The 115343-nt window shown below is 70.8% G+C and carries 94 protein-coding genes (1 of these 94 running past the window's edge); 60 read left to right on the top strand and 34 right to left on the bottom strand.

What is annotated here, in order from left to right:
- The 4 genes in view from GQQ92_RS11920 to GQQ92_RS11905 are tightly spaced (at most 17 nt apart) and all read left to right on the top strand, a layout consistent with a single transcriptional unit that may run on beyond the window.
- Nucleotides 1-1168: the 3' portion of a class I SAM-dependent RNA methyltransferase gene (locus GQQ92_RS11920; protein WP_156999517.1), read on the top strand. The gene continues 230 nt to the left of window position 1, outside the view; the window shows 1168 of its 1398 coding nt (coding positions 231-1398); its start codon lies off the left edge, out of view; it ends in the stop codon at nt 1166-1168.
- 17 nt (nt 1169-1185) lie between these two features.
- Entirely contained in the window at nt 1186-1878 is a 693-nt protein-coding gene (locus tag GQQ92_RS11915) for a response regulator transcription factor (protein ID WP_232057665.1), read from the top strand.
- Nucleotides 1865-3100, top strand: a complete 1236-nt coding sequence (locus tag GQQ92_RS11910) for a sensor histidine kinase (protein ID WP_156999515.1) — start codon at nt 1865-1867, stop codon at nt 3098-3100. The genes GQQ92_RS11915 and GQQ92_RS11910 overlap by 14 nt, the downstream gene beginning before the upstream one ends.
- Nucleotides 3097-4107 carry a hypothetical protein gene (locus GQQ92_RS11905; RefSeq protein WP_156999514.1) on the top strand — a complete coding sequence of 337 codons (1011 nt, stop codon included), beginning with the start codon at nt 3097-3099 and terminating at the stop codon, nt 4105-4107. The genes GQQ92_RS11910 and GQQ92_RS11905 overlap by 4 nt, the downstream gene beginning before the upstream one ends.
- A 559-nt stretch (nt 4108-4666) precedes the next feature.
- Here GQQ92_RS11905 and GQQ92_RS11900 read toward each other — a convergent pair.
- Both GQQ92_RS11900 and GQQ92_RS11895 read right to left on the bottom strand, forming a co-directional pair.
- On the bottom strand, nt 4667-4909 hold the full coding sequence (locus tag GQQ92_RS11900; RefSeq protein ID WP_156999513.1) for an acyl-CoA carboxylase epsilon subunit: 243 nt from the start codon (nt 4907-4909) through the stop codon (nt 4667-4669).
- Between the two features lie 11 nt (nt 4910-4920).
- Complete coding sequence (locus GQQ92_RS11895) at nt 4921-6543, bottom strand: acyl-CoA carboxylase subunit beta (RefSeq protein ID WP_156999512.1); 1623 nt, start codon at nt 6541-6543, stop codon at nt 4921-4923.
- An 84-nt stretch (nt 6544-6627) separates the two neighbouring features.
- On the opposite strand from GQQ92_RS11895, the gene GQQ92_RS11890 reads away from it, so the two are divergent.
- From GQQ92_RS11890 to GQQ92_RS11880, 3 genes are all read left to right on the top strand, one after another.
- The gene (locus GQQ92_RS11890; protein ID WP_156999511.1) at nt 6628-7470 is read left to right on the top strand and encodes a biotin--[acetyl-CoA-carboxylase] ligase; all 843 of its coding nucleotides are present in this window, start codon (nt 6628-6630) and stop codon (nt 7468-7470) included.
- Nucleotides 7471-7636: 166 nt separating this feature from the next.
- Nucleotides 7637-8164, top strand: coding sequence for a PH domain-containing protein (locus GQQ92_RS11885; protein WP_156999510.1), 528 nt, complete (start codon nt 7637-7639; stop codon nt 8162-8164).
- Between the two features lie 134 nt (nt 8165-8298).
- The gene (locus GQQ92_RS11880) at nt 8299-9120 is read left to right on the top strand and encodes a DarT ssDNA thymidine ADP-ribosyltransferase family protein (protein ID WP_156999509.1); all 822 of its coding nucleotides are present in this window, start codon (nt 8299-8301) and stop codon (nt 9118-9120) included.
- Here GQQ92_RS11880 and GQQ92_RS11875 read toward each other — a convergent pair.
- Complete coding sequence (locus tag GQQ92_RS11875) at nt 9102-9683, bottom strand: GtrA family protein (protein WP_232057664.1); 582 nt, start codon at nt 9681-9683, stop codon at nt 9102-9104. The two genes, GQQ92_RS11880 and GQQ92_RS11875, sit on opposite strands and share 19 nt — an antisense overlap.
- Before the next feature lie 110 nt (nt 9684-9793).
- Here GQQ92_RS11875 and GQQ92_RS11870 point away from each other — a divergent pair, with 110 nt between their 5' ends.
- From GQQ92_RS11870 to GQQ92_RS11860, 3 genes are all read left to right on the top strand, one after another.
- Complete coding sequence (locus tag GQQ92_RS11870; RefSeq protein ID WP_269149177.1) at nt 9794-10924, top strand: 5-(carboxyamino)imidazole ribonucleotide synthase; 1131 nt, start codon at nt 9794-9796, stop codon at nt 10922-10924.
- A 118-nt stretch (nt 10925-11042) separates the two neighbouring features.
- The gene (gene purE / locus GQQ92_RS11865; RefSeq protein WP_197738234.1) at nt 11043-11510 is read left to right on the top strand and encodes a 5-(carboxyamino)imidazole ribonucleotide mutase; all 468 of its coding nucleotides are present in this window, start codon (nt 11043-11045) and stop codon (nt 11508-11510) included.
- Nucleotides 11507-12880, top strand: a complete 1374-nt coding sequence (locus tag GQQ92_RS11860) for an LCP family protein (RefSeq protein WP_156999507.1) — start codon at nt 11507-11509, stop codon at nt 12878-12880. Before purE ends, GQQ92_RS11860 begins: the two co-directional genes overlap by 4 nt.
- Nucleotides 12881-12996: 116 nt before the next feature.
- Here GQQ92_RS11860 and GQQ92_RS11855 read toward each other — a convergent pair whose 3' ends face one another.
- Nucleotides 12997-14139: a glycosyltransferase gene (locus GQQ92_RS11855; RefSeq protein ID WP_156999506.1), complete on the bottom strand. Its 1143-nt coding sequence runs from the start codon at nt 14137-14139 to the stop codon at nt 12997-12999.
- A 143-nt stretch (nt 14140-14282) separates the two neighbouring features.
- Between GQQ92_RS11855 and GQQ92_RS11850 the strand changes: the two genes are divergently transcribed.
- The 4 genes from GQQ92_RS11850 to GQQ92_RS11835 are packed head-to-tail and all read left to right on the top strand — an operon-like array spanning nt 14283 to nt 19049.
- Nucleotides 14283-15230 (top strand): glycosyltransferase, encoded by a 948-nt coding sequence (locus tag GQQ92_RS11850; RefSeq protein WP_156999505.1) that lies wholly within the window; start codon nt 14283-14285, stop codon nt 15228-15230.
- Nucleotides 15230-16063 (top strand): glycosyltransferase, encoded by an 834-nt coding sequence (locus tag GQQ92_RS11845; RefSeq protein WP_308206772.1) that lies wholly within the window; start codon nt 15230-15232, stop codon nt 16061-16063. The genes GQQ92_RS11850 and GQQ92_RS11845 overlap by 1 nt, the downstream gene beginning before the upstream one ends.
- Before the next feature lie 41 nt (nt 16064-16104).
- Complete coding sequence (gene galE / locus GQQ92_RS11840) at nt 16105-17091, top strand: UDP-glucose 4-epimerase GalE (RefSeq protein WP_156999504.1); 987 nt, start codon at nt 16105-16107, stop codon at nt 17089-17091.
- The gene (locus GQQ92_RS11835; protein ID WP_156999503.1) at nt 17088-19049 is read left to right on the top strand and encodes a DUF6541 family protein; all 1962 of its coding nucleotides are present in this window, start codon (nt 17088-17090) and stop codon (nt 19047-19049) included. The genes galE (GQQ92_RS11840) and GQQ92_RS11835 overlap by 4 nt, the downstream gene beginning before the upstream one ends.
- A 21-nt stretch (nt 19050-19070) precedes the next feature.
- On the opposite strand, the gene GQQ92_RS11830 is transcribed toward GQQ92_RS11835, so the two are convergent.
- Complete coding sequence (locus tag GQQ92_RS11830) at nt 19071-19490, bottom strand: DUF2304 domain-containing protein (protein ID WP_156999502.1); 420 nt, start codon at nt 19488-19490, stop codon at nt 19071-19073.
- 3 nt (nt 19491-19493) lie between these two features.
- A complete protein-coding gene (locus GQQ92_RS11825) occupies nt 19494-20195 on the bottom strand; it encodes a glycosyltransferase family 2 protein (RefSeq protein WP_156999501.1) in 702 nt (233 codons plus the stop codon).
- Between the two features lie 73 nt (nt 20196-20268).
- On the opposite strand from GQQ92_RS11825, the gene GQQ92_RS11820 reads away from it, so the two are divergent.
- From GQQ92_RS11820 to GQQ92_RS11785, 8 genes are all read left to right on the top strand, one after another.
- On the top strand, nt 20269-20880 hold the full coding sequence (locus GQQ92_RS11820) for an acyltransferase (RefSeq protein ID WP_156999500.1): 612 nt from the start codon (nt 20269-20271) through the stop codon (nt 20878-20880).
- A complete protein-coding gene (locus GQQ92_RS11815) occupies nt 20877-21977 on the top strand; it encodes a DegT/DnrJ/EryC1/StrS family aminotransferase (RefSeq protein WP_156999499.1) in 1101 nt (366 codons plus the stop codon). Before GQQ92_RS11820 ends, GQQ92_RS11815 begins: the two co-directional genes overlap by 4 nt.
- Nucleotides 21977-22963, top strand: coding sequence for a Gfo/Idh/MocA family protein (locus GQQ92_RS11810; protein ID WP_156999498.1), 987 nt, complete (start codon nt 21977-21979; stop codon nt 22961-22963). Before GQQ92_RS11815 ends, GQQ92_RS11810 begins: the two co-directional genes overlap by 1 nt.
- Before the next feature lie 17 nt (nt 22964-22980).
- Complete coding sequence (locus tag GQQ92_RS11805; protein ID WP_156999497.1) at nt 22981-24174, top strand: glycosyltransferase family 4 protein; 1194 nt, start codon at nt 22981-22983, stop codon at nt 24172-24174.
- Nucleotides 24171-25613 carry a glycosyltransferase gene (locus tag GQQ92_RS11800; RefSeq protein ID WP_156999496.1) on the top strand — a complete coding sequence of 481 codons (1443 nt, stop codon included), beginning with the start codon at nt 24171-24173 and terminating at the stop codon, nt 25611-25613. The genes GQQ92_RS11805 and GQQ92_RS11800 overlap by 4 nt, the downstream gene beginning before the upstream one ends.
- Nucleotides 25606-26790, top strand: coding sequence for a glycosyltransferase (locus GQQ92_RS11795; protein ID WP_156999495.1), 1185 nt, complete (start codon nt 25606-25608; stop codon nt 26788-26790). Before GQQ92_RS11800 ends, GQQ92_RS11795 begins: the two co-directional genes overlap by 8 nt.
- Before the next feature lie 138 nt (nt 26791-26928).
- Nucleotides 26929-28716 carry an ABC transporter ATP-binding protein gene (locus GQQ92_RS11790; protein ID WP_156999494.1) on the top strand — a complete coding sequence of 596 codons (1788 nt, stop codon included), beginning with the start codon at nt 26929-26931 and terminating at the stop codon, nt 28714-28716.
- A 6-nt stretch (nt 28717-28722) separates the two neighbouring features.
- The gene (locus GQQ92_RS11785; protein ID WP_156999493.1) at nt 28723-29928 is read left to right on the top strand and encodes a glycosyltransferase family protein; all 1206 of its coding nucleotides are present in this window, start codon (nt 28723-28725) and stop codon (nt 29926-29928) included.
- Between the two features lie 7 nt (nt 29929-29935).
- On the opposite strand, the gene GQQ92_RS11780 is transcribed toward GQQ92_RS11785, so the two are convergent.
- Nucleotides 29936-31105 carry an acyltransferase family protein gene (locus GQQ92_RS11780; RefSeq protein WP_232057663.1) on the bottom strand — a complete coding sequence of 390 codons (1170 nt, stop codon included), beginning with the start codon at nt 31103-31105 and terminating at the stop codon, nt 29936-29938.
- Between the two features lie 152 nt (nt 31106-31257).
- On the opposite strand from GQQ92_RS11780, the gene GQQ92_RS11775 reads away from it, so the two are divergent.
- The 3 genes from GQQ92_RS11775 to GQQ92_RS11765 are packed head-to-tail and all read left to right on the top strand — an operon-like array spanning nt 31258 to nt 34647.
- Nucleotides 31258-32337, top strand: coding sequence for a glycosyltransferase (locus GQQ92_RS11775; protein ID WP_197738228.1), 1080 nt, complete (start codon nt 31258-31260; stop codon nt 32335-32337).
- Nucleotides 32338-32374: 37 nt separating this feature from the next.
- Nucleotides 32375-33523, top strand: coding sequence for a glycosyltransferase family protein (locus GQQ92_RS11770; RefSeq protein WP_156999491.1), 1149 nt, complete (start codon nt 32375-32377; stop codon nt 33521-33523).
- A 5-nt stretch (nt 33524-33528) separates the two neighbouring features.
- Nucleotides 33529-34647 (top strand): glycosyltransferase family protein, encoded by a 1119-nt coding sequence (locus GQQ92_RS11765; RefSeq protein ID WP_232057662.1) that lies wholly within the window; start codon nt 33529-33531, stop codon nt 34645-34647.
- 82 nt (nt 34648-34729) lie between these two features.
- On the opposite strand, the gene wecB is transcribed toward GQQ92_RS11765, so the two are convergent.
- Nucleotides 34730-35800: a non-hydrolyzing UDP-N-acetylglucosamine 2-epimerase gene (gene wecB / locus GQQ92_RS11760; protein ID WP_156999490.1), complete on the bottom strand. Its 1071-nt coding sequence runs from the start codon at nt 35798-35800 to the stop codon at nt 34730-34732.
- A 66-nt stretch (nt 35801-35866) separates the two neighbouring features.
- Here wecB and GQQ92_RS11755 point away from each other — a divergent pair, with 66 nt between their 5' ends.
- From GQQ92_RS11755 to GQQ92_RS11730, 6 genes are all read left to right on the top strand, one after another.
- A complete protein-coding gene (locus GQQ92_RS11755; protein ID WP_156999489.1) occupies nt 35867-36961 on the top strand; it encodes a glycosyltransferase family 4 protein in 1095 nt (364 codons plus the stop codon).
- On the top strand, nt 36948-38012 hold the full coding sequence (locus GQQ92_RS11750; RefSeq protein WP_197738227.1) for a glycosyltransferase: 1065 nt from the start codon (nt 36948-36950) through the stop codon (nt 38010-38012). Before GQQ92_RS11755 ends, GQQ92_RS11750 begins: the two co-directional genes overlap by 14 nt.
- 63 nt (nt 38013-38075) lie before the next feature.
- Entirely contained in the window at nt 38076-39377 is a 1302-nt protein-coding gene (locus GQQ92_RS11745) for a nucleotide sugar dehydrogenase (RefSeq protein ID WP_156999487.1), read from the top strand.
- A complete protein-coding gene (gene glf / locus GQQ92_RS11740) occupies nt 39374-40525 on the top strand; it encodes a UDP-galactopyranose mutase (RefSeq protein WP_156999486.1) in 1152 nt (383 codons plus the stop codon). The genes GQQ92_RS11745 and glf overlap by 4 nt, the downstream gene beginning before the upstream one ends.
- 95 nt (nt 40526-40620) lie before the next feature.
- Nucleotides 40621-42384 carry a cell wall-binding repeat-containing protein gene (locus GQQ92_RS11735; protein WP_156999485.1) on the top strand — a complete coding sequence of 588 codons (1764 nt, stop codon included), beginning with the start codon at nt 40621-40623 and terminating at the stop codon, nt 42382-42384.
- Nucleotides 42385-42423: 39 nt separating this feature from the next.
- Complete coding sequence (locus GQQ92_RS11730) at nt 42424-44619, top strand: cell wall-binding repeat-containing protein (protein ID WP_156999484.1); 2196 nt, start codon at nt 42424-42426, stop codon at nt 44617-44619.
- Between the two features lie 9 nt (nt 44620-44628).
- Here the strand turns inward: GQQ92_RS11730 and GQQ92_RS11725 are convergent, their stop codons facing one another.
- Nucleotides 44629-46551, bottom strand: a complete 1923-nt coding sequence (locus GQQ92_RS11725) for a glycosyltransferase (protein WP_232057661.1) — start codon at nt 46549-46551, stop codon at nt 44629-44631.
- Nucleotides 46552-46605: 54 nt separating this feature from the next.
- Nucleotides 46606-47835, bottom strand: a complete 1230-nt coding sequence (locus GQQ92_RS11720; protein ID WP_156999483.1) for a lipopolysaccharide biosynthesis protein — start codon at nt 47833-47835, stop codon at nt 46606-46608.
- Nucleotides 47836-48018: 183 nt separating this feature from the next.
- Here GQQ92_RS11720 and GQQ92_RS16585 point away from each other — a divergent pair, with 183 nt between their 5' ends.
- On the top strand, nt 48019-49590 hold the full coding sequence (locus GQQ92_RS16585) for a methyltransferase domain-containing protein (RefSeq protein WP_197738226.1): 1572 nt from the start codon (nt 48019-48021) through the stop codon (nt 49588-49590).
- Nucleotides 49587-49793: a hypothetical protein gene (locus GQQ92_RS11710; RefSeq protein WP_156999482.1), complete on the top strand. Its 207-nt coding sequence runs from the start codon at nt 49587-49589 to the stop codon at nt 49791-49793. The genes GQQ92_RS16585 and GQQ92_RS11710 overlap by 4 nt, the downstream gene beginning before the upstream one ends.
- A 79-nt stretch (nt 49794-49872) precedes the next feature.
- Here the strand turns inward: GQQ92_RS11710 and GQQ92_RS11705 are convergent, their stop codons facing one another.
- The 6 genes from GQQ92_RS11705 to GQQ92_RS11680 form a co-directional block, all read right to left on the bottom strand.
- Nucleotides 49873-50616: an ABC transporter ATP-binding protein gene (locus GQQ92_RS11705; protein WP_156999481.1), complete on the bottom strand. Its 744-nt coding sequence runs from the start codon at nt 50614-50616 to the stop codon at nt 49873-49875.
- Nucleotides 50600-51472: an ABC transporter permease gene (locus GQQ92_RS11700; RefSeq protein ID WP_156999480.1), complete on the bottom strand. Its 873-nt coding sequence runs from the start codon at nt 51470-51472 to the stop codon at nt 50600-50602. Before GQQ92_RS11700 ends, GQQ92_RS11705 begins: the two co-directional genes overlap by 17 nt.
- Nucleotides 51473-51536: 64 nt before the next feature.
- Nucleotides 51537-52814 (bottom strand): O-antigen ligase family protein, encoded by a 1278-nt coding sequence (locus tag GQQ92_RS11695; protein ID WP_156999479.1) that lies wholly within the window; start codon nt 52812-52814, stop codon nt 51537-51539.
- Complete coding sequence (locus GQQ92_RS11690; protein ID WP_156999478.1) at nt 52811-54229, bottom strand: O-antigen ligase family protein; 1419 nt, start codon at nt 54227-54229, stop codon at nt 52811-52813. Before GQQ92_RS11690 ends, GQQ92_RS11695 begins: the two co-directional genes overlap by 4 nt.
- A 67-nt stretch (nt 54230-54296) precedes the next feature.
- On the bottom strand, nt 54297-55679 hold the full coding sequence (locus tag GQQ92_RS11685; RefSeq protein WP_156999477.1) for a bifunctional cytidylyltransferase/SDR family oxidoreductase: 1383 nt from the start codon (nt 55677-55679) through the stop codon (nt 54297-54299).
- Nucleotides 55680-55791: 112 nt separating this feature from the next.
- Nucleotides 55792-59283: a bifunctional glycosyltransferase/CDP-glycerol:glycerophosphate glycerophosphotransferase gene (locus GQQ92_RS11680; RefSeq protein ID WP_197738225.1), complete on the bottom strand. Its 3492-nt coding sequence runs from the start codon at nt 59281-59283 to the stop codon at nt 55792-55794.
- A gap of 234 nt (nt 59284-59517) precedes the next feature.
- Here GQQ92_RS11680 and GQQ92_RS11675 point away from each other — a divergent pair, with 234 nt between their 5' ends.
- Both GQQ92_RS11675 and GQQ92_RS11670 read left to right on the top strand, forming a co-directional pair.
- Nucleotides 59518-61506, top strand: coding sequence for a capsular polysaccharide synthesis protein (locus tag GQQ92_RS11675; protein WP_156999475.1), 1989 nt, complete (start codon nt 59518-59520; stop codon nt 61504-61506).
- Nucleotides 61507-61562: 56 nt separating this feature from the next.
- Nucleotides 61563-65156: a bifunctional glycosyltransferase/CDP-glycerol:glycerophosphate glycerophosphotransferase gene (locus GQQ92_RS11670; protein ID WP_331251617.1), complete on the top strand. Its 3594-nt coding sequence runs from the start codon at nt 61563-61565 to the stop codon at nt 65154-65156.
- 199 nt (nt 65157-65355) lie between these two features.
- On the opposite strand, the gene GQQ92_RS11665 is transcribed toward GQQ92_RS11670, so the two are convergent.
- On the bottom strand, nt 65356-66483 hold the full coding sequence (locus tag GQQ92_RS11665; RefSeq protein WP_197738224.1) for an acyltransferase family protein: 1128 nt from the start codon (nt 66481-66483) through the stop codon (nt 65356-65358).
- A 130-nt stretch (nt 66484-66613) separates the two neighbouring features.
- Entirely contained in the window at nt 66614-68788 is a 2175-nt protein-coding gene (locus GQQ92_RS11660) for an acyltransferase family protein (protein WP_197738223.1), read from the bottom strand.
- Between the two features lie 198 nt (nt 68789-68986).
- Here GQQ92_RS11660 and GQQ92_RS11655 point away from each other — a divergent pair, with 198 nt between their 5' ends.
- The gene (locus GQQ92_RS11655; protein WP_156999471.1) at nt 68987-69316 is read left to right on the top strand and encodes a ribbon-helix-helix domain-containing protein; all 330 of its coding nucleotides are present in this window, start codon (nt 68987-68989) and stop codon (nt 69314-69316) included.
- 109 nt (nt 69317-69425) lie between these two features.
- On the opposite strand, the gene GQQ92_RS11650 is transcribed toward GQQ92_RS11655, so the two are convergent.
- Nucleotides 69426-70604, bottom strand: coding sequence for an acyl-CoA dehydrogenase family protein (locus GQQ92_RS11650; RefSeq protein ID WP_156999470.1), 1179 nt, complete (start codon nt 70602-70604; stop codon nt 69426-69428).
- Between the two features lie 104 nt (nt 70605-70708).
- Here GQQ92_RS11650 and manA point away from each other — a divergent pair, with 104 nt between their 5' ends.
- Entirely contained in the window at nt 70709-71971 is a 1263-nt protein-coding gene (manA, locus tag GQQ92_RS11645) for a mannose-6-phosphate isomerase, class I (RefSeq protein WP_156999469.1), read from the top strand.
- Between the two features lie 42 nt (nt 71972-72013).
- Here manA and GQQ92_RS11640 read toward each other — a convergent pair whose 3' ends face one another.
- Entirely contained in the window at nt 72014-73021 is a 1008-nt protein-coding gene (locus tag GQQ92_RS11640) for a glycosyltransferase (RefSeq protein WP_156999468.1), read from the bottom strand.
- Between the two features lie 177 nt (nt 73022-73198).
- On the opposite strand from GQQ92_RS11640, the gene GQQ92_RS11635 reads away from it, so the two are divergent.
- Entirely contained in the window at nt 73199-74593 is a 1395-nt protein-coding gene (locus GQQ92_RS11635) for a glycosyltransferase family 2 protein (RefSeq protein WP_156999467.1), read from the top strand.
- A 130-nt stretch (nt 74594-74723) separates the two neighbouring features.
- Nucleotides 74724-76490: a glycosyltransferase gene (locus tag GQQ92_RS11630; RefSeq protein ID WP_197738222.1), complete on the top strand. Its 1767-nt coding sequence runs from the start codon at nt 74724-74726 to the stop codon at nt 76488-76490.
- Here GQQ92_RS11630 and GQQ92_RS11625 read toward each other — a convergent pair.
- A complete protein-coding gene (locus GQQ92_RS11625) occupies nt 76408-77421 on the bottom strand; it encodes a polysaccharide pyruvyl transferase family protein (protein WP_156999465.1) in 1014 nt (337 codons plus the stop codon). The two genes, GQQ92_RS11630 and GQQ92_RS11625, sit on opposite strands and share 83 nt — an antisense overlap.
- Before the next feature lie 117 nt (nt 77422-77538).
- Here GQQ92_RS11625 and GQQ92_RS11620 point away from each other — a divergent pair, with 117 nt between their 5' ends.
- A complete protein-coding gene (locus GQQ92_RS11620) occupies nt 77539-78921 on the top strand; it encodes a glycosyltransferase family 2 protein (protein WP_156999464.1) in 1383 nt (460 codons plus the stop codon).
- 59 nt (nt 78922-78980) lie between these two features.
- On the opposite strand, the gene GQQ92_RS11615 is transcribed toward GQQ92_RS11620, so the two are convergent.
- A complete protein-coding gene (locus GQQ92_RS11615) occupies nt 78981-79979 on the bottom strand; it encodes a GlxA family transcriptional regulator (RefSeq protein WP_156999463.1) in 999 nt (332 codons plus the stop codon).
- A gap of 83 nt (nt 79980-80062) precedes the next feature.
- On the opposite strand from GQQ92_RS11615, the gene GQQ92_RS16930 reads away from it, so the two are divergent.
- The 5 genes from GQQ92_RS16930 (at nt 80063) to GQQ92_RS11595 (ending at nt 86444) form a co-directional block, all read left to right on the top strand.
- Nucleotides 80063-80191, top strand: coding sequence for a hypothetical protein (locus tag GQQ92_RS16930; RefSeq protein ID WP_269149173.1), 129 nt, complete (start codon nt 80063-80065; stop codon nt 80189-80191).
- Nucleotides 80192-80237: 46 nt separating this feature from the next.
- A complete protein-coding gene (galE, locus tag GQQ92_RS11610; protein WP_156999462.1) occupies nt 80238-81206 on the top strand; it encodes a UDP-glucose 4-epimerase GalE in 969 nt (322 codons plus the stop codon).
- Nucleotides 81207-81398: 192 nt separating this feature from the next.
- Nucleotides 81399-81719 (top strand): WhiB family transcriptional regulator, encoded by a 321-nt coding sequence (locus GQQ92_RS11605; RefSeq protein WP_156999461.1) that lies wholly within the window; start codon nt 81399-81401, stop codon nt 81717-81719.
- Between the two features lie 155 nt (nt 81720-81874).
- A complete protein-coding gene (locus tag GQQ92_RS11600) occupies nt 81875-85006 on the top strand; it encodes a glycosyltransferase family 2 protein (protein ID WP_197738221.1) in 3132 nt (1043 codons plus the stop codon).
- Entirely contained in the window at nt 84996-86444 is a 1449-nt protein-coding gene (locus tag GQQ92_RS11595; RefSeq protein ID WP_156999459.1) for a DUF5719 family protein, read from the top strand. Before GQQ92_RS11600 ends, GQQ92_RS11595 begins: the two co-directional genes overlap by 11 nt.
- 45 nt (nt 86445-86489) lie before the next feature.
- On the opposite strand, the gene GQQ92_RS11590 is transcribed toward GQQ92_RS11595, so the two are convergent.
- Nucleotides 86490-86930, bottom strand: coding sequence for a hypothetical protein (locus GQQ92_RS11590; protein WP_156999458.1), 441 nt, complete (start codon nt 86928-86930; stop codon nt 86490-86492).
- A gap of 44 nt (nt 86931-86974) precedes the next feature.
- Between GQQ92_RS11590 and GQQ92_RS11585 the strand changes: the two genes are divergently transcribed.
- The 3 genes from GQQ92_RS11585 (at nt 86975) to ahcY (ending at nt 90258) form a co-directional block, all read left to right on the top strand.
- Nucleotides 86975-87193 (top strand): DUF3499 family protein, encoded by a 219-nt coding sequence (locus GQQ92_RS11585; RefSeq protein ID WP_156999457.1) that lies wholly within the window; start codon nt 86975-86977, stop codon nt 87191-87193.
- A complete protein-coding gene (locus tag GQQ92_RS11580; RefSeq protein ID WP_156999456.1) occupies nt 87190-88638 on the top strand; it encodes a phosphomannomutase/phosphoglucomutase in 1449 nt (482 codons plus the stop codon). Before GQQ92_RS11585 ends, GQQ92_RS11580 begins: the two co-directional genes overlap by 4 nt.
- Nucleotides 88639-88779: 141 nt before the next feature.
- Nucleotides 88780-90258 carry an adenosylhomocysteinase gene (gene ahcY, locus GQQ92_RS11575; RefSeq protein ID WP_156999455.1) on the top strand — a complete coding sequence of 493 codons (1479 nt, stop codon included), beginning with the start codon at nt 88780-88782 and terminating at the stop codon, nt 90256-90258.
- 228 nt (nt 90259-90486) lie between these two features.
- On the opposite strand, the gene GQQ92_RS11570 is transcribed toward ahcY, so the two are convergent.
- Nucleotides 90487-91335, bottom strand: coding sequence for an RDD family protein (locus GQQ92_RS11570; protein ID WP_156999454.1), 849 nt, complete (start codon nt 91333-91335; stop codon nt 90487-90489).
- A gap of 17 nt (nt 91336-91352) precedes the next feature.
- Between GQQ92_RS11570 and GQQ92_RS11565 the strand changes: the two genes are divergently transcribed.
- Nucleotides 91353-92348, top strand: coding sequence for a stage II sporulation protein M (locus tag GQQ92_RS11565; RefSeq protein ID WP_156999453.1), 996 nt, complete (start codon nt 91353-91355; stop codon nt 92346-92348).
- A gap of 227 nt (nt 92349-92575) precedes the next feature.
- Here GQQ92_RS11565 and GQQ92_RS11560 read toward each other — a convergent pair whose 3' ends face one another.
- The 6 genes from GQQ92_RS11560 to GQQ92_RS11535 form a co-directional block, all read right to left on the bottom strand.
- Nucleotides 92576-93307 carry an aquaporin gene (locus GQQ92_RS11560; protein WP_156999452.1) on the bottom strand — a complete coding sequence of 244 codons (732 nt, stop codon included), beginning with the start codon at nt 93305-93307 and terminating at the stop codon, nt 92576-92578.
- A 172-nt stretch (nt 93308-93479) separates the two neighbouring features.
- Complete coding sequence (locus GQQ92_RS11555; protein ID WP_156999451.1) at nt 93480-94817, bottom strand: DUF58 domain-containing protein; 1338 nt, start codon at nt 94815-94817, stop codon at nt 93480-93482.
- Between the two features lies 1 nt (nt 94818).
- Complete coding sequence (locus GQQ92_RS11550; RefSeq protein WP_156999450.1) at nt 94819-95853, bottom strand: AAA family ATPase; 1035 nt, start codon at nt 95851-95853, stop codon at nt 94819-94821.
- Entirely contained in the window at nt 95850-97286 is a 1437-nt protein-coding gene (locus tag GQQ92_RS11545; RefSeq protein WP_156999449.1) for a DUF4350 domain-containing protein, read from the bottom strand. The genes GQQ92_RS11550 and GQQ92_RS11545 overlap by 4 nt, the downstream gene beginning before the upstream one ends.
- The gene (locus GQQ92_RS11540) at nt 97283-97948 is read right to left on the bottom strand and encodes a DUF4129 domain-containing protein (RefSeq protein WP_156999448.1); all 666 of its coding nucleotides are present in this window, start codon (nt 97946-97948) and stop codon (nt 97283-97285) included. Before GQQ92_RS11540 ends, GQQ92_RS11545 begins: the two co-directional genes overlap by 4 nt.
- Nucleotides 97945-99150, bottom strand: a complete 1206-nt coding sequence (locus GQQ92_RS11535) for a hypothetical protein (protein WP_156999447.1) — start codon at nt 99148-99150, stop codon at nt 97945-97947. Before GQQ92_RS11535 ends, GQQ92_RS11540 begins: the two co-directional genes overlap by 4 nt.
- A gap of 187 nt (nt 99151-99337) precedes the next feature.
- Here GQQ92_RS11535 and mtrA point away from each other — a divergent pair, with 187 nt between their 5' ends.
- The 6 genes from mtrA to secA all read left to right on the top strand — a co-directional run bounded on the left by mtrA (nt 99338) and on the right by secA (nt 108143).
- Nucleotides 99338-100018: an MtrAB system response regulator MtrA gene (mtrA, locus tag GQQ92_RS11530; RefSeq protein WP_156999446.1), complete on the top strand. Its 681-nt coding sequence runs from the start codon at nt 99338-99340 to the stop codon at nt 100016-100018.
- Nucleotides 100019-100025: 7 nt separating this feature from the next.
- Nucleotides 100026-101735 (top strand): MtrAB system histidine kinase MtrB, encoded by a 1710-nt coding sequence (gene mtrB / locus GQQ92_RS11525; protein ID WP_156999445.1) that lies wholly within the window; start codon nt 100026-100028, stop codon nt 101733-101735.
- Nucleotides 101728-103413 (top strand): GerMN domain-containing protein, encoded by a 1686-nt coding sequence (locus tag GQQ92_RS11520; protein WP_156999443.1) that lies wholly within the window; start codon nt 101728-101730, stop codon nt 103411-103413. Before mtrB ends, GQQ92_RS11520 begins: the two co-directional genes overlap by 8 nt.
- Nucleotides 103414-103532: 119 nt before the next feature.
- Nucleotides 103533-104273: a ComF family protein gene (locus GQQ92_RS11515; RefSeq protein ID WP_232057660.1), complete on the top strand. Its 741-nt coding sequence runs from the start codon at nt 103533-103535 to the stop codon at nt 104271-104273.
- Nucleotides 104274-104374: 101 nt separating this feature from the next.
- Nucleotides 104375-105073, top strand: a complete 699-nt coding sequence (gene hpf, locus GQQ92_RS11510) for a ribosome hibernation-promoting factor, HPF/YfiA family (protein WP_156999440.1) — start codon at nt 104375-104377, stop codon at nt 105071-105073.
- 274 nt (nt 105074-105347) lie between these two features.
- Nucleotides 105348-108143: a preprotein translocase subunit SecA gene (gene secA / locus GQQ92_RS11505; protein ID WP_156999438.1), complete on the top strand. Its 2796-nt coding sequence runs from the start codon at nt 105348-105350 to the stop codon at nt 108141-108143.
- Between the two features lie 304 nt (nt 108144-108447).
- Here secA and GQQ92_RS11500 read toward each other — a convergent pair whose 3' ends face one another.
- A complete protein-coding gene (locus GQQ92_RS11500; RefSeq protein ID WP_232057659.1) occupies nt 108448-108885 on the bottom strand; it encodes an Rv3235 family protein in 438 nt (145 codons plus the stop codon).
- 171 nt (nt 108886-109056) lie between these two features.
- Here GQQ92_RS11500 and GQQ92_RS11495 point away from each other — a divergent pair, with 171 nt between their 5' ends.
- Nucleotides 109057-109662, top strand: a complete 606-nt coding sequence (locus GQQ92_RS11495) for a hypothetical protein (RefSeq protein ID WP_156999436.1) — start codon at nt 109057-109059, stop codon at nt 109660-109662.
- 55 nt (nt 109663-109717) lie between these two features.
- On the opposite strand, the gene GQQ92_RS16580 is transcribed toward GQQ92_RS11495, so the two are convergent.
- Nucleotides 109718-110011, bottom strand: a complete 294-nt coding sequence (locus GQQ92_RS16580; RefSeq protein WP_197738220.1) for a helix-turn-helix domain-containing protein — start codon at nt 110009-110011, stop codon at nt 109718-109720.
- Between the two features lie 124 nt (nt 110012-110135).
- On the opposite strand from GQQ92_RS16580, the gene GQQ92_RS11485 reads away from it, so the two are divergent.
- The 3 genes from GQQ92_RS11485 (at nt 110136) to GQQ92_RS11475 (ending at nt 113637) form a co-directional block, all read left to right on the top strand.
- A complete protein-coding gene (locus GQQ92_RS11485; RefSeq protein ID WP_156999433.1) occupies nt 110136-110756 on the top strand; it encodes a CpaB family protein in 621 nt (206 codons plus the stop codon).
- The gene (locus GQQ92_RS11480; RefSeq protein ID WP_156999432.1) at nt 110756-112021 is read left to right on the top strand and encodes an AAA family ATPase; all 1266 of its coding nucleotides are present in this window, start codon (nt 110756-110758) and stop codon (nt 112019-112021) included. The genes GQQ92_RS11485 and GQQ92_RS11480 overlap by 1 nt, the downstream gene beginning before the upstream one ends.
- Nucleotides 112022-112143: 122 nt before the next feature.
- The gene (locus GQQ92_RS11475) at nt 112144-113637 is read left to right on the top strand and encodes a sensor histidine kinase (RefSeq protein WP_156999430.1); all 1494 of its coding nucleotides are present in this window, start codon (nt 112144-112146) and stop codon (nt 113635-113637) included.
- A gap of 157 nt (nt 113638-113794) precedes the next feature.
- On the opposite strand, the gene GQQ92_RS11470 is transcribed toward GQQ92_RS11475, so the two are convergent.
- Nucleotides 113795-114043: a WhiB family transcriptional regulator gene (locus GQQ92_RS11470; protein WP_055859573.1), complete on the bottom strand. Its 249-nt coding sequence runs from the start codon at nt 114041-114043 to the stop codon at nt 113795-113797.
- 200 nt (nt 114044-114243) lie between these two features.
- Here GQQ92_RS11470 and GQQ92_RS11465 point away from each other — a divergent pair, with 200 nt between their 5' ends.
- Nucleotides 114244-114702, top strand: a complete 459-nt coding sequence (locus tag GQQ92_RS11465; RefSeq protein ID WP_197738219.1) for a hypothetical protein — start codon at nt 114244-114246, stop codon at nt 114700-114702.
- Nucleotides 114703-114747: 45 nt separating this feature from the next.
- Here GQQ92_RS11465 and bcp read toward each other — a convergent pair whose 3' ends face one another.
- Nucleotides 114748-115224, bottom strand: a complete 477-nt coding sequence (gene bcp / locus GQQ92_RS11460; protein WP_156999428.1) for a thioredoxin-dependent thiol peroxidase — start codon at nt 115222-115224, stop codon at nt 114748-114750.
- Nucleotides 115225-115343: the final 119 nt, after the last annotated feature.

Here is a 115343-nt window from a genome sequence, read left to right as displayed (position 1 = left end):
CGCCGACGCCATCCCGGGCGAGCGGGTGCGGGCGAGGGTCTCCGACACCGCCCATGAGCGTTTCTGGCGGGCCGACACCGTCGAGGTGCTCGAGGCATCCGCCGATCGCCGCGAGCACGTCTGGGCCGAGGCATCCGTCGACCGCGCCCCCGAACGCCGCGCCGGCGGGGCCGAGTTCGGCCACATCGCCGATGAACGCCAGCGCGCCCTGAAGGCCGAGGTGCTGCGCGACGCGCTGTCGAGGTTCGGCGGGGTCGAGCGCGACGTCGTCGTGCAGGCCGTCGATCCGGCGCTCGCACCCGGTGCGCGGGCCGACGGCACGGGGTGGCGCACGCGCGTGCGGCTGCACGTGGCCGCCGACGGCGCCGTCGGACCGTACGCCGCACGCAGCCACACGGTCGTGCCCGTGGCATCCGTCCCGCTCGCGGTCGACGAGCTGGCCGCGCTCGCGCCGTTGTCCGAGCGCTTCCCGGGCGCGGTCTCGATCGACCTCGTGGCCCCGAGCGGCGCCGACCCGCAACTGGTCGTCTCCGACGGCGAGCGGATGCCTCGTGGCGAGCGTCCGGTCACCAGCGAGGTCGTCGGCGACCGGCGCTTCACCGTCGACCGCGACGGATTCTGGCAGGTGCACCGCGGGGCCGCGGCGACGCTCACGAAGGCCGTGCAGGCCGCCGTCGACGCCGACCGCTTCGATCCGCGGGCCGCGAACCTCGACCTCTACGGCGGCGTCGGCCTGCTGGCCGCGGCGATCGGCGACCGGTTCGGCGACACGGTGCGCATCACGAGCGTCGAGTCCGACGAACGCGCGACCGGGCACGCCGGCGCGAACCTGGCGGACTGGGTCGGGGCCCGCGCGCTCACGGCACGGGTCGACCGCTTCCTCGCCGAGCTCGAGGCCGACGCCTCCGCGGGGGAGCGCGCCCGACTCCGCGAGGCGACCGTCGTGCTCGACCCGCCGCGGTCGGGCGCCGGCCGCGACGTCGTCGACCGCCTCGCCGCGCTCCGCCCCGCCCAGCTCGTCTACGTCGCCTGCGATCCCGTCGCGCTCGCCCGGGACGTCGGGCTCCTCCGGCGCCAGGGGTACGAGCTCGAGCACCTCGAGGCCTTCGACCTCTTCCCGAACACGCACCATGTCGAGGCCGTCGCCCGACTGGCCGCTATCGTGTGACTGACGGAAGGGGTGCCGTGCCGGGACCAGCAGATGACACGGTCGCGACGGTCGCGATCGTCGACGACCACGAGGCCGTCCGCCTCGGACTGCGTGCGGCGTGCCGCGACGCGGGCTACGACGTCGTGGCCGACACGGCCGACGTCCGTTCGCTGCTCGCCGCCCTCGCCTCGCTCGATCGCGGCCGATGCGACGTGGTCGTGCTCGACCTCTCGCTCGGCGACGGGTCGAGCGTCACCGACAACGTGCGCTCGGTGCTCGCGACCGGCAGCGCCGTGCTCGTGCACAGCATCGCCGACCGGGTCGCCGCCGTGCGCGAGGCGCTCGCCGCGGGCGCCGCGGGCGTGATCCCGAAGGCGTCGCCGATGTCGGCCGTGATCGCGGCCATCGCGACGGTCGCCAGGGGCGACGTCCTGAACAACGTCGAGTGGGCCAGCGCGATCGAGGCCGATCGCGAGTTCGCGAAGGCGCAGCTCGGTCGGCGCGAGCACGACGTGCTGCACCTGTACGCGTCGGGGCTGCCGTTGAAGGCGGTCGCGGTGCAGCTCGGCATCGCCCATTCCACGGCGCGGGAGTACCTCGACCGCATCCGTGCCAAGTACGTGGAGGTCGGGCGTCCGGCGCCGACCAAGGTCGACCTGCTGCGGCGCGCCGTCGAAGACGGCATCCTCCCCGGGCTCGACGGTGACGGCGGGGATGCCCGCCGCTGAGGCGCGTCTCGCGCGTGAGACGACGCGGCGTCGCACCGCGGTCACGCGCGAACAGGTCGAGACGGTCGCGGCTCGCGCGCTGGGCACGTTCGGCATCGTCTTCGGCGCGCAGGCGTTGCCGCTGGCCCTCGCCCAGAGCACGGGCCTGCGCCCCGGAGCGGGGGTCGCGCTCGTCGCGGTGCTCTACGGATCCATCCTGGCGGTGGCCCTCGCCGCGGCGACCAAGGTCGCCGTGCGCAGCGCGGCGCTCGTCTTCGCGGTGCTCTACGCCGGAGCGATCCTCGCGTGGCCGCTCATCGTGGTCGACCTCGAGGTGGTGGCCGACTCGCCGCCGTGGCTGTACTTCCTGTGCACGGTGGCGACGACCGCGGCGGTCGTCGCCCTGCCCACGATGTGGGCCGTCGCCTACACGGTGCTCGTCCCGGCCATGTACGGCGTCGTGCGCCTGCTCCCCGCGGGCGGCGGGGCGTCGGTCAGCCTCGCGATCCTCGACGCCGTGTACGCCCTCATCCTCGGTGCGGTGGTGCTCATCATCGTCACCATGCTCCGCAATGCCGCGCGCGCCGTCGACGTCGCCCAGGAGGCTGCGCTCGAACGGTACGAGTCGGCGGTGCGCCAGCACGCCTCCGAGCTCGAACGCGCCAAGGTCGACGCCCTCGTGCACGACAGCGTGCTGACCACGCTCCTGTCGGCCGCCGCCGCGAACGCGCCCGACGAGCAGGCCCTCGCGGCGCGCATGGCACGCGACGCAGTGCGCCGGCTCGACCAGGCGGGCGTCGGCTGGCCGCAGACCGGCGACCGCGTCGGCCTGCCGCATCTCGTGCGCCGGCTGCGTGCGGCGCTCGCGACCTTCGCCGTGGCGTTCACGGTGCGGGTCGTGAACACGGGCGGCGTCGAGATCCCGGTCGAGGCCGCCGACGCGCTCTCCACGGCGGCCGTGCAGGCGATGGTCAACAGCATGCAGCACGCCGAGGACGGCGAGCGCGTGGTGCGCCGCGAGGTCAGGGTGCGCGGCATCCGCACGGGCGGCTGCGCCATCGAGATCGCCGACACGGGCGTCGGGTTCGACGTGGAGCAGATCCCCGCGGAGCGGCTCGGCGTCCGCGTCTCGATCATCGAGCGGATGGCGAACGCCGGCGGCGCGGCGCGCATCGACTCGGCGGTGGGGCGCGGCACGACCGTGACCCTGCTCTGGCCCGCGGGCGTGGAGGCCGACCGATGATCGCGATCCCGCGCTGGCTGCTCCTCGTGCTCGCCGCCCTCTTCTCGGCGTACCACGTGATGCTCGCGGTCACCTCGATCCGGGTGCCGGCCAGCCCGTGGCCCACGGCGGCGGCCCTCGTGCTCTACGTCGTCGCGACCGTCGCGAGCCTGACGGTCGGCTCGCGCGCCCGCATGCCCGACTGGCTGGCGGCGTTCGACCTCGCGGTCTGCATCGTCATGCCGCTGCTCGTGACCAGTCAGCTCGACCCGTCGGCGTCCAACGGGTACGCCACCTGGTACGTCGCCGCCGTCGGGACCCTCATGACGATCGCCGCCGCGCGCCGGCAGATCCTCGCCGCCTGGCTGGGCGTCATCGCGCTCGCGGTGCAGACGATCGTGTGGGCCGGTCCGCTCGCGCTCGGCGAGCTCGGGGTGATCGGCAGCATCGCGTGGGTCGCGATCGCGCACATGCTCGCCGCCGCGCTCGGCACCGCGGCGCGGGAGACCCGCCGCTACGCGCAGGCGGAACGCGAGGCGGCCGAGTGGCAGGCCGCGCAGGACGCGCACGTCTTCGAGGGTCGTGAGCGCCTCGCCCAGACGAACCGCATCGCGGCGCCCATGCTGCGTCGCATCGCCGATCGCGGCGGAGTGCTCACCCCGCTGCAACGGCGCGAGTGCCGCATCCTCGAGGCGGCCATCCGGGACGAGATCCGGGGGCGGATGCTCCTGACCGACGACGTGCGCGCACAGGTGCACCGCGCACGCGAGCGCGGTGCGACGGTCACCCTGCTCGACGAGGGCGGCATCGACGACCTCGCCGACGTCGAGCGCGAGCGCGTGCTGCGGCGGCTCGCGGAGGCGATCGCGTCCTCGGGCGCCGACCGCATCATCGCCCGCACGGCCGCCGAGACGTCCGCGGCCGCCGTGACGGTGGTCGGCCTCGTCGAGCCCGCGCCGGGCGAGGTGCTCGAGGATCCCGACGACCTCGACGTGGAGTTCTGGCTCGAGATCCCGCGCGAGGCCTGAGCCCCGGCCGCGCGAACTGCCGGCCGCGCGAACTGCCGGCCGCGCCTGCTGCGGGAGGCGCCTGCTGCGGGAGGCGCCTGCTGCAGGAAACGAGGCGCCATCCCCGCCCTGAGAGGGGGATGCCTCCCGGTTTCCTGCACGGCGCACGGGCGGCCCGCCCGCGGACATGAAGGTGGGGGGCCGATCGATGATCGACCCCCCATCAAGCCCGAGTCACGGCGACAACCCGAATATCGCCCTGACTCGCCCCCAACCACTCGTCGGTTACCCGACCGACGAGGGTGGCGGCTCCCTGAGGGAGCCTGCACGACAATCCTCACAAACCCGATCGGTCCTCGACAGTCGGCACTTCGGGGGACACCCACGGGGGACATCCGCCGACCGGGTTGCTCGATTCGGAGTTTCGGCGACACGCCGTCGGTCGGGTCGGTGAAATGCGGCGGGTCGCGGAAATCTCCGAATCCGGCAGACGCGCGGATGCCGCAGAGCGCGCGGATGCCGCAGGGCGGGCGGATGCCGCAGACGGGCGGATGCGGCAGAGCGCGCGGATGCCGCAGGACTACGCCCCGGCCCGGTCCCATCGCCCGCCGCGCGGGTCGAACGCGCTGAGCGAGCCGGAGCTACGCACCCAGGCGCCGCGGCGGGGATCGGCGGGCGCCGCGGCATCCGCCTGCGCGTCGACGGCGGCGACGAGCACCGCGGTGACCGCGGCCGCCTCCTCGTCGGTGACGTCGCGCGTGATGAACCGGATGGACGCGGCCCGCGCCGCGGCATCCGCTTCGGTGGTGTCTACGTGTCGCATGCTCGTGCCCCTTACAGCGGGATGTTGCCGTGCTTCTTGGGCGGCAGGCTCGCGCGCTTGGTGCGCAGCGACCGCAGGGCCTTCAGCACGGCCACGCGGGTGGCGGCGGGCTCGATGACGCCGTCGAGCTCGCCGCGCTCGGCGGCGAGGAACGGGCTGGCGACGTTGTACGTGTACTCGTTCGCGAGCTTCGTGCGCACGGCGGCGACGTCTTCACCGGCTTCTTCAGCCCGCTTGATCTCGCCGCGGTAGAGGATGTTGACGGCGCCCTGCCCGCCCATGACGGCGATCTCGGCCGTGGGCCAGGCGAGGTTGATGTCGGCGCCGAGCTGCTTGGAGCCCATGACGATGTACGCGCCGCCGTAGGCCTTGCGGGTGATGACGGTCACGAGCGGCACGGTCGCCTCGGCGTAGGCGTAGAGGAGCTTCGCGCCGCGGCGGATGACGCCCGTCCACTCCTGGTCGGTGCCGGGCAGGTAGCCGGGCACGTCGACGAGGGTGAGGATCGGGATCGAGAACGCGTCGCAGAAGCGCACGAAGCGCGAGGCCTTCTCGCCGGCGGCGATGTTCAGCGTCCCGGCCATCTGGCTGGGCTGGTTCGCGATGATGCCGACGGAGCGGCCCTCGACGCGCGCGAACCCGATGACGATGTTCGGCGCGAACAGCGGCTGCACCTCGAGGAAGTCGCCGTTGTCGACGACGCCCTCGATGACGGCGTGCATGTCGTAGGGCTGGTTGGGCGAGTCGGGGATCACGGTGTTGAGCCGCAGGTCGTCGTCGGTGACCTCGAGCTCGGCCTCGGTGTCGTACACCGGGGCATCCGTCATGTTGTTGTCGGGCAGGAAGGAGATGAGCGTGCGCGCGTAGTCGAGTGCGTCGGACTCGTCGCTCGCGAGGTAGTGCGCGACGCCCGAGACCGAGTTGTGGGTCAGCGCGCCGCCGAGCTCCTCCATGCCGACGTCTTCGCCGGTGACGGTCTTGATGACGTCGGGGCCGGTGACGAACATCTGGCTGGTCTTGTCGACCATGATGACGAAGTCGGTGAGCGCGGGGGAGTAGACGGCGCCGCCCGCGGCGGGGCCGCACACGATCGAGATCTGCGGGATGACGCCGGATGCCGCGGTGTTGCGGCGGAAGATCTCGCCGTACTTGCCGAGGGCGACCACGCCCTCCTGGATGCGCGCGCCGCCCGAGTCGAGGATGCCGATGATGGGCACGCCGGTCTTGATGGCGAGCTCCATGACCTTGATGATCTTCTCGCCCGCGACCTCACCGAGGGATCCGCCGAAGATCGTGAAGTCCTGCGAGTACACGGCGACCTGGCGGCCGTGGATCGTGCCGGTGCCGGTGACGACCGCGTCGCCGTAGGGGCGCTTGCCCTCCATGCCGAACGCGTGGGTGCGGTGGCGCACGAACTCGTCGAGCTCGACGAACGAGCCGGGGTCGAGCAGTTCGGCGATGCGCTCGCGGGCGGTCATCTTGCCCTTGGCATGCTGCTTCTCGATCGCGGCCTCGCCGCTGGCGGTCACGGCTTCGTGGTAGCGCAGCTTGAGGTCGGCGAGCTTTCCCGCCGTGGTGGACAGGTCGGGGCCGTCAGTCGCTTCGGTCACGCGCTTCACTCTACCGGCGTGCATCCGGCCGACTTCGTTGAGGGATTCCTACAAATCGCGGCCGTGCAATGGTGTCTTCCCCCGGGTGGCCTTTGGGAGACTGTCGGCATGGACCTTCCGAAGTCTCGCGCCGTCGCGCCCCGCCTCGAGTTCCTCGACACCGCGACCTCGACGAACGATCTGCTCCGCGAGGCCGCGAACGGGGCGGATGCCGCGGGGTGGCCGCACGGCTCCGTGATCGTCACCGACGACCAGACGAGCGGTCGCGGCCGGCTCGGGCGCACATGGCTGGCGCCGACGGGCAAGACGCTCGCGATCTCGGTGCTGCTGCGGCCGGGCGACGCGGGCTCGGCGCTTCCGGCCGAGGCGTACGGATGGATCCCGCTCATCGCCGGCGCGGCGATGACCGAGGCCGTGACCCGCGCCGTCGACGCGGCGCGCCCGGCCGAGCCCGAAGACCCCGAAGACGTGTCGGGCGGGGTCGACGTGCGCCTGAAGTGGCCCAACGACGTGCTCGTGTCGGGCTACAAGGTGTGCGGCATCCTCTCCGAGCTGCTGCCCGAGTCGGGTGCCGTCGTCGTGGGCGCCGGCCTCAACCTCACGCTCGACGAGCACGACCTCCCGACGCTGACGTCGACCTCGCTCCTGCTCGCCACCGGGGTGCGCCCCGATGCCGATGCGGTGCTCGCCGACTACCTCGGCACGCTGTCGCGGTTGTTCGCCGAGTTCGCGGCGTCCGGAGGGGATGCGGATGCCTCCGGCGTCGCCGCGACGGTCTCCTCGCTGTGCGGCACCCTCGGTTCCGAGGTCCGGGTCGAGCTCCCGGGCGATCGCGAGCTGATCGGATCCGCCGAGCGGCTCGACGCCGACGGGCGGCTCGTCGTCCGAGACCGGGAGAACGGCGAGGAGCAGGCTGTCGCCGCCGGGGATGTCACGCACCTGCGGTATTAATGGGCGTATGACGAGGGGGGCCGAGACACGTGCGGGCCGGCGGTCCGCGAAGTCGGGCGCGCCCGCTCCGGCCCGGGCGCAGCCGCCCTCGGCCCGGGCGTCGGCCCCCGGATCCGCTCCGCTCCCGGGCGGCGCGACGGGTGCGCCCGGGTACACCGGCGCCGTCGTGTCCGACGTCCCCGAGCGGGTCGTCGCCCGGGTCCGCCGCCACGCGAGGGTGCTCGCGCTCCCGGCGGTGCTCCTCATCGCGGTCGCGGGCGCGACGACCTATGCGGTGGGCGTGCTCGACGAGGCCTGGCAGGTGCTCGCCGCGCTCGCCGGAGCCGCTCTCCTCGTGGTCCTCGGCTGCCTGCTGCCCTTCCTCGCGTGGCTGACACGGCGCGCGACCATCACGACGAGGCGCGTCATCCTGCGCCACGGCGTCTTCTCGCGGGTCCGCCAGGAACTGCTGAACAGCCGGGGCACCGACGTCGACGTGCGGGCCGGCTGGGTGCAGTCGATGTTCGGTTCCGGCGACGTGCGCATCAACACGGGCCACGACCGGGTGCTCGTCATCAAGGACGCGCCGCGCGCCGAGCTCGTGCAGGCCGCCCTGCAGGAGCTCATGGATCCGGCCAGCCCCGCCGCTCGCGAGCATCGGCGGGCGATGCGCGAGGCGCCCGACGGCGACACCGTCTCGTGGGGCGGCCGCTGAGGTCCGAGACCCCGTTCGCACGCCGCACTCGGTTTCGGGGCGTAACGTAGAACGTCTGACTCGCGCGCCCCCGAGCGCGAGCGGACCTATGGAGGTTTCCCGTGGACGAATGCAGGCACGGTTTCGAAGCTGGAATGTGCGCCACGTGCTTTCCTCCGCCCGAGCCCGCACCCAAGCCGGCGGTCGCCGCCGTGCGCACGCCGCGTTCGTCGATCGGCATCGGCGGCACGGTCACGCGCACGCGTCGCGCGCCGGCCCGCGTGGCCGGCACCCGCGGCGGCGTGCAGGCCGAGCTCGCGCCGGTCGACCCGAAGACGGTGCGCATCTACCACGTGACGCACATCGAGAACCTCGCGTCGATCCTCGGCGAGGGCGCGATCCTCGCGGATGCCGCGGGCGCGACGCCCGAGGTCGACGTGGCCGCCCCCGCCGCCCGGGAGTTCCGCCGCTCCGCCCCCGTCGAGGGCACCGAGCAGGTCGTCGCCGACTACGTGCCGTTCCTCCTCTCGACCGACGCGCACTTCTGGGAGGCGCTGCGCACGGGCTCGCCCGATCCCCGTCTCGCCGCCGAGGCCGTCTCCCGCCCGGCATCCGACCACGTGCTGTTCGTGACCGACATCGCCGCGGCCGTCGGAGCCCGCACCGAGACCGTCGGCGCGGTCGCGATCACCGAGAAGGATGTCGCCGCCCTCGGCTCGGTCTCGGCGACCGAGTGGTCCGACGTGCTCCGTTCGCTGCGTCGCCTGCACCGCGACGACGAGGGCGCGCAGCTGCTCGCCGCGGAGTTCCTGGTGCGCGAGTGCCTGCCGGTCGAGCGCGTGCGCCTCATCGCCGTCGCGAACGACCGCGTGCGCGACCGCGTCAAGTCGGCGCTCGACGCCGTCGGGCTCGCGACGCGCGTCGCCGTGTACCCGCCGTGGTTCCAGCCCGCGGGCGGTCAGGCCGTCGAGGACTGATCGGTCGGGGCATCCGCCTCGCCCGGTTCCTCGAAGAGGGTGCGCTGCGCCTCCTCGACCCTCGCGAGGTTCGACAGCCCGTCGGAGCGGTGGTGTCCGAACACCCAGTAGCGGTAGAGCACGAACCGGAACGCCGTGCCGAGCGCGAGTCCGACCACGTTCGTGGCGATGTTGTCGGCCACGAGGCTCGTGTAGCCGAGCCAGTGGTGGCTGATCCACAGGCAGCCGAGGGCGATGAGCATGCCGCCGATCGAGACGACGACGTACTCGCCGAACTCGCGCAGGTAATTGCGCCTGCGGTGGTTGCGGAACGTCCAGTACCGGTTGCCGAGCCAGTTGAACACGATCGCGACCGTCGTCGAGATGGTCTTCGCGCCGATCGCCGACTGCGCCCAGTGGTCGTCGCCGAAGACGCCGAGGCGCAGCAGATTGAAGAGCACCACGTCGATCACGAGGCCGATGAGGCCGACGACGCCGAACTTCAGCGCATAGGCGAGCAGGCCGTCCCAGGCGCGTGCGAGGGGTCCGCCCGACCGGGGTTCGCTCGTCGTTCGGCTGGACACCGGCACATCCTATGCCGTCGGATGCCGCCTAGACTGAACGGGTCATCGCCGCGCCTGCGGCCAGGCCCGGCCCACGGGCCGAATCGATCGTGATCAGAAGGAGCGACCGCGTGCGAGTCGGAGTGATCGGCGGCGGACAGCTCGCCCGGATGATGATCCCCGCGGCCATCGAACTCGGCATCGACATCCGAGTGCTCGCCGAGTCCGAGGGCATGTCAGCGGCCATCGCCGCCGACCGGGTGGGCGACTACACCGACCTCGAGACCGTGCTCGCGTTCGCGCGCGAGGTCGACGTGATCACGTTCGACCACGAGCACGTGCCCCAAGACGTGCTGCGCGGCCTCGTCGACGCCGGCGTCGCTGTGCATCCAGGCCCCGATCCGCTGCGCTTCGCGCAGGACAAGCTGCTCATGCGCGAGCGCCTCTCCGAGCTCGGACTCCCCGTGCCCGACTGGGCCCGGGTCGAGGACGCGGGCGAGCTCGACGCCTTCATCGAGGCGCACGGCGGCCGGGCGGTCGTGAAGACGCCGCGCGGCGGCTACGACGGCAAGGGCGTGCGCGTGGTCCGCAGCGCGGCCGAGGTGCACGAGTGGTTCGCGACCGTCGCCGAAGACGGCCGCGGCGGAGCCCTGCTCGTCGAGGAGCTCGTCGACTTCCGGCGCGAGCTCGCGCAGATGGTCGCCCGGCGTCCCTCCGGTGAGACCGTCGCGTGGCCGCTCGTCGAGACCGTGCAGGTCGGCGGCGTCTGCAGCGAGGTCATCGCCCCGGCGCCCCACTCGGCCGGCCGCATGTCCGACGTCGCCGCCGAGATCGCCTTCGCGGTCGCCGACGGGCTCGGCGTCACCGGCGTCATGGCGGTCGAGCTCTTCGAGACCACCGACGAGCGCATCCTCGTCAACGAACTCGCGATGCGCCCGCACAACAGCGGGCACTGGTCGATGGACGGCTCCACCACCGGACAGTTCGAGCAGCACCTGCGGGCCGTGCTCGACCTGCCGCTCGGCGGCACCGGCACGCACGCCGACTGGTCGGTCATGGTCAACGTGCTCGGCGGCCCCGCCGAGGGATCCCTCGCCGACCGCTACGAGCGCGCCCTCGCCGAGCACCCGACGGCGAAGCTGCACAATTACGGCAAGGCGCCCCGCCCCGGGCGCAAGGTCGGCCACGTCACGGTCGTCGGCGACGACCTCGACCAGGTCGTCTACGAGGCGCGCGCCGCCGCGGCGCAGTTCCAGGACTGACGCGCACGCCGTCGGCGGACGGGTCGGGCGGCCCGTGCGCGCCCTGCGGCGATCTGCCAGCCGGGCATCCTAAGATCGTCGGGTGACTGCAGCAACCGGCCCGCTCGTGGGCGTCGTGATGGGTTCCGACTCCGACTGGAACGTGATGCGCGAGGCATCCGCCGTGCTCGACGAATTCGGCGTCGCGCACGAGGTCGAGGTGCTCTCGGCGCACCGCACCCCCGAGAAGATGATCGCCTACGGCCAGCAGGCGGCCGCGCGCGGCATCAAGGTCATCATCGCGGGCGCCGGCGGCGCCGCGCACCTGCCCGGCATGCTCGCCTCGGTCACGACCCTGCCCGTGGTGGGCGTTCCCGTGCCGCTGGCGCGCCTCGACGGGCTCGATTCGCTGCTCTCGATCGTGCAGATGCCCGGCGGCATCCCGGTCGCGACCATGGCCATCGGCGGGGCGAAGAACGCCGGTCTCTACGCGGTGCGCGTGCTCGGGGCATCCGACCCCGCGCTCTCCGACGCGCTCGCCGAGTACGCCGCAGCCCTCGCCGACCTCGTCGAAGAGAAGAACGAACGGTTGAAGTCGACCCGATGACCCTCGCCGCAAGCCCGATCCGGTACCCCGATGCCGCCTCGCGCACGGTCATGACCCGTCGTGCCTGGTGGCTCGTCGGGTTGAACCTGCTCATCCCGGGCTCGGTGCAGGTGCTCACCGGCGACCGTCGCCTCGGCCGGTTCGGCCTGGGCGCGACGCTGACGCTCTGGACGCTGGCCGTGCTCGCCCTCGTGACGTGGCTCCTCTGGCCCACGGTGCTCTACTCGATCGTCTCGAACAGCATCGCGCTCTGGGTGCTCGCCGCGCTGCTCGTGTTCTACGCCGTGCTCTGGGTCGTGCTCACGCTCGACACCCTGCGGCTCGTGCGGCTCGTGAAGACCGCGCCCACCGCGCGACCCTGGGTGGCGCTGCTGTCGATCGCCGTCATGGTGTTCGTCTCGGGCACGGCCGCGTACGGGGCGTACGTCGCGACCACCGCGAGCGGGTTCCTGTCGTCGGTGTTCGTGGCCGGTCCGAGCCAGCCGCCGGTCGACGGCCGCTACAACATCCTCCTGCTCGGCGGCGACTCCGGCCCCGACCGCGAGGGCATGCGCCCCGACAGCATGAGCCTCGTGAGCATCGACGCCGACACCGGCCAGGCGGTCACGATCGGCCTGCCGCGCGACTTCGTCGACGTGCCGTTCCCCGAGGACTCGCCGCTGTACCAGGTGTACCCCGAGGGCTACGGCGCGATCGACGGCTGCGAGGTCGACGTCTGCCAGCTCAACTCCATCTACACCGAGGTCGAGCTCAAGTCGCCCGAGATGTACCCCGACGCCGTGTCGCAGGGCAGCGAGCCCGGCATCGAGGGCATGCGCGACGCCGTCGAGGGCATCACGGGCCTCACGGTCCAGTACTACGTGCTCATCGACATGCAGGGCTTCGAGCAGCTCATCGACGCGCTCGGCGGCATCGACATCAACGTCGAGACGCGCATCCCCATCGGCGGCGACGAGGACAACAACGGCGTCGACGGATGGATCGAGCCCGGCCAGCAGCACCTCGACGGCTACCACGCGCTCTGGTACGGCCGGGCGCGCTACGGCGTCGCGGGCGGCGACTACGAGCGCATGCAGCGCCAGCACAACCTCGAGGCGGCGATCCTGCAGCAGTTCACGCCCGCGACCGTGCTGACGAAGTTCCAGGGCATCGCGGCGGCCGGAGCCGACACGGTGAAGACCGACATCCCGCAGTCGATGCTCGGGTACTTCGTCGACCTCGGCATGAAGACGAAGGACCTGCCGATCATCACCGTGCCGCTGACGCCCGACAACGGCGTCGACTCGGCCGAGGACCCCGACTACGACTACGTGCGCCAGCTCATCGACGAGGCCCTCACGCCGGTGACGGCCGAGCCCGAAGAGGGCTGACCGGGCCGGACGTGCGTCGCGCGGTCGCGGCGAGTCAGCGCCGGGCATCCGCGCCGAGCCTCAGCGGTGAGCGTCCCACCGGCCCCCGAGGGGCGGATGCCACGGTTCGAGCGGGCTCAGAGGTCGGCGTGCAGCTGCCAGACGCGTTCGGCCGAGTCGCGCCAGCTGAACGCGCGGGCGCGGTCGGTCGAGGTCACCGAGAGGCGCTCGGCCACCGCGGGCTGCTCGACCACGGAGGTGACCGCGGCCGCGAGCCGGTCGGCGTAACCGCCGGAGCCGACCGTGACGGAGATGCCGGACTCGGCCGCGACCTCGAGATGAGTGGCCGTGTCGGAGTGGATGACCGGAACGCCGAGGCTGAACGCCTCGATGAGCCCGGTCGCCGGGGCGTCGTCGTGTGCGGGCGCGACGCATGCGGTCGCGCCGGACAGCACCACCGCGAGGTCGATCGGGTCGTCGCACTCGATCGCCCGCACCAGGCGGGGGTCGACCCCCGACTCCTCGGCGACGTTCGCGAGATGCACCTCGCCCCACGTCGACGGGCCGAGCACGACGAGCGGGATCTCGGGCACGCCGGGGCGGCCGAGCGCCTCGAGCAGGTCGATGACGCCCCTGCGCGGCTCGAGCGTGCCGCTCGTCACCAGGTACTGCGACGGGAGGCCGAGGCGGGTCGCGCGCAGCGAGGATTCGAGCGACGACGGGCGGGCGAGACCCGGCCGGGGCGCGGTGCCGATCACGCGCACGCGGTCGTCGAGGCGGGCCAGCTCGCCGAGGCGCTCGGCGAGCGCGTGCGTCGGCACGACGATCGCGTCGGCGTGCTTGCGGGCGCGCTTCAGCATCGACTTCGACCACGCCACCTGCGACGGCGGGAGCGACTCGGGATGCAGCCACGGCGAGAGGTCGTGGACGGTCACGACGACCTGGTCGCCGCTCACCGAGCGATCGTGCCGACGGAGCGGCGCGAACAGGCTCGGGGCGTGGATCATGCCGCCGCCGGGGGAGGTGGTGAGCCCGAGCTGCCAGGCGGCCGTGAGCTCGCGGCGCGCGAGCGACGTCTTGTAGAGCCCGGCCATGCCCGGGAAGAGCGCGTCGATGCGTTCGACCTCGGCGACGGACGGCGAGGAGACGATGCCCTCGACGTGGCATCCGGTCGGCGCGTTCGCGATCAGTGCCGAGGTGAGCGCTTGCGTGTAGACGCCGAGCGGGCCGGGAACGGGCGCGATCACCTGATCGACGATCATCCGGAGGGTGGTGGCCATGCAGCTCCTTCGTCGGCGGGTGGCAACCCTGCAAATCTACCCGTCGCACCCCTGCGAATCCGACGGGAAGCGGTGCCCATGGTCGGCACGGCGCGTGCCGGCAGGGCAAGATGGAATGTCATCCCCGAATCCCAGAGAGTCACATGAGTCCGAACCGGCAGAACGCGCGCGTCGTGGCCGTCGTCGTCGCCTATAACCGCCGAGACCTGCTCGTCGAGGTGCTCGACGCGCTCGGCGCCCAGCTCACCCCGGTCGCCAGGGTCGTCGTCGTCGACAACGCCTCGACCGACGACACCGCCGAGGTCGCCCGGGCCGCCGGAGCGCTCGTCGACCTCGTGACCCTCTCGCGCAACACGGGCGGGGCCGGCGGGTTCGCCGCCGGCATGGCCGTGGCCCTCGACCGCCACGACCCCGACTGGCTCTGGCTCATGGACGACGACACCGTGCCCACCGAGGGTGCGCTCGAGGCGCTCCTCGAGGCGGTCGCCGGCACCGACGTCGTCGCCGCCGGCTCCCGGGTGATCTGGACCGACGGCACCGAGCACCCCATGAACACGCCGCGCCCCAAGCCCTTCGTCGGCAAGGCCGAACGCGTCGCCGCGGCGCGAGCGGGCGGCATCGCGGTGCGCAGCACCTCGTTCGTGTCGATGCTCGTGCGCGCCGACGTCGTGCGCCGGGTCGGACTGCCCATCGCCGACTACTTCATCTGGAACGACGACTTCGAGTACTCGACGCGCGTGCTGCGCGGGCGGCGGGGCCTGCATGTGCCGGCCTCCGTGGTCGTGCACAAGACGAAGGTGCTCGGCTCGACGGATGCCGACCCCGGGCCGCGCTTCTACTACGAGGTCCGCAACAAGCTCTGGATGTTCCGTCGCTCGCAGAGCCTGTCGGGCTTCGAGAAGCTCGTCTACGGCGGTTCCAGCATCCGCAGGTGGATCAGGACCTTCCTCCGCTCCTCCGACCGCGCGGTGCTCCGCGACGGATGGAACCGCGGCTACCGCGACGGCACCCGCACCCGGCCGCGCCCCAACGGCGCATCGCTCGCGGGGCTCGGCGAGGTCAGCGAGGCCGTGCGCGCGGTGGAGGGCTGATGGCGGAGCCGTTCGCGCTGCTCATGCCCGTCTACCGCGGCGACGACGCAGCGCACTTCACCAAGGCGTTCACCTCGAGCGTCACCCAGCAGACGCGACGTCCCGAACAGGTCGTGCTCGTGCAGGACGGCCCGGTCGGCGACGACCTCGCAGCGGCGATCGACGCCGCCGTCACGGCATCCGAGGTCCGGGTCGTGCACCACGTGCTGCCCGAGAACGTGGGCCTCACCCGGGCGCTCACCGAGGGCCTCGCGCTCAGCGACCACGACATCGTCGCCCGCATGGACGCCGACGACATCTCGCTGCCCGAGCGCTTCGCCAAGCAGGTGCCCCTCGTCGAGGGCGGCCTCGACCTGGTGGGCACCGGCATGCTCGAGTTCCTCGACGACGACGGCTCCATCGTCGGCAAGCGCGTGCCGCGCACGGATGCCGCGGACATCGCCTCGTACGCCCGGTTCCACGATCCGTTCAGCCACCCCACGGTGGTGTACCGGCGCACCGTCGTCGACCGCGTCGGCGGCTACCAGGCGATGGGCCTCATGGAGGACTACTGGCTGTTCGCGCGCATGATCGCCGGCGGCGCGTCGGTCGGCAACCTCGCCGAGCCCCTCGTCATGTACCGGGTCGGTGCGGGGGCCTACGCCCGCCGTGGGGGCCGCGCCCAGTGGCGCAGCGAGCTCGCGCTGCAGCGCGCACTCCGCGGCATCCGCTTCACCACCAGGGGCCAGTACGTGCGCAACGTGACCGTCCGCGGCGTGTACCGGTTCGTGCCGGAGCCCGTGCGCAAGGTCGCCTACCGGCGGCTGATCGCCGGCGACCGGGCGAAGGCGTAGTCGGCCCGGCGCACCCGGGTCGCGCACGTAAACTGTCAGCCGTGTCCATTCTCATCACCGGCGGCGCCGGGTACATCGGCGCGCATGTCGTCCGGTCGCTGATCGAACGCGGTGACGAGGTCGTGGTCGTCGACGACCTCTCCAGCGGCGACGCCTCGCGCCTCTCGGGCGCCGACCATGCGACGATCGACCTCGCCGGCGACGACGCCAGGAGCGCGCTCGCCGCGTGCATCCGCGAGCACGGCGTCACCGGCATCGTGCACCTCGCCGCGCGCAAGCAGGCGGCCGAGTCGGTGGCCGTGCCCGAGCGGTACTTCCGCGACAACGTCGGCGGGCTGGCCGCGGTCGTCGGCGCGGCGGCCGACACGGGCGTGCGCCGCCTCGTCTTCTCCTCCTCCGCCGCGGTGTACGGCACGCCGGCGAACCCGAAGGTCGACGAATCGACGCCGACGCTGCCCATCAACCCCTACGGCGAGTCGAAGCTCATCGGCGAGTGGCTCGTGCGCGACGCCGTCGTCGCCCACGGCATCGACGCCGTCTCGCTCCGCTACTTCAACGTCGCCGGGGCCGGCTGGGACGACCTCGGCGATCCGCTGCCGCTCAACCTCGTGACGATCGCGATCGACCGTGTCCGACGGGGACTCGCGCCGCTCGTCTACGGCGACGGCTTCGAGACGCCCGACGGCACCGGCATCCGCGACTACATCCACGTCCTCGATCTCGCCGAGGCGCACCTCGCCGCGCTCGACTCGCTCGCGGCCGAGCAGGGCCCGGCGCGGGCGCGGGTCTACAACGTCGGCACCGGAACGGGCGCGAGCGTGCTCGAGGTGCTCGCGCGCCTCCGCGCCGTGTCGGGCATCGACCTCGAGCCGCGCATCGAACCCGCGCGGCCCGGCGACCCGGCCGCCGTCGTGGCCGACGCGTCCCGCATCGAGGCGGAGCTCGGCTGGACCGCAACCCGATCGCTCGACGAGATGGTCGCCTCCGCCTGGCGCGCCGCCGAACACCGCGACGCGCAGACCGCATGAGCTGGCTCGAGTTCGTCCCGCCGCTCCTGATGGCGGCGGCCGTGATGTTCGGCCCGGGGTTCGCGCTCGGCTTCGCCGCCGGGGCGCGCCGGTTCACGCTCTGGGCCGTGGCCCCGGCGATCACGGTCGCCTTCCTCTCGGTCCTCGCGATCGTCTACGGCCGACTCGGCATCGAGTGGGCGCCGCTCCCGATCGCGGCGGCCCTCGTGGTCGTCTCCGTGCCGGTGGGTGTGGCCGGCCAGCTCGTGCGCCGCCGTGCCGCTCGCCTGCCCCGGACCGAGCCGCCCGTCAGCATCTGGACGTTCGTGTCGCTCGCGATCGCGGCGGTGATCATCGGCACCCAGCTCGTGATCGGGCTCGGCGCCCCCGACCGCATCTCGCAGACCTTCGACGCCTTCTTCCACCTCAACGGCGTCCGCTACATCCTCGACACCGGCAGCGCGTCGTCGTTCGACATCCAGGGGCTCGTGCTGCCCGAGGGGGCGCACGCGTTCTACCCGGCAGGATGGCACGCGGTGACCTCGCTCGTCGCCGCGACCGGCATCGGCACGATCCCCGTGTCGGTCAATGCGGTCAGCGTCGTCGTGGCGGCCCTGGTCTGGCCGTCCGGATGCCTCCTCCTGATGCGTTCGCTGCTGCCGAGGAGCCTCTCCGCCACCCTCGCGGTCGGCGTCATGGCAGCCGCGTTCCCGGCCTTCCCCCTGATGATGCTGACGTTCGGCGTGCTGTACCCGTACGCCCTCGCCCTCGCGCTCCTCCCCGGCGCCCTCGCCTTCGCGTTCTCGCTCGGCCAGGAGCGGGCCTGGCGGAGCCGCGGCATCGTGTTCCGCAGCATCCTGCTCGCGGTCATCCTGGTGGGCATCGCCTTCGCGCAGCCCGCCGCGGCCTTCGCCTGGGCGGCGATGGTCCTGCCGCTCGTCATCTGGCGTGCGATCCCCGCGATCCGATCGGTCCCCGGCCGCCGGCAGGCGGTGTGGTGGGTCCTGCTCGGCCTCGGGCTCGTGGCGTTCGCGGCCGTCTGGATCTGGTTCGGGCGCATCGGCGCGAACTCGCCGTGGCCCACGTACACGAACCCGCTCTGGGCCCTCGTCGAATCCGTCTTCCAGGGGTTCGACGGGGCGATCCCGTCCGTCGTCGCGGGCTCGCTCGCCCTGCTCGGCGTCATCGACCTCATCCGCCGGCGCGAGAAGCTCTGGTTCGTCGCGACCTGGGCCGTGACGGTCGTGCTCTTCGTCGTCGCGGCGGCCGGCCCGTCGTGGAAGCTGCGGGCGTGGGTCGTCGGCGTGTTCTACCGCGACCCGCCCCGATTGAGCTCGCTGCTCGTCATCGCCGCCGTCCCGATGGCGGTCTTCGGCGCCCTCTTCCTCTGGCGGCTGGTGCAGCGCTTCGCGCTGCCCAGGCTGCGGCTCGTCCCGAGCTCGCGCGGTGCCCGATCGCTCGGCGCGGGCGGCCTCGTCGTGCTGGTGCTCGCCACGCAGCTCAGCCCGGCCATGGGGGCGCAGCTCGCCTGGACGGCCCGCACCTACACCGACGCCGAGGACGCCCCGATCCTCTCGGGGAGCGAGCGCGCCCTCATCGAGCGCATCCCCGAGCACGTCGCCGAAGACGCGGTCATCGCCGGCAACCCGTGGACGGGTGCGGCGTTCGCGTACGCCCTGACCGGGCGGCGCATGCTGAACCCGCACTTCAACTCGTACGTGTTCCCCGAGGCGGCGATCATCAACGAGCACCTGAACGACGCCCTCGACGACCCGGCCGTCTGCGAGGCGGTCCGATCGGCGGGGGTGACGCACGTGCTCGACTTCGGCAGTTACTTCCAGGACTCCGGCGAGACCGGCATCCGCATCGACGGCGCGACACCGTACCGAGGACTTCGCCACCTCGAGGAGGCGGGCGTGGCCGAGGAGGTCGACCGCGAGGGCGACGCCGTGCTCTACCGCATCACGGCCTGCGACTGACCCGTCGGGCGTCGGCGGAGATCAGTCCTCGCGCTCGATGCGGTCGGCCGCAGGGCGCTCATCTGCGGCATCCGACGACTCGGCCTCGTGGGCGATGATCGCGGCGCGGGCGTCTTCGGCGTCGGCGCGGGCGAGCGCGATCTCACGTGCGAGCAGCGTGATGCGGTGGTTCACCTGGACGTTGCGCCGGTACGTCGTCGCGACGAACACCAGGAACGCCAGGATGAGCGCGTAGAGCATGAGGTCGGCGCCTCGGCCGACGCCGATGAGGTTCGCGAACCAGCTGAGCCACTGCGGGAACAGGATCGACAGGATGGCGACGGCGACGAACGCCGCCATGAAGAGCCGGCGAAGGGCGAGGTGGCTGTCGCCGCCGGCCGGTCGGGCGAGGAAGAACCCGATGAGGATGACGCCGACGACGAGGAGGATCTGGATCCACATGGGTCACCTCACCAGCAGGTCGACGAGGATGTTGACGGAGTTCAACAGGGACTGCCCCTTCGCCTTCGAGTAGTCGGTGTACAGCACCTCGACGGGGAACTCGCGCCACGGGAGCTTCGTGCGCCCGAGCTTCATCACGATCTCGGAGGCGTGCGCCATGCGGTCCTGCTCGAGGTGGATCTGCGCGGCCGCGTCGGTGCGGATCACGCGCAGTCCGTTGTGCGCGTCGGTGAGGTGGAGCCCGGTGGTCTTGTTCGTCACCCAGACGGCCGTCTGCAGCACGATCTTCTTCAGCACGCCCGGATTCGTGCGGTCGTCGAGGAACCGGGACCCGAAGACGATCGCGACGTCGTCGTGCTTCGCGAGGTCGAGCATGAGCATGGCGTCTTCGATGCGGTGCTGGCCGTCGGCGTCGAACGTGACGAGATACCGTGCGCCGGGCTGCTTCACGACGTAGTCGAAGCCCGTCTGCAGGGCCGCTCCCTGACCGAGATTGACCGGATGCCGGATGAGGCGGGCCCCGGCGGCCTCGGCGGCGTCGGCGGAGCCGTCGGTGCTGCCGTCGTCGACGCAGACGATGTGCTCGAAATGCTCGCGCAGCTCGGCGACGACCCGCGCGATGACGCTGCCCTCGTTGTAGAGGGGGATCACGATCCAGGTGTCGCCGGAGTGCCTCCGAGGGTCGACCTGGGCGTGGCTGTCCATCAGGCCATTCTTGCAGAACAAGGTAGGCTGTCTGCGCAGCCGCGATCGCCCGGACGGCACAAGGAGCCCAGCATTGTCATCATCTTCGAGCGCCCGCATCGTCGAATCGGCAGACGTCTCGTCAGAAGCGACCATCGGCGACGGCAGCTCGGTCTGGCATCTCGCCCAGGTGCGTGAGAACGCCGTGCTCGGCGAGAACTGCGTGATCGGCCGCGGCGCGTACATCGGCACCGGGGTGCAGCTCGGCGACAACTGCAAGGTGCAGAACTACGCGCTCGTGTACGAGCCCGCCGTGCTCGCTGACGGCGTGTTCATCGGGCCGGCGGTCGTGCTCACGAACGACACGTACCCGCGCGCCGTGAATCCCGACGGAACGCTCAAGAGCGCGCACGACTGGGAGCCGGTCGGCGTCACCATCCGCACCGGCGCCTCCGTCGGCGCGCGTGCGGTCTGCGTGGCGCCCGTGACGATCGGCGCATGGTCGACGATCGCGGCCGGCGCGGTCGTGACGAAGGACGTCCCCGACTTCGCGCTCATGGCCGGTGTGCCCGCGCGACGCATCGGGTGGGTCGGCAGGGCCGGGCAGCGCCTGGTCGCCGACGGAGAGATCTGGCGCTGCCCGGCCACGGGCGCAGAGTACGTCGAGGCCGAAGGGGCCTTGAGAGAGATGAGTGAGAACGCATGACTGAGTCGTTCATCCCGCCCGCCAAGCCGATCATCGGCGATGACGAGCGTGCCGCGGTCGACCGGGTGCTCCGGTCGGGCATGGTGGCGCAGGGCCCCGAGGTCGCCGCATTCGAGCGCGAGTTCGCCGAGGTGCTGGTCGACGGCCGCGAGTCGGTCGCCGTCAACTCGGGCACGTCCGGCCTCCACCTCGGCCTGCTCGCCGCCGGCATCGGCCCCGGCGACGAGGTGATCGTTCCGTCGTTCACCTTCGCCGCGACCGCGAACTCCGTCGCGCTCACCGGCGCGACCCCGGTGTTCGCCGACATCGAGCCCGACCAGTTCACACTCGACCCGGCATCCGTTGAGGCGGCCGTCACCGAGCGCACCAAGGCGATCATGCCCGTGCACCTCTACGGGCACCCCGCGCACATGGCCGAACTGCAGGCCGTCGCCGACCGGCACGGGCTCGCGCTGTTCGAAGACGCGGCGCAGGCGCACGGCGCCTCGCTGGGCGGGCGCAAGGTCGGCACGTTCGGGCGCTTCGCGATGTTCAGCCTCTACCCGACGAAGAACATGACGAGCGGCGAGGGCGGCATGGTCTCGTGCGAGACGCCCGAGATGGTCCGCAACGTCAAGCTGCTGCGCAACCAGGGCATGGAGGCGCAGTACCAGAACGAGGTCGTCGGCTTCAACGCCCGCATGACCGACATCCACGCGGCCATCGGCCGGGTCCAGCTGACGAAGGTCGGCGCCTGGACCGAGACCCGCCGTGCGAACGCCGCCTTCTTCGACCGCGAGCTGCGCGGGGTCGTCGTCCCGCCCGTCGCCGACGGCGCGGTGCACGTGTACCACCAGTACACCGTGCGCGTGCCCGAGGACCGCGACGGCTTCGTGGCCGCGCTCAAGAACGAGCACGCGGTCGGCAGCGGCGTCTACTACCCGGTGCCGAACCACCGACTCGCGTCGCTCGAGCGCTTCGCACCCGGACTGCACCTCGCCGAGACCGAGCGCGCCGCCGGCGAGGTCGTGTCGCTTCCGGTGCATCCGTCGCTCTCCGGCGCAGACCTCGAGCGCATCGTCGCCGCCGTGAACGCCGTCGCAGGGGCGGGCGCCTGATGGGCGACCTGCGCGCCGGCCTCATCGGCGTCGGCATGATGGGCCGGCACCACGCGCGCGTCCTTCGCGAGATCTCGGGCGTCGAGCTCGTGGCCATCGCCGACCCCGGCGGCGATCCGCACGGCGTCGCCGGCGATCTCGAGGTGCTGCCCGACGTCGAGTCGATGATCGCCGTCGGCCTCGATCTCGCGGTCGTCGCGATCCCGACCCGGTTCCACTACGACGCGGCGATGAAGCTCGCCGACGCCGGCGTGCACACGCTCGTCGAGAAGCCGATCGCGCAGACCGTCGATCAGGGCCGCGAGATGACCGAGGCGTTCGCGAGCCGAGGGCTCGTCGGCGCGGTCGGCCACATCGAGCGCTTCAACCCCGCGCTGCAGGAGCTGCGCCGGCGCATCGCCGCGGGCGACCTCGGCGAGGTCTACCAGATCACGACCCGCCGTCAGGGGCCGTTCCCGTCGCGCATCGCCGACGTCGGCGTCGTGAAAGACCTGGGCTCGCACGACATCGACCTCACGGCGTGGGTCGCGCAGAGCGAGTACGCCTCGATCTCGGCGCAGACCCTGCACAAGAGCGGGCGCGAGTTCGAGGACATGGTGCTCGCGACCGGTCGGCTGCAGAACGGCGTGCTCGTCAACCACGTGGTCAACTGGCTGAGCCCCATGAAGGAACGCGTCACGATCGTCACCGGCGAGCACGGCGCGTTCGTCGCCGACACCTCCACCGGCGACCTCACGCTCTTCCGCAACGGCACCGTCGCGACCGAGTGGGAGGCCGTCTCGGCCTTCCGCGGCGTCAGCGAGGGCGACATGACGCGCTTCGCGTTCGCCAAGCGCGAGCCGCTCCGCGTGGAGCACGAGGCGTTCCGCGACGCGGTGCTCGGCGAGCGTCACGATGTCGTCACCATGGAGGAGGGGCTGCGCACCCTCGTGGTGGTCGAGGGCGTCATCACCTCCGCCGCGACCGGCGCGGTCGTCGAGTTCTGACCCCCGGGCCCGCCGCGATGCGAGTCGTGATCACCAGCCGCATCTTCGCACCCGAGCCGGCGGCCGCTGCCTACCGGCTCGCGGCGCTGGCGCGGGCCCTCGCCGACGGCGGCGACCGGGTGACGGTGCTCACCACACGTGCGCCGGCGGCCGACTCGGGCGAGCCGGCGGCGTCGGCCGGCATCCACCAGGCGTCGGGCCCTGCACCGACCGTGCCGATCCGGGTCCGGCGGTTCCCGGTGTTGCGCGACGCATCCGGGCAGGTGCGCGGCTACCTGCAGTACCTCAGCTTCGACGTGCCGCTCGCGTTCCGACTCCTCTTCGCACGCGGCGTCGACGTGGTCGTCACCGAACCGCCGCCCACGACGGGGTTCGTGGTCCGAATGGCCTGCGCGCTGCGCCGGATCCCGTACGTCTACTACGCGGCCGACATCTGGTCCGATGCCGCGGAGTCGACGGGGGCTCCCGCATTCGTGGTGTCGGTCGTGCGCAGGCTCGAGTCCTGGGCGTTGCGCGGCGCTCGCGCGGTCATCGCCGTGACCGACGGCGTCGCCGACCGGGCTCGCGAGCTCGCCGGCCACGACCGCGTCACGGTCGTGCGCAACGGCATCGACACGACCGTCTTCACTCCCGACGGCCCCGTGACCGACGGCCCGCCGACCGCGGTCTACGCGGGCACCACCTCCGAGTGGCAGGGCGCCGACGTGTTCGTCCGCGCCTGGCCGCGCGTGCGTGCCGCGGTGCCCGATGCTCGGTTGATGTTCCTCGGCCAGGGGAGCGCCTGGGCCGACCTGCAGCGGCTCGCCCGCGAGCTCGCGCCAGACGCCGTCGAGTTCCACGATCTCGTGCCGCCGCGCGAGGCCGCCGTCGCCCTCCGGTCCGCCCGGGTGGGCGTCGTCAGCCTCAAGCCGGGGCAGGGGTACGACTTCGCGTTCCCGACCAAGGTGTACGCGGCGCTCGGGTGCGGCACCCCCGTCGTCTACGTCGGGCCGGGCGAGGCATCCGCGGTCATCGAGCGCGACCGCCTGGGGCGCGCGGTGGCGTACGACGTCGAGGCGACGGCCGCGGCCCTCATCGAACTCCTGCAACGCGATCGACGCGACGAGCGCGAGCGGCTCTCGACGTGGACGAACGAGCACGCGTCGATCGGCGCGGCCGCGGGTGCCGCCGCGCGCGTGGTGCGCGACGGCGCGAGAGCCGGTGGCGCATGACGCCCGACGTCCGGCTCCGACGATCCGACGGCGCGCCGCTGCGCATCGCCTACCTCGTGTACAACGACATGCACCGCGACGCCCGCGTACTGCGCATCGCGCAGGCCGCGGTCGATGCCGGCGCTGAGGCGCGGGTCTTCGCGTTCGGGGGTCCGCGCGTCAGCCGCTACCCGACGGGCGTGACCCGCGACGGCGGAGGATTCGAGATCGAGCGCGTGCCGATCACCAGCATCGGGCACGTCCTGGTCGATGCCGGGGGCTTCGCACGGCGGATGCTGCGGGGCGGGCGCCGGGCGACCCCGCCCGCGCCCGAGAGGCCGGCCGCCGCCTCGCCGGAGCAGACCGCGGAGCCCCGCGTCGACCCCGTCGCGGCGGCCCCGAGCGCCGTCGCGGCCGTCCCGGTCGCGCCCGGCGGGGTGAAGGGGTGGGTGATCCGCCAGTGGCGTCGCGCCGACGGCACGGTGCGGCAGTTCTCGTTCTGGCGGAATGCGCGGTCCGCGGTGGTCGCGTGGCAGCCCGACGTGGTGCACGCGCACGACGCCAACACCCTGCCCGCGGCCGGTCGGGTCGCACGCCGTCTCGGCGTCCCGCTCGTCTACGACTCCCATGAACTGTGGACGCGGCGCAACGTCAGCAGCGACCGGCCGGTCGCGAAGCGGCTCGAGGGCCCGATGGAGCGTCGGGGCGCCCGGCGCGCCGCCGCGGTGGTGACCGTGTCGCCGAGCATCGCCGAGTGGCTCCAGCGCACGTACGGGCTGCGTGAACGGCCGACGCTGGTGCGGAACATCCCGCCGCTCTCCGCCGAACCGGTCGAGCGCTCGGGCGGTCGCCTCCACGAACTGGCGGGGCTGGCGGATGACGCCCGAATCGTCGTGTACTGCGGGGGCATCACCTTCAACCGCGGTATCGAGCGCGTGATCGCGGCGCTCCCGAACCTCCCCGACGACATGCACTTCGTCCTGCTCGGAGAGGGCGCCGAGACCTATCTCGGCGACCTCCAGCGGCTGGTCGATCGCATCGGCGTCGCGGATCGCGTGCATTTCGCGGGCGCGGTCGCACCGTCAGAGGTGTCGGCGGCGCTCGCCGATGCGGACGTCTCGGTCGCCCTCACCCAGCCGACGGTGCTGTCGTACGAGTACTCGCTGCCCAACAAGCTGTTCGAGTCGATCCATGCCGGGCTGCCCGTGCTGGCCTCGGCGACGAAGGACGCGGCCGCGATCGTCCGCGAGTTCGATCTCGGCGGCGTCGTGGCGCCCGATGCGGGCCCGTCGGAGGTCGCCGACGCGATCGAATCCATCGTCGCCGACGCGCCGCGGCACCGCGCCGCAGCCCGCAGGGCCGCGGTGGAGCTGACCTGGCAGCACGAGGCGGCGCGGCTCATCGCGCTGTACGAGCGGATGCACCCGGCCGCCGCCGCGAGCGGATCGACCGATGGCTGAGCGGAGCGCACTCCGCCGCGCCGCGTGGCGCGCGCTCGGGGCCATGCCGGAGGGCCTGCAGCTGAGGGTCAATCCGTCGAAGTACGGATTCGCCCCCGGCGATCGGCCGCCGCCGCCCGTCGCGCCCGCGACGCCGGTGCGGCTGTACGTCGGCGCCGTCAACTCGGCCGGGCAGGGATTCGCGTGGGCGCGCGCCGCCGAGCGGCTCCCCGGCGTCGGCGCGGTCGACCTCCAGCACCGTGGCGAGGGCGGTTTCGGCTTCCCGAGCGACTACTCCGTCCCGACCACCGTGTTCGTCCGATCCGAGGCCTGGCAGCGTGCGCACTTCCGCGCCGTGTCCCGATCCTTCACCCACGTGATCGCGGAGTCGGTCTGGCCGTTGTTCACCTCCCGGTTCGACGACGACGTCGAGCGTGAGGTCGACGCGATGCGCGATGCCGGCGTCCGGGTCGCGATCCTCGCCCACGGCAGCGACATCCGGCTCCCGAACCGCCATGCGCTCATCGACGAGTGGTCCCCGTTCCGGGAGGGCGTGTGGGATGCGACGCCGACGCTGCAGCGGCAGGCCGACGCCAAGCACGCGATCCTCGAGCGGCTCGACGTGCCGGTGTTCGTCTCGACCCCCGACCTGCTCGGCGACTGGCCGGCGGCGACCGTGCTGCCGCTCGTCGTCGACACCGACCGATGGCGCGTCGACGCCGAGCCGCTCGAACGGGAGGTGCCGGTCGTCGTCCACGCGCCGAGTCGCGCGGTCGTGAAGGGCACGGACGCCATCCGGCCGGTCATGCACGCGCTCGCCGAACGCGGCGTCGTCGACTATCGCGAGTTCAGCGGCATCCCGTCGGCGGAGATGCCGGCCCGCATCGCCGACGCCGACATCGTGCTCGAGCAGTTCCGCATCGGCACCTATTCCGTGGCCGCGGTCGAGGCGATGGCCGCCGGGCGCGTCGTAGTGGGGCACGTCCACGAGCAGGTGCGCGAATACGTCCGGAGCGCGTACGGCCGGGAGCTGCCGGTCGTGCAGGCCACGCCCGACACGCTCGAGGAGGTCCTCCTCGACCTCATCGCGCGCCCCGACCACGCCCGTTCGATCGCCGCCGCCGGGGCCGACTTCGTCCGCAGCGTGCACGACGGGCGGACGTCGGCGCAGGTGCTCCGCCCGTTCCTGCTCGGCTGAGCAGCGCGTACAGCATGCCTCCACCGCGGTTGTGCGAGGATTAACGATCGATCGCCCGCCGAGGTGACGCCCGCCCGACGGCGGCGTCGCGGCACACCCGAACAGCCAGTCGCGATCACCGGCGAGAAGGAATCGACAGTGAAGGCCAATCTGCAGACGTTCCGAAGGATCCTGCCGTTGCTGCCGGCGAAGGCGCGCGGGTTCCTCTGGTTCTACGTCGCCTTCTCGAGCGCGCTCGCCGGACTCGACATCGCCGCGCTCATGCTGCTCGCGGTCTCGCTGACCGGCATGGTGAACAACCAGCCGGTCGTCCTGCCCGTGATCGGCACGATCGAGCCCAGCGGGTTCATCTGGGTCCTGCTGCTCGTATGCGGCCTCATCATCCTGAAGTCGGTCATCGCCGTCGCTCTCCAGTGGGTCGCGACCAGACGATTCGCCTCGTACGAGCTCGAGATCGGCGACCGGTTGTTCGACGCGTACATCAAGGCGCCGTGGACCGAGCGACTGCGCCGCAACACCTCGCAGCTCATCAGGCTCGCCGACGTGGGCATCGCGAGCGTGGTCGGCGGGTTCATGCTCCCGATGCTGTCGCTGCCGACGATGCTGACGACCTTCATCGCCGTCGTGCTCGTGCTCGTCATCGCCCAGCCGGTGACCGCGGCGATCACCCTCGTCTACCTGGGGCTCATCGCCTGCCTGCTGTACTTCGTCGTGGCCCGGAAGTCGATCGAGGCGGGCCGGGTCAACCGCACCTATTCCTTCAAGGTCGCCGGTCTCATGACCGACATGGTCAACGCGCTGAAGGAGATCACCCTCCGCAACAGCGCGCCGTCCGTGGCGAGGGCGGTGCACGACAACCGCATCCACACCACGAGGGCCCGCTCGAACCTGAGCTTCCTCGGGCAGCTTCCGAAGTTCGTCTTCGACGGGGCGCTCGTCGGCGGGTTCCTGCTCGTCGGCGGGGCCTCCTACCTCGGCAGCGGCGGCAACATCGCGGCCGCGTTCTCCTCGGTCGCGCTGTTCGGCGTCGCCGGGTACCGGCTCGTGCCCTCGCTGACCGGGTTCCAGTCGGTCATGACGCAGACGCACGCGAACGTGCTCATCGTGAACGACGTCATCAAGGACATCGAGCAGTCGGTCGAGTACGTGCACTACGCCGACAACGTCGGACGGCGCCCGATCGAGGGCGAGCCGCGCGAACTGGTGCTCCAGGATGTCAGGTTCACGTACCCGCAGCGCAGCGAGCCCGCGCTGAGGGGCGTCGACCTCGTCCTGCCCATGGGCACGACCCTCGGCATCGCCGGTGCGTCGGGCGCCGGCAAGACCACCCTCGTCGACCTCCTCCTCGGACTGCTCGTGCCCTCCGAGGGCAGCATCCGCCTCGACGGCGTCGAGCTCGAGGACGTGCTGATGGGGTGGCGGTCACGGGTGGGCTACGTGCCTCAGGACGTCTCGCTCTTCGACGGGACGGTGGCCCAGAACGTCGCACTCACCTGGGGCGACGACATCGACCGCGACAAGGTGCGCGACGCGCTCGAGCGGGCCCAGCTCTGGGAGACGATCGCCCTGCGCCCCGGCGGCATCGACTCGCGCATCGGCGACCGGGGCATGTCGCTCTCGGGCGGCCAACGGCAGCGCCTCGGCATCGCCCGGGCACTCTACGGCGACCCGCTGGTGCTCGTGATGGACGAGGCGACCAGCGCCCTCGACACGAAGACCGAGTCCGACGTCGCGTTCGCGATCCGCAGCCTGCGCGGCCAGGTCACGATCGTGTCGGTGGCGCACCGGCTCTCGACCATCCGCGACAGCGATCAGGTCGTGTTCATGCGCGACGGCAAGATCCTCGCGAACGGCAGCTTCGACGAGGTCGTCGCCGCCGTGCCCGATTTCGCGACGCAGGCGGCCCTCGCCGGCCTCACGAAGTAGTCGCCGATGCTGCCGAAGGGGGTCGGGGCGCTCGCGGGCCGATTCTCGCGCTTCGTGCCGGAGTCGCTGCTCACCCGCATCCTTCCGGCGCGCCTGCGCTACGACCGGCATGCGCTCCCGGTCGCCGAGGCCCCGGCCACGCCGGTCCGACTGTTCATCGCGCCCGTGAACTTCGCCGGCCAGGGGTGGCAGTGGGCCCGCGCCGCCGAGCGGCTCCCCGGCGTGGGGGCGGTGAGCATGGCGTACCGCATCGGCACCGAGTTCGGGTACCCGGTCGACCAGGTCGTGCCCGCCTCCGCGTACGTCCTCTCGCGCAGCTGGCAGGCGGCGCAGCTCGACGCGGTTCGGACCGGGTTCGGCCACGTGCTGGTCGAGGCCGAACGGCACCCGTTCGGGCGCGTGTACGACCAGACCGTCGAGCAGCAGGTCCGCGGCCTCGTCGGCCGCGGCATCGGCGTCGCCATGCTCGCCCACGGGAGCGATGTCCGCCTTCCGAGCCGGCACGCGGCGAGGCATCCGGATTCCCCATTCGCCGACCCCGAATGGGATCAGGTCGCCGTCTTCGAACGGCAGGCCGCCCGTCACCTCGCGCTCCTCGAGCGGCTCGGGCAGCCGGTCTTCATCTCGACGCTCGGGCTGCTCGAGGACCTCCCGGCGGCGCAATGGCTCCCGGTCGTCGTCGACGTCGATGCGTGGGCCGGCGGACCGCCGCCGATGCGGCGGGAGCGCCCGGTCGTCGCGCACGCGCCCTCGAGCGGTCGCATGAAGGGATCCGATCTCGTCGACCCGGTGCTGACCCGCCTGCACGACGAGGGGACGATCGAGTACCGCAGGGTCGAGGGGGTTCCGGCCGCCGAGATGCCCGACGTGTACCGCAACGCCGACATCGTGCTCGACCAGTTCCGGATCGGCGACTACGGCGTCGCCGCCTGCGAGGCGCTTTCCGCCGGGCGCATCGTCGTCGGGCACGTGGCCGACGAGGTGCGCCGCGCCGTCCTGGAGCGCACCGGGCGCGAACTGCCGATCGTCGAGTCGACCGGGGCATCCGTCGAGCGCGTCATCCGCGAACTCGTCGCCGACCCCGGCGCTCCCGCAAGGGCCGAGCGCGGCATCGAGTTCGTCCGCGAGGTGCACGACGGCCGCGCATCCGCGGCCGCGCTCAGCGGATTCCTCGGGGTCGACCCCGAGGGCGTGCTCCCGCCCCGACCGTGAGGCACGGTTAGCCGACGGGGGCGTCCGCTTTCGCCTGCCGGGCTGCCGTCGGATCGGAGCGGCGTCGACGCTGCCGATCGTCCCACCACCGGCGCATCCGTCGTTCGAACGGGCGCTCGATCCAGATGTGGAGGGCCGCGGCCGCCGCGAGCGAGAGGATCAGCAGCAGCGCCGTCCATCCCAGCGCGCCCCAGCCGGCGGGCTGGCGACCAACAACGGCGAGCAGCGCGTAGATGATCGTGGCGTGCACGAGGTAGAACGCGTACGACCAGTCGCCGAGCATGACCAGCAGCTTGGAGCGGAGGAGGGAGAACCCGCCGACGAGGTCGCGACGCGCGACGGCGGCGATCGTGATGGCGCAGAGCATCACGATCCACTCGTTCGAGGTCGAGAGGAAGAAGCGGGTCACGGCATCCACCGACTCCCGGTGCCCCGAGATGCCGATCCAGACGAGGAAGGCGCCGCCGAGGACGTAGCAGGCGATCGGCTTCACCCGCACCCGCCAGCCGGCGAGCATGGCGCTGGCGAGGCACATGCCGAGCACGAACTCCGAGAGCCGCGAGACCGGCAGGGGGAGTTGGGCCGCCCAGGACCCGGGCCAGGCCATCACGGAGGCGCGGTACGCGAACATCACGACGACGACGATGCCCGCCGCGATGAGCGAGCCGCGCAGGCGGAGGGGGAGGAGGACGCGGTTGATGAACGGATGCAGCGCGTAGAAGAACGCCTCGCAGGTGAGCGTCCAGGCGGCGGGATTGCCCGAGAAGAGGATCACGGGATCACGCGACCAGCCCTGGAGGAGGAACACCGACAGCAGCAGGATGCCGAGATCGAACGGCTTCACCCACCATTGCGCGGGGTCGGGCGCGAAGCTGTAGAAGACCGGGATGGCGATGAGCAGCGCGACGAGGTTCGCGGGGTAGATGCGCGCGAAACGGCGCCACCAGAACGTCGGCATCGTCGTCGTGGCCCGCGCCGACCAGGTGAGGACGAACCCCGAGAGGACGAAGAAGAACGCGACGCCGAAATGGCCGAGCGAGATGACCGCGGCTCCGGGGAGCGGGACGAAGTTCAGCATGTGGTGGCCGAAGACGGCGAACGCCGCCCACCAGCGCAGTCCGGTGAGGGAGTCGAGGCGCCGGGAACCGTCGACGACGCCCACGGGGGTGCTAGCCAACGCGCACCTCCGTCAGGGAGGTCCCGACGCTGATCACAGTCAGCGATTCTAGGCGACACGCGGCGCCGTCTCCGACCTCGGTGCGGAGCGTCCCCGCCTTGCGCCCGCACGGGAGTTTGGCGGCCGGGAAGCGTGCTGAGAGAATGCACATCATGCCAATCGCGCCCACGATCGACGTCGTCATCGCGGTGCACGACCCCTCGCGCCCGGTGACGCGCGCGGTGCGCTCGGTACTGCACGACGCCGTCGCCGGCGTCCGGGTGCTCGTCGTCTGCCACGGCATCGCGTCCGCCGCCTTCGAGGTCGCGCGTGCGGAGTTCGCGGATGCGCCGGTCGAGTGGCTCGAGTTCTCCGACGGCGTGCCGTCGCCGACCGGTCCGTTCATGCACGGGCTGCGTTCGGCGTCGGCCGACTACGTGGCCATCATGGGGTCCGACGACTTCCTCGAGCCCGGCGCGGTCGAGGCATCCGCTCGCCTGCTCGAGGCGGACGCGCCCGACGCGTTGATCCTGCCGTTGCGCCATCAGGGCGGGGAGATGCTGCGCAACCCGCTCGCCAGGAAGGGCCGTGTCAGGTCGCTGGACGCCGTCCGCGATCGACTGGCCTACCGGAGCGCGCCGCTCGCGTTCCTGCGGCGCGGACTGCTCGACGAGCTGAGCCTCGAGCTCACGCCGGGGCTCGCGTCCGGCGAGGACCTCGAGTTCTCGGCCCGGCTGTGGTTCTCCGATGCCCGTGTCGACTTCCATCCCGCGGCGCCGTCGTACGTGATCGGGGCCGATGCCGAGGCGCGGGTCACGACGACGCCGCGCCCGGCTGAGATCGAGCTGGAGGCCGTGCGCCGCCTGATCGGCCGCGACTGGGTTCGCGCGTCGGCGTCGGCTGCGAGGAACAGCCTCGTGATCAAGCTCCTTCGCATCCACGTCCTCGGCGCCGTGCTGCGCCGCATCGAGGGCGCAGGGGCGGTTCCGGACGGCGATCTCGCGGCGTACGGCGAGTTCACCCGCGCCGCGACGGCGCTCGCACCGCGGGCGATGCGCCCGTTCGCGCGCGCGGATCGGCGGATCCTCGATTCGCTCGCCGCGGTGCCCTTCGATGCCGGTTCCGTGCTGGCCGCTGCGCGCGCGCACGGCGGCGCCGGGCGGTTCGACCAGCTCCTCCCGCGCAATCCGCTCCTCGCCTTCGATCGGGAGGGCACGCTCCGGCGCTTCCTCAGATACCGGACCTGGCCGTGATCGTGTCGACCCTTCCCTCCACCGAAACGGATGCCCCGTGAACCAGCAGACTCCCCGCCGACGGTTGCTGATCCTGTCGTTCTCGCCGATCGCGGCCGACGCGAGAGTGCTGAAGCAGGTCGTCGAGTTCTCCGCCCGCTACGACGTCGTGACCTGCGGCTACGGCGAGGCCCCGCCGGGCGTCGCCGACCACGTCCGCGTGCCCGACGACGTGCGCATCGACGATCTCGACGGGCGGCTCATCACCCTGCACTGGTATCGGCGCGCGTACGAACGGCTCTCGGCGGTGCGCTGGGCGCGGACGGCGCTCGCGGGGCTGAAGGTCGACGCGGCCATCGCGAACGACGTCGAATCGGTTCCGATCGCCCTCGGGCTGCGCCCGCCCCACGGCGTGCACGCCGACCTCCACGAGTACTCGCCGCGGCTCCACGAGGAGATCCCCGCCTGGCTTGCGCGCATCAAGCCCTATTACGACTGGTTGTGCCGGAGCTTCGTCGCGAAGGCGTCCTCGTGGTCGACGGTGAGCGAGGGGCTCGCGCGCGAGTATGAGCGGCAGTTCGGGTTCGCTCCGGTCATCGTCACCAACGCGGCGCCGTACGCCGATCTCGCACCGGTGCCGGTCGGCGATCCCATCCGCCTCGTGCACAGCGGGGCCTGCCTCGAGAACCGGAATCTGGCGGCGCTCGTCGAGGGCGTCGACGCGGCCGGGGGAGCCGCGACGCTCGACCTGTTCCTGACCCCGAACGATCCCGGACTGCTCGATCGGCTCAAGGCGCGAGCCGAGTCCTCGCAGTGGGTGCGCGTGCGCGAGCCGGTTCCCTACCGCGACCTCGTCTCGACGCTGAACGGGTACGACGCGGGCGTGCACCTCCTCCCGCCGGTCAACTTCAACAACGAGTGGGCCCTCCCGAACAAGATCTTCGACTACGTCCAGGCGCGGCTCGGCGTCATCGTCGGCCCCTCGGCCGAGATGGCGAAGGTGGTCGGCGCGTACCGCCTCGGCGCGGTGACGCCCGACTTCGGCGCGCAGGCGCTGGCCGCGGTCGTCTCGGATCTCGACGCCTCGACGGTCGCCGAATGGAAGCGCCTCGCCGACCGTCACGCACGGGAGCTCTCCTCGGAGGCGCAGGTCGCCGTGTGGGCCGAGTGCGTCGACCGCCTCATGGCCGGCGGGCACGCACGGTGAGCGCCGTGGACGCGCGGCCGCGACTGCTCATCCTGTCGTTCTCGCCCATCGCCGCCGACGCGCGGGTCCTCAAGCAGGTGCGCCTCTTCGCCGAGGACTACGCCGTGACGACCTGCGGTCACGGCCCCGCGCCCGACGGCGTGGTCGAGCACCTCTCGATCCCCGACGAGCTCGCCGTCTGGCGGTACGACCGCGGCAGGGTCGCGACCCGTCGGTACCGGAGCGCCTATTGGTCGAACCCGGCCGTCGTCGCGGCGAAGCGCGCGCTCGCGGGCCGATCGTTCGACGCGGTCCTCGCCGACGACGTCGACGCGGTCGGCCTCGCGCTGTCGGTCCCCTCGCGCGGCGTGCACGCCGACCTCCACGAGTACTCGCCCCGCCAGAAGGAGGATCTGCTCCGTTGGCGCGTGTTCGTCGGACCCTTCATGCGCTGGATGTGCCGCACGTTCGTCACGAAGGCGACCTCCGTCACGACGGTCGGACAGGGCATCGCCGAGGAGTACCGCCGTCGGTTCGGCGTCGCCGCCGACGTCGTCACGAACGCGGCGCCCTACGTGGAGCGCGAGCCGCAGCCGGTCCACGATCCGATCCGGCTCGTGCACAGCGGTGCGGCGCTCCACGATCGCAACATCATGACCATCGTCGACGCCGTCGACGCGGCGAGCGGCGGCTGCACGCTCGACCTGTACCTCACCCCCAACGATCCCGCGTACCTCGATTCGCTGAAGGCGAGGCAGAACGCGAGGATCACGGTGCACGACCCGGTTCCGTACGACGAGCTCAACGAGACGCTGAGCGCCTACGACGTCGGCGTGCACGTGCTCCCGCCCGTCAACTTCAACAATACGTGGGCGCTGCCGAACAAGTTCTTCGACTACGTGCAGGCCCGGCTCGGCCTGATCATCGGGCCGTCGCCCGAGATGGCCCGGGTGGTGCGCGAGCGCGGTATCGGCGCGGTCGCCGACGACTTCTCGACCGCGGCGCTCGTGCGCGAGATCGAACGGCTCGCGCCCGCGCAGGTCGCCGCGTACAAGTCGGCGTCGGCGGATGCCGCGCGCGACCTCTCCGCGGAGTCGCAGGTCGTCGTCTGGCGACGGGCGATCGACGGCATCACGGGGCGCTGACGCGGCAGCGCGTCTGGCCCCGTAGCGCGTCAGGTCCCGGCGGCGCGTCGGGCATCCGCAGCGCGTCGGGCCCCGCAGCGCGTCAGGCTCCGGCAGCGCCGAGGAGGGTCGCGATGACGCGCTCGGCCGCCTTGCCGTCGCCGTAGGGTGCCGCGGTCGTCGGCTCCGGAGCCGGGCGGCCGACGGCGGCGGCGATCTCGTCGGAGGTGTTCGCGAGCACGTTCCAGCCGAGCTCGACGGTCTCGACCCACTCGGTCTCGGGGCGCACCGTCGTGCAGGGGACGCGAAGGAGGAACGCCTCCTTCTGGAGTCCGCCGGAGTCGGTCACGACCCCGCGGCTGGCGAGCACGGCGGCGATGAGGTCGGGGTAGGCGAGCGGGGCGTGCGCGATGAGCGAGCCCTGGGTGAGCTCGATGCCGTGCGCGGCCGCCTTGGCGACGACCCGCGGGTGCGCGAGGAGGATCACGGGGTGCTCGAGCGAGCCGAGCGCGCGGGCGATCTCGGCGAGGCGTGCGGGGTCGTCGGTGTTCTCGGCGCGGTGGATGGTGGCGACGTGGAACCCGCCGGGGGTGAGGCCGAGTTCGTCGACGAGCACCGAGGAGGAGCCGGCGACGGCGTCGCGCACCTCGAAGAGGACATCGGTCATGACGTCGCCGACGAGCACCGAACGGTCGTCGAGCCCTTCGTCGGCGAGATGCGCCATCGCGACCTCGGTCGGCGCGAGGCAGAGGTCGGCGGCGTGGTCGGTGAGCACCCGGTTGTGCTCCTCGGGCATGCGACGGTTGAACGAGCGCAGACCGGCCTCGAGGTGGGCGAGCGGATGGTGCAGCTTGACCGCGCTGACCGCCGCGGCGAGGGTCGAGTTCGTGTCGCCGTAGACGAGCACCCAGTCGGGGGCGTGCTCGTCGAAGACGGCGTCGAGCGCGCCGAGGATCGCGCCGGTTTGCACCCCGTGGCTGCCCGAACCGACGCCCAGGTGCACGTCGGGCGCGGGGATGCCGAGGTCTTCGAAGAACACGTCGGAGAGCATCGGGTCGTAGTGCTGGCCCGTGTGCACGATGACGTGGTCGACGCCGGCCGCGGCGGCGGCCTTTGCGATCGGAGCGAGCTTGACGAACTGGGGGCGCGCGCCCACGACGCTGATGACCTTCACGGGGCTCGATTCTAGGCGACGGATGCCTCGGGCCGTCGCCCGAGACCCGACTGGTACGGTCGACCCGTGAGAGTGCTCGTCGTCACGACCTGGCTGCCGACGGCGGCGACGCCCGAGTCCGGCGTGTTCGTCGAGCGCGACATCGACCTGATCGCCCGGGAGCACGAGGTGGAGGTCGTGCACCTGTCATCCGACCGCCGTCCCGGCGCGGTCGCGGTTCCTTGGCCCGTGCACCACGTGCCGATGGTCGCGGCGAATCCGCTGAGCGTGGCGGCGGCCCGCCGCGGGCTGCGCCCACGTCTCGAGGGCATCGACCTTGTGCACACGATGGCGGCGTCGACCCTGCTGCCTTTCCGGCGTCTCGACCTGTCCGTGCCGTGGGTGCACACCGAGCACTGGTCCGGCCTGCTGGCGCCCTCGACGGTTCCGCTCGGGGCGCGGCTGGCGATCCCGACGACCATGCGCCTGCTCGAGCGGCCCGACGTCGTGGTCGCGGTCGGTCGGCAGCTCGCGGCGAAGATCGGCGAGACGCGACGTGGGCCGATCACCGTGATCCCGAACGCGGTCGCGTCGACCGCCGAACCGGTGCCGCGGCGCGAACCCGACGGCCTGCTCCGTCTCGTCGGCGTGGGCGGTCTCGTCGCCCGCAAGGGCCCCGGCCTCGCGATCGCCGCCGCCGCCGAGCTCGTGCGGCGCGGCCACGACGTGCAGCTCGACTGGGTGGGGGAGGGGCCGATGCGCCGGGAGCTCGATGCGCTCGTGCACGAGTCGGGTCTCGAGGGCCGGGTGCGGTTCCGCGGCCGACTCGCGCCGCACGAGGTCGGCGCCGTGCTCGGCGAGTCCGACGTCTTCGTGCTGCCGACCGAACACGAGACGTTCGGCGTCGCGATCGCCGAGGCGCTCGCGGCCGGGCGGCCGGTCGTCGTGGGCGACGTCGGCGAGCAGGCGGAGTTCGTGCGCGAGCCCGACGGCGTGCTCGTGGGCGAGCGCACCGCCACGGCGTACGCCGACGGCGTGGAACGCGTGCTCGCCGCGAACGCCGGTCGCAGTGCGGCGGACATCGCCGCCGACGTGCGGTCCCGGTTCACCGAGGACGCACGGCGCACGGCGTACGGCGAGGTCTACGCCGATGCCGGACGGAGCTCCCGTGCCCGCGGCTGAGGTCGATCTCGTCGTCGCCGCCCACGACCCCCGACGCGACGTCGCACGCGCGGTCGGCTCCGCGCTCGGGTCGGCGGCGACCGCCCGGGTCATCGTGGTCTGCCACAACACGCCCGTGTCCGGCATCGCCGCGAGGCTCGGCGTCCTGGCCGACGATCCGCGGGTTCGGCTCGAGAGCCTCGACGACGGCGTCCGCAGCCCGGCGGGGCCCTTCAATCGCGGGCTCGAGCTCGCGACCGCGCGCCACGTCTCGATCATGGGGTCCGACGACGAGCTCGCCCCGGGCGCCGTCGACGCCTGGGCCGCGGCGGCCGAGCGGCACGGAGCCGACCTCGTGATCCCGGCGTTGCGCTACGCCGGCGGGCGGCTCGTGCCCACGCCTCCGACCCGGCCGAACCGGTCCGTGGCACTCGACGGCGTGCGCGACCGCCTCGCCTACCGTTCGGCCCCGCTCGGCCTCATCGCCCGCGAGCGGTTCGGCGACCTTCGCTTCACCGAGGGGCTCGCGACCGGTGAGGACCTGCTCTACTCGACGAGACTCTGGTTCTCGGGCGCCCGCATCGCGCGCGTCCGGCGGGGTGCGGAGTACCTCATCCACGACGACGCGGAACGGGTCACGTTCACGAGACGGCCGCTCGCCGACGACCTCGCGGCCGTGACCGGCCTCGTGGGCGATCCCTGGGTGCTCGCGCTCGGCCGCTCCGAGCGGGTCGCGCTCGCCGCCAAGCTCTGGCGCATCCAGATGTTCGGCGCGGTGCACTATCGGGCGGAGGCATGGACCGTCGACGACCGCCTCGCGCTCGCCGAGCTCAGCCGGACGCTCCAGGCCTACGCCCCGGCCGCGCTCGACGTGCTCTCGCGCGCGGACCACGCCCTCATCGCGGCGATCGACGACCCCGACCTCGCCCACGCCGAGGTCGATGCCCGCTCGGCGGCGAGACGGCGGTTCACGACGCCGGCGGCGCTGATCCCGGCGCGGGCGGCCCGGTTCGCGGCCCGCGAGGCGCCGCTCAGATTCGCCGCCGCGACGTGGTTGGCCGGGCGCAGCTGAGCGCCGCCCTCCCGCGCCGATCGGCGGCCGGTCGGCCCTCGCCCGCAGGTTAGACTCGAATCCATGCGTATCGCCGTCGTGGCCCTCGGAAAGATCGGCCTCCCCCTTGCTGTGCAGTTCGCCGATCAGGGCCATGAGGTCATCGGCGTCGACGTCAACCAGACGGTCGTCGACCTCGTCAACGCCGGCACCGAGCCGTTCCCCGGCGAGGCGCACCTGCAGCAGAAGCTGAGCGAGCTCGTGCCCGCCGGCCGGCTGCGCGCGACGACCGACTACGCCGAGGCCGTGCCCGGCGCCGATGCCGTCGTCATCGTCGTGCCGCTCTTCGTGAACGACGCGACGTGGGAGCCCGACTTCGGGTGGATGGATGCCGCGACCCGGTCGCTCGCCGAGCACCTCACGCCCGGCACCCTGGTCTCCTACGAGACGACGCTGCCGGTCGGCACGACCCGCGGTCGCTGGAAGCCGATGATCGAAGAGGTCTCGGGCCTGACCGAGGGCGAGGACTTCCACCTCGTGTTCTCTCCCGAGCGCGTGCTCACGGGTCGCGTCTTCGCCGACCTGCGCAAGTACCCCAAGCTCGTCGGCGGGCTCTCGGCCGAGGGCGCCCGCCGTGCCGTCGAGTTCTACGAATCGGTGCTCGAGTTCGACGAACGACCCGACCTCGCACGTGCCAACGGCGTCTGGGACATGGGCTCGGCCGAGGCATCCGAGATGGCGAAGCTGGCCGAGACCACCTACCGCGACGTCAACATCGGCCTCGCCAACCAGTTCGCCCTCTACGCCGACCAGGTCGGCGTCGACGTCTACGCGGTCATCGACGCGTGCAACTCGCAGCCGTTCAGCCACATCCACCGACCCGGCATCGCGGTGGGCGGCCACTGCATCCCGGTCTACCCCCGGCTCTACCTCTCGACCGACCACGACGCCGAGATCGTGCGCACCGCGCGCCTGCTCAACGCCTCGATGCCCGAGCGGCTCGTCGAGCAGGCGGCGGGCGTGCTGGGCGACCTCAGCGGGCTCCGCGCCGTCGTGCTCGGCGCGGCCTACCGCGGCGGCGTGAAAGAGACGGCGTTCTCGGGCGTGTTCGCCACGGTCGAGGCGCTCGAAGCGCGCGGGGCCGAGGTGCTCGTGCACGACCCGCTCTACACCGACGACGAGCTCGCGCGCTTCGGCTGGACCGCGTACCACCTCGGCGAGCCGGCCGACCTCGCAATCGTGCAGGCCGACCACGCCGACTACAAGGCCCTCGGTTCCGACGCGATCCCCGGCGTGCGCCTCGTGGTCGACGGCCGCAACGTCACCGAGGCCGACCGCTGGGTCGGAACGCCCCGGCTCGTCATCGGCGCGGGAGGTGCACGATGACCGATCTCGTCGTCGTCGGGTCGGGGTTCTTCGGCCTCACCATCGCCGAGCGCGCCGCGAACGAACTCGGGCTGTCGGTGCAGGTCATCGACCGGCGCGACCACATCGGCGGCAACGCCTACAGCGAGAACGACCCGACCACGGGCATCGAGGTGCACCGCTACGGCGCGCACCTGTTCCACACCTCGAACGAGAAGGTGTGGGAGTACGTCAACCGGTTCACGGCCTTCACCTCGTACGTGCACAAGGTGTACACGAACCACGACGGCGTCGTGTATCCGCTGCCGGTGAACCTCGGCACGATCAACCAGTTCTTCGGCGCCGCCTACTCGCCGAGCGAGGCACGCGAGCTCATCGCCTCGCAGGCGGGCGAGTTCGACACCAAGACGGCCGCCAACCTCGAAGAGAAGGCGATCTCGCTCATCGGGCGACCGCTGTACGAGGCGTTCATCCGCGACTACACCGCGAAGCAGTGGCAGACCGACCCGACCGAACTCCCGGCCGAGGTCATCAGCCGCCTGCCGGTTCGCTACAACTACGACAACCGCTACTTCAACGACACCCACGAGGGCCTGCCGGTCGACGGCTACACCGCGTGGATCGAGCGCATGGCCGACCACCCGAAGATCGACGTGAAGCTGTCGACCGACTTCTTCGACACCGCGCAGCCGTTCAACAAGGCCGCGGTCGTCGGCAACGTGCCCGTGGTCTACACGGGTCCGGTCGACCGGTACTTCGACTCCGCCGCCGGCGACCTCAGCTGGCGCACGCTCGACTTCGAGCGCGAGGTGGTGGCCACGGGCGACTACCAGGGCACCTCGGTCATGAACTACGCCGACGCCTCGGTGCCGTTCACGCGCATCCACGAGTTCCGGCACTTCCACCCCGAGCGGGAGTACCCCACCGACAAGACGATCATCATGCGCGAGTTCTCCCGTTTCGCGCAGCAGGGCGACGAGCCGTACTACCCCGTGAACACGCCTGAAGACCGGGCGGCGCTGCTCGCGTACCGCGACCTGCAGGACGGCGAGCCCGACGTGTACTTCGGCGGACGTCTCGGCACGTACCAGTACCTCGACATGCACATGGCGATCGGTTCGGCGCTCAGCATGTTCCAGAACCGCCTGAGCGAACGCTTCACCCGCTGAGCCTTCACGGCTAGGCTCGGTCGCACGGATCCCTGCGTCCGCTCCATCGGCGCCCACCGCGCCACGCGGGTTCGCGTGACGGTTGGGCGGTGTCGATGAAGAAGTTCGTTTACGCGATCCTGATCGGTGTGCTCGCGGCATCCGCGGCCGTCACCCCGGCGATGGCGCTCGAGCAGTCGGCTGCAGGAGACGCCGTCGTTGCCGGGGCCGGATCAGTGGTCGGCGAGGTCCGCGGCATCCTGCGCGCCGAGGACGCCGCATCGGGCACGGCCAACGGTTTCACGTCGGGCAACCTCATCGCCGATGCGAACTTCTACGACGACGGCGCCATGAGCGAGGCCGCGATCCAGGCCTTCCTCGTGAAGATGGGCGCGGGGTGTACGAGCTCGTCCTGTCTCGTGAACTACCGCGAGACGACGCCGGACATCGACTGGAGCTACGGGAGTTGCGCCGAGTACGCAGGTGCCGCCTCCGAGAAGGCGTCGCGCATCATCTTCCGAGTGCAGCAGGCGTGCGGGTTGAGTGCGCGGGTCATCCTCGTGATGCTGCAGAAGGAGCAGTCGCTGCTCACGAACCGCACGCCTCCGGTCGCGACGCTCGCGAAGGCCATGGGCTACGGATGTCCCGACGCCGGCGCCTGCGACCCCGAGTACGCGAGCTTCTTCAAGCAGGTCGCCTTCGCTGCCAGGCAGCTGACGTACTACGGGACGGCCGGAAGCTCGTACACGTACCTCAGGGTCGGCGCCGCAAACCCGATCGCCTACAGCCCGAAGTCATCTTGCGGCTCGGGCAACGTCGTCATCGTGAACCGTGCGACGGCGGCGCTCTACTACTACACGCCGTTCCAACCGGATGCCGCCGCGCTGAAGAACGTCTACGGCACTGGCGGTGCGTGCTCCGAGTACGGAAATCGCAACTTCTGGCGTCTCTACACCGACTGGTTCGGCGACCCGCGATCTGGTGCGGCCATCACGGCGACCCGGCTCCAGGGCGCAGACCGATACGCGACGGCGGTCGCGATCTCGAGGGCCGGCTTCCCGGCCGCGGGCGTGCCCGTGGCCTACGTCGCGGCCGGCAACCAGTTCGCCGACGCGCTCGCGGCCGCGCCCGCGGCGGCGCACCGCGGCGGTCCGCTGCTGCTGACGGACCCGACCTCGCTGTCGGCGGCCACGGCGGGCGAGCTCAAGCGACTCAAGCCGAAGCGCATCGTCGTCGTCGGCGGCACCGGGGCCGTCTCGGCGGGAGTGGCGACGGCTCTCGGCAAGATCGCGTCGACGACGCGCATCGGCGGTTCCGATCGGTACGATACGTCGCGCCGCCTCGCGTCCGACGCCTTCGGCTCTGCCGACCTCGCCTACGTCGCGACCGGGCGCGACTTCCCAGACGGGTTGAGCGCGGGCGCGGCGGCGGGGTCGCTCGACGTGCCGGTGGTGCTCGTCGACGGACGAGCTGCACGAGCCGATTCGGCAACCATCGCGATGCTCCGCAAGCTGGGCGTCGACGCGGTGCGCATCGCCGGCGGCACGGGGGTCGTCTCGGCCGGCGTGCAGTCCAGCCTCGCGGCCTCCTTCTCGGTCACGCGGTACGCCGGCGCCGACCGGTACACGACGAGTGCGGCCGTCAACTCGGTGTTCCGAACCGCGACGGGCGTGTTCATCGCGACCGGAGCCGCATTCCCCGATGCACTCACCGGGGCGGCGGCGGCGGGCACCGCTGAGCTTCCGTTGTTGCTCTCGATGCCGAACTGCACACCCGTCGCGACTCGTGTCGCGGTCTTCTCGAAGGGGGCGACGTCCGTGCGGCTCGTCGGCGGCACGGGGGCGCTGAGCGATCGGGTGGCCAAGCTACAGTCGTGTTGAGTCCCGCATGCGGGGGGATGACTCGGGGGAGTTCAGATCATGCAGAAGACCATGTTCATCGGGGTCGTCGTGGGGGCGCTGCTGTCGTCCCTGCTCGTCGCGCCGGGGTACGCGACCGAGGCCGACGGGACGCCCGACGAACCGGTGACCTCCCAGACGGCCGCGCCGACCCCGACGGCCGCGCCGACCGCGCCGGCCGCGCCGACCGAGGCACCGAGCGGCCTGCCCGATGCGCCGTCGACGGGCGACCCCGCCGAAGATCAGGTCGCGCCCGTTGGGCAGCCCGAGGGCGAGCCCGGCGAGGACGCAGCGGCCGAGCAGCCGGCGGAGGTGCCGACGGTCGCCCCCGTCGAGGAGCTGTCCGACGCCCTGTACGCCGAGGGTGACGACACCGTCAGCGAGGCGGACCTCTATGCGGCGCACCTGAAGCTGCAGGCCGAGAAGGCCGACGACCCCGACGCGGCCGAGGACACGGCGGGTGAAGACGCGGATGCCGGAGCTGCCGAGGTCGCCGAGACCGCAGCAGCGGAGCAGGCAGCCGACGCGCGGGTGATCAGCACGCTGCTCAGCTCCTCGAGCGAGCCCGAGGCCCAGACGCTCGGCGCCGCGGCCGACGCGGGCACCGTGGCATCCGCTGCCGCCGTCGGATCGAGCTTCACGGCCGGCAACCTCATCTCCGATGCGAACTTCGCCAACGGCTCGGCGATGACCGAGGCCGAGATCCAGGCCTTCCTGACGAAGACGGTCGGCAGTTGCCAGAACTCGTACTGCCTCGCGAACTATCGCCAGAACACCCCGACGCGCACCTGGAGCTTCGGCACCTGCACCACGTATGCGGGCGCGAACGGCGAATCGGCGGCGCGCATCATCTACAAGGTGCAGCGGGCGTGCAAGCTCAGCGCGAAAGTCATCCTCGTCACGCTGCAGAAGGAGCAGTCCCTGCTCACGAGCCGCGCTCCGACGGCCGGCGTCATGCAGAAGGCCATGGGCTACGGATGCCCCGACACGGCCGCCTGCGATTCGACGTACTACGGCTTCTTCAACCAGGTGTTCGCGGCCGCTCGCCAGCTGACCTGGTACGGCAACCCCGCCGGATCGTTCACCTGGATCAAGGTGGGCGCGTCGAATCGCATCGCGTACCACCCGTCGTCCTCGTGCGGCACCGGAGCCGTCACCATCGCCAACCGGGCGACGGCGGCGCTCTACTACTACACGCCGTACCAGCCCAACAAGGCCGCGCTCGCAAACCTGTACGGCACCGGGGACTCCTGTTCCGCATACGGCAACCGCAACTTCTGGCGGATGTACACCGACTGGTTCGGCGACCCCCGCGTCGCCTCGGCGATCCCGATGACGCGTCGGCAGGGCGCGGACCGCTACGCGACCGCCGCGGCGATCTCGAAGGCGGCATTCCCGTCGCGCGGGGTGTCGGTCGCCTACATCGCATCGGGGGCCGCGTTCGCCGACGCGCTCGCCGCGGCACCCGCCGCGGCGCGGCGGGGCGGGCCGCTGCTGCTCACCCAGAAGTCGGCGCTGCCGTCCTCCACCCTGGCGGAGCTGAAACGGCTGGCGCCCAAGCAGATCATCGTCGTCGGCGGAACCGGCGCCGTGTCGAACGCCGTCGCGTCGTCGCTCAAGGCGGTCGCGCCGGTGCAGCGCATCGGCGGGGTCGACCGCTACGACACCTCGCGCCGGATCGTCGCCGACGCCTTCGGCGACTTCAGGACGGTCTACGTCGCGACCGGGCGGGATTTCCCGGACGCCCTGACCGCGGCCGCGGTCGCGGCATCCCTCCACATCCCGGTCGTCCTCGTCGACGGCAGATCGGGTTCGGTGCCCGCGGCGACCCGAACCCTGCTGACCTCCCGAGGCGTCGATCAGGTGCGCATCGCCGGCGGCACGGGTGCGGTGTCCTCCGGCATCCAGAGCGCGCTCGCGAAGTCGCACACGGTCTCGAGATACTCCGGACCCGATCGCTTCTCGACGAGCGTCTCCCTGAACTCCGTGATCGCGGCGAGCCCGAACGCGTACCTCGCGACCGGCATGGCGTATCCGGACGCCCTCGCCGGAGCCGTCGCCGCCGGTCGGGCCGACGATCCGCTCTACCTCGCGCAGACGAACTGCATGCCGAGTCCGGTGCGCGCGGCGCTGCTGAAGCAGAAGGTGACGTCGCTGGTGCTGCTCGGCGGCCCTGGCGCACTGACCGACCGCGTCACGCGCTTGGCGCTCTGCTGACGGGCCGGGCTACTTCTTCTTCGTGAAGTGCGGCTCCCAGGCTTCGGGGGAGGTGATCTCGGGGAGCGCGGCGCGGTACTCGCGTGCGAGCTCGGGCCAGCGCCGCTTGATCTCGCGGTGGAGGCGCCGGCTCTCGCGCAGCAGTCGCCGGAACGTCTTCGGGTCGCGCGTGTAGCGCACCTTTCCGGAGCCGTCGGCGGTCGAGACGAGCGCGCTGTCGAAGTGCGGGAGGCGGAACCAGGTGCCGTCGCGCTTGGCGAGCTCGACCTGCGGTTCGGCGATGTTCTTCGATGCAGGGCGCGTGAACCACTGCCGGAGCGTCATCTGCACCGTGAACAGCACGAGCGGAACGCCGCGCGGGCCCTTCGGCCCCGCCGTTCCGCTCGGGATCGGGTAGACGCGCTTGCCCTCGACGGTCATCGGGATCTCGGCCTCGTCGCGCAGCACCGTCTTCTCGGGGAAGTCGGCCGCGGCGGCGCGCAGCTCGCCGAGGATCGTCGCCATGCCCTGCTGCATGTGCGCGGGACCCGACAGGATGTCGCGCAGCGCGCGGTGCCGCAGGGTGACCGGGTAGTACTGCATCGAGAGCAGGTGCTTCAGGTCCCAGCGTTCGCTGTCGCGCGTGAGCAGGCCGCCGTCGGAGTACGGCGAGTGCAGGAGCGCGGCGACGTAGCGGTTGCGGGCGTGGAAGTACGCCTGCCAGTCGATCGAGTCGTCCTTGTCGAGCCAGGAGACGTGCCACAGCGCCATGCCGGGAAGCGTCACCGTGGGGTAGCCGGCGTCGCGGGCCCGGAGGCAGTACTCCGCGTCATCCCACTTGATGAACGCGGGCAGCGACAGGCCGACCTCGCGCACGACCTCGGTCGGGATGAGGCAGAACCACCAGCCGTTGTAGTCGGCGTCCATGCGGGCGTGCATCCACCGGGTCTGACGCAGGTTCGAGAACCGGAAGTCGTGCGGGACCTCGTCGTGCGGCTGCGCGTGCCAGACGAACGGCTTGAGGTCGACCGTCTCGGCGAACGCGTGCAGCACCGGGCGGTTGAGGAGGTCGAACATGTGCCCGCCGACGACGACGGGGCGGGTGGTGCGGCGGGCGAACCGCACGGCGCGGGCGATGCTCTCGGGCTCGACGGTGACGTCGTCGTCGAGCAGGATGATGAAGTCGCTCTCGCCGGCCGAGAGCGTCTCGGACATCGAGCGGGCGAACCCGCCCGATCCGCCGAGGTTGGGCTGCTCGATCATGGTGAGGGTTTCGCCGAGGCGCTCGGCCACGGCGTCGAACCCGGCCTCCTCGACCACGCGCTGGTTGCCCTGGTCGACGATGTAGATGCGGTCGATGACCTCGCGCACCGTGTCGTCGGCGGCGAGCGCCTCGAGGGTGCGGACGCAGTAGTCGGGCTTGTTGAAGGTCGTGGTGCCGATGGATGCCCCGCCGGCGCGCAGCTCGGGGGCATCCGTCTCCCAGCGGCCGTCGGCCACGACGACCTCCTGATCGCCCGCGACGATGTCGAACCAGTACCAGCCGCCGTCGCCGAACGTGACGATCGGCAGTTCGATCTCGTGCCGCACGGTGCTCGAGAACGGCGCCGACGCGACCCGCTGCGGCACGCCCTGCGCCGTCGATCGGTACACGAGCAGCGTGCCCTCGCCGCTCGTCTCGAGGGTGAGGCGCACGCGCTGGACGTTGGTCCACTGCTGCCAGTACGACGCGGGGAACGCGTTGAAGTAGCTCGCGAACGAGACTCGGTCGCCCGCGGCGACGCGGAAGCGGTCGCGCCCGAGCACGTCGTCGAGGTGCGCGCGGTCGCTGACGCGGACCTCGCGCTCGCCGACCTTCGCCCAGACGTCGGCGTCGACGTACAGCGAGATGACGTCGGGATCGGCGTCCTCGGGGAAGACGACGCGTTGGATCTCGTTCCAGGTCAAGCTCACGCTGGCTGCTCCGTGTGTGGTGGTGGGATCGCGCCATGGCCCCCTGACGCGCGTCTACGAGCCTACTGGCTCTGATCTGCGAAGTCTGGGAGCGAGCGCGAACAGCTGGACGCCGAGCACGCAGACCTCTGCGACCGCGAGGCCCCACGCGACGCCGGGGGCGCCGATCCACAACAGCAGCGGATACATGAGCACGGTGCCGACCACCGCGCCCACGATGGTGCTCGTCGCGAGGGTCCTGGTGAGGCCGAACGCCGTGAGGCAGGCGAACCCGGTCAGCTGCGAGGCGAGGATGGCTGCCAGGTTGATCGCCATCGGAACGGCCAGCGCCGACGGGATGGCGAGCGTGCCGCCCGAGAGCAGGTCGCCGATCCACGGACCGGCCACGGCGTACACGATGCCGCCGAGCGCACCGAGCGCCAGGGCGATGAGCGTGACCCTGCGGGCGCGCGCGGCCTGCACCTCGGGCACAGGGTTCGGGACCCACCCCTGGGCGATCTGCACGACAGGACGGGTCGAGTAGAGGGCGAGGCGTACGATGCGCTCGGCGAGGGCGTAGACGGCGGTCGCCGACGGCAGGAACAGGTCGATGAGCACGATCGGCACGTTCACGTAGACCGAGGCCGTGGCCGACATCGCGACCGGACTCGCCTGGCCGGCGAGATTGCGGACCGCGCGCACGGGGGAGAGGCTGAAGCGCCACCCGGGGTATCGGACGAGGATGTTCCAGTTCGCGATCACGGCCGAGGCGAGCACTCCGGCGAGTTGCAGCGCCGCGAACGCGACGGCGTCGCCCGTGGCGATGAGCACGACGGCCCCGGCGACCGTGCCGACGATGCGCGGGATCGTGTCGATGAGCAGGAACCGGATGGGACTCGACTCGCCGACGTAGAACCAGCCCGCGCCGAGTGCGACGAGCACGCCGCTCGCGACCGTGAGCGCCGCGAGCAGGGCGTCGTCGCCGACGATGAGCACGGCGATGACGATCGAGATCGGCAGGATCACGAGGCAGAGCCACACCCGGCTCAGGAGCGACTCGAAGTAGTAGGCGCCGAGCTCGTCGCGGGAGCGCCGCGCGACCTCGGTCGGCCCGACGACGCCCCAGCCGTAGACCGCGAAGACGAACGCGAAGCCGGCGACCGCCTGCGCCACGGCGATGGTCGCCCAGGCGTCCGCGCCCGCGGCGACGATGATCGCCGGGATCACCGCGAGGCTCACGATGCCGCTGATCGCCACCGAGAGGCCGTAGCCGCCCGCGAAGCGCAGGGCAGTCTTCGTCTTCACGCGCCGACGACCTCCGTGGGCTCGGGTTCGGGAGTCGCGCCCGGGGAGTCGTGCGCAGTCCCGCCATTCTCCCCCAGAACGGAGGCGGTCCGGGACATCCGCGCGAGACGCGCCGAAACACGCGTTCGCATAGACTCGGGAGGTCCTCGCCCCCCATCCGTCGATCCGAAGGAACGCCGCTTCGTGACTCTCTTCCGGCCCCGTCGGCGACCTGCGGCGCTCGCTGCGGGGCGGCGCGGCCTGCGGGTGCGGTTCGATTCGCCGGCGATCGGCCGCACGGTCGACGTCGAGATCGACGGTCATCGCATGTGGACGACGGTCGTGCCCGAGGCCGACGGCCGGTCGGCCTTCGCGCCGTGGCCCGGCGCCCTCGCGAACCACCTCGTCGGCACCGCCGCGATCGCGCTGCGCGACCAGCGCAACGGCAGCGTGCTCGCCGAGGGCCGCTTCGCCGGGCCCGTCGCCCGTGCCGGCGCGGTCGGACTCGCGGAGCTCGCCGCCGCCGGCCAGGTCGTCGACAAGTGGGGCAAGCTCACCGACGCCCCCTCCGACGAGCTGCACGGTCGTCTGATGTCGGGGATGCGCACCGTGCTCGCCGATCTCGCAGACCTCGGGTACACCGCCGCGGTCACCGGCGGCACCCTGCTCGGCGCGGTCCGCGAGGGTCGCATCCTCGCGCACGACGACGACATCGACCTGCTCGTCTACCTCGGCGAGGTCGCGCCGCCCGACGTGTCTATCGCGTCGTACGCCCTCGAACGGCGCCTGCGCGAGCGGGGCCACGAGATCATCCGGCACAGCGACGCGCACCTCCAGGTGATCTTCGCGGATGCCGCGACCGTGCGGCCCGCACCCACCGTGCACGTCGACCTCTTCCTCGGGTTCCACGACCGAGGCGTCTACAACCAGCCGATCGCCGTGCGCGGTCGATTCGCCGCCGAGGCGCTGCTGCCCCTCGGCGAAGCGGTGCTCGAGGGCGAGACCGTGCCGTCCGTCGCCGACGGCGACGCCTGGCTCGCGCTCTGCTACGGCCCATCGTGGCGCACGCCCGACCCCGCGTTCCGATTCCGCACGCCGTCCTCGACGAGGCGGCGGTTCGAGAACTGGTTCGGGGTCTACGACCTCAACCGGGACTTCTGGGAGCAGCAGCTGCGTCTCGGCAGGTCGCACCCCTGGCGCGCCGACGCCGACCGCCTCCTCCTGCAGAGCTCGCCCGGCGATCGCGTCATCGACCTCGGATGCGGCGACGGCGCCCTCGCCGAGTCCCTGGCCGCGGCCGGGCGCCAGGTCGTCGCCGTCGACTACACGAGGGCGGCGCTCGCCGCGGCATCCGCCCGGCCCGGTGTCTCGGTGCAGCGGCTGAACCTCGCCGACCGACGGGCCGTGCTCGACTTCATCGCCGACGAGCTGGCTCTCGGCGGCACCCGGCACTTCCTGCTGTCGAACGTCCTGCATACGTTGACCCGGGACACGAGGGCCAACACACTGCTGCTCCTGCGCGCGCTCGTCGACCGCGAATCGACGGTGCTCGCGACGTTCGCGCAGAACGCGTCGTTCGTCTACGACCACCACCGCCCCGACACCTGGCATCTGCCGCTGAAATGGCTGCGAGCCGAGGCATCCGTCTACGACCTCGACTTCACGGTCGAGTCGCGGCAGCTTCGCCGAACGGCATCGGGGCCGCGCACGATCGCGAGCGTCAGGCTCTACAGTACGAGGGGAGCCGCGGTCGTGGCTCGAGAGGAGACACGGTGAACCGATTCGAGGCTGCGCTGCGCAAGCTCAGGCGCCGCGGACCGGCCGTGCCCGAGTCTGCCGAGATCGCGCGGCTGCGCGAGGAGATCGGCCGGCTGCGCGCCGAGATCGACGAACTGCGTGCGGACTCGCACCGCATCGCCGAGCTCTACGACCTCGTCTTCGAGCGACTGCGCGACGACGAGCGCAAGTCCGCCGAGTAGCAGCGGGGCGCGCCGCTGCCGAGGGAACGCGACGGACCTGGCTGCGCCCCGGGACACCTGCCCCGGAGAACGCCGGGACTCAGCGCTTCGATGCCTTCAGCGCTTCGATCGCCTCGTCGATCGGCCCGTCGAAGAACGCCTTGCCGCGCTTGATCACGATGCCGCGCGTGCAGAGCGCTTTCAGCATCGGCAGGTCGTGGCTCACGACGATCATGGTCTTCTGCTGCTCGACGAGCTCACGGATCTTCTTCTTGCACTTGTCGCGGAACGGGGCGTCGCCCACGGCCAGCACCTCATCGACGAGCAGGATGTCGAGTTCGGTGTGGATCGCCACGGCGAACGCGAGCCGCACGAACATGCCAGAGGAGTAGTGCTTGACCTCGGTGTCGATGAACTCGCCGATCTCGCTGAACTCGACGATCTCGTCGAAGCGGGCATCGATCTCGGCCTTGCTCATGCCGAGGATCGCGGCGTTGAGGTAGACGTTCTCTCGGCCAGAGAGATCGGGGTGGAAGCCCGCGCCCACTTCGATCAGGCCTGCGACGCGGCCGCGGGTCAGCACCTTTCCGGCGTCGGGTCGAAGCACGCCCGAGATGAGCTTCAGCAGCGTCGACTTGCCCGAGCCGTTGTAGCCCATGAGTGCGACCGACTCGCCTTCGCCGACGACGAAGTCGATCGAGTCGAGTGCGTCGAAGCTGTCGACGAGCTTCTTGCGCTTGGTCCACGCGATGAAGAGCTCTTTCAGCGACTGCGTGGTGCGCAGCCGGAAGCGCTTGCTGACATCGTTGACGATGATGCGCGGTTGTTCAGAGGTCTTGAGCAAAGCGCCCCTCCAACTTGCGGAACACGAGCTGCCCGACGAGCAGCAACACGATCGCGATGACGAGGCCGATCGCCCCGAACTCCCAGAGATGCGGGGGGCGCTCGACCGGGTTCACGGTGGTGGGCAGCCAGAACGCGGAGTGGAAGAGCTCGACGGCCGAGGTGAGCGGGTTCATCATGTACAGGTTGAAGAGCCACTCGGGCGCCTTGTCGCGCACGACCGTGAACGAGTAGAGCACCGGCGACAACCAGGTCGTGAACATGAGCATGATCTCGACGAGGTTCTGCGCATCGCGGAACGTCACGTTGATGGCGCCGAAGAGCAGGCCGAGCGCGAGGGCCATCGTCAGCACGATGAGCAGGGCGAAGAACACCCCCGCGATCTGCACCGCCGTGGGCGCCCAGCCGGTGGCGAGCACCGCGATCATGAGAATCGCGAGCTGCGGGAGGAAGTGCACGAAGGCGATGAAGACATCGGCGATCGGAAAGAGTTCGCGAGGCAGGTAGATCTTCTTGACGAGCGCCTTGTTGTTGACGATCGACTTGGTCGCGTTGCTGAAGGCCTCGTTGAAGACGTTCACCACGACGATGCCCGAGAACAGGTAGATGGCGAAGTTCTCGATGCCGCGGGTGAAGTTCAGCAGCACGCCGAGCACCAGGTAGTAGATCAGGAACTGCGCGGCGGGCTTCACGTACGACCAGATCCACCCGAGCACGGAACCGTGGTAGCGGGTCTGGGTGCCCTTGCGCACGAGCAGGCGCAGCAGGTAGCGGTATCCGAAGACATCGAGGATTCCGCGACCGCTGCCGGGAGTGCTGAAGCCGTGTTCGACTTCAGCTGGGGCTGGACTTGTCACTCGCACGATTGTAGTGCCCGCTCCCTGAGAGTCGGGGCGCACCGGTTCAGGGCCGCATGGGCGCTCAGCCCCGGGGCAGGGTCGCCATGGCGTCGCGCCAGCTCATGTCTCTCGCCGATTTCACGGCGCAGACGACGAGCAGCATCCAGCCGCCCTCGAGCAGGGCGAAGCTCTCGGCGAAGCTGGTCACGGTGATGATGACGAGCATGAGGGCGGGCCACAGGTAGACGACGCTGCGCCGGCCGGTCGCGAGCAGCCACGCCCGCACGAGGGCGACGCCGATGAGCCCGGCGAAGAGCAGCACGCCGATGACGCCGACCTGGAAGTACACGTCGACGTAGGCGCTCAGCGCAGAGCTCTGCGCGCGCCCGGTGGCGGCCTCGATCCAGACGTAGGGGCGGGCGTCGGGCCAGGCGCCGACCCAGCCCCAGCCCTGCAGCGGGTTCAGCGCGAGGTAGCGGGATGCCTCGCGCCACACGTCGAGTCGCACGTCGAACTCTGCGCGGGCGTCGAGCAGCTCGATGATGCGCAGGCGGAACAGCCACGTCGTGACGAGCACGGCGACGGCCGTGGCGAGCAACCCGATCTGCCAGCGCCAGCGGGTCGCGGGGGCGACGCGCCGCAGGCCGTAGATCGCGGCCAGCGCGACGAGCGCGACGGCGAGTGCGATCCAGGCGGTGGGGGAGCCCGAGAGCACGATGCACACAGCCGCGAGCACGATCGAGGCGATCGATCTCCCTCTGGTGAGGATATGCGTGCGCCACTCGACCACGAAGGTCAGCAGGCCGATGACGGCGATGAACCCGAGCAGGTTTCGCGAGCCGAAGATGCCTTGGATCGGCCCGAGCAGGGCGATGTCGCCCTGCACCCCGATCAGCGCGATCGGGGTGTCGATGAGAATGCCCGACACGACCTCGATGAAGAGCGAGACACCGAGGAGCACCCGAGTGACGCCGCCGAACGCCCGCACGATCTGGATCGTGTCGCGCATGAGGGCGACGTAGATGCCGAGCACCGCGAACAGTACGAGGTAGATCACGCGCACGAGGCTCACCAGCGGGGTCGTGCTCCAGAGCACGGATGCCGCGCACCACCCCACGAAGACGAGGATCGTGAGCGGCAGGATGCCGTACCATTCGACGGCCCGCCAGCGGGCGACGAGCGAGAGCGCGCAGAGCACGAGCAGCACGCCGAGCATCGCGAGCAGGCCCGGCCAGCCGATGAGGCTGCGAATGAGGTGGGTTGCGAAGGCGGTGCCGATGGCCGTCACCGACAGCGCCTGGGCGAATCGCGCGGATCCGGCGAACTCGCGCAGTTGCGTGAGCACGGGCGAGTCGGTCATGCGTCGGCGGGCGGCGTCACGGCGGGCGGCGTCACGGCGGGCGGCTTCAGATCTGCGGGCGGTGCGTCGAGGGCCACCGCACTCGAGCGCGCGGGTCGCGGCTGTGCGGGCAGCGGGTCGTTGGACCACTGCCGGCGCTTGGTGGCCCACGCGATGGCGATGAGCAGCAGCCACCCGATCTCGATGAGGATGCGGCTCTCGGCGAGGCTCTGGCCGAGCAGCGCCACGAGCACGAGCATGGGCAGCAGCGACGCGGCGGAGTACGGCATCGGCCGGCCCGCGGCATCGCGCGGCTGATCGACGGCGAGGAACCACGAACGCCAGAGTGCGCCGACGACGATCGAGGCGAACGCGATCAGACCGATGATGCCGAGCTGCATCCACATGTCGAGCCACGCGTTGTGGGCCTGCAGGTAGGTGACGCCCTTGCGCACCGCGAGGTCGTTGAACGGCTCGACCCACGGCACCCAATAACCGACCCAGCCCCACCCGGCCACGGGCCGCTGCTGGGCGAGGTCGATGACGGCGTTCCAGATGTCGGTGCGGCCGGTGAGGTCTTCGCTCTTGCCGAAGAGCGAGAGCAGCCAGCCCCAGGCGAGCACGAGCAGGGCCACGGATGCCGCGAGCACGGCCGCGGCCGTGACGTAGACGTGTCTGCGGCGTTCGGGGCCGACGCGGCGGGTCCAGAGCGCGAACCCGAGGGCGACGGCGACCACGACGGCGACGAGGATGACGGTGGAGGAGCGGGTGAGCGCGAAGACGAGGCCCGCCGTGACGAGCCAGCCGACGCCGGGGCCGCGACGCATGCTGCCGGCCGCGAGCAGGCAGCCGAACACGATGAGGCCGATGAGGGCGATCATGCCGAGCAGGTTGCGGCTGGCGACGATGCCCTCGACGGGCCCGCCCTGGAAGAGCAGGCCGCGCGACCAGTAGAAGGCCATGGGCAGCTTCTCGCCGGTGACCTCGAAGTCGGGGAAGTTCGGCAGCAGCGGTTCGCGGACGAAGACCGCGACCCAGAGCTCGAACGCGATCGAGAGCGCGAGGATCCACTTGATGGCCGATGCGAGCGACGCGACGATGCGTGCCCATGGCAGGCAGAGCACGAGGGCGATGGCGGCGAACGTGGTGACGAAGCTGATGGCGAGCCCCAGCGCGGTGGCGCCGGGGTAGAAGGACCAGGCAAGCGACAGCGTCGCGATGATGAGGAATGCGAAGGTCGACTTGGGTACGCGCCGCCAGATCCAGGTGGGGCGGGTGTCGGCGATGAGCAGGATGCCGCCGATGACGACGATCGCGACCGCGGCGCCGAAGCCCCACCAGCCGAGCAGGTTTCGCCAGAACTGCCCGGCGAACGCGGTGAACAGCACGAACGTCGCGTACGCGCCCGCGAGGGCGTGTCGACGATGCGGGCTCATGCGCTCAAGGCTATCGCGTGCGCCTCTCGCGGCACGGTCGTTCTGCGTCTCGCGAGGACGTACCGGCTCAGGACTTCGGGCCGGTGACGCGCACGTCGACGATCTGCCCCGTCAGGTCGGCTTCGAGCACGCGCAGCGAGGTGAGTGCGACCGCCTCGGGGTCGAGTAGTGTGCCGTCGGGCTCTTCGCCGAACGCAGCCGTGCGCATGGGCGTCTTGGTGCGCTGCGGGTTCAGGCAGTTGACCCTGATGCCGCTCTCGGCCCACTCGTCGGCGAGCGCCTGGGTGAGGTTGACGACGCCGGCCTTGGTGGCCGAGTACAGGCTGTAGCCGGCGCGGCCGCGCGTGTACGAGCTCGACGTGAAGAAGAGCAACTGGCCCTTCGTCTCGGCGAGGTAGCGGTGCGACTCCTGCGCGACCTTCGCCGGTGCGATGAGGTTCACGTCGATCGTGCGCCGCAGTCCGCGCTTCGAGGTGCTCACGAGGTGCGAGATCGAGAGCACGCCCGCGGTGAGCACCACGTAGTCGATCGGGCCGTGGGCCGCGGCGTCGGCCAGCGCCTTTCGGATCTGCTTGCGCGAGGTGACGTCGGTGCCGGTGTCGGTGCGGCTGTAGCTGTGCACGGTGGCGCCTGCTGCGCGCGCCTGCTCGGCGATGCTCGCGCCGATGCCGTAGGACCCGCCGAAGACCACGATCGAACGCCCGCTGAGGTCGAGATCTTCGAGCTCGCCGGTGCTGAGGGCGGCCGATTGCAGCTGGAAGATCTTGTCGGCGATGTGGATGTCGAGCGGTTCGGTGACCTTCATGTTCTCGGCGGTGCCGAGCACGACCTTGATCTGCACCTCGGGCAGGTACTGGAAGACGACGCCGCAGTCGTCGGTCGCGGCGAAGCTCGGGTCTTTCGCGGCGAGTTCGTATGCCCGGCGGATGGTGCCGAGGCGGAAACCCTGCGGCGTCTGGCCGCGGCGCAGCTTCGCCCGCGCGGGAATGCCCGTGATGACCGAGTTCTCATCGACCTCGATGATGGTGTCGGCCGACGGAATGGCGGTGTCGACAGCATCGAACTCGTCGAGGGCTGCGACGCAGTCGTCGATGATGCGGTCGTCGACGAACGGGCGCACCGCGTCGTGGAACAGCACCTTCACGTCGTCGTCGTCGCCGAGCGCGGCGAGTGCGAGCTGCGTGGTCTCATTGCGCGTCTCGCCGCCAGGCAGGATGCTCCGCAGCTTCGGGAAGCGCTCGTCGTCTTTCAGGTAGTCGAGCTCGTGCACCGTGGCGGCGTTCATCATGATGATGATCTCGTCGAGGCTCTGGTTCTCACTCAGGGCCTCGAGTGTGTGCTCGACGATCGCCTTGCCGGCGATGCGGATCAGCTGCTTCGGCATGCCGAGTCCGACTCGGGTGCCGACGCCGCCGGCCAAGACGACGGCGATCGTGGTTGATGTGCTCACTGCGGGATACTCCTTCTCGAGCGCACGCCGCGGTGATCATCGGCGGGCACCCGCACGATTCTATGCGTTGGCGACGCAGCGGTGTTCTCTGGCGCAGTCGAGGTGTACCCGGTCACACCGCTCGCGACTTGTCGTCGGGGGCAGTGACATCGCCCCGGGGGGCGAAGACCGCGTCGATCAGCCGATCGGTCGCTTCTCCATCTTCGAGTGGCGTGAAAGCCGTTCGGAAGTCCGCGCGCGCCGTCGACCAATCCTGGCCAAGTTGAATCGGGTCGGCGAGCAGCTTGGCGACCTCTGCCGTCGTCGTCACGAGTGGGCCAGGGGCCGTCGGCTCGTACTCGAAGAATCCCGGGCGCTCGGTGAAGTAGCGCTCACGATCGGGTGTGAGGAAGATCATCGGCTTGTCGGTGAGCGCGTAGTCGAACCGGAGCGACGAGTAGTCGAGGATAGCCGCATCCGACGCGAGGATCAGGTCGTTGATGTCGGGATGGTTCGTGACATCGATCGCCGAACGATCGGCTTCGGATTGATGGCGCGCGTTGAACGGGTGTCCACGCATCAGCAGGCGATGGCCGGGGCCGAGACGACGGAGCAGATCATCGGTGTCGAGGAAGTTCGTCCTCGCCGCGGACATGTCATTCGCGGAGAGATAGTCGCGGAACGTCGGAGCATAAAGGACTGCGGTCTCCGTCTCGGAGATCCCCAGGGCGCCGCGTGCGGCGGTTCGCCGTTGAGCCGATTCCGCGTCGATCAATGTGTCATTGCGCGGGTAGCCGAGTTCGAGGATCTCAGTGGAGCCCGCCTGATCATCACGGAAGAACTGACGGAGATAGGGCGTTGCGTAGGGCGCCGGTGAGACGAGGTAGTCCCACTCGTCGGCCCGCCGGTAGAACGATTCGATTCGTTCTGGCGAAAAGCCGAGACGCCTCCACCAATCTGTTCCATTCGCCTTGAACGGATATCCGTGGAAGGTCTCGATGACCACCTGCCCGTCGCGCTTCTCGAACCAATCGGGCTGGTGCACGTTCACGACGATGTAGTCGGCATTCGCAAACGCCTCGAAGTACTCTCTCGAGTTCTCGATGACGCGTATGCCGCCTTCAGGCACGTATATCGAATAGTCGCGGGCAGCCCAGATGAGGTCGAGGTCTGCACCCCGTTCGAGAAGGCGCTTGTGCAGGGCCAGAGCGCTGTCATTTGCGGATTCGCTGTACAGGCAGCGGAAGAGCACCGATCGTCGAGCACGCCTGGTCGTCGTGATCGCAGCCTCGCGTCGCAGACGCTCAACGTTCCCCGACCCGCGGTCCCCGTCAGGCCGTGCAACGTCGATGTCAACGGCGAGCGTCGCCCAATTGTGTGCGCGCACCGTGATCAAGTGCTGGGGGGTCTTGAACCGCAGAGGCAGTTGCAGATGCAGCCGCTGGTCGATCGACGCGCTTCCGTCAGCGGCTTCGACGCGATAGCCACCTCGGGGGAGGGGGATCGACGTGCGGCCGAACTCAGAGATCGTGAGCGGGAGGGTCAAGCGGTCTGAAGCTGAACCGACCGACAAGCTGATTCGTCGGGTGCCCGATACGGCGTCGACTGCCACGCTGCGAGGGCTGGCAAACGTGAATTGCAGACCGTCGTCGCCCAGCTGCACGTCTGTGATCAGCGCGTCGATTTCGCTGCGTATCGTGGCCGTCGTCGCGGGAACCAGGTGGCCATGGGCGGTCTTCGTCTGTGTGAGAAGTGGGGTCAACCTGGCACCCGTATCGACGACTGATTCCATACCGACCCAGTGCCAGATGCCGCTTGAATCCCGTGCCGTGAGGTACCAGTCGCCCGGGCCGAATCGGCTGGCACGCCGTCCTGGTGACGACACTGACAGGGTGGCTTCTGCCTTCCCAGCCCTGCGTTTGACACGAGCCTCGCGGCGGCGAAGCCCGAAACGATCCCGAGGGCTCACGAGCGCGATGGCCTGGAACTCACCTTCGGTGAGGGCTACGGTGAGCGATGAGCCTTCCAGCGACCACGTTGCGACGGATGGCCGTGGAGCGGTGCAACTGAACGTCGTTACGTTGCCCGATGTCCGGATGAGGTCGACGACCAAGCCTCCCTCAATCGGGATGGCCGGCACCCTCGGGTACTCGCGAGGGGCCGTGACAAGTGCCTCGCGGGTCAGCCCCCCGGCTGACAGCTCGACACGAATTCGGTAGTTCTCGGGGTGGCCTTGGAACATGCGTATGGGGACGTGGACACGCAGGAGAGCGCCGGACCTGTCGACGTTCGCGGAGGAGCGCGGTGCAAGAGCCAGCTCATCGACAGCCCACGCAACTTCGAGCGGCTCGGCGGCTTCGCCACGTTCCGGGACCAGTTCGGCTCTGGCACTCGGCGGAGAGGCGACGAGGTCGAGTCCTTCGATGTAGGACATGACCGACAGGGTGACGTGGTCGTTTTCAAGTCCAGCGCGCGTCATTTCCGCGATGAGTCTGCTCTCGCGTGGTGCGAGGCGGAACGCGGCTGGCGGGAGAGCCGACTCCGCTATCGCATCCATCGACGGGCGGGCGTAGAGCCCATCACCGCGGAGCTCGGCGTCGTACCGCTCACGCTTCCATCCATCGTGCTCCAAGAACTGCAGCGCGAGTGCTTGATCGCCGCTCGCGACAATGTGCGCCAGCATTTTGTTCCGCGCATCGATCTGGTTCCAAGTTGCATCGTCTTGCGCTTCGCCGACGAGGTATCGCACGAAGTCAACGAATCCAGTCCAAGAGTCGGTCGGCATCTCGCGAATGAGCAGGAAGAATTCCGACAGATTGTTCGTGAGCAGTTGGGCTACTCGGACGTTCCGCGCATCCGTGTGCCCGTACTCCTCGAGAACATCGAGCGAGTCTTTGACGGCGCGCCAGTGGTCCGCGATGTTGCGTGGAGTTGTGACCTGTTGTGAGATCGAACTTTGATCCTCACGCATTCGCCAGTTGATCGACACCCTCGAGAGCACATCGAACGAGCGGGCCATGGCATATGCACGCGCAGAGACGGCTTGGTCTTCGTAGAGAAGCCCGACGGGGAATTGAAGGGCGGCGTCGATCCAGAACTGGCGTCGATACACCTTGCTCCACGCGACGGCATTCACTTGGATCTCGGGAAACTCCTCCAGAGTGCAGCCGAGTCGATCAATTGCATGCGCTGAGCGCACCCAGGGCGCCGCAGGCGGATATGAGTTGCGATACTTTCGCCGATACGGCGAGACGGTGAAATCAGAACCTGTCACGCGCAATGCGTCGATCGCCTGGGTGAACACGTGTCGATCAACCACGTCGTCACTATCGATGAAGGTAATGAACTCCCCACGGGCGAGTGCTGCCCCGGTGTTGCGCGCGGAACTCAAGCCTCCGTTCTCCTGACGGACAACCCGGATTCGCGGATCGCGCCGGGCCATACGCCGTGCGATATCTCCGCTGCGATCAAGCGAGCCATCGTCGATGACCAGGATCTCGATGTTTCGATAGTTCTGCTTCGCGAGCGACCGCAGGCACGCCTCGATGTACTGCTCAACCCCATAGGCGGGAACGACGATGCTGAGGAGTCCAGCTCGAGGTCCGGCTCCGAACGCGCGGGTCACGATCGCAGTGGATCCGTAGGCCCAGTTCAGGGCAGTCCGAGCACGCTCGCGCAACGGGAGCAGTCTTGTGTGACCGATGGAATCGAGGAGCAAGGGGTGCAATGCGGCGAGGTCCTTGGGCTGGGTATGCGAAGCCGAGGTGGCCACGAAAGAGTACCCTGATCGTACTGTAAGCGCCTTGTGGCGGCAGGATGCCTCTGACAGGCAGATGAGGAATCTAGGAGGCATCTCGCGATGCGATTGACCGAGCGATTCCGCGCGCTCCGCGCCAGAGGCCGAGCGAAAACCGCACCAGAGGATTCGCGAAGCGTCGAGGTGATTGCCGAGGCCCCGCCATACGTGCCGCTTCGGAATCTCGTGCCGAGTCCACGCTTCGTCGACATTGAGTTGGGCGAGCCGGGGGTGCCGGTGGTCGGTAACCCGATGGGTGTTTACGTTCACGCGCATTCGAAAGCTCGGGCCGTCGAGCTCGAAGATGGCTCATTTGGGATCGAGGTGGAGGGGCGAGGCCAGAACACGGATACTCATATCGCTCCTGGGGGGCGTGAACACCACGACAACTTTGCGTACGGCATGCGGCCCGGGCAGACATACACAGTGATCGTGCGAGTGAATCTCGAAGAGCCGCTGACCGGGCGAATGAGTGCTGACCGGTTGAGTATCAGGATCGGTTGCCGTAGCCGCGGCAAGATTGACTGGGCCTTGGCGCGATCTCACAAGGCCCCGAACCATGCGGGGGAGTACGAACTCTCGGTAACATTCACGCTCCCCGCGGACGCATCGGCGGCGTGGATCTGCTTGCAAGCCGGGGCCTCTCAAGGCGGCGGGAAGGTTGTGTGGTCCCGACTATCGGTGAGCGAATCTGCCTCGGCGCACAAGTACTTCGATGGCTCGACTTCGGGCGACGAGCTCTACTCCTATACATGGGAGGGAGCCGTCAACCAATCGATCTCGGCTCGGCACCTCCAGCAGCCGTTGTCTGAGTCTCACGCGGCCGAACTCGTCAGTCTGTATGTAGAAGAACGAGATCTGCAATCAGCCCGATATGTGGCAGGTAACCTCCAACGGAGCCAGCCCGAAGGCCTTGCTTCGCAACTCGCAGCCGCCCATCTCGGCCGCGCTACGGGGAACGCCGACGCTGAGGAGCAGTATCGAGGCGTCGCAGCTCAGATGAGTGACGTGACGGGCTTGGCCGTCGCGTGGTATTGGATTGGGAGGGCGCGAGAAACACGTAGGGACTGGCGAGGTGCGCGTGACAGCTATCGCAAGGCCGCTGACGCTGTTCCAGACTCACTCGAGTATCGGTACCGTCTCGGGGACGCGCTTTATAGGACGGGCGACACGGCGGAGAGCCGGGCGATCATACTAGCTGCCATAAAAGACGATCAGAGCTTGCCATTCGACGGCGAGGCAGCACTGTCTATTGATCCGAAGACATTCCGAGTTCGTCGTGAGGTTGGGCTGTTCTTGGTCTCACGAATGAGTGAGATCACTCGACGGTCTACGTTGAAGACGCCAAAACCCTTGAACGATGATGCACTTCCGATCTTCGTGTACTGGGCACAAGGTTTCGGTGAGGCTCCCGCAATCGTTCAAGAGTGTCTTTCGCAGTTGCGCGCCTTGCACGGCGCGCGGTTGCACGAACTCACCGACCAGAACATTGCGGCATATGTGGAGCCGATACCCGACGTCGTACGCGAAAGCTCTGGTCGGGCGCACCAGTCAGACATGCTCCGGCTCGCGCTTCTCGAGAAATATGGGGGCATTTGGATCGACGCCACGTGCTTTGTCTCAGAGGATCTGGATGAGGCTCTGTCGCCGCTTCTCAATGAGTTCTTCTGTTTTCGTTACGGCGGGCCGCGCATCTCCAATTGGTTCTTGGCAGCACGGCGCGGCAGTTACATTGTGCGAGCGTGGTTCGCCGCAATGTCGATCTGGTGGGAGGAGGAGGGGTACGTTCCTGATTACTTCCTCGCTCATCACGTCTTTGAGATGTTGTACTGGATCGACCCAGACTTTCGCGCAGCTTGGGAGCGCGTCGTCCCCCGAGATTCGCGTCCGCCACATCAGCTACAGTTCTCGATGTTCGACGCGTACGAATCCGAGACATTTGATGCGCTACTGAACCTCTCATTCGTTCACAAACTGAAGTATCAGTTCTCCGATTCGGCGATGTCTCCCGAATCGAACATCGCTTATCTTCTGCGACGCCAGCTTGGCTAGCTACGAGCGAGATTTGCACTACCTGCCTCCCGTACGAAACCGAAAGGGACTTTCCGTTGATTCGCAAAGCACGTCGAGCCGGCGGTCGACTTCGTCGCGCAGCGCTTCTGCGCTTGCGTCGATTGCGGAGGCGCGTTATTCGGAGCTCCAACGGGGTTGAGCGTGGCCTACTGAGCGTCGTTGTACCTGTCTACAACGTCGAACGGTATGTGGAGAGTGCTGTCGAAAGCGTCATAAACCAGACGTACGAGTATCTAGAGGTAATCGTCGTCAACGACGGGTCGACGGACTCATCCGGCGAGATCGTTGACCGAATTGCTGCACGCGACCCGCGCGTGCAAGTCGTTCACACCTCAAATGGGGGATTGGCTGCAGCGCGCAATGAAGGGCTGAAACACTGTTCAGGTGAGTTCGTAGCGTTCTTCGATTCTGACGATGTGCTGGAACCAGATGCGTACGGGTATGCGATTTCGTCGCTGAGATCGACGGGTTCAGACTTTGCGGTCGCCCCGTACCGGTTCTTGCGTGGGGGCAAGCTTCACCAACCAGGCCGTTGGATTCGAGCGGCTCATGCCGTCGAACGACGCGGCACTACGCTTCTCGCCTTCCCGCAGATTCAAGCGAACGTAGTGGCCTGGTCAAAGGTGTACCGTCGTGACTTCTTTCAGCGAGAGATCGTTGGCTATCCGGTCGGCATCGCCTATGAGGATCAGGAGCCAGCCAGCCTAGGCTACGTTCGAGCTAGAAAGTTCGATGTGCTTTCCCGGCCGATGATCCGATGGCGCATGCGTGACGAACAGACTTCGATTACCCAGCAAGCCGGCAAGGTTCAGAACCTCATCGATCGAGTTGAGGTCATCCGTCGGTCGCTTGAAATCCTTCATTGGTCCGGGCACGATGCAGCACACCTCGAGAGAGTCGTTCAGGTGCTCGAATCGGACGCGTTCACGATCTCTCGGGTGTTTGACGGCGATGATGAGTATTGGGCTGCGGTTGTGGCCGCGACCCGAGCATTGTGGCCACTCGTGCCACGAGAGCAACTTGTTCGGAGGATCTCAGTTCAGGATCGCGTGCTCTATCACCTGCTTCTTGCGGGCGACCGTGAGGCCGCGATGGAATTCCTCGCACTCCGCGGACGGAGTCCTCATGCTTGGGTGTTCGAAGAGGGCGCAGATGGGTTGATTCATGGCCGAATGCCGGCATGGGAAATCCCGTCGGATGCGGTCCCCGCTTGGGCGCTTGTCGCAGCCGACTGGCAGTTCGATGTACAGGCGTGGCTGAATAGGTGGGACTGGACGGAGGAGCAGGGCGTCCTGGAGATTCGCGGACACGCCTATTTCCCAGGCCTTGCGACTCCTATCGAATCGATCGAGGCTGAACTTCGTGACACTCGTGCGGGTGTGCAAGTGCCGGTGGCACTCGAACGTGTGCCGCACTCGCTCGCCGGCTCTCTCACCCAGCATCTGTATCTCGACTACTCGGATAGCGGCTTCGTCGCAAAAATTGATGCACGTAATCTGGAGCAACTCCAGCTCGAGCAGGGTCGAGATCTCGAACTTCAGTTCGTACTCATTGTGCGGTCTGCAGGAATGCGAGTGGTCGCCCCGTTTAACTCATCAGGGTTTGCTTCCGATGACGGGATGCCAGCCGCTGTCGACCTGAGTGCGGGATGCGAAGCGATCGCGAGATACCGCGCCGGTATCGGCATGACAATCAAGATTGCAAAGAAGTCGCGACTCTTGAGCGTCTCAGAGATCGCGTACAACGATGACACGATGAGTGTGACGTTGGATCGACCTCATGGTCTCCGGATCCAAGCGCTCGTGCTCACGAAGCCATCTCAACGTGCTCTGACGTTGCAAAGCACAGTGAGCGGCGACTCAATAGTTGCCCGCGTCCCCGCACTTCCCCGAGGGTTGCAAACCAACGCTCGGGTGAAGGCCCAAACGTCCGATGGCTTGTATTCGCTTCGGTTGTATTCGGGAAGCGACGCTGTAAAGGGTCAACCTGAGTTCATGGTCGGCGGCTGGAGTCAGCCATATTTCTTCGCACCGGGCAGTGTCGCGATTGTGGACGGAATTGACGTAACCGAACACCAGATTTTGATGCGGTTCCGTAACCTCAGGCCTGACTTCACACTTTGGCTTCAGAGTAGGCGCGCAGTCATCTACGGGCAGCATGTCGATGGCGAGCCGGGCACTGTTTCATTTTCACTGGAGCAGGACGCGTTGCCTGGGTGGCAAGCCCAATCTGTAGTCCCCGGGCATTACTCGCTGCGGGTTTCTGAACTGGCTGACGACGGGGAGGACATGCCGATCGCGGTTCGAACGTCAATTGATCTTGATGCTCAGCTTCCGCTCCGCGATCTGAGCGCTTCGCGCCAATCGGTCACCCTGACGCGCGCGACGAACCGTCAGGTCAATGTAAAGATCGATGCCTCTTCTACCGCGGTGCGTACCGCTCGAGATCAGCGGCGAATGATCGAGTTCTACGAGGCGAACTCGGCCACCCTTCGCGACATCGTGTACTTCCAATGCCTGCAAGGCGACCAGGTCAATGATTCACAACTTGCCATTGCAGATGTGATCCGTCGTGACTTCCCAGGCGTGGAGATCATCTGGGGGATCAAGGATTACTCCGTGCGCGTACCCGCTAACGACGGTTCAGTCGTCGTGGGCTCGCACGATTATTTTGACATCCTCGCCGTAGCCCGTGTGCTCTGCTACAACCATGAGGTCCCGGAGTTTCTTCAGCCGCGCCCGGGCCAACAGGTGGTTCAGACGTACCACGGTCATCCGTTCAAGATGATGGGCGTGGGGCGATGGAACGCATTGGGCTTCACGGAAGCGCAGATTCAGCGCGGTCTCGATTGGCGTGAGAAATGGACGATGCTCCTCTCGCCGACCCCGCTCGCGACACGGCTCTATCGTGAGCACTTTCCCGTGTCGGCAGAAATCGCAGAGATCGGCCATCCTCGGAACGATCGCTTGGTTGTCATCACGCCAGACGACCGTGAGGAAGTACGCCGGCAACTTGGTATTGAGGCCGGTAGAACCGCAGTGCTTTACGCACCAACATGGCGGGACTATCAGGCCACTTCGCCATGGGCTTCGAAGATGGTGACGTTCGTCGACCCACAGCGGCTCGCTGAGTCGCTCGGTGAAGGTTACGTGGTGCTTCTCCGTGGGCACCCGGCGCATGGTCGGGATGGAAGCTACAAGCAGGTGAAGAACGCTCAAGTGATTGATGTCACCTATCACCCCGACGTGAATGACTTGATCCTCGCCGCAGATGTTGGCGTCTTCGACTACTCCTCGATCAGGTTCGACTTCGGTGTGACCGGTAAGCCGATGATCTTCTTCGTTCCAGACAAGCAGCAGTTCTTCACCTCTGCTCCGTCTTTGATTCCGTTCGATGAGACGGCACCCGGTCCCCAAGTCGAGAACGTCGACGAGCTTGTAGACGCGATCGTCCATATTGAGGAAGGGCGGGAGAGGTTCGCGGATGACTACCGAGTGTTCCGGGAGAGGTTCGCGGGCTTGGATGACGGTCATGCAGCGGAGCGCGCTACTCGCGCGATCTTCGATCGCGCAGGAATCGGTTCTCAGAACTCGGATCCCAGAGGCGCGGGTTCGACTGCAGTCGGTTAACCGGCTTGGTCGCTTGGCTCACGCGGCGGCAGAGGTTGGCATCTAGCAGGATTATGACGGCTCCGCGAGACTGCTCCGTGCAGTCTCACGGTACGGCCGAGGTGCCTCGAAGTAGACGATCAATTATCGCTGCAGTGTGTGCCCAGAATGCCGGTGTGTGAGCGGGATGCTGTTGACCGCATGGCGAGTCGGTGTCTGGCTAGGGATTCGTCAAGGGCGATGCAGTTGATCGCAATGAACGTTCGACCGCGCGTCGCAGCGGCCGGGCGAACGGGCGCTCGACGAATCGGTTGATCAGCCAGGCCATGAGAAGCACGGCAGCGATGGCGATTCCCAAGGCGACATAGCTCGGAACGTACGCATGCACGTTCCGGATGAACCACCAGCCCCAGTACTCATGAATGAGATACAGGGGATAGGTCAGCGCGCCGAGCGTGGTCATCCACCTCCACGAGATCCGCTTCAACGGCGTGAGCACCGCGACCGCCACGAGTGCGAAGCAGACCACGATCGCGATGCTCGCCGAGGTCTGGCCGATCGGCACCGATGTCGTCTGTTCAATGCGCCAAGCGCTGTGGCCGCCGCTCCAAGCCATGCCGAGGAGCACGTTCGAGCCGAGAACCAACCACGGAACGAGTGATCTCGGTTCACGGAGGACCAGGAACAGCATCATTCCGCCAGCGAAGAGGGGCGCGTAGTCGGAGATGAGTACGGTGGCGAGGAAGTCTGCGCCCGATCGATCGGCGATGGCCGCGACCGGCGGCCAGAGAAGTGCAAATGCGAGAATTCGCGCTCGCGTCATACCGATCGCCATGAAGACGGCAATGAGTACGTAGAAGCGAAGCTCCGCCCACAGCGTCCAATACACGCCATCGACATGGCCCATTCCGATGGCGGGATGCATCATCGTGAGGTTCGCGGCGACCTGCGTGAGCGTCATAGGCTTGCCCTCAGGCCAGAGCACGACCAGCAAGAATCCCGAGAGCAGCACGCAGACCCAGAACGCCGGGAACAGTCGACTCACGCGGGAAGACACGAAAGCGGGGACGTCTCGACCCCACGAAGTCATCAGAATGACGAAACCGGAGATGACGAAGAACAGGTCGACGCCGAACGCGCCCCAGGCCGTATACGTATGGAACGTGGGGAATGCCTCGTTGACCGGGATTCCCCACGAGGGATTCGCTCGGGCCGTGAAGTGGTGCAGCACCACTGCGGCGGCGGCGAAGAAGCGCAACGCATCGAGTGCCGCGAACCGCGGTGCGCCGGGTTGCGGGTCCGGTGGCAGGTCGCGGATGCTCGGGGCGGTCGTGGGGGCGGAAGTCACCGAGAAAGAATACGTGACGGCAGAGCAGCCCCTTGACGAGCGAATCGTTGCGGCGATCGTTCACGCAGCGCGGAGAGTTCGCCGACACCAGGCGCGGCTGTGGCGGGCCACGAATCGAGGCCGTCGCGCGTCATCCGCGCGCCGACCCTGAGACGGCCGCGCCGAAGCGCTCGAAGAACTCGGGCGCGGTCGAGCGCAGGTAGGTCGCGGTCGCGTGGTGCTGGTCGCGGTAGACGATGACCGAGCCGGCCACGGCGGGGCAGTGGTTGTCGACGCAGTAGAGGTCGAGCGTCGGCACGACGGGTGCGCCGATGAGGCGTGCGGCGTCGGCGTAACGGTCGGCGGGGGTCGTGGCATCCGCTTCGGGCACGTCGCATGCGCCGGCACGCAGGTCGGCCTCTGACGATTCGATCACGCAGGTGGCGCCGGCGTCGCCGATGCGCGGGTTGTCCTCGATGACGATGATGCGGCTGCCGGCGTCGGTCAGGCGCCCCCAGTTCTCGGCGATGCGGGCGGGTTCGGCGGGCACGTCGATGGCGCCCCGTCCGCCGGCGTACACGACGAGGTCGAAGGGCTCGGCGTCGAACAGCAGGTGCTCGGTCTGCTCGAGCCGCCCGCGGCATCGGTCCGAGACATCCGCGTCACTGGAGGTCTGGGCGCCCCAGACGCAGCCGTTGCCGACCATGGTCGTGACCGTCCAGCCCGCTTCGCCCGCCTCGGCGTCGAAGAGCGACCGGTACATCGCGGCGTGGGAGTTGCCGATGAGGGCGATGCGGGTCGGCCCGTCGCCCGAGGTGCAGGTCGTGAGGTCGGTGGCGTCCGGCTGGGTGTAGCAGTCGTAGGCGTCGCCCGTGTCGTCGAGCAGTGCCGCGCGGTCCGGCACCAGCGGCTGGTCGGCGAGCACCTCGGCGCATTCCGCGTCGCGGCCGAGGGCGCCGGCACCGAAGCAGCTTCCGGCCGTGGCTTGAGCGGATGCCGCGTCGCGGTCGAGCTGGGATGCGGCGGCCGTGCCCGCGGCGATGCCGAGCCCGGCGGCCGCGACGACGGCGACCCACGCGCCGACGAGGAGCATCGTGATCAGAGGGCGTCGTGCGGGCACGGGCCAGGAGGCCGAGACCTGACGCTCGACGAGCCGGTTGCCGAGCACCGCGAGCCCGATCGCGAGGGCGATGATCAGCGAGCCCTGCCAGAGGTTCGGCGTCGCATGCTGCCCGAACAGGTAGCGGTACGACACCAGGAGCGGCCAGTGCCAGAGGTAGATGCCGAACGCGACGCCGCCCAGCCAGACCAGCGGGCGGCTCGCGAGCAGGCGGGTCGCCGCCCACGGGCGCTCGTTCTGCCGGGTCGCGACGAGCAGCAGGGCCGCGCAACTCACCGGCCACAGTGCCGCGACGCCCGGAAAGCTGCTCGAGACGGGCAGCAGCATGCCGCAGACGACGAGCCCGACGAGTCCCACCCACGAGGCGATCGCCGCCGCCGTGCCGCGCAGCACCAGGCGCGTGCCCGCGAGCGCGATGAGCGCACCCACGCCGAACTCCCACAGGCGGGTGCTCGTGCTGAAGTACGCGGTGGGCTGGGCGACCGAGGTCTGCCAGAGCGACCAGACGAAGGATGCCGCGGCGACGAGCGCGATCGCGGCGGCGAACATGCGGCGGAAGCGGGCGGTGGGGTCGGCGGCGGCGCGCGCGGGGTCGGATCGGCGCGGGCGGCGTGTGCGGCGCGGGCGCAGGGCGACCCAGAGGGCGCCGAGCGCGACGAGCAACCAGATCACGTAGAACCAGCCCTGCAGGCTCATCGCCCAGAAGTGCTGCACGACCGTGTGCGGATCTTCGGCGTTGAGGTAGTCGACCGCGCTGACCGCGAGCAACTCGTTCTCGACGTACAGCGCCGACGCGAGGATCTCGGTGAAGTTGCGCGCCCGCAGCACCTCGGGGGCGAGCGTGACCGTGATCGCCAGCGCGGCGACGAGCACGACCGCGGCCATCGGCCACACGCGCCGCGCCAGGCGCCCGAGGTACTGCAGCGGGCGGATGCGCCCCTCGCGACGCACATGCCCCACGAGGGTGAGCGTGATCAGGAACCCCGTGATCACGAAGAAGACGTCGACCCCGCCCGAGACCTTGCCGAACCAGATGTGGTACGCCGCGACGAGCAGCGCGGCCACCGTGCGCAGGCCCTCGATCTCGAGTCGCTTCGTCGACGCGGGCGCGGGGAGGGCTTCATTCGGCGAGCTGCGCCGCCCCGCGGCATCCGCCCCCGAGGTCGTCGACGGACTCGAGGCCATCGAAGCGGTCGGTGCGGTCACGGGGCGCGAGCGTACCCACGGCCGGTGAACGGCAGGCGAACAACGGTCGCTCGCGGCATCCGCTCGGTCTCGTGGTTCAGCCCACGCCGCGCAGGCGCACTCGCCTCCCGCCGGAGTATCGTCGGTGATGTCAGACATACTCGAAAATGGATCGGATTCGGGTAGCGCGCCTCGGCGCGAACGCAACAGGAGGAACCGATGAACACGAAGGCTCGGCGCGAGTTTCGTGTCACCCCCGGCACCGAGTTCGTCGATGTCGAGACCGAGGATGTGATCTACCACGGCCAGGCGCTCAGCGAGGGCCGTGTCGAGGCGATCGTCGAAGACGTGCGCCGCGCGAATCTCATCCCGGGCGGCAAATCGCTCAACGGTGATGGAACGCACTCCCGCCGGCTCACGTTGCGTGTACCCGATGAGTTGTACGACGTCATCGAGGCGACTGCCGAAGAGCGGCACAGCAGCGTGTCGAAGGTCGCTCGCGAGGCGCTCGAGGAGTGGTTTCGCAAGACCGCCGAGACCACACCGTAGTTCAGCAATGGCAGGCGAACAGACGAGGATGCCTCGGGCGAAAGGTCTCGCCCGAGGCATCCGGTCGGTCTCGTGGTTCAGGTCGCGCAACCGGCGCGGCCCACGCGCGTCACACGAACGCGGCGCTGCCCGTGATCTTGCGGCCCACGATGAGGGTGTTCATCTCGCGCGTGCCCTCGTACGAGTAGAGCGCCTCGGCGTCGGCGAAGAAGCGGGCCACGTCGTACTCGAGCGTGATGCCGTTGCCGCCGCACGCCTCGCGCGCCCACGCGACGGTCTCGCGCATGCGGGCGGTCGTGTAGGCCTTCGCGAGGGCGGAGTGCTCGTCGCGCTGCTCGCCGCGGTCGAGCATCTCGGACACGCGCACGACCATGCCGAGCGAGGCCGTGATGTTGCCGAGGCTCTTCACGAGCAGGTCCTGCACGAGCTGGTGCGAGCCGATGGTCTTGCCGAACTGCACGCGCTCGCCGGCGTACTTCACGGCGGCCTCGTAGGCGCCGATCGCGGTGCCGACCGCGGCCCAGGCGACCTCGGCGCGGGTCAGGCGCAGCACGCTCGCGGTGTCGCGGAACGAATTGGCGTTCTGCAGGCGCAGCGACTCGGACACGACGACGTCCTCGAGGGTGATGTCGGCGTTCTGCACGGCGCGCAGGCTGATCTTGCCCTGGATCTTCGTGGCCGTGTAGCCGGGCGTCGAGGTGGGCACGATGAAGCCCTTCACCTGGTTGTCGTCGACGTCCTTCGCCCAGATGATCGTGATGTCGCTGAAGGTGGCGTTGCCGATCCAGCGCTTCGCGCCGTTCAGCGTCCAGCTGTCGCCGTCGCGCTTCGCGGTCGTGCGCAGCCCCTGCGCGGAGTCGGAGCCCGACAGCGGCTCGGTGAGGCCGAAGGCGCCGAGCACCTCGCCGCTCGCGAGCTTCGGGATCCACTCCTCGCGCTGCTCCTTCGAGCCGCACACGCTGATGCTGCCGGTCGCGAGGCCGTTCTGCACGCCGACGAACGTGGCGACGGATGCGTCGACGCGGGCGAGTTCCATCGCGACGAAGCCGCGGAACACGGCCGAGTTCTCGAACGGCTTCGTCTCGTCCCACCCGTAGGAGAGGACGCCGTGCTCGGCGAGGGGCTTCACGACCTGCATCGGGAACTCGGCGCGCTCCCAGTAGTCGCCCACGATGGGCTTCACGTCGGCCTCGAGCCACGCGCGCAGCTCGGCGATGGCCTGCTTCTCGCGCTCGGTGAGGAGGGATTCGTACGAGTAGAAGTCGCTCGCGAGCGGCTCGAAGGTCATGACATCTCCAATACGTCGTCGGATGCCCCGAGCCTACGTCCGCGATCCGAGCGGGCTCAGGCCGTTGGTAGCTTTGAGGGAAATCTCGGAAGGGGCCCTCAGGAATGTTTGTGTCGATCGGCAACACCCCGCGCGACTACGCGTGGGGCTCGACCTCGGCCATCGCGGGCTTCCGCGGCGTCGCCCCGTCGGGCGGTCCCGAGGCGGAGCTCTGGCTCGGCGCGCACGCGGGCTCGCCGGCGCGCATCGTCGACGCGGCATCCGTCGGGCACGACGACCTCGCCGCGTGGATCGCCGCCGACCCCGAGACGGCCCTCGGCCCCGATCTCGCCGCGAGGGGCGCGCGACTCCCGTTCCTGCTGAAGGTGCTCGCAGCGGCCGAGCCGCTCTCGCTGCAGGCGCATCCGACGCCCGAGCAGGCGCGTGCCGGGTTCGCGCGCGAAGAGGCCGACGGGCCCGAGATCACGGCGTACGACCGAAACTACAAGGACGGGTTCCACAAGCCCGAGCTGATCGTGGCCGTGAGCGAGACGTTCGACGCGCTCTCGGGATTCCGGCCGCTCGACGAGGTCGCGGGGGTGCTGCGCACCCTTCGGGCAGCGGATGCCGCCACGGCCGACCCCCAGCCGGTCGCGCTCGACCTGCTCGAGGCGCGCCTCGTCTCGCAGCAGCCGCTGCGCGACACCGTCGAGTGGCTCCTGCGCGACGGACGCGGCGGCGACACCGGAGAGGTCGCGTGGGTGGTCGAGCGGGTCACGGCGCTCGCGCCGGCGGCCGCCGCGCTCGAGTCGCCCTACGCGCGCTCGTTCGAGACGGTTGGCGCGCTCGCCGAGGCGTACCCCGGTGATCCCGGCATCGTCATCTCGCTGCTGCTGAACCGCGTGCGGCTCGTGCGCGGGGAGGCGCTGTACCTCGCGGCCGGCAACATCCACGCCTATCTCGACGGGCTCGGCATCGAGCTCATGGCCGCGAGCGACAACGTGCTGCGCGGCGGCCTCACGCCCAAGCACATCGACGTCGACGAACTGCTCGAGGTGCTCGACTTCACGCCCATCGCGCCGCCGCGCCTCGCGCCCGAGCAGGTCGGCGCCGGCGTCGAGGTGTTCCGGCCCGACGTGCCCGACTTCGTGCTCTACCGGGTCGAGCCCCCATCGGCATCGGATGCCGCGGGCGCCCGCTTCGGATCAGCCGGGATCGAGCTCGACGGGCCGGCGATCATCATCGCCGAGCGGCACGGCGTCACGGTGCGCGGAGCCTCGGGCGAGGCATCCGTCGCCCGAGGCGAAGCGCTCTACATCACGCCCGACGAGGAGCGGATCGTGGTGACCGGCGAGGGCATCGCCTGGGTCGCGACGACCGGGCGCTGAGGCGTCCCGTGCGCCGCGCGCCGAGTCCCGCGCGCGCCGAGTTCAGCCGGTGACGCGATCGAGCAGTTCGGCGTACGCGAGCGACATGGCCGCCGGGAGGCGCTCCCGCGCGTAGGCCAGCGCGGACTCGCGTGCCGACGGCTCGAGGTACCAGCCGTCGGCGAGCAGCTCCGCGATGGACTCGGCCGGGCGCGCGACGTCGAAGAAGCGCACCCAGGGCTGGTCGCCGTAGGGCGAGGTCAGCGCGTGCACGCCGGGAAGGATGCACGGCACTCCGAAGGTCGCCGACAGGTGCATCGTGCCCGAATTGAGCACGTTCTGATAGGGGAGCACGGTCACGTCGGCCGCTGAGAACCAGCTCGCCACCTCGTCGTCCTCGATGAACCTCAGCGCCTTCGCGACCGGGGTCGCCGATCGTTCGAGCTCGTCGAGCGTGCCTCGCATCGCGGGCGCCGGGTTGCCCGCGAGGAGGAGCTGGAACCGGGCGCCCTCGGGGTCGGCGAGCGCGAGGCCCGCGATGAGGTGTTCGACCCCCTTGTACGGCCGCACCTGTCCGAAGAAGAGCACGGTCGTCGCATCGCCGTCGGCGCCGACCGCCTCCGCGGCCTCGGCGCGCGGCAGCCGGGCGCCGTAGATGCCGTGGTAGCTCGAGTGCGGGATGACGGTGATGCGGTCCTCGTCGAGCGCGTAGGTCGCGGCGACCGCTGCGGCCGTGGCATCCGTCAGCACGTGCACCTCGTCGGCGGCAGCGGCGAGATCGGCGTGCAGCCGGGTCGCCGTGGATGAATACTTCGTGTCGTGCGGGAGAACATTGTGCACGGTCCACACGAGGCGCCCCCCTCGCGCCCGGAACGAGCGGATCGCATCCATGAATCGGGCCGTTCGCCCCTCCGCGTCGCCGGAATTCGCGGCTCGTTCGGTGATCGGGCTGGGCCAGTGCAGATGGAAGACGTCGGGCCCGTCGGGGGAGCCGAGCACCGCGACGGCCTCGGCGTAATCGGTGGAGCCCTCGACGCGATATCCGCGCGCAAGCGGCTGGAGCTTCAGCATGTTGAGGAACGGATTTCCGCCCCAATCAGGGAAAACGAACACTCGAGGGTGTCGCGTCGATGCCGCGACGGGGGCCGGCGCGGGACGGTGGGGCAGCACTGCGGCGGTGTTCGGCAGGGACACGACGGCTCATTTCGAGATGCGATGATGTTGGCCCGCCGAGTGTAGGAGTCGAAAGTGAACGATCAGTTGCCGAGTGCCGTCCTCGCCGTCGAGGCGCCGACGACCGCGCCGGCCGTGTCCGTGATCGTCCCGACGCGCGACGTCGAGGACTGGATCAGCGAGACGCTCTGGTCGATCCTGAACCAGACGCTCGCCGAGCTCGAGGTCATCGTCGTCGACGATGGATCGACCGACCGGACCCGGGAGATCGTCTCGGCGTTCGCCGAAGCCGACTCGCGCGTGCGGCTCGTTCCGAACACGGCCCGCGGAGGCGCCGCGGCCCGCAACCTGGGCGTCGCCCTGGCCGCGGGGGAGTACCTCGCGTTCGCCGACGGCGACGACATCGTGCCGGCCGACGCGTACGCCCGGCTCGTGGCCCAGGCCCGCAGCACCGGCGCTGAGATGGTGATCGGAAACCACCTGGTGCTCGAGCCGCAGCGGACCACCACGCGCAACCAGAGCCTCCCGATCTACGGCGGCACGCGCGTCGGCATCACGATCGCCGACGAACCGCGCTTCCTCCGGGACCGGGTGTGCTGGAACCGCATCGTGCGCCGTCCGGCATGGAACGCGCACGGCATCGCCTTCGCCGAGTCCCGCCGCTCGAACGACATCCACGCCATGGTGCGGTGCTACTGCGCGTTCTCGTTCGACGTGATCGAGTCGCCGGTCTACGCGTACCGCAGGCGCGTCGGAGCGACCTCGATGACCGCCGCGAAGCTGCAGCCGGACTCGCTCGAGCAGCACTTCACGCAGGAGCTCGCCTGCATGCACGCCATCCGCGAGCTCGACGATGCCACGGTGCTCGAGGGGTACTATCGCGGCATCCTCGAGCACGACATCTGGGCCCATGGGCGGGCGATCATGGCGGCCGGCGCGCGCGAGGATGCCCGGTTCGATGCGGCGCGCGGACTCGTCGCGGAACTCCTCGCCGGCGCCCCGGAGCGGGCACTCGCCGCCGTCTCCGAGACGAAGGCGACCGCATACCGCTTCGCCGCCGCCGGCGACTGGCGGGTGGCCGGCGTCGTCGCCGCCCTCGGCGACGCTCCGCGACTGCGGACGGAGCTCGAGGCCGTGGGCCTCGCCGCCGTCGTCGACGGATTCCGCGCCGTCGCGGCGCCGTCCGAACTGCTCGTGCGCATCATCCGGGAGGGGCCGCTGGAATCGCTCGGGTCCGAACGCGTCGCGACGGTGGGCGACGCGGAGGCGCTGGCCGCGTCGAGGCAGCTCCGGGACATCCGCGGCTCGGAGGCGTCCGCGCTCGGGCTCACCCTGCAGGAGCGGTCGCGCATCGCGATCGTCGCGCTCAGCGGGCGCCGCGCTCGCAGGAACCTCTCCCTCGCCGATCGTGGATACCGGTTCTCGCGGCGGTCGGCCGGAAGCGTTCTCCGACTCGTCGGACGCCGTTAACCCGCCGGACTCCTGACGGGCCCCGCGCGGCACCGCCACGTCACCCGGCACGGCTACCATGTGGGCTCGTCCCGGGCGAAGGGTGCCCGGCATCCCGTCCGTGTCGGTTCCGACGCGCGGGCGATCACGAATGGAGCCGGTTCTGAACCCCATCGCGAAGACCACCACGAGCCCGGATGCCCCGGTCGTGTCGGTGGTCGTCCCCGTCTTCGATTCCGAGGAGTGGCTCCCGGCCCTCATCGGTTCGCTCCAGGAGCAGACGCTCGACCGCTGGGAGGCGATCCTCGTCCTCGACGGTCCGGTGGACGGCTCCGGCGACATCGCGCGGGCGGCGGCGTCGGCCGATCCGCGCATCGTGGTCGTCGAGACCGCGAACGGCGGCGCCGGCCGCGCCAGGAACCTGGGCATGCGCAAGGCCCGGGCGGAGTACCTCGCCTTCTTCGACTCCGACGACATCGTCCCGCCCGATGCGCTCGAACGTCTCATCGGGTCGCTCTCGGCCACGGGCTCGGATCTCGTGACCGGCGCCGCGCTCCAGACCGGCGGCGGCCAGAGCGGCACCTGGCCGTACTGGACCATGAAGGGCGGCGCGCACGCCAGGCCCGAGACCGGGGTCGACCTCGTGCACAGGCCCGAGCTGATCTTCGACCACACGGTGTGGAACAAGGCGTACCGGGCCGGGTTCCTCCGCGACCACGCGATCGAGTTCCCCGAGGGCACGACCTGCGAGGACCTGGTGTTCTGCGCGAGGACCCTCATCGCCGCCGAGGCCGTCGACGTGCTCGCGGCGACCGTCTACGTCCACCGTCGCCGGCCCGGCTCCGTCACGACCTCCGGGCACTTCGGCGATGCCGCCATGAACGACTGGATGACGCAGATCGAGGCGTGCGCGCAGCTGATCGACGAGGTCGCGGATGCCTCGTTGTCCTCGGTCTTCTACCAGCGCCTCCTCCGGGACGAGGCCTGGACGAGGGCGGCGAAATGGGCGGACCTGCCGGCGGGCGCGATCGCGGACACCCTGGCCTCGACGTGTGCGCGATTCCTCCGGAGCGCGCCGACCGCGGTCGTCGAGACGCTCCCCGCCTCCAAGCGCGCGACCTACCTGATGATGGCGCGAGGCGCCCACGCGCTCGCCTCGCTCGTCGGCGGAACGGCCCGGACGCAGCATCTCGACGCCGCGAACGTCGCCGCCGTGCGCGACCTCGTGGGCGAGGCGGACTTCGCCGTGCTCGCGCCGGGGCTCGCGAAGCACAACCTCGTCGACCCGGTGTTCGACCTCGACCGGCCCCTGTTCGACGAGGACGACCTCCGCGCTGCGACGGCGTTCCTCCGTGCGCTGCCCGAGCTCGACCACGTGGTGCTGCTCCAGCGCCGGCATCAGAGCGACGCGGTCCTGCGTGCTGTCGAGCGCGGCGACCGGGCGGCCCTCGCCCGGATCCGGTTCGGCGCCGCCGACCCCGTCGAGTTCCGAGACGCCCGGTGGTCGGCCCGTCGCCGGGCGATCGACCTCGGGCCCATCCCGGGCAACGTGGTCGAGCGCACGGCCGTCTGGGTCGCGGCATCCGGCGTCCGCATCGAGGTGCCGATCGGGAACGACGACCGCGGCAGCTCGATCCCCCTGCCCGACGGCGATCTGGTCCGGAGCGGCGTGGAACTCGCGCTCGTGCTGCGGCGGAGCGGGCCCGACGGCCTCGACGTCGCCGCCCGGCTCCACGACGCACCGCGATCACGGCGCTTCGATCGGTTCTACGTCCGGCGCACACCGGACGGGCTTCTCGTCATCCGGGATCGCGGGCGGTTCGTGCCGCGGATCCTCAAGGCCCTGCGTACCCGGGCCGCTCGGGCGTGGCAGGCGGTCGCGCCTCGGCGAGCGGCCCGGCCGGCGGCCGTGCGCTAGCCTCGCGCAGCCGCTCCTCGAGCAGGGCGAGCGAGACGGACTCCTCGGGCGTCGGGCGGCCGCCGATGCGTTCCCGGAGGCGCCCGAGCGCTTCGCCGGCCTCGTCCGGGCCGCCTCGGCCGCCGGCGGGCGAGGACTCGGGGGCCGGCTGCCCGTCGTGCGTCCAGAGGTCTGCCGGGAAGGCGCGAACGAGCGCGTCGAGGTCGATCTCGGGCACCGGGACCGGTCCGAGTTCGAGGGCGTGCTCGAACGACGAGGCGAACTCCACGTTGTAGCGGCCGGTGGAGGCGTAGTAGTCGACGTACTTGAACGGGTGCTCCACCTCGGAGCGCACCGGGCGGGACGGGATGCCGAAGGCGTCGGCCAGGATCACGCCGTGCAGCGACGAACCGGTCACGAACTCGGCGCCGGCGATCTCGCGCATCACCTCGAACGGATCCCCGATGGGCGACACCCGCACCGCCTCGTCGAACCGTTCGATCTCGTGCAGGTTCGGCACGGCGATCGGGCCGCGGTCGGGCCCGCCCGACGCGGGTCGCAGCTCCGGCCAGAGTTCGGCGGCCAGGAGCGCGGGATCGCCGTGGACGGCGGGCGCATCGAGCCCGGCGGCGAGCACGGCGCAGCGGGTGAACGGACCGCGGAGCGCGCGGACGTCGAGCACGGCCGGGAGTTCGGTCGCCACCTTGCCGTTGAGGCCCGAGCCCCAGACGACGTCGCCCGCCGTCGCGAAGTGCAGGACGGAGCCGACCGTGAGCAGGCGCCCCCGGAATGCCGGAGCCGGATCGGCGGCCGCGGGTCGCCGTCGCACGAGGGCCTCGACGATGCGGGGGCCGAGGAGGTCGCCGAAGTTCGAGACGCGACGACCGTCGCGATCGGGATTCCAACGAAGGCATCCGACCCCGGAGACGTCCTCGAAGAGATCGCTCGGCACCCCGCCAGACTATGGGCCCGCGAGGCGGTGAACAGGCTCGCACCCGTTGTTCACCCGGCGGACAGCAGACGTCCCGAACCGGACACCTTCGCGTTGTACGTTCCCCGCGTGAATGCGATGACCGAACGGTTCAGACGGCTCCCGCGCCGCGCCGCACGAATCGGCCTGCGGCCCGCTCGCGCGGTCGCGAACCGCCTGCGGATGCGGCGGGCCCGCCTCCTCGCGGCGCGCGTGCCGCACCGGGAACGCCGCGTCGGATGGATCGACGTCGTCATGCCCGTGCGGGATGTCGCCGACTACGTCGACGAGAGCATCCGCTCGGTGCTCTCGCAGAGCCACTGGCGCGTGAACCTCGTCGTCGTCGACGACGACTCGGCCGACGACACGGCCCGCCGCGTGCAGCGCTGGGTCGAGCGCGACAGCCGCGTGCGACTGCTGAGCACGGTCTCGCACGATCCCAACGCGGCGCGCAACCTCGCCCTCGCGCAGACGGATGCCGAGTTCCTCGCGTTCCTCGACGGCGACGACGTGCTGCTCGAGCACGCCTACCGCGACCTGCATCGCCGGCTCGCGGCATCCGGATCGGACTTCATCGCCGGCTCCTACGACCGCCTCGCCGACGGGGTGCGCACTCCCGCCGCGTTCTGGATCGGCGATGCGCACGCGATCGACCACGACGCGACCACCGCCGAACGTTCGCCCGCGATGCTCGTCAACGCGGTGCAGTGGAGCAAGCTCTACCGGCGCTCCTTCTGGGACGCCGAGCAGCTGGCCTTTCCCGAGGGCGGACACTTCAACGACCAGATCGTGAGCGCGAGGGCCTACGCGGCGGCCTCGGCGTTCGACGTCATGCGCCGGCCGGTCGTGTCATGGCGGGTGCGCTCCGACGGCTCCTCGATGACCCAGCAGCTCGTGTCACCGGCGCAGATCGCCGATCGCTTCCGCACGAGCAACGCCGCGCTCGCCGTGCTGGCGGCCGAGGGGTCGCCCGCGCTGGCCCGTCATCGCCGCGTGCAGTTCCTCGAGAACGACCTCGGCATCGCCGCCGGGCGGTTGCCCGACATGGGCGACGAGGCGTACGGAGTCCTGCGCGACGGACTCGCGGCGTTCGTGCCGGCGACGGACGAGGCCGAGATCCGGCGGCTCGTGCCCTCCGCGATGAAGGTGCTGTTCCACCTCGTCATGAGCGATGACCGGGCGTCCGCCGAGGCCTTCATCCAGCGCGGCGGGCTCGACCTGCTTCGGCACCGGCCGGTCTCGATCGGCGGCCGGGTGCATGTGCGGCTGCCGTTCTGGGACGACGCCGCGGCCGGCGTGCCCGTCGAGTGCTTCGAGGCCTCGCCGCGCGACCTCCGGTTCCTGCGTGAAGCGGGCCTGCTCGAGACCTGCGAGGTGCTGCAGTCCCCGCCCGCGCGGGTGCCCGGGCCCGTGACCCGCGAGCTCGAGCAGATGCTCGACGCCGCGGCATCCGAGACCGAGGCGGCGCCCGCCTCCGTGTGAGGCCGCGACGCGAAGCGTGGCGAGCGGGCCCGGCACGCCGCGGCCCTGCCCGGCGCGCCTCAGCTCGCCGCCTGGCCGACCAGTTCGCGCACCGGCTCGCCCATCGACTCGCCGCGGACGCCGAAGAGGCGCCGATAGGCGGTGGGCGTGGTCTGCAGCACCTTGACGAAGTGGTGGCGCATGACCGCGGCCGCACCGAAGCCGGTCTCGCGCGCGATCTCCTCGAGGGAGAGCGAGGTCTCCTCGAGCAGCTGCTGCGCGCGGAGCAGGCGTTGGCGGTTGAGCCAGGCGTTCGGCGTCGTGCCGGTCTCGGCGCGGAAGCGACGGGCGAACGTGCGCGGCGACATGAGCGCCTTGCGTGCGAGCAGGTCGACCGTGAGGTCTTCGTCGAGGTGTTCGAGCATCCACGCGGTGACGGTCGCGAAGGAGTCGCTGCGGCACTCGGGCACCGGCGTCTGGATGAACTGCGACTGCCCGCCGTCGCGCTGCGGCGGCACGACCATGCGGCGCGCGATGATGTTCGCCGCGGCGGCGCCGAGCTCGGTGCGCACGATGTGCAGTGCGGCGTCGATGCCGGCGGCCGTGCCCGCGCCCGTCACGACGCGCCCGTCCTGCACGAAGAGCACGTCGGGGTCGACGACGGTGTCGGGGAACATCTCGGCCATCTGGTCGGTGTACATCCAGTGCGTGGTCGCCCTGCGCCCCGCGAGGACGCCGGCATGGCCGAGGGTGAACGCGCCCGAGCAGACCGAGAGCACCCAGGCGCCGCGGTCGACGGCGCGGCGGATCACGTCGAGCACGCGCGGGTCGGGCTCGGACCCGATGATCGACGCGGGCACGGCGACGAGGTCTGCCCGGTCGGCGAAGTCGAGGTCCTCGTGCACGACGACGTCGAACCCGAGTTTCGTCGAGATGGGGCCGGGATCGGCCGCGACGACGTGGAAGTCGAAGGTCGGCCCGCCCTGCGCCGAGCGGTCGATGCCGAACACCTCGCAGAGCACGCCGAACTCGAACGGGGCCATCTGGGGGAGTGCGATGCACGCGACGGAGGTGAGCACGAGGATCTCCTTGGCAGGAAGTGGTCGATTACTGGCAATCCTGCCAGTGTCGGCAGGATGTCGCAAGAGGAAGACTTTCTGCCATGACCATTCTCATCATCCTCGTCATCTCCGCACTCGCCGTCTCGGCCGCCGTGGGCGCGATCGTCGTCGCCGGCCGCGACGGCTACCGCCGGGTCCCTCGACGCAACATGCGAGAGGCCGCCCGTTAGCATCGACTGAGGCCGCCGACCGGGTTGCGGCCCGGAAAGGCAGGACATGAGCTGGCTCGTCACCGGAGGCGCCGGATACATCGGCGCCCACGTCGTTCGCGCATTCGCCGAGCAGGGCATCGACGCGATCGTGCTCGACGACCTCTCCTCGGGCCGCAAGGGCTTCGTGTCCGGCGCCACGCCCTTCGTGCAGGGCTCGATCCTCGACGGCGAGCTGCTCGAGAACGCCTTCGAGCGATACGGCGTGCAGGGCGTCGTGCACCTCGCGGGCTTCAAGTACGCGGGCGTCTCGGTCACCCGACCGCTGCACACCTACCAGCAGAACGTCACCGGCACCGCGACCCTCCTCGCCGCCATGGAGCGCGCGGGCGTCGACCGCATCGTCTTCTCGTCGAGCGCCGCGGTCTACGGCACCCCCGACGTCGATCTCGTGACCGAGGCGACGCCGAAGCACCCCGAGTCGCCCTACGGCGAGTCCAAGCTCATCGGCGAGTGGCTGCTCGCCGACCAGGCGAAGGCCACGGGCCTGCGCCACACGAGCCTGCGCTACTTCAACGTCGTCGGCTCCGGCACGCCCGACATCTTCGACGCGAGCCCGCACAACCTGTTCCCGCTCGTGTTCGACGCGCTGCTCGACGGCCGCACCCCGCGCATCTACGGCACCGACTACCCGACGCCCGACGGCACCTGCGTGCGCGACTACATCCACGTCGCCGACCTCGCCGCCGCCCACGTCGTCGCCGCGAAGCGCCTCGACGCGGGGGAGCCCATCGAACCCGTCTACAACCTCGGGTCCGGCGACGGCGTCTCGGTCGGCGAGATCATGCAGGCCGTCGCGGCGGGCACCGGCATCGCGTTCGAGCCCGAGCGGGCCGAGCGCCGCGCCGGCGACCCCGCCCGCATCGTGGCCTCGGGCGAACTCGCCGCGCGCGATCTCGACTGGCGCATGCGGCACAGCCTGGCCGACATGGTCTCCAGTGCCTGGAGTGCACGGCAGGCCGCCGCGACCCCCTGAGACCGGTTCGGCCGGGTCGAGGCATCCGCTCAGATCACAACTCGTCAACACCCTCGGCGTGTCGAGCACGTCGTGAAGCCTCGAGGGCGGGTCGAGGGTTTACGATCCGCGACTTGACTCTCGGGAATTACACCGGTGTAATTGGTCAAGACACACCCTTCGGGTGGTCGGTACAACTGGGTGGGAGACGATATGAGCAATCCTGAATATCGTTCTGGAGTACCTGACGATTGGTTCGTCGATCCGGTTCGGCTCGGCGTTCCTGGGGTTCGTCCGGGGGCCGACGACGACAATCCGCTGGCATGGCAGAGCGACGCACTGTGCGCACAGACCGATCCGGAGGCGTTCTTCCCCGAGAAGGGCGGCTCCACCCGTGATGCGAAGAAGATCTGCACCGGCTGCGAGGTTCGGGCGCAATGCCTCGAATACGCGCTCGGCAACGACGAACGCTTCGGCATCTGGGGCGGACTGTCCGAACGCGAGCGACGCAAGCTCCGCAAACGCGCGGTCTGAACGAAGCATCTGAACGCGCGGGCAGGCTGATGGCCTGATCGAACGGGCGCCACCCTTCGGGGCGGCGCCCGTTCGCGTTCTCGTCGCCATGACGGATTCGTGGCACGCCCGCCCGGTTCCGGATGCCGCGGAGGGCGACGCCTAGGCTTGCCCCGATGTTCCCCAGAGTCACCGCCGTCCTCGTCGCTCGTCACGGCGGCGACCGCCTCCGGCACACGTTGGAGGCCATCGGCACGCAGCGACGCCGGCCCGACGTGCTCGTCATCGTGCTCTCCCGACCCGAGGGCGATGCCCGCGAACTCGCATCCGCCGCGGGCGCGACCCACATCGTCGAGTCCGGCGAGGCGCTCTCGTTCGGCGACGCGGTCAGGGCGGGCGAACGCGTGCTCGAGCCGCCCACCGACGAGACCGACGCCCTGTGGCTGCTCGCCGAGGACTCCGCCCCCGACCCCGACGCGCTCGGACGGCTGCTCGCGACGCTCGTGAACGGGCGCACCGTCGCCGTGGCTGGCCCGAAGCTCGTGCAGTGGGACGAGCCCGACCACCTCGTGGGCCTCGGGCGCACCATGACGAGGTTCGGACGATCGGTGCCGGTCGTGCCCGAGGAGCTCGACCAGGGGCAGCACGACCATCAGAGCGACGTGCTCGGCGTCGACCCCGCGGGCGTGCTCGTCCGGCACAGCGTGTGGCAGTCGCTCGGCGGCTTCGACCCGGCGCTGCCCGGCGTCGACGACGGCCTCGACCTCGGCGTGCGCGCCCGCCTCGCCGGTCACCGGGTCATCGTCGAACCGTCGGCGCGCGTGCGTTTCGCCGGCACCGGCGTGGCCGGGCCGGAACTCGGCCGTCGCGCCTCGGTGCGTCGCCGCCGCGACCGCCTCGCGCGCACGGCGGCCCTGCATCGCCGCCTCGTCTACGCGCCTGCGGCCGTGGTGCCGCTGCACTGGCTCAGCTTCCTGCCGCTCGCCGTCGTGCGGTCGATCATCATGCTCCTCGCGAAGAAGCCCGGCGCGATCCTCGGCGAGTTCGGTGCGGCGCTCGGCGTCATGCTCGGCGGCGCGAACGTGGTCCGCTCGCGGCGCGTGCTCGCGGCCGCCCGCACCACGGGCTGGTCGGCCGTGTCCCCGCTGCGACTGCAACCCGATGAGGCGCGTCGCCGCCGCGAGGCCGCCGCCGAGGCGCGGCGCATCCGAGCGCGTGGGCGCGCCGACGACGTGGCGTTCATCGGAACGGGCGGCGGCTGGGTGCTGCTCGTCTCGGTCGTGGCATCCGTCGCGCTCTTCTCCTGGATGCTCGGCGCCGGCGGGCTCGTCGGCGGCGGTCTCCTCCCGCTCTCGAGCGGTCTCTCCGAACTCTGGCGGAACGCGGCCTACGGATGGCGCGACGTCGGCGCCGGGTTCGTCGGCGCGGCCGACCCGTTCGCCGGCGTGCTGGCGCTGTTCGGATCGGTCGCCTTCTGGGCGCCGTCGTTCGCGATGGTGCTCCTGTGGCTGTTGGCGATGCCGGCGGCCGCACTCGGGGCCTGGTTCGCGGCCTCGCGGCTCACCGAGCGGGGCTCCGTGCGGGCGATCACCGCGCTGCTCTGGATGTTCGGGCCCATGTTCCTCGCGGCCCTCGCCGACGGGCGGCCCGGCGCGGTGGTCGCGCACCTGCTGCTCGGCTGGCTCGCGTACGCCGCCCTCGGGGCCGCCCGCTCGTGGTCGGCGTCCGCGACCGCGGCCCTCCTCTTCGCCGCGGTCATCGCGGCGGCGCCGAGCCTCGCGCCGGCGCTCGTGGTCGGCTGGCTCGTCGCGCTCGCCGTGAGCGGCCGCGCCGCCGTGCGGCTCGCCTGGCTCCCGGTTCCCGCGCTCGCGCTCGCGTTGCCGCTCATCATCGAGCAGGTCGCCGGCGGGTCCGCGCTCGCCCTCGTCGCCGACCCCGGCCTGCCGTTCGGCAGCGCGGCCCCCACCGCGTGGGAGCTCGCGCTCGGCCTGCCGCAGGCGGGATGGGGCGGCTGGCCCGAGGCGATCGCGGCGGTCCCGGCGCTCGCGGGCCTCGACGTCCTCACGATCATGCTCGTGCTCACCGGCCTCATGGTGCCGCTCGGACTCGTGGCGCTCGGCGCGTTCCTCGCCCGCGGCATCCGCATCGTGCTGCTCGCCGCGGCCGTCGCGATCGGCGGGTTCGCCACCGCCTTCGCCGCGACGCGGATCTCGGTCGCCGTCGCGGGCGACGAGGCGGTCGGGGTGTGGGCGGGCGCCGGCCTGAGCCTCGCGTGGCTCGGGGTGCTCATCGCCGTCGCCGTCGGCATCGACGCACTTCCGCGGTTCCGTGCCGGGCTCGGCGCGGTGCTCGTCATCTGCGCGGCGGTCGCGGTGACGCCGACGCTCGGCGCCCTCGTCACCGGCACGGCGACGGTCTCGCCCGCAGCGGTTCGCTCGGTGCCCGCGTTCGTCGAGGCCGAGGCGGAGGTCGATCCGCGGGTCGCGACGCTCCGCATGGAGCCGCTCGTCGGCGGCAGCCTGCGGGCGACGCTCGTGCACGGCACCGGCGAGACGCTCGACGACCAGTCCACGCTCGCGCAGACGCGCACCGAGCTCACCGACGACGAACGCGAGCTCGCGACGATCGCCGGCAACCTGGCGAGCCGCAGCGGCTTCGACGCGGATGCCGCGGTGCGCGAGTTCGGCGTCTCGTTCGTGCTGCTCGAGACCACGCCCGCCGATCTCGGCCCCGCCGCGGCGGCGACGGCGGAGCGTGCCCGCCTCGCCCTCGACGGCAACGCCGCGCTCACCTCCGTCGGCGAGACCGACTTCGGCACGCTCTGGCGCTTCGTCGACGCCGAGGCGGATGCCGCGGCCACCCGGGTCCCCGCCGTCACGGGTTGGCCGGCCGGGCTGATCATGTGGGTGCAGCTGCTCGTGCTGCTCGCGACGCTGCTCCTCTCGATCCCGACCGGCGCCGGACGCGAGGCCGACCGGCGCCCCGTGCGGAGCTCGCGACCCCGCGCCGAGAAGCCCATCGCGGCCCTCCCGGCGGAGAAGGCCGCGGCGGTCGAGCAGGTCGAGCCGGTCGAGCCGGTCGAGCCGGTCGAGCCGGTCGAGCCGGCCGAGCCCGCCGAGCCCGTCGAGACGGCCGAATCGGCCGACGAGGCGGCGCCCGAGGCATCCGGCGCCCCCGTCGACTCCGCCGACGGCGCGCATCGCGACGAGACCGGGCCCGAGGCATCCGCTCGGCCCGATGCGCCCGCGGAAGCGGCCGAACCCGACGAACCGACCGACCGCGATGGGGAGGCACCCGATGCCCGTTGAGCGTCGTCGCATCATCCGCACCGGCGTGCGCGTCGTCGTCGCGCTCGCCGTGGGCGCCGTCGCGGTCGCCGTGGTCGGCGCCGCCGCCGTGCTGCCCTGGCCCGAGCACCGCGTCGATCCGGGCGAGGTGGTGGTCGCCCCCGAGGAGGCGATCCAGCAGCGCGTCTGTCCGGGCCCGCTGCTCTCGATCGGCGACGACGCCGACGCCGCGACCGAACTCGAGTCGTTCGGCTCGGCGTCGGTGATCTCGGCCTCCTCGCCCGAGGACGCCGAGATCGAGAAGACCTCGCTCGAGGCGCCCGAGAACGCGAGGGCCGACGAGCACGGCGCCCCGGTCGTGCTCGAGTCGCAGCCCGGCGCGGTGGACCCCGGCATGCTGGCTGGAGCCCAGTCGCAGACGGCCAGGACCGACCTGCTCGGCGGCTTCGCCGCGGCATCCTGCTCCGAGGCGACGTCGGAGTCCTGGCTCGTGGCGGGCTCCACCACGCTCGGCCGCAGCAGCCTCATCCTCCTCGCCAACCCGACCGACGTCGCCGCGACCGTCGACGTGCGTGTCAGCGGGGAATCCGGCCCGGTCGAGGCGCGCTCAGCGCTCGGCATCACCGTCGCCCCGCGTTCGCAGCGGGTGCTCTCGCTCGCCGGCCTCGCGCCGAACGTCGCCTCGCCCGTCGTGCACATCACGAGCACGGGCGGCGCCATCGCCGCCTCGCTCGAGCAGTCGGCCATCGCCGGGCTCGCCCCGGCGGGCATCGAACTCACCGGCCCGACGGCCGCACCGGGCGCCTCGCTCGTGATCCCCGGCATCGTGATCGGCGGCGAGAGCGGCGTGCACGCCGACGACGACCACGCCGAGGGCGACGCGTTCCCGGCGGTGCGACTGCTCGCCCCCGGCGACGACCGGGTCGAGGTCACGATCGGCATCGCCGAGGTCGGCGGCGGCGACGGCGACTCGATCGACGTCGACCTGCAGCCCGGCGCGGTCAGCGACATCCCGCTCGGCGAGCTCGCCGCAGGCACCTACACCCTCCGCATCGAGGCCGACGGACCCGTCGTCGCGGCCGCCCGCGCGACCGTCGGCAGCGCCGAGTCGGCGACGGACGCCGAGGCCCCCGCGGATCTCGCATGGTTCGTCGCCGCGCAGCCCCTGCCCGAGACCGCCGTGGTGGCCGTGGCGAGCGGGCCGTCGGCCACGCTCCAACTCGCCGTGGGCAAAGACGGGTCGCGCGAGGCATCCGTCACCGTCGACGGACGCACCCGAACGGTCGAGGTGCCGGCATCGGGCGCGGTGTCGGTGCCGGTGCGCGGGCGCGTCGTCGAGCTCGAGGGCGTCGAGGGCGTCTCGGCGGCGGTCACGTACCGCAGCGCGACGGCGCTCGCGGCGTTCGCGGTGCAGCCGCCCGGGCCGCTGGACACGCCGATCCGGGTCTATCCGCGCTGATCGGCGACCGCCGATCTCTGCCGTAGGCCCACCCCGACCGACGGATCAGAGGTGGCGGTAGCGCCCGGGCGCGAGCTCCCACGGATCCTTGTCGAGGAACTCGGCGACCGCCCGGAACACGCAGCTCTCGATGAGCAGCTTCTCGTCGCGCTCCTCACCCTCCTGGAGGCGCAGGAACCGCACGATCGGCAGCCGGTGGAACGTGATGCGCCGCTCGTCGTGCGCCACCTTCCAGCGGTCGATGTGGTCGACGTGGATCGCCTCGTCGGGCGCCTGCGTCACCTCGAACACGACGCCCTCGAGCTCGGGCCAGAGCCCCCTGAGGTAGGCCGCGGTGCCGGCGACGGTCGTGTCGAACTCCTCCATGCGCGTGCTCAGCGGTTCGAGGTGCGGGCCGGTGACGGCCGAGCGCATGCCGCGCCCGTGACGGTCGCGAGCGAGTCGCCTCGGCGAACGCGGGCTTGCGACACGACGGGATCGAGGCATGCCTCCATCGTAATGTCCGCGCGCGTCGGTACGCTGGTCGAGCCATGAAGAGACGTTGTTCGCGAACCGCGTGCCCCGCAGAGGCCGTCGCGACGCTCACGTTCGACTATCAGGACTCCATGGCCGTGCTCGGGCCCCTCTCGGCCGCCGCAGAACCGCACGGGTACGACCTCTGCGCGGTGCACGCCCAGCGCACCTCGGCTCCGGTCGGCTGGCAGATCGTGCGGTACGCCTCGCCGGGTCGGGTAGATTTCACCGCATGACTTCTGCAGTACCCCCCGTCGACCGCGCGCTCCTCACCTCGATCGTCAAGGCCTACGACGTGCGCGGCATCGTCGGCGAGGCGCTGACCGAGCAGTCGGTCGAGGCGCTCGGCGCCGCGTTCGTCGACGTGGTCGGCGCGGCCGGCGACCGGGTCGTCGTCGGCCATGACATGCGCGACTCCTCGCCCGGGTTCGCCGAGGCCTTCGCCCGCGGCGCCACCGCCCGCGGCGCCGATGTCGTGAACATCGGGCTCTGCTCCACCGATGAGAGCTACTACGCCTCCGGCACGCTCGACGCGCCCGCGGCCATGTTCACGGCCAGCCACAACCCCGCCGCCTACAACGGCATCAAGTTCTCGCGCGCCGGCGCCCAGGGCATCTCCCTCGACACCGGGCTCGCCGACATCCGCGACCGTGCCGGCGATTTCCTCGAGCAGGGCATCTCCGCCATCGCCGAGACGGGCTCGGTGCAGCGCGTCGACGTGCTCGCCGAGTACGCCGCGTACCTCCGCGGGCTCGTCGACCTCAGCGGCATCCGGCCCCTCAAGATCGTCGTCGACGCCGGCAACGGCATGGGCGGGCTCACCGTGCCCGCCGTGCTCGGCACCGCCGCAGGCTTGCCCGCGCTGCCGCTCGAGATCGTGCCGCTGTACTTCGAGCTCGACGGCACGTTCCCCAACCACGAGGCGAACCCGCTCGAGCCCGCGAACCTCGTCGACCTGCAGGCCGCCGTCGTCGAGCACGGCGCCGACCTCGGGCTCGCGTTCGACGGCGACGCCGACCGCTGCTTCGTCGTCGACGAGCGCGGCGCGGCCGTGACGCCGTCGGCGGTGGCCGCGATCGTCGCCGTGCGCGAGATCGCCCGCGTCGCGGCGCTCGGCGAGACCGACGTCAACGTGATCCACAACCTCATCACCTCGCGCTTCGTGCCCGAGACCATCGAGGCCGCCGGCGCGACGCCCGTGCGCACCCGGGTCGGCCACTCGCTCATCAAGGACCGCATGGCCGAGACCGGCGCGGTGTTCGGCGGCGAGCACTCGGCGCACTACTACTTCCGCGACTTCTGGGGCGCCGACAACGGCATGCTCGCGGCCATGCACGTGCTCGCCGAGTTCGGCGCGCAGCACGCGCCGCTGTCCGAGCTCGCCGACCGGTTCACGCCGTACGCGCTCTCGGGCGAGATCAACTCGGTCGTCGACGACGTGCCGTCGGCCTACACGCGCGTCGTCGAGGCGTTCACCGGCCGCGGCGAGTTCGACGAGCTCGACGGACTCACCGTCTTCGGGCTGACCGCCGAAGACCAGCCGTTCTGGTGGTTCAACGTGCGACCCTCGAACACCGAGCCGCTGCTGCGGCTGAACGTCGAGGGCGCCGACGCCGCGACCATGGCCGTCGTGCGCGACGAGGTGCTGGCGCTCATCCGCGTGGACCCGCGCGGCGCGTAGCGACGCGGGAGTCCACGAAAGGCGGCAGCCGCAGCGCATGAGGCGCGCCAGCGCCGAGCGCGTAGACGGAAGACCGCAGAACGTGACGCATGCCGGAGACCACTCGCGCGGGGTCTGGTGAGAGCCTGCGAGAATGGACGCATGACGCTCGCCGAGACATCCGCTCTGCCCTTCAAGGTCGCCGACCTCTCGCTCGCCGAAGCCGGCCGCCACCAGTTGCGGCTCGCCGAGAACGAGATGCCCGGCCTGATGGCTCTGCGCGAGGAGTTCGGCGCGTCGCAGCCGCTCGCCGGCGCGCGCATCGCGGGCAGCCTGCACATGACCGTGCAGACCGCGGTGCTCATCGAGACCCTCACGGCCCTCGGCGCGCAGGTGCGCTGGGCGAGCTGCAACATCTTCTCCACGCAGGACGAGGCGGCCGCGGCCGTCGCCGTCGGCCCCGAGGGCACCGTCGACGACCCGCAGGGCATTCCGGTGTTCGCCTGGAAGGGCGAGACGCTCGAGGAGTACTGGTGGTGCACCGACCGCATCTTCGACTGGAGCGCCGAGGCGGCTGCCGCGGGTGCCGACTGGGTCGGCCCGAACATGATCCTCGACGACGGCGGAGACGCCACCCTGCTCGTGCACGACGGCCGCCGCTTCGAGCTCGCGGGCGGTGTTCCCGAGACGCCCGCCGATGCCAGCCACGAGTACCGCGTCGTGCTCGACACGCTGCGCCGGTCGCTCGCGCTCAGCGCCGACCGGTTCACCCGCATCGCCGACGAGCTGCAGGGCGTCACCGAAGAGACCACCACGGGCGTGCACCGCCTCTACGAGCTGCACGCCAAGGGCGAGCTGCTGTTCCCGGCGATCAACGTCAACGACTCGGTCACGAAGTCGAAGTTCGACAACAAGTACGGCATCCGCCACTCGCTGCCCGACGGCCTGAACCGCGCGACCGACGTGCTCATGGGCGGCAAGGTCGCGTTCGTCGTCGGCTACGGCGACGTCGGCAAGGGCGCCGCCGAGGCGCTGCGCGGCCAGGGCGCCCGCGTCATCGTGAGCGAGGTCGACCCGATCTGCGCCCTGCAGGCCGCGATGGACGGCTACCAGGTCGCCCGGGTCGAAGACGTCGTCGGCGAGGTCGACATCTTCGTCACCTGCACCGGCAACAAGGACGTGCTGCGCCTCGAGCACATGCTCGCGATGAAGCACCTCGCGATCGTCTCCAACGTGGGCCACTTCGACAACGAGATCGACATGGCCGCGCTCGAGTCGCTCGAGGGCGCCGAGAAGATCGAGATCAAGCCGCAGGTGCACGAGTGGCGCCTGCCCACGGGCCGCTCGATCCTCGTGCTCAGCGAGGGCCGTCTCATGAACCTCGGCAACGCGACCGGCCACCCGTCGTTCGTCATGTCGAACTCGTTCACCAACCAGGTGCTCGCCCAGATCGAGCTCTGGACCCGCCCCGACGCTTACCCCACCGCGGTGTACGTGCTCCCGAAGCACCTCGACGAGAAGGTCGCGCGCCTGCACCTCGACGCCCTCGGCGTGCAGCTCACCGAACTCAGCCCCGAGCAGGCCGCCTACATCGGCGTGCCCGTCGAGGGGCCGTACAAGGTCGACCACTACCGCTACTGACCGTTCGCCGGTCGCCGCTCGCCGCTCCCATCTGAGGGGCGGACGCCGCGGCTCACTGCTGTGTGCCTTCATTGCCCTTTTCAGGAGGGGGTGTGGCCACGACGGGGCGTTCGCGCGCCGATCGAGGCCGCAGCGGCCCCGCAGCCCACACCCCCTCCTGAAAAGTGAAACGACGAACGACGAACGTCGAACGACGCACGTCGAGGAACGGCGGGCCCGGCGAGGCCGTCAGCGTTGGGGAAAACCGACCGGCGTCTCGGTGAGCATGGGCTCGAGCGTCGCGAGGCGTGCCCGCTCGAGCTCGAGGGCGCGCGCGTCACGTGCGCGGCGGAGGGCGACGACGCCGGCGAGGAAGCGCTCGGGCGCGGCATCCGGAACGGGTGACACGTAGGGGGCGACCTCTGCGGCGAGCATGGACGCGAGTCGTGCACGGCTCGCCGGCGCGAGCTGCCGGATCTGCTCGAAGTACGCGGCGACGCGGCGGGCGAGCGGATCGGGAAGCCGCGCGACATCGGCGATGCCGGCCCACGCGGCGAGCTCGGGCGGAACGTCGAACGCGTTCGAGACCGGCCTCGGGACGCGCTCGACCTGTGCGTGCGTGCCGGCCAGGAGGTCGCCGAGCCGCTTCGACGAGGGGTTCAGGAACCCGACCAGCACGGCGAGGCCGCCGAAGGTGAGGTAGATCTCGAGCACGCCGGTGAGGGCGCGGATGAAGGCGTGCCGGAATCCGATCGATCCGCCGTCGTCGCGCACGACGCGCAGGCCGAGCGCGAGCTTGCCGAGCGACCGTCCGCGCGACGCCGTCTCGACGGCCGTGGGCACCACGACGATGACGACCACGGTGCCGCCGATGAGCAGCGCCCGGAACGCGGCGCCGTCGACCGTGAGCCCGGCGCCCGCCGCGATGGCGAGCATGCCGAGCAGGAGCGCGACCGAGACGAGCACGTCGATGATGGTGCCGCCCGCGCGGATGAGGGCGCTCGCCGGCCGGAGCTCGAGGGTCACGGCCTCGCCGATGACGATGCCCTCGTCGTCGTGGTGCGCGGGTCGCGGCTGGGCGTGCGAGGCGTCGGCCATGGCTAGTATTCAAGCAGATGGACCTCGACGCGCTCGCCTCCGCCCGCCACGACGAATGGCAGCGGCTCGACGCGCTCGCACGGTCGCGGCGCCTCGACGGCAGCGAGGCCGACGAGCTCATCGAGCGGTATCAGGGCGCGGCATCCGATCTCTCCCTCATGCAGGCCACCATCGGATCGACGACGCTCGGCGACCGCCTCTCGGTCAGCCTCGCGCGGGCCCGTCTCCGGTTCACGGGCACGCCCGAGAACCCGTTGAAGCTGTTCACCCGGTTCGCCGTCGTCGACCTCCCGGCGGCGCTCTACCGGGTGCGCTGGCTGACCCTCGCGGTCGCGATCGCCACGGTCGTCGTCGCCGGTCTCTACGCGTGGTGGATCGGCTCAGACCCCCGTGTGCTCGCCGGGCTCGGCGACGAGGCCGAACTGCAGCAGTTGGCCGATGAAGGATTCGTCGCGTACTACTCCGAGCATCCGGCGGCGTCGTTCGCGGGCTCCGTCTGGACCAACAACGCGTGGATCGCCGCGCAGTGCGTCGCGTTCGGCATCACCGGGCTCTGGGTGCCGTTCGTGATCCTGCAGAACGCGCAGAACCTCGGCGTCACGGCCGCCATCATGTTCGCCTACGACGAGGCCGACACGTTCTTCCTGTACATCGCGCCGCACGGGCTGCTCGAGCTCACGTGCATCTTCGTGGCGGCCGCCGCCGGGCTGCGCATCTTCTGGGCGTGGGTCGCACCGGGGCCGAGGTCGCGGGGCGTCGCGCTCGCGCAGGACGCGCGGGCGCTGTTCACGGTCGCGATCGGCCTCGTGTTCTTCCTCTTCGTGTCGGGGCTCATCGAGGGATTCGTGACGCCCGCACCGTGGCCCTGGCCCGTCAAGATCGGCATCGGCGCCGCCGCGCTCGCCGGATTCCTCGTGTACATGCTCGTGCTCGGGCGGCGCGCCCACCGGGCAGGGGCCACCGGCGACATCGGCGCGTTCGACGCGGGCGCGACGCGCATCGTCGCGGGCTGACGCCCGCCGGCGGCTTCGCGCGTGTGATCGGTGCACGATGCAGGAAACGAGGCGCCATCCTCGCTGTGAGCGGGGGATGCCGCCTCGTTTCCTGCATCCGGCGCGCCTGCGGGCACCGGCGGAGACGACGAACGGCGGATGTCCGAGACATCCGCCGTTCGAGGTTCATGGGCCGCGTGCGAGCCGCAGCCTGCAGCCGTGGCCAGCGACCCGCGACGCGGTACCCGCTACGCGGTCAGCTTCGCGGGCCGGTCGAAGACCGCCTTGTAGATCACGCCGGCGAGCATCGCGCCGACGATCGGGGCGACGATCGACGCCCAGAGCTGGGTCAGGGCGATCTCGCCGCCGAAGACGGCCGTCGCGATCGAGCGGGCCGGGTTGAACGAACCGTTGGACACGTTGCCGGCGACGAGCAGCAGGACGGTGAGGGTGAGGCCGATCGCGAGGGGCGCGAAGTTCGATGCGGAACGGCCGGCCGAGGTCACGCCGAGGATGACGAACAGGAACACCGCGGTCGCCACGATCTCGACGATGAAGAACGAGCCGATGCCGAAGCCGCCGGGCGACAGTTCGTCGTATCCGGTCGACGCCTTCGTGAAGGCCGCCAGGTCGAACACGGGGCCCGCCGAGAGGATGCCGAGCAGCGCGAGCGACGCGAGGATGCCGCCGACGATCTGCGCGGCGATGTAGCCGAGCGTGTCGCGCCAGGCGAAGCGGCCGGCGACCGCGAGCCCGAGCGTCACGGCGGGGTTGAAGTGGCCGCCCGAGATCGGGCCGAACGCGTAGGCGCCGACCACGACGGAGAGGCCGAGGGCGAAGGCGACGCCCAGCAGCCCCGTGTCGGCGGAGGCGAAGAAGACGGCGCCGATGACGGCGAAGACGAGGATGAAGGTGCCGATGACCTCGGCGGTGAGTCGCTGCACGGTCGAAGGCGTGCTGGCGGGAGTCGTATCGGACATGACCGATCCTTTCGATGGGAGAACGGGGAGATGGAGAGGCGAATGGAACGGCGACCCCCATCGCCGATCGATTGCGAAGATAGCGATGCGGATGCCTCCGACACGGCAACTTCGCCGCGCATGGCGAAATCGTTACCCGACCGTTCGCCGCGGCCGTGTGCGGGGCGGCGTTTCAGAGCAGCCCGGACGCCTTCAGGTCGAGGTACCGGTCGGCCAGCGCGGGCGGCAGTTCGCGGGGTGCGGCCGAGACCGTGTGCGCCCCCGAACGGCGGATCGCGGCGGCGACGCGCTCGCCGTCGAGGTTCGACCGTTCGGACGCTGCGGCGAGGTAGAGGTCGTCGACGCCGTCGCGGCGGGCGGCGTCGGCCACCGTGTCGGGGTCGAGCACCGAGGCGACGATGACGGTGTGGCGCGCGGCGAGCTGCGGCAGCACCGAGAGCAGCCCGCGGGCCGAGCCGGGGGCGTCGGCCGCGGTGAGCAGCACGACGAGCGCGCGGCGGCTCGTGATGCGACGGATCTGGGCGGGCAGCCCGGTCCAGTCCGCCTCGATGAGCTCGGCCTCGACGTCGGCCATCGCGTCGACGAGCCGGGCGAGCAGGTGCGGGCCGCTCGCGCCGGTGACCCGGGCCCGGGCTCGGCGGTCCCAGGCGAGGAAGTCGACGCGGTCGCCGGCGTGCGTCGCGAGCGCGGAGAGCAGGAGCGTCGATTCCCAGGCCGTGTCGAGCCGGGGTTCGTCGGCGATGCGCGCGGCGGCCGTGCGCGAGGTGTCGGCGACGATGACGATGCGACGGTCGCGCTCGGGCCGCCAGGTGCGCACCATGAGCTTCGCGCTGCCGCGGGCGCCGGGGTCGACGTGCCTGGCGGTGGCGCGCCAGTCGATGGAGCGCACGTCGTCGCCGCGCACGTACTCGCGGATCGAGTCGAACTCGGTGCCCTGCCCGCGCACGAGCAGCGGCGTGCGGCCGTCGAGTTCGCGCAGCCGGGTGAGCCGCGCCGGCAGGTGCACGCGCGAGTGGAACGGCGGCAGCACGCGCAGCAGTCCGGGCGAGGAGAGCGTCGCCTGCCGGGACCAGAGGCCGAGCGGTCCGGCCGCGCGGATCGCGACGTGCTCGGCGCGGCGGTCGCCGCGTCGTCGCGGCTGCAGGCGCAGGCGGATGCTGCGACGCTCGCCCGCGGGCACGACCACGCTGCTGCGGTTGGCGCCGTCGACCCCGGCCGAGGGCTCCCAGCCGTCGCGAACGGTGGCGCGGAGCATCCGCTCGCCCGTGTTCGCGATGCTCAGGGTCGAGACGACCGACTCCCCGAGACGGACCCGGGGCGGCAGATCGCGCTCGAGGACGACCCGGCGCGGGGACGCCGCGAGCGAGAGGTCGATCGCGCCCAGCCCGACCGAGAGCGCGAGCCAGCCGAGGAGCGCGAACCACGCGGCTTCCGCCCCGGAGAAGCCCGCGACGACGACGGGCGCGACGCCGAAGGCGACGAGCAGCACGAACCGTCCGGTGACCGCCATGTCAGAGGGGCACCTGCACCTGCTGCATGATGGCCTGCAGCACGGCGTCGACGGAGACGCCCTCGAGCTCGGCCTCGGGCCGCAGCTGCACGCGGTGGCGCCACACGGGCAGCAGCATCGCCTGGATGTGGTCGGGCGTCACGGACTCGTACGCGGTCAGCCAGGCCCACGCCTTCGCGGCGGCGAGCAGTCCGGTCGTCGCGCGCGGACTCACGCCGAGGCGCAGCGACGGCGAGCGGCGGCTCGCGCGGGCGAGGTCGACGAGGTAGGCGAGCACGTCGTCGGAGACGCGAACGGATGCCGCGGCGCGGCGTGCCGCGTCGAGCTCGGCCGCGCCCAGCACCGGTTCGACCCCGGCTGCGGCGAGGTCGTGCGGGTCGAAGCCGTCGGCGTGGCGGCGCAGGATCGCGAACTCGGCGTCGCGCTCGGGCACCTCGAGCACGAGCTTGAGCAGGAACCGGTCGAGCTGCGCCTCGGGGAGCGAGTAGGTTCCCTCGTACTCGATGGGGTTCTGCGTCGCGGCGACGAGGAACGGCTCGGGCAGCGGGCGGGTCGTGCCGTCGGCGGAGACCTGGCGTTCCTCCATCGCCTCGAGGAGCGCCGACTGGGTCTTCGGCGGCGTGCGGTTGATCTCGTCGGCGAGCAGGATGTTCGTGAACACCGGCCCCTCGCGGAAGTCGAACTCGCCCGTGCGCGGGTCGAACGCGAGCGAGCCGGTGACGTCGCCCGGCATGAGGTCGGGCGTGAACTGCAGCCGCCTCGTCTCGAGGTGCAGGGTGCGGCTGAGGGTGCGCACGAGCAGCGTTTTCGCGACGCCCGGAACGCCCTCGAGCAGCACGTGGCCGCGCGTGAGCAGGGCGATGATGAGCCCGGTGACGGCGCCGTCCTGCGCGACGACGGCCTTGCCGACCTCGGTGCGCACGCGGTTCAGCGCGGCGCGGAGCTCCTCGTCGGTGCGCTGCGCCTGCGTCGGCGCGGCGGCGGAGCCGGTCGGCTCCGCGGGGTCGGTCGGCTCGGCGGGCGTCGTGTCGGTCATGGCTGCCTTCCTGGCTGGTCGTCTGCGGTGGGTTCGGGCGCGGATGCCGCGGGGCCAGCGGATGCCGCGGGGCCGGCGGATGCCGCGGGGCGGGCGGATGCCGCGGGGCGGGCGGATGCCGCGGGGCGGGCGGGCGGCGACGACCGGCCGTCGGGTCGCACGGCGCGCGCGAGGTCGCGTTCGAGGTCGGCCAGCTCGCCGCCGAGCCGCAGGAATGCCGCGTCGTTCGCGGGCGACTCGTCCACGAGCAGGTGCCGCACCGTGGCCCTGTCGCGACCCGTGGACTGCGCCACGGCATCGGCGATGACCGTGACCTCGGTCGTGCGGGGGAGCTTGAGCGCCGTCGCGAACCGCCATACCGCCGCCATGCGCAGCTGGTCGAGGGCGTGCTCCCGCTGGGCGGATCGGGCGTACAGGCGCGCGCGGCCCTGACGCGTCTCGCCGGCGGGCACCGTGACGGGCAGGCGTTCGACGACGAGCGGGCCGAGCCGCCGCCCGCGCCAGACGCCGGCGGCGACGGTGACGACGAGTGCGAGCACGAGCACCGGGCTCACCCAGCCGGGCGTCAGCTCGCCGAGCGTCGGCGCGGTCGCGGCATCCGCATCGGACGGGCCGGGCAGGTACCAGACGAGCTCGTCGGCGGCGCCGAGCAGGCCGATCGCGAGGGCCGCATTGCCGCGCTCGTCGATGCGATCGTTGGTGAACACGGTCTCTGCGCCGACGAGCGAGAGGCGATCGGATGCCGCGTCGCCGCCGGCACCCGCGGGCCCGGGCCCGACGGCCACGGCGAATCCGTCGCCCTCGCGGAAGCAGCCGCGCCAGCCCTCGGCCGCCGCGTCGTCGTCGATCGTCAGGAGGCGCTGGCCGTCGGAGAGCGCCTCGGCCTGCGTCGCGGCCCGCAGTTCGCAGTCGACGTCGTCGATCGGTCCCGGTGCGTCGCCCGCGAGGCGGACGCCGGGGGCGAGCGCCTCGAGCGCGCGGAACCCGGGGGCCGCGACGACGAGGCGCGCGCCGGCGTCGACCGTGTCGGCGAGTTCGAGCAGCCGCGCTCGGTCGAGCGTTCCGTATTCGTCGTAGAGCAGCACGGTCGCGTCGCCGCCCGCCGCGTCGACGGCCTCGAGGGTGTCGTCGAGGGATCTCGTGGCGGTGACGGCCACACCGTGGTCGCGGAGCACCTCGACGAGCGCCCGCGACCCGGTCTGCCCGGCATCGTCGGGCCCGAGCGTCGAACCCTGCGAGCGGATGCCGCCCTGGATCGCGAACACGGCGATCGCGCCCACGACGAGCACCGCGCCGAGAACGATCCACGTGCGGCCGCGACGCAGGAGCGCGAGCGGCGTCGGGGTGAGGGCGGCGGCGTCGGGCGAGGAACCCGAGGCGTCGCGGGACGACGCGGCCGTGGCGGGCGCCTTCGGGGTCGCCGTCGAGGTCATCGTCGTGCCCCCGAACCGTCGGCGAGGGCGGGGCGAGCCTCGCGGAGGGCATCGTCGAGCTCGGTGACGCGCGCATACGCGTCGGCGTCGCCCGGGCGGTCGAGGTAGCGCACCCCGTCGAAGTCGGCGGCGGCGCCCGCGAGATCGGCCGCGAACGCGGGGAAGGGCCGTGCCGCGGCATCCGCCAGCGCCCGAGCCGTGCTGCCCGGATGCACCTGCACGAGCTCGCGCACGACGAGCTCGCGCACGAGCGCGCGGAACCGCTCCTCGATCGCGAGCGGCCAGTCGCCCGAACGGGCGGCGGCCTCGGCGGCGCGGCGGATCGTCGCGGCATCGCGGCGGTCGTCCTCGAAGGACGCCGGCTCGGCCCGGCGCCGCCGCCGGAGTCGCGGCACGCCGAACACGAGGAGGCCGATGACCACGAGCACGACCACCCCGACCACGACGAGCAGGGCGACCGTCTCGGCGGACACCGCGCCGGCGCCGTCGAGCAGCCCGAGGAACCAGTCGCGCACCGCCTGCATCGCGCGGTCGAACGCGTTCGGCTCGCCCGCGCGATAGCGGGGATCCGCGAGCTCGTCCTGCAACCACCGGCGCGCGTCCTCGGCGTCGGGGTCGAGCGGGTCGAATCGCACGAGGCCCTCGGCGGCGGCCCGGATCATGCCGGGGCGCCGCCGTCGGGCGCGGGAGCGGCCCACGGGTCGCCGACCGGGAGGCCGGCGTCGCGCTGCTCGACATGGCGCTGCAGTTCGAGGTCGAGGCCCTCGGAGCGCATGCGCAGGTCGATGTAGACGATGCCGATCACCGCGGCCTGCACGACGGTGGTGATGGAGCCGATCACGAGCGTGACGAGCAGCGTCACCACGGCCAGCACGATCGTGATCGGGATGGCCGCGCCCGAGCCGGTCGGGTCGACGATCGCCGGGAGGAGGCCGCCGACGAGCGAGATCGGCTGCAGGACGATCTGCGACGCGATGTTCAGGAGCACCCCGACGAGCACGATGATGCCCAGCGTGCGCCAGAAGAAGCCGGTCGTGAGGCGCCACGAGCGACGGACCGCCGCGGCGATGCCCGCCCGTTCGAGCACGATGATGCTCGGCACGAGCGAGACCCTGGTGCCGAGCCAGAACCCCAGCACGGCGAGCCCGAGCGAGGCGATCACGACCACGATGATGCCGATCGCGAGGCCGATCGGCGAGATCGTCGCCCCGAGCACGACGATTCCGGTGAGCAGGGCGATCACGATGAGCACGGCGAGCGAGACGAGCGCCGTCCACCCGAGCAGCGGGCCGATGCGGGGGAGCGTGCGGCGCCACAGCGCGCCGAGGCCGAGCTTCTGGCCGAGCGTGCCGGAGGCGACCTCCTCGATCATGACGCCCTGCAGGAAGGCTCCCGCGACGACCGAGACCGCGACGGCGACGAGCATCGCGAGCACGAGCACGCCGATGGATCCGGGCAGCAGGGCGTCGAGGTCGTCGGGCTGCGCGGAGTCGAGCCGGCCGAACACGAACAGGAAGGCGGGCACCATGACCGCGGAGGTGACCACGAGCGCCACGAGCTGCACGATCAGACCGCTGCCGAAGGTCGCGGCCGGGTTGCGCCGCAGGGTTCGGAACGGCGCCCACAGGAGGGTGCCGAAGCCCATGGGCCGCAGGGGGAGCAGGCCCGGCTTCGGGGGCGGCGTCCACCCGATGGGCGCGCCGTACGGTGCCGGCGGAGCGCCGTAGCCGGGAGGGGCCGCCCCGTACTGCGGCTGCGGAGCGCCCGGCTCGCCCGACGTCGGCGGGCCCCACTGCGGTACGGGCGCGGGCGCCGGCGGCTGGGGCGTCGACGCACCGGGCGCCTGCCAGTCGTGTTCGGACACCTCGATGCGCTCCTTCCGGCGGGTTGACCCATGCTCGCACATCGCGTGGCACGGCGCGTGCGCGGCGGCGCCCGCACGTTCGCCGGCAACGCCGGGTCGCGGCATCCGACCGAATGCGGGTGGGGTGCGGCTACGCTTGAGCCACTGGTTCCGCCGCGCCCCGGTGCGGCTGCAGAGGAATGAACAGATGACTTCACGCGTACTCGTCGTCGACGACGACACGGCCCTCGCCGAGATGATCGGCATCGTGCTGCGCACCGAGGGCTTCGATCCCGTCTTCTGCGGCGATGGCTCCGGCGCCCTCGCCGCCTTCCGCGAGGCGAAGCCCGATCTCGTGCTGCTCGACCTCATGCTCCCCGGCATGGACGGCATCGAGGTCTGCGGCCGCATCCGCGCCGAGTCCGGCACGCCCATCATCATGCTCACGGCCAAGACCGACACGGCCGACGTCGTCAAGGGACTCGAGTCCGGCGCCGACGACTACATGGTCAAGCCGTTCAACCCGAAAGAGCTCGTCGCCCGCATCCGCACGCGACTCAGGCCTACGCCCGAGTCGGCGGTCGAGGTCTTCGCCGTCGGCGACCTCACCATCGACGCGGCCGGCCACGAGGTGCGCCGCGGCGACGAGCGCATCTCGCTCACCCCGCTCGAGTTCGACCTGCTGCTCACCCTCGCGTCGAAGCCCCAGCAGGTCTTCACCCGCGAGATGCTGCTCGAACAGGTGTGGGGCTACCACTACAAGGCCGACACGCGCCTGGTGAACGTGCACGTGCAGCGGCTGCGGGCCAAGGTCGAGCACGACCCCGACAACCCCCGCATCGTCATGACGGTCCGCGGCGTCGGCTATCGGGCCGGCGCGACCACCTGAGCGACGCGTGACCTCCGTCGTCGACGATTCGCGAGCCGCCGATTCGTGGCGGACCCTTCCGCGACGCGTCGCGACGACTTGGCAGCGCTCGCTCCAGGTGCGCACGGTGTTCATCACCATCGGTCTGTCGAGCCTCGCGATCCTCGTGATCGGGCTCTACATCTCGTTCAGCGTCGCCTCGAACCTCTTCCAGGACCAGCGCACCCGGGTGCTCGAGGTCTCGAACAACGCGACCACGGCGGCGCAGCTGATCCTCGACTCCTCCGACGCGGCCGACCGGGGCTCGTTGCAGCTGCTGATGAAGGCGACGCTCGACACCGTCACGAGCATCGCGGGCACGAACGTCATCGCCCTCTTCCGCGACCCCGACGCGCCGTCGAACAGCCTCGCCCCGCCCGACCGGCTGAGCCCCGACCTCGCGGGCGTCATCACCCCCGAGCTGCGGGCCCAGGTGAGCGAGCACCCCGAGGGGCAGTACTGGCAGTCGGTCGCGCTCGAGAACTCGACCGGCGGCACCGAGCCCGGCATCGTCGTCGGCAGCGTGCTGCGGGTCCCCGCGAACGTCGGCAGCTACGAGCTGTACATCGGCTACAACCTCGCCGAGGCCGAGCAGACCCTCGCGTTCATGCAGGTCACGGGCATCGTGGGGGCGATCGCGCTCATCGCGCTGCTGAGCGCGATCACGCTCGTCGTCGTGCGCGGCGTCATCGAGCCGATCCGCACCACGGCCTCGACGAGCCGCCGGCTCGCGGCGGGCGACCTCGGGGTCCGCATCCCGGTGCGCGGCGAAGACGAGATCGCGTCCCTCGCGGGCTCGTTCAACGGCATGGCCGACAGCCTGCAGGCGCGCATCCGCGAGCTGGCCGAGCTCTCGGTCATGCAGCAGCGCTTCGTGTCCGACGTCTCGCACGAGCTGCGCACCCCGCTCACGACCATCCGCCTCGCCGGCGACGTGCTCTACGGGCAGCGCGAGAGCTTCGCGGGGCCGACCTCGCGCACCGTCGAACTGCTGCACACCCAGACCGAGCGCTTCGAGCGGCTGCTCGCCGACCTGCTCGAGATCAGCCGCTACGACGCCGGCTCCGTGACGCTCGCGACCGAGCCGACCAACCTCGTGCACCTCGCGGGCGACGCCATCGAATCCATGCACGAGCTCGCACGCGAACGCGGTTCCGAGCTGCGCCTCGAAGCGCCGGGCGGCCATCTCGACGCCGACGTCGACCCCCGGCGCATCCGGCGCATCGTCCGCAACCTGCTCGGCAACGCCATCGAGCACGGCGAGGGCCGGCCGATCGTCGTCTCGGTCGACAGCAACGAGAGCGCGATCGCCCTGTCGGTGCGCGACTTCGGCATGGGCATGGCGGCAGAGGATACCGAGCGCGTGTTCGACCGGTTCTGGCGGGCCGATCCGAGCCGCATGCGCACGATCGGCGGCACGGGCCTCGGCCTCGCGATCTCGCTCGAAGACGCCGTCGCGCACGGCGGCGAACTCGACGTGTGGTCCCGGCTCGGGCACGGCAGCGTCTTCCGGTTGACCATTCCGAGAACGCCGGATGCCGCGGCCGTCGTCTCGCCGCTTCCCCTCGAGCCGGCCGACCCCGAGGCATCCGGCCCGCCGCCGACGGCCTCGATGAGCGCCGTCCTCTTCGAGGAGATGGGCGGCGACCGCGGCGACGCCGGCCGCGACCGCACCCGAGAGGACGGCCGCGATGCGTAGGCGCCTGTTCGCGGCATCCGCCCTGCTCATGGTGGCCGCGCTGCTCACCGGATGCGTGTCGATCCCCGACTCGGGCAAGGTGCAGCAGGGGGATGTCGCGCCCGTCGACGTCTCGCCCGACCTCGACATCCTCGTCGACCCGCCGATGGTCGACGGCACGCAGCAGCAGATCCTCGACGGCTTCCTGCTCGCCGCGCTCAGCTCGCAGAACAAGTTCCGAGCGGCCTACGAGTTCCTCACGCCCGAGTTCGCCGACGAGTGGCAGCCCGACGCCGGCGCGACCATCGACGTGCTCTCCGACCGCAGCTTCGACGAGGTCTCCGAGACCGAGATCGAGCTCACGGCGACGCCGGCGGCCTCGCTCCGCAACAACGGGCAGTACGAGGCCGCGGCCTCGGCGACGCCGCTCGAACTGCAGTACGGGTTCGAGCAGGTCGACGGCCAGTGGCGCATCTCCTCGGCGCCGCAGGGCATCGTCATCGACCAGGCGAACTTCACGCAGGTGTACCGCGAGTACACCCTGTACTTCTTCGATCCGAGCTACCGCTACCTCGTGCCCGACTCCCGGTGGTTCGCCGGGCGCGACTCGGCGCAGACGAGCGTCGTGCAGGCGTTGCTGGCCGGGCCGGCCGAGTGGCTCGCGCCCGGCGTCGTCACGGCGTTCCCCGAGGGCACCGAGCTGTCGCCGGCCGCCGTGCCGGTGTCGGGCCGGGTCGCCGAGGTCTCGCTCACGGGCGCCGCGTTCGACGACACGCAGAGTGCCCAGCGCATGCAGCTCCAGCTCGACGAGAGCCTGGTCGGCAGCGTGCGCAACGTCGGCGAGGTCGCGCTCGTGCTGAACGGCGTCGAGTCCGACGTCGGCGAACCCTCGACGCAGCCCGCGCGCGACCCGCGCGTCGACCCGCGACCGGTCGTCTTCGACGGCGAGACGTTCGGATACCTCTCCACGTCGGGCGACGGCGTCACGGCGATCGAGGGGCTCAGCGAGCAGATCGCCGCGGCGGATGCCTCGGGCGCCGCGCTCGGTCCCGATTCGGAGTCCGCGGCGATCCGCACGGGCTCCGGGGTGTCGCTCGTCCGGGTGGGCGAGGATCCGCTCCTGCTCGACCCGCGTGCCGGGCTCATCACCCCCGCCGTCGACCGGCTCGGCATCGTGTGGTCGGTACCGGCCGGGGCGCCGTCGGACCTGGCGTGGTTCGCCCCCGACGGCACGAACGGCCGTGTGGCGGTGCCGTGGTCGGCGTCGACGATCGCCGCGATCCAGGTCTCCCGAGACGGCACGCGCATCCTCGCGCTGCTCGGCGACGGCGCGAGGACGTATTTCGTCGCGGCCGCCATCACGCGCGCCGAGGGCGGGATCCCCGCCGAGCTCGGCACCGTCGTGCTCACCCTCGCCGAGGTCGACGGCACGCCGCTCGACGTCGCGTGGATCGACAGCCGCACGGTCGCCTCGCTGACGGCGCTCGACGACGGCGCGACCCGGCTCATCACGCAGGACCTCGGCGGATTCGCGAGCACGCGCGCCGGGCCCACCGACGGCGTGCAGCTCGACGCCGGCAACAGCATCCGCGACGTCCGCGCGCGAGATTCCGCGGGCCTGCTGCTCGTGCAGAGCGGCGTCGGATGGCAGAAGCGCGCCGAGGGCATCCGGTTCACGGCGACGCAGCTGCCCGACTGAGCGCTTCGCGGCGGGCCCGCTCGATCGACTCGTCCTCCCCAGCGGCGCGCGAGGTTCGGCCGGCCGACGGATGCGGGCGTGCCGGGCTGCGAGGCGGCTCGCGGGCGCAGACTCGGCGGGTGCCCCTTCCGCTCGCCGGCCCCCTCCTCTCGCGGGCCGTCCGCGATGCCGTCGCGACGCTGCTCCCGGTCGTGTGCGCGGGCTGCGGCGCCCCCGATCGCTCGGTGTGCGACGGATGCCGCATGGCCGCGGCAGCCCGGACCGAACGGCTCGAGCGGGCGGGGCTCCGGGTGTGGTCGGCGCTCGAGTACGGCGGGGCCGTGGCATCCCTCATCGGCGCGTTCAAGGACGGCGGCCGCACCGACGCGGCATCCGTCCTCGCCCCGGCGTTGCGCGCGTCGATCTCGGCGGCGCTCGGCGAGGCGACCGGTCGGTCGGCCGACGTTCGGCCCGACCGGCCCCGCGCATCGCCTGCCGGGGGCGGGAGGCCGGCCGGGCTCCACGTCGTGACGGTGCCGTCGACGCCCGCCGCGCACCGGGCGCGCGGCTACCGCCCGGTGCCGTTGCTGCTGCGCCGCTGCGGCATCGTCCCCGCGCCCGTGCTCGTGCTCGCGCGGGACCGCGAAGACCAGGCCGGACTCGACGCGCACGCCAGACGAGCCAACGCCGAGGGCGCCCTCCGCGCCCGCGAGAGCCTCGCCGGGCGGCGGATCCTGCTCGTCGACGACGTGCTCACGACCGGTTCCACGCTGCTCGAGGCGGCCCGCGCGGTGCGCGCCGCAGGGGGCCTCGTCGAGGCCGTCGCCGTGCTCGCACAGACCCCGCTCCGGCTCGACCCGCGTTCAGCATCCTCACGGTGAACAGTCCGTGACATCCGGGGTGCCGACGACTACGGTTGCAGGACAGGCGTGGTCGAACCACCCTTCAGAACCGGGTGACACGTCGGTGGATGGAGGTCGTCATGGAACTGAACATCGTCGGACGAAACCTGGGGATCACGGATCGATTCCGCTCGTACGCGACCGAGAAGTCGGAGAAGATCTCCCACCTCGCAGACCGGGCCATCCGGCTCGACGTCAAGCTCTCGCGGCACCACGAGAAGAACGGCGGCTCCGGCCCCGACCGGATCGAACTCACCCTCGTCGGCAAGGGGCCCGTCGTCCGGGCCGAGGCCGACGGCTCCGACAAGTACGCGGCGTTCGACGTCGCCCTCGGCCGATTGCTCGAACGCATCCGCCGAGCCAAAGACCGCCGCAAGGTGCATCGCGGCCAGCATCGGCCGACCTCGATCCGCGAGGCCACCGACGTCGGATTCGCCGAGGTCGGCGTGCAGGCCGCACGACCCGAGGTCCTCGAGCAGGTGCGCACCGGCAGCATCCCGGTCGTCGACGAGGTCGCCGCTCCCGAAGACGACGACGTGTACTGCCCGGTCGTGATCCGACGCAAGGTCTTCGCCGCCACGCCCATGACCGTCGACGACGCGCTCTCGTACATGGAGCTCGTGGGCCACGACTTCTACCTCTTCATCGACTCCGAGACCAACCGCCCGAGCGTCGTCTACCGCCGCAAGGGATGGGACTACGGCCTCATCGGCCTCGACGAGAACGCCGACGAATACCCCGACGCCGTCGAGGGGGCGCTCCAGCGCGCGAGCGCCTGACCGCGACATCCGATCATCGCAGGCGGCGCCGCCGCACCGGGAGCACCGGTGCGGCGGCGCCGTTCCACGCTCGGAACGGTCCGGCTCGTGGGCACGTTCGCGACGGGCGAAGTCGGAAGCGCGCGCTCAGCCCGTTCGCCGCAGGCGCTCAGCCCCGTGGCCGCTAGCATGGCTATGATGCCGTCGATACGGCGCAACCGGCGTGCCGCCGACGCTCCACCCGAGGAGCGTTCCACCGAAAGAGATGGCACGCCGCAATGACAGGAGATCATTCGTGGCTTCGATTCTGGAGAAGGTCCTCCGCGTCGGCGAGGGGCGAACCCTCAAACGACTGCAGAACTACGCGGCGGCCATCAACGCGCTCGAAGACGACTTCAAAGACCTCAGCGACGAGGAACTGAAGCACGAGACCGTCGAACTCCGCGAGCGGTACGCGAGCGGCGAGTCGCTCGACGATCTGCTCCCCGAGGCGTTCGCGGCGGTCCGCGAGGCGAGCCGTCGAACGCTCGGCCTCCGCCACTTCGACGTGCAGCTCATGGGCGGCGCGGCGCTGCACCTCGGCAACATCGCCGAGATGAAGACCGGTGAGGGCAAGACGCTCGTCGCGACCACGGCCGCGTACCTCAACGCCCTCGCCAGCCGCGGCGTGCACATCATCACGGTCAACGACTTCCTCGCGAGCTACCAGTCCGAGCTCATGGGCCGCGTGTTCCGCGCCCTCGGCATGACCACCGGATGCATCGTGGCGGGCCAGACCCCCGCGGTGCGCCGCGAGCAGTACGCCGCCGACATCACGTACGGCACGAACAACGAGTTCGGCTTCGACTACCTCCGCGACAACATGGCGTGGCAGGCGACCGACATGGTGCAGCGCGGCCACTTCTTCGCCGTCGTCGACGAGGTCGACTCGATCCTCATCGACGAGGCCCGTACGCCGCTCATCATCTCGGGCCCGGCATCCGGCGAGGCCAACCGCTGGTTCACCGAGTTCGCGAACCTCGCCCGCCGGCTCACCCCCGGCGAGGACTACGAGGTCGACGAGAAGAAGCGCACCGTCGGCGTGCTCGAGTCGGGCATCGAGAAGGTCGAGGACTACCTCGGCATCGACAACCTGTACGAGTCCGCGAACACCCCGCTCATCTCGTTCCTCAACAACTCGATCAAGGCCAAGGCCCTGTTCAAGCGCGACAAGGACTACGTCGTCATGAACGGCGAGGTGCTGATCGTCGACGAGCACACCGGCCGCATCCTCATGGGCCGGCGCTACAACGAGGGCATCCACCAGGCGATCGAGGCGAAGGAGGGCGTGCAGGTCAAGGCCGAGAACCAGACGCTCGCGACCGTCACGCTCCAGAACTACTTCCGCCTCTACGACAAGCTCTCGGGCATGACCGGAACGGCCGAGACCGAGGCCGCCGAGTTCATGTCGACGTACAAGCTCGGCGTGGTCGCGATCCCCACGAACAAGCCCATGCTGCGCATCGACCAGTCCGACCTCGTGTACAAGAACGAAGAGGTCAAGTTCGCGCAGGTCGTCGAAGACATCGTCGAGCGCCACCAGAAGGGCCAGCCGGTGCTGGTCGGCACCACGAGCGTCGAGAAGAGCGAGTACCTCTCGCGCCTGCTCGCCAAGAAGGGCGTGCGCCACGAGGTTTTGAACGCGAAGAATCACGCTCGCGAGGCCGCCATCGTCGCCCAGGCCGGCCGGTACGGCGCGGTCACGGTCGCCACGAACATGGCGGGCCGCGGCACCGACGTGATGCTCGGCGGCAACGCCGAGTTCCTCGCCGTGCAGCAGATGCACGAGCGCGGGCTCAGCCCGGTCGAGACCCCCGACGAGTACGAGGCCGAGTGGGACGCCGTCTTCGACGCGGTCAAGAAGGAGGTCGGCGTCGAGGCCGAGCGCGTGCTCGAAGCCGGCGGCCTCTACGTGCTCGGCACCGAGCGCCACGAGTCGCGACGCATCGACAACCAGCTCCGCGGCCGGTCCGGCCGTCAGGGCGACCCCGGCGAGAGCCGCTTCTACCTGTCGCTGACCGACGACCTGATGCGCCTGTTCAACGCCGGCGCGGCCGAGAGCCTCATGGCCAAGGGCGTGCCCGACGACGTCGCCATCGAGTCCAAGGTCGTCTCGCGGGCCATCCGCTCCGCCCAGTCGCAGGTCGAGGCGCGAAACGCCGAGATCCGCAAGAACGTGCTGAAGTACGACGACGTACTGAACCGGCAGCGCGAGGCGATCTACGGCGACCGCCGGCACGTGCTCGAGGGCGACGACCTGCACGAGCGCACGCAGCGATTCCTCGAAGACGTCATCGACGAGGTGCTCGACGTGCACACGGCCGAGGGCAACCCCGACGAATGGGACTTCGACGCGCTCTGGACCGAGCTCAAGACGCTCTACCCGATCGGCATCACCATCGACGAGGTCGTCGCCGAGGCAGGCGAGAAGGGGCGCGTCAACCGCCAGTTCATCCGCCGTGAGATCCTCTCCGATGCGAAGCTCGCGTACCAGCGCCGCGAGGAGCAGCTCGGATCTCCCGCGATGCGCGAGCTCGAGCGTCGCGTGGTGCTCTCGGTGATCGACCGCCGCTGGCGCGACCACCTCTACGAGATGGACTACCTGAAGGACGGCATCGGCCTGCGCGCCATGGCCCAGCGCGACCCGCTCGTCGAGTACCAGCGCGAGGGCTTCGCGATGTTCCAGCAGATGATGGGCTCGATCCGCGAGGAGACGGTCGGCTTCCTGTTCAACCTCGAGGTCGAGGTCGCCCCTCAGGGCGGCGGCGCGACGATCGAGGCGAAGGGCCTCACCCGTCCCGATGCGCCCGCCGACAAGCTCAGCTACACCGCACCGAGCGACTCGGGCGGCGTCGAGGTGCGCAACCAGCGCGGCCAGGTGCAGCAGGCGGCGACGCAGCGCGCCCGTCGCGCCGTGGCTCAGTCGCAGGCGCCCGAGGCCCCCGCGGCCGAGCAGCCGCGTGGCGCATTCGGCCAGCGCCCCGAGGGCGAGGGTGCTCCCGCTCCGCAGAACCGAGCCGAACGGCGCGCTCAGGAGCGCAACGGTCGCTGATCACGACGACGGAAGGGGCGGCCTCGGCCGCCCCTTCCGTCGTTGCATGGCGTGCTTCCGTCGTGCTCGCGGTGCCGTTCGGGCGCAACGAACGTCGTGCGCGGTGCCGGACGCGACAGGCTGAATGCCCGTGGCCCGTGGCCCGTGGCCCGTGGCCCGTTGCCCGTTCGCCCGCCTGCCCGTTCGCCCGTGGCCCGTTCGCCCGCCTGCCCGTTCGCCCGTCGTCCGTTGCCCGTTGCGACGGGCCTCGTCGCGGGATCGCCCAGACCGCCGCAGCGCGGGTCGTCGGGTCAGATCCCGTGGATCAGAGCACCGCGATCGCGCTCGCGCGCCACCGCTGATCGAGCCCCTCGAGGCGGATGGCGACCGATCGCACCCGGTGCGGCTGGTGGACGAGCACGACCGCCTCGACGATGCCGTCGGCGGGCTCGGTCACGACGACCCTGCCGACGCGGAAGGTCGGGCGCTGCGGCGAGAGCCCCTTGATGCGCCGAGCGCGGTTCGCCAGGACCACGCGCTTCGAGAGCGTGCGGTACACGTCGTCGGTCACCCACCGTGCGAGCTGCTCGAGATCGCGGGCGCCGGCCATGACCTCGACGACGCAGTGCGTGAGGCTCTGCAGCATCGCTTCGGGATCGGGCAGGTCGCTCCGGCTCGCCGTCTGTCGCCCGAAGAACTCGTCATGGTCGATGAACGATGCCGAGTCGCGTACATCGAGGCGGACGGCAGGGCGTGCGGGCATCAGTGCTCCATCTGGGACAGGGTGCGGCAGCGCGAGATGACCGCCCCCGAACGGGGGACAGGTCGGCGAGCCTGCGATCGAATGTAGGAGGCCGTCGGAACCGTGTCAAGCACTTTCGGTACCTGTGGATAACCTGGCGTAACACAGCCGTCCACCGGCTAACGTGCCCCCATGCGGTGGGATCTCCTCTTCGACGACCTCGAGGCGAGGCTCGATCAGGAGCAACGCGACGAGGAGCGCGCCCTCGCGCTCGAAGAGGAACGGCTCCGACTCGGCAGGCTCGCGCTCCGCGACCGCCTGATGGCGATGACCGGCGCGCTCGAGCACGACCCGGCGTCCGTCCTCCGGCTCGAGCTCCGTACCGGGGAGCCGATCGCCGTGCGGCCCGCGTCGTTCGGCCGCGACTGGTTGAGCGGTGCGTTGGTCGGCCGTGGTTCGGGCGGGCAGTGCATCCTGCCGTTCTCTGCGATCGGCGCGCTCCTGACCGGCCCGAGGCTGCTCGAGCGAAGCCTCGAACCGCACCCCGATCCGCCCTCGAGCCTCACCGAGCGCATGGGTCTCTCGTTCGTGCTCCGCGACTTGAGTCGCCGGCGTGCGGCGGTGCACCTGCTCACCGAGATCGGTGCGGTGCACGGCACGATCGATCGGGTGGCGCGCGATCACCTCGATCTCGCCGTGCACCCCGCCGGTTCGCCCCGCCGAGAACGCGAGGTCCAGGGCTACCGCATCGTGCCGTTCGAGCGCGTGCTGCTCGTGTCGTTCGGCGCGCTCGCCTGACGCTGAAGCTGACGCTGACGGGTCGGCGCCACGCCGGCCACGCGGCATCCGCTCCTCAGGGGAGCAGGCGTCTCGGGCCCAGCGCGGTGACGTTGGAGAAGTCGGTGACGTCTGCGAACTCGCCCTGCTGCCACAGGGCGGAGCGCCGGGCCTCTTCGAGGCGGAAGTCGATCCAGAACTCGAGTTGGGTGCGCTCGATGCGCCACGGGCCGTTGTCGCCCACCCGGAGTGCGGGGAGTTCACCGGTGCCGATGAGCCCGATGATGGTCGCGGAGTCGACATCGAGAATTTGGGCGGCGTCGGCGACGGAGAGGAACCGCCCGAGTTCGCCCGCTTCTGATGTGCTCACCATCTGATTATCGACCTGCGATCGCGATCGCGGTCCGGGTGTGGATAACTTCACGGCGATCCGACAGGGTTGGGCGACGATTGACGACGGTGCGGCGGAGGGCGCCGCCGCCGGAAGGAGCATGATGCCACGTCGATCAGATCGGGGCGCGATCCGCCTCGACCCGCGCCTCGTCATCGGCGTCGCGCTCGTCGCGGGCTCGACCGCGGGGGTGTACGCCCTCGTGAGCGGGCTCGACGACGCGACCGAGGTGTACAGCGTGGTGCAGACCGTGACCCCCGGCGACCGCCTCACCGCCGACGACCTCGCGGTCGAGCGCGTCCGCTTCGGTTCCGCAGCCCCGCGCTACCTCGAGGCCGATGCCCTCCCGGCCGAGGGGCTCATCGTGACCTCGACGGTGCGCGAGGGTGAGCTCGTGCCGCTCGCCGCGGTCGACGAGGCCGATCGCGCCGGACTCGCGACCGTCGTCGTGACGAGCCGGGCCGCGCTCCCCGGCGATCTCGAGGTCGGCTCGCGGGTCGACATCTGGTCGGCGCATCGCGTCGAGCGGGGCGACTACGAGCCGCCCGCGGTGCTCGTTCCCGGTGCCGAGGTCGCGGCGATCAGCGAGAGCGGGGGCATCGTGCAGAGCGGGGCGGCATCGGTCGAGCTCCTCGTGCCGAGAGAGCGGGTGGCCGTGGTGCTCGAGGCGCTCGCCGCCGAAGACGTCATCGACCTCGTCCCGGCCCGACCGGGCGACGAGTGATGGCCCGCCTCGCCTTCGCCGTCGAACCGTCCGTCGAGGATCGCCTGCTCGCCGATGCCGTCGAGGCCGGTCACGTCGTCGTCGCCAGGGCCATGGTCCGCGCAGAGCTGATCGAGGCGCTCGACGTCGTCGCTCCCGACGTCGTGCTCGCCGGGGCGGGCCGGGCCATGCTCGACGCCGAGCTCCTCGAGGCGTGCGACCTGCGCGGCATCCGTCTCGTCGCCCTTGCCGCGAGCGATGCCGAGCGCTCCCACGCACGCGCGATCGGCCTCCACGAGGTGTTCGACGCCGGGTCGGCATGGGCCGATCTCGAAGCGGCCGTCAGCGGGGGAGTGACGCTCCCGTCCCGAGTCTCGGGTGAGGCGTCCCGGGCGGGCGAGCACTCGAACGGGGCCGTGATCGCCGTCTGGGGGCCGGGTGGTGCGCCGGGCCGCACCACGATCGCGGTCAACCTCGCCGCCGAGATCGCCGCCGCCGGCCATCGGGTGGCGCTGATCGACGCCGACCCCTACGGCGGGGCGGTCGCGCCCACGCTCGGGCTGCTCGACGAGGCGCCGGGGTTCGCGTCCGCCTGCCGGCTCGCCGGCGCCGATGCGCTCGACCGCGCCGAACTCGAACGCATCGCCCAGCGGTATTCGTCGCCGCGCGCGTCGTTCGACGTCTTCACCGGACTCGTCGGCCCGAACCGGTGGCCCGAGCTCGCGCGCGACCGCGTCGGCACGGCGATCGCGAAGATCCGCGAATGGGTCGAGTACGTCGTCATCGACACCGGATTCAGCCTCGAGCACGACGAAGAGCTCACGAGCGACCAGTTCGCGCCGCGCCGCAATGCGGCGACGTTCACGAGCCTCGCGAAGGCCGACCACGTCGTGGCGGTCGGCCTCGCCGACCCCGTCGGGCTCTCCCGTCTCCTCCGCGGGCACGCGGAGCTCGTCGATCTCGTCGACGCCGATCGCATCAGCGTGGTCGTGAACCGCGTGCGCACGAGTGCGCTCGGCATCGACGCCTACGGCCAGGTGCGTCAGACGATGCGCCGGTTCTCCGGGCTCTCCGAGGTCACGATGCTGCCGCACGACGGCCGGGCGACCGACGCGGCGATCCTCACCGCGCGCACGCTCCGCGATGCGTCGCCGAAGTCGCCGCTCCGGGCAGCGGTCCGCGAATTCGCGCACGAGGCCTTCCTGCCGGTGCCCGCGGCCGACGAACGACGCCGACGCCGCGTGCGGCGCGCCCGCCGGAGCGCCGTCGCGGCGGCCGCCGTCTGAACCGCTCCAGAGCGCGCAGGCGGTCGCCGGTCGGCGAGCCACGGAGCGGGCGGCTCGCCACGGGAGGTCCGCACGGTGCCCGGGCGATCGCCTCGCGGCATCCGACCGCTACGCTTGGGTCTGTGTCGACCCTCAGTGATCTCGTCCTCGCACAGGGCCGCAGCAGTCAGGCCGACGTCGACTGGCTGCATATGCTCGTCGGCGACCTCCAACTCCTCGCGGACCTCGCCTTCGCCGATATCGTGCTCTGGGTGCCGTCGGCCGACGAGGAGTTCGTGGCCGTGGCGCACGCACGGCCGTCGAGCGCCGCCACGCTCTTCTACCGCGATTTCGTCGGGCAGGCGATCAAGTCGCAATGGCGCGACCTCGTCGGCGACGCCTTCTCAGGCGCCCGCATCGTGGACTCCTCCTCTCCCGACTGGTACGAGGAGATGCCGACCCGCGTACGCGCGGTGCCCGTCATGCGCCGGCTCAGCTCCTCGGGCACCGAGATCGCACCGGTGCCGGTCGCGGTCATCACGCGTCACACGAACCTCAGCAGCACGCGCACCGCGAGCCGTCAGGAGCTGACGTTCAACGAGTGCGCCGTCGAGCTGTTCGAGATGATCGCCTCCGGCGACTTCCCCGACCTCGGTGCGCCGACCGGCCCCCGCCGAGGCGCTCCGCGCGCGTCCGACGGCCTGATCCGCCTCGACGTCGACGGCAACACCACGTTCGCGAGCCCGAACGCGCTCTCCGCGTTCAACCGCATGGGCTTCGAAGACGAGCTCGAGGGCGAGTCGCTCGCCGAGGTCACCACGCGGCTGCTCACGGGCAAGCTCGTCGTCGACGAGTCGCTGCCGCTCGTCGTCACGGGCCGCGCCCCCTGGCGCACCGACATCGAGTCGCGCGGCGTGACCGTGTCGCTCCGGGCGATCCCGATCCGGCGGCGCGGCGAGCGCACCGGCGCGATCGTCCTGAGCCGCGACGTGACCGAGCTGCGCCACCAGGAGCAGGAGCTCATCACCAAGGACGCCACCATCCGCGAGATCCACCACCGGGTGAAGAACAACCTGCAGACGGTCGCGTCGCTCCTGCGCATCCAGGCGCGTCGCACGCATTCCGACGAGGCGCGCGATGCGCTGACGCAGGCCATGCGCCGCGTCGGGGCGATCGCGGTCGTGCACGACACCCTCTCCGAAGGGCTCACCCAGAACGTCGACTTCGACCAGGTGTTCGATCGCGCGCTGCTCCTCGTCGCCGAGGTGGCTTCGGCCCACAACACGACGGCGCATCCGAAGCGCTCCGGTTCGTTCGGCGTCCTGCCGAGCGAGTACGCCACTCCGCTGGCCCTCGCGCTCACCGAACTCGTGACGAACGCCGTCGAACACGGCCTGGCGGGCCAAGAGGGCGACGTCGAGATCACGGCCGACCGTTCGCAGACGATGCTCACCGTGCAGGTGCGCGACACCGGCTCCGGGCTGCCCGAGGGCAAGGTCGGCGAGGGCCTCGGCACGCAGATCGTGCGCACCCTGATCCAGGGCGAGCTCGGCGGCACCATCGACTGGCACACGATCGTGGGGCGGGGCACCGAGGTCACGATCGAGATCCCGCTCCGCTGGATCACCTCGGTCTGAGCGCCTCCGACGCCGGCCCCGACCCGTCACCGGCCGCGTCCCTCACCGGGGCCGGGCACGACGAGCCGGGCACGACGAGCCCAGCACGACGAGCCGGGCACAACGAAACGACGCCGCGGCCCGAGGGCCACGGCGTCGTGAGGTCGTTGCGGCGGGGTCAGCCGGCCCGGCGGGCGCGAGCGGCGCGGCGCTTGAGCGCGCGACGCTCGTCTTCGCTGAGGCCGCCCCACACGCCCGAGTCCTGACCGGTCTCGAGGGCGTACTGCAGGCAGATCTCGGTGACCGTGCAGCGGGCGCAGACGGCCTTCGCCTTCTCGATCTGGTCGACGGCGGGACCGGTGTTGCCGACGGGGAAGAAGAGTTCCGGGTCAGCCGTGAGGCAGGCGGCCTTGTCGCGCCAGTCCATGAAGATGCTCCTTGCAGTGTGTTTCGTTGCAGGCGCGCACGATTGCGCGAGCCGAATCCGGCTGTGCTGCTGGGGGAAAGCCGAATCTCGGGAAGTAGGATCGGGATCGATCGGCTCACGTCCCTGTGAGCATCAATTCGGCCTCATAAATGGTCGCATAGCGGAGAGATCGAATCAATAGCCGTGAATGGGATAACGCTGTGAATACCGACGAAGACCGCGAGAACATGCCGCCCGAGGCGCCTGTCGGCGGGGTGCGCGCGGCGCTCGCGACGATCACGACGGTGCTCGTGCTCGAAGCGCTCGCGCTCGTCGGCGTCGTGGTGTGGCTCGTGGTCGACCTGCTCACGATCGAGCCCTCGTCGTACGCGACCGCGATCGCGCTGCTCGTGCTCGTGCTGGTCGGCGCGATCTGGATCTCGGCCGTCGCGGTCGGCTCGATGCGCCGTGCGCCGTGGGCCCGGTCGTCGGCGATCGTGTGGCAGGTGCTCCAGGTCTCGATCGCGGTCGGTGCGTTCCAGGGCCTGTTCGCCCGCCCCGACGTCGGGTGGGTGCTGCTCGTGCCGGCGATCACGGTCATCGGGCTGCTCCTGTGGACGCCGGTGCGGCTGGCCTACACGGGCGACCGGAACGCCGAACGGGCACCCCACGGCGCGTGAGGCGCCGCGCGGTGCCCGTTCAGGGCGTCGCGGTGGACGACGGGTTCAGCCGTCGAGGCCGAGGTCGCGTCGCACGCGCGCGACGTGGCCGGTCGCCTTCACGTTGTACCAGGCGCGTTCGATGACGCCGTCGGCGTCGATCACGAAGGTCGAGCGGATGCTGCCCACGACCGTCTTGCCGTAGTTCTGCTTCTCGCCCCACGTGCCGTAGCGCTCCTGCACCGCGTGATCCTTGTCGGAGAGCAGGGTGTAGTTCAGGCCGTCGCGCTCGGCGAAGCGCGCGAGCTTCTCGACGGCGTCCTTCGAGACGCCGACGACCTTGACGCCGGCCGAGGCGAAGGAGTTGAGGTTGTCGCGGAAGTCGCAGGCCTCCGTCGTGCAGCCCGGGGTCATGGCCTCGGGGTAGAAGTAGAGCACCACGCGAGAGCCGCGGAGCTGCGAGAGCGTGATCGGCTCGCCATTCTGGTCGTCGAGCGTGAAGTCGGGTGCGAGGTCGCCGGGGGCGAGTCGTGCGTCGGTCATGATCCAATGGTAGGCAGCTTCGATCGGCGGATGCCGCGGGCCGGAGGTTTCGACGAGGCATCCGACACCGACGAGGCATCCGACACCGACGAGGCATCCGACGCCGCTCGGGCGGTCGA

This window comes from Agromyces terreus (assembly GCF_009749465.1).
Taxonomy (GTDB): domain Bacteria; phylum Actinomycetota; class Actinomycetes; order Actinomycetales; family Microbacteriaceae; genus Agromyces; species Agromyces terreus.
Note: the sequence above shows the minus strand (reverse complement) of the source record. Positions and strands in the feature narration are given on the sequence as shown.

Coding starts and splice junctions, on each gene's coding strand:
- GQQ92_RS11910 (WP_156999515.1), top strand. CDS start 1,865: ATGCCCGCCGCTGAGGCGCGTCTCGCGCGTGAGACGACGCGGCGTCGC.
- GQQ92_RS11905 (WP_156999514.1), top strand. CDS start 3,097: ATGATCGCGATCCCGCGCTGGCTGCTCCTCGTGCTCGCCGCCCTCTTC.
- GQQ92_RS11900 (WP_156999513.1), bottom strand. CDS start 4,909: ATGCGACACGTAGACACCACCGAAGCGGATGCCGCGGCGCGGGCCGCG.
- GQQ92_RS11895 (WP_156999512.1), bottom strand. CDS start 6,543: ATGCACGCCGGTAGAGTGAAGCGCGTGACCGAAGCGACTGACGGCCCC.
- GQQ92_RS11890 (WP_156999511.1), top strand. CDS start 6,628: ATGGACCTTCCGAAGTCTCGCGCCGTCGCGCCCCGCCTCGAGTTCCTC.
- GQQ92_RS11880 (WP_156999509.1), top strand. CDS start 8,299: ATGTGCGCCACGTGCTTTCCTCCGCCCGAGCCCGCACCCAAGCCGGCG.
- purE (WP_197738234.1), top strand. CDS start 11,043: ATGGGTTCCGACTCCGACTGGAACGTGATGCGCGAGGCATCCGCCGTG.
- GQQ92_RS11860 (WP_156999507.1), top strand. CDS start 11,507: ATGACCCTCGCCGCAAGCCCGATCCGGTACCCCGATGCCGCCTCGCGC.
- GQQ92_RS11855 (WP_156999506.1), bottom strand. CDS start 14,139: ATGGCCACCACCCTCCGGATGATCGTCGATCAGGTGATCGCGCCCGTT.
- GQQ92_RS11850 (WP_156999505.1), top strand. CDS start 14,283: ATGAGTCCGAACCGGCAGAACGCGCGCGTCGTGGCCGTCGTCGTCGCC.
- GQQ92_RS11845 (WP_308206772.1), top strand. CDS start 15,230: ATGGCGGAGCCGTTCGCGCTGCTCATGCCCGTCTACCGCGGCGACGAC.
- GQQ92_RS11835 (WP_156999503.1), top strand. CDS start 17,088: ATGAGCTGGCTCGAGTTCGTCCCGCCGCTCCTGATGGCGGCGGCCGTG.
- GQQ92_RS11830 (WP_156999502.1), bottom strand. CDS start 19,490: ATGTGGATCCAGATCCTCCTCGTCGTCGGCGTCATCCTCATCGGGTTC.
- GQQ92_RS11825 (WP_156999501.1), bottom strand. CDS start 20,195: ATGGACAGCCACGCCCAGGTCGACCCTCGGAGGCACTCCGGCGACACC.
- GQQ92_RS11815 (WP_156999499.1), top strand. CDS start 20,877: ATGACTGAGTCGTTCATCCCGCCCGCCAAGCCGATCATCGGCGATGAC.
- GQQ92_RS11810 (WP_156999498.1), top strand. CDS start 21,977: ATGGGCGACCTGCGCGCCGGCCTCATCGGCGTCGGCATGATGGGCCGG.
- GQQ92_RS11805 (WP_156999497.1), top strand. CDS start 22,981: ATGCGAGTCGTGATCACCAGCCGCATCTTCGCACCCGAGCCGGCGGCC.
- GQQ92_RS11800 (WP_156999496.1), top strand. CDS start 24,171: ATGACGCCCGACGTCCGGCTCCGACGATCCGACGGCGCGCCGCTGCGC.
- GQQ92_RS11795 (WP_156999495.1), top strand. CDS start 25,606: ATGGCTGAGCGGAGCGCACTCCGCCGCGCCGCGTGGCGCGCGCTCGGG.
- GQQ92_RS11785 (WP_156999493.1), top strand. CDS start 28,723: ATGCTGCCGAAGGGGGTCGGGGCGCTCGCGGGCCGATTCTCGCGCTTC.
- GQQ92_RS11775 (WP_197738228.1), top strand. CDS start 31,258: ATGCCAATCGCGCCCACGATCGACGTCGTCATCGCGGTGCACGACCCC.
- GQQ92_RS11745 (WP_156999487.1), top strand. CDS start 38,076: ATGCGTATCGCCGTCGTGGCCCTCGGAAAGATCGGCCTCCCCCTTGCT.
- glf (WP_156999486.1), top strand. CDS start 39,374: ATGACCGATCTCGTCGTCGTCGGGTCGGGGTTCTTCGGCCTCACCATC.
- GQQ92_RS11735 (WP_156999485.1), top strand. CDS start 40,621: ATGAAGAAGTTCGTTTACGCGATCCTGATCGGTGTGCTCGCGGCATCC.
- GQQ92_RS11730 (WP_156999484.1), top strand. CDS start 42,424: ATGCAGAAGACCATGTTCATCGGGGTCGTCGTGGGGGCGCTGCTGTCG.
- GQQ92_RS11695 (WP_156999479.1), bottom strand. CDS start 52,814: ATGACCGACTCGCCCGTGCTCACGCAACTGCGCGAGTTCGCCGGATCC.
- GQQ92_RS11690 (WP_156999478.1), bottom strand. CDS start 54,229: ATGAGCCCGCATCGTCGACACGCCCTCGCGGGCGCGTACGCGACGTTC.
- GQQ92_RS11675 (WP_156999475.1), top strand. CDS start 59,518: ATGCGATTGACCGAGCGATTCCGCGCGCTCCGCGCCAGAGGCCGAGCG.
- GQQ92_RS11655 (WP_156999471.1), top strand. CDS start 68,987: ATGAACACGAAGGCTCGGCGCGAGTTTCGTGTCACCCCCGGCACCGAG.
- GQQ92_RS11650 (WP_156999470.1), bottom strand. CDS start 70,604: ATGACCTTCGAGCCGCTCGCGAGCGACTTCTACTCGTACGAATCCCTC.
- manA (WP_156999469.1), top strand. CDS start 70,709: ATGTTTGTGTCGATCGGCAACACCCCGCGCGACTACGCGTGGGGCTCG.
- GQQ92_RS11640 (WP_156999468.1), bottom strand. CDS start 73,021: ATGCTGAAGCTCCAGCCGCTTGCGCGCGGATATCGCGTCGAGGGCTCC.
- GQQ92_RS11630 (WP_197738222.1), top strand. CDS start 74,724: ATGGAGCCGGTTCTGAACCCCATCGCGAAGACCACCACGAGCCCGGAT.
- GQQ92_RS11620 (WP_156999464.1), top strand. CDS start 77,539: ATGACCGAACGGTTCAGACGGCTCCCGCGCCGCGCCGCACGAATCGGC.
- GQQ92_RS16930 (WP_269149173.1), top strand. CDS start 80,063: ATGACCATTCTCATCATCCTCGTCATCTCCGCACTCGCCGTCTCGGCC.
- galE (WP_156999462.1), top strand. CDS start 80,238: ATGAGCTGGCTCGTCACCGGAGGCGCCGGATACATCGGCGCCCACGTC.
- GQQ92_RS11605 (WP_156999461.1), top strand. CDS start 81,399: ATGAGCAATCCTGAATATCGTTCTGGAGTACCTGACGATTGGTTCGTC.
- GQQ92_RS11600 (WP_197738221.1), top strand. CDS start 81,875: ATGTTCCCCAGAGTCACCGCCGTCCTCGTCGCTCGTCACGGCGGCGAC.
- GQQ92_RS11595 (WP_156999459.1), top strand. CDS start 84,996: ATGCCCGTTGAGCGTCGTCGCATCATCCGCACCGGCGTGCGCGTCGTC.
- GQQ92_RS11590 (WP_156999458.1), bottom strand. CDS start 86,930: ATGCCTCGATCCCGTCGTGTCGCAAGCCCGCGTTCGCCGAGGCGACTC.
- GQQ92_RS11585 (WP_156999457.1), top strand. CDS start 86,975: ATGAAGAGACGTTGTTCGCGAACCGCGTGCCCCGCAGAGGCCGTCGCG.
- GQQ92_RS11580 (WP_156999456.1), top strand. CDS start 87,190: ATGACTTCTGCAGTACCCCCCGTCGACCGCGCGCTCCTCACCTCGATC.
- ahcY (WP_156999455.1), top strand. CDS start 88,780: ATGACGCTCGCCGAGACATCCGCTCTGCCCTTCAAGGTCGCCGACCTC.
- GQQ92_RS11570 (WP_156999454.1), bottom strand. CDS start 91,335: ATGGCCGACGCCTCGCACGCCCAGCCGCGACCCGCGCACCACGACGAC.
- GQQ92_RS11565 (WP_156999453.1), top strand. CDS start 91,353: ATGGACCTCGACGCGCTCGCCTCCGCCCGCCACGACGAATGGCAGCGG.
- GQQ92_RS11560 (WP_156999452.1), bottom strand. CDS start 93,307: ATGTCCGATACGACTCCCGCCAGCACGCCTTCGACCGTGCAGCGACTC.
- GQQ92_RS11555 (WP_156999451.1), bottom strand. CDS start 94,817: ATGGCGGTCACCGGACGGTTCGTGCTGCTCGTCGCCTTCGGCGTCGCG.
- GQQ92_RS11550 (WP_156999450.1), bottom strand. CDS start 95,853: ATGACCGACACGACGCCCGCCGAGCCGACCGACCCCGCGGAGCCGACC.
- GQQ92_RS11545 (WP_156999449.1), bottom strand. CDS start 97,286: ATGACCTCGACGGCGACCCCGAAGGCGCCCGCCACGGCCGCGTCGTCC.
- GQQ92_RS11540 (WP_156999448.1), bottom strand. CDS start 97,948: ATGATCCGGGCCGCCGCCGAGGGCCTCGTGCGATTCGACCCGCTCGAC.
- mtrA (WP_156999446.1), top strand. CDS start 99,338: ATGACTTCACGCGTACTCGTCGTCGACGACGACACGGCCCTCGCCGAG.
- GQQ92_RS11520 (WP_156999443.1), top strand. CDS start 101,728: ATGCGTAGGCGCCTGTTCGCGGCATCCGCCCTGCTCATGGTGGCCGCG.
- hpf (WP_156999440.1), top strand. CDS start 104,375: ATGGAACTGAACATCGTCGGACGAAACCTGGGGATCACGGATCGATTC.
- GQQ92_RS11500 (WP_232057659.1), bottom strand. CDS start 108,885: ATGCCCGCACGCCCTGCCGTCCGCCTCGATGTACGCGACTCGGCATCG.
- GQQ92_RS11495 (WP_156999436.1), top strand. CDS start 109,057: ATGCGGTGGGATCTCCTCTTCGACGACCTCGAGGCGAGGCTCGATCAG.
- GQQ92_RS11485 (WP_156999433.1), top strand. CDS start 110,136: ATGCCACGTCGATCAGATCGGGGCGCGATCCGCCTCGACCCGCGCCTC.
- GQQ92_RS11480 (WP_156999432.1), top strand. CDS start 110,756: ATGGCCCGCCTCGCCTTCGCCGTCGAACCGTCCGTCGAGGATCGCCTG.
- GQQ92_RS11470 (WP_055859573.1), bottom strand. CDS start 114,043: ATGGACTGGCGCGACAAGGCCGCCTGCCTCACGGCTGACCCGGAACTC.
- bcp (WP_156999428.1), bottom strand. CDS start 115,224: ATGACCGACGCACGACTCGCCCCCGGCGACCTCGCACCCGACTTCACG.